The 115,343-nt window shown below is 65.1% G+C and carries 81 protein-coding genes and 5 pseudogenes (1 of these 86 only partly in view); 43 read left to right on the top strand and 43 right to left on the bottom strand.

Features of this window, described 5'->3' with window-relative positions:
• Positions 1–149: 149 nt before the first annotated feature.
• Together CPH63_RS22310 and CPH63_RS13680 are read left to right on the top strand one after the other, a co-directional pair.
• On the top strand, positions 150–425 hold the full coding sequence (locus CPH63_RS22310) for an excisionase family DNA-binding protein (RefSeq protein ID WP_206745553.1): 276 nt from the start codon (positions 150–152) through the stop codon (positions 423–425).
• The gene (locus CPH63_RS13680) at positions 425–1,600 is read left to right on the top strand and encodes a site-specific integrase (RefSeq protein WP_096303447.1); all 1,176 of its coding nucleotides are present in this window, start codon (positions 425–427) and stop codon (positions 1,598–1,600) included. The genes CPH63_RS22310 and CPH63_RS13680 overlap by 1 nt, the downstream gene beginning before the upstream one ends.
• 127 nt (positions 1,601–1,727) lie before the next feature.
• On the opposite strand, the gene CPH63_RS22315 is transcribed toward CPH63_RS13680, so the two are convergent.
• The 5 genes from CPH63_RS22315 to CPH63_RS13700 form a co-directional block, all read right to left on the bottom strand.
• Positions 1,728–2,075: a hypothetical protein gene (locus CPH63_RS22315; protein WP_157749534.1), complete on the bottom strand. Its 348-nt coding sequence runs from the start codon at positions 2,073–2,075 to the stop codon at positions 1,728–1,730.
• Positions 2,076–2,735: 660 nt separating this feature from the next.
• Complete coding sequence (locus CPH63_RS13685) at positions 2,736–3,479, bottom strand: endonuclease/exonuclease/phosphatase family protein (RefSeq protein WP_157749535.1); 744 nt, start codon at positions 3,477–3,479, stop codon at positions 2,736–2,738.
• A 549-nt stretch (positions 3,480–4,028) separates the two neighbouring features.
• A complete protein-coding gene (locus CPH63_RS13690) occupies positions 4,029–4,313 on the bottom strand; it encodes a hypothetical protein (RefSeq protein WP_157749536.1) in 285 nt (94 codons plus the stop codon).
• A gap of 137 nt (positions 4,314–4,450) precedes the next feature.
• Positions 4,451–5,047, bottom strand: a complete 597-nt coding sequence (locus CPH63_RS13695; protein ID WP_157749537.1) for an SMI1/KNR4 family protein — start codon at positions 5,045–5,047, stop codon at positions 4,451–4,453.
• 179 nt (positions 5,048–5,226) lie between these two features.
• Positions 5,227–5,628, bottom strand: coding sequence for a hypothetical protein (locus CPH63_RS13700; RefSeq protein ID WP_096303451.1), 402 nt, complete (start codon positions 5,626–5,628; stop codon positions 5,227–5,229).
• A 315-nt stretch (positions 5,629–5,943) separates the two neighbouring features.
• Between CPH63_RS13700 and CPH63_RS13705 the strand changes: the two genes are divergently transcribed.
• Both CPH63_RS13705 and CPH63_RS13710 read left to right on the top strand, forming a co-directional pair.
• The gene (locus CPH63_RS13705; RefSeq protein WP_172892210.1) at positions 5,944–6,135 is read left to right on the top strand and encodes a hypothetical protein; all 192 of its coding nucleotides are present in this window, start codon (positions 5,944–5,946) and stop codon (positions 6,133–6,135) included.
• 176 nt (positions 6,136–6,311) lie between these two features.
• A complete protein-coding gene (locus CPH63_RS13710) occupies positions 6,312–6,620 on the top strand; it encodes a hypothetical protein (RefSeq protein WP_197704352.1) in 309 nt (102 codons plus the stop codon).
• Positions 6,621–6,806: 186 nt separating this feature from the next.
• Here CPH63_RS13710 and CPH63_RS13715 read toward each other — a convergent pair whose 3' ends face one another.
• Complete coding sequence (locus tag CPH63_RS13715) at positions 6,807–7,181, bottom strand: hypothetical protein (RefSeq protein ID WP_096303453.1); 375 nt, start codon at positions 7,179–7,181, stop codon at positions 6,807–6,809.
• A gap of 290 nt (positions 7,182–7,471) precedes the next feature.
• Between CPH63_RS13715 and CPH63_RS13720 the strand changes: the two genes are divergently transcribed.
• Complete coding sequence (locus CPH63_RS13720; protein WP_157749539.1) at positions 7,472–8,215, top strand: DUF2625 family protein; 744 nt, start codon at positions 7,472–7,474, stop codon at positions 8,213–8,215.
• 87 nt (positions 8,216–8,302) lie between these two features.
• Here the strand turns inward: CPH63_RS13720 and CPH63_RS13725 are convergent, their stop codons facing one another.
• Entirely contained in the window at positions 8,303–8,773 is a 471-nt protein-coding gene (locus tag CPH63_RS13725; protein WP_096303455.1) for a hypothetical protein, read from the bottom strand.
• Positions 8,774–8,926: 153 nt separating this feature from the next.
• The gene (locus tag CPH63_RS13730) at positions 8,927–9,547 is read right to left on the bottom strand and encodes a hypothetical protein (protein WP_157749540.1); all 621 of its coding nucleotides are present in this window, start codon (positions 9,545–9,547) and stop codon (positions 8,927–8,929) included.
• A gap of 337 nt (positions 9,548–9,884) precedes the next feature.
• Here CPH63_RS13730 and CPH63_RS13735 point away from each other — a divergent pair, with 337 nt between their 5' ends.
• Entirely contained in the window at positions 9,885–15,017 is a 5,133-nt protein-coding gene (locus CPH63_RS13735) for an NACHT domain-containing NTPase (protein ID WP_157749541.1), read from the top strand.
• A gap of 73 nt (positions 15,018–15,090) precedes the next feature.
• Here the strand turns inward: CPH63_RS13735 and CPH63_RS23730 are convergent.
• Together CPH63_RS23730 and istA are read right to left on the bottom strand one after the other, a co-directional pair.
• A pseudogene (locus tag CPH63_RS23730) lies at positions 15,091–15,252 on the bottom strand (IS21-like element ISAau2 family helper ATPase IstB); the annotation flags it as partial.
• A complete protein-coding gene (istA, locus tag CPH63_RS13745; protein WP_096303459.1) occupies positions 15,252–16,487 on the bottom strand; it encodes an IS21 family transposase in 1,236 nt (411 codons plus the stop codon). The pseudogene CPH63_RS23730 and the gene istA, both read right to left, overlap by 1 nt.
• A 1,717-nt stretch (positions 16,488–18,204) precedes the next feature.
• Here istA and CPH63_RS13755 point away from each other — a divergent pair.
• Both CPH63_RS13755 and CPH63_RS13760 read left to right on the top strand, forming a co-directional pair.
• Complete coding sequence (locus tag CPH63_RS13755) at positions 18,205–18,750, top strand: RNA 2'-phosphotransferase (RefSeq protein WP_096305153.1); 546 nt, start codon at positions 18,205–18,207, stop codon at positions 18,748–18,750.
• A gap of 137 nt (positions 18,751–18,887) precedes the next feature.
• A complete protein-coding gene (locus CPH63_RS13760; RefSeq protein ID WP_157749542.1) occupies positions 18,888–19,208 on the top strand; it encodes a hypothetical protein in 321 nt (106 codons plus the stop codon).
• Between the two features lie 192 nt (positions 19,209–19,400).
• Here the strand turns inward: CPH63_RS13760 and CPH63_RS13765 are convergent, their stop codons facing one another.
• Positions 19,401–20,660, bottom strand: coding sequence for a hypothetical protein (locus tag CPH63_RS13765; protein WP_157749543.1), 1,260 nt, complete (start codon positions 20,658–20,660; stop codon positions 19,401–19,403).
• Between the two features lie 103 nt (positions 20,661–20,763).
• Positions 20,764–20,952 carry a hypothetical protein gene (locus tag CPH63_RS13770; RefSeq protein ID WP_096303463.1) on the bottom strand — a complete coding sequence of 63 codons (189 nt, stop codon included), beginning with the start codon at positions 20,950–20,952 and terminating at the stop codon, positions 20,764–20,766.
• Between the two features lie 116 nt (positions 20,953–21,068).
• Between CPH63_RS13770 and CPH63_RS13775 the strand changes: the two genes are divergently transcribed.
• From CPH63_RS13775 to CPH63_RS13815, 9 genes are all read left to right on the top strand, one after another.
• A complete protein-coding gene (locus CPH63_RS13775; protein WP_256385783.1) occupies positions 21,069–21,809 on the top strand; it encodes a M48 family metalloprotease in 741 nt (246 codons plus the stop codon).
• Positions 21,810–22,048: 239 nt separating this feature from the next.
• Entirely contained in the window at positions 22,049–22,255 is a 207-nt protein-coding gene (locus tag CPH63_RS13780; RefSeq protein WP_096303465.1) for a helix-turn-helix domain-containing protein, read from the top strand.
• Between the two features lie 65 nt (positions 22,256–22,320).
• Entirely contained in the window at positions 22,321–22,941 is a 621-nt protein-coding gene (locus tag CPH63_RS13785) for a DUF1819 family protein (protein WP_096305154.1), read from the top strand.
• Entirely contained in the window at positions 22,938–23,537 is a 600-nt protein-coding gene (locus tag CPH63_RS13790; RefSeq protein WP_241895659.1) for a DUF1788 domain-containing protein, read from the top strand. The genes CPH63_RS13785 and CPH63_RS13790 overlap by 4 nt, the downstream gene beginning before the upstream one ends.
• A gap of 5 nt (positions 23,538–23,542) precedes the next feature.
• Complete coding sequence (gene brxC, locus CPH63_RS13795; RefSeq protein WP_096305156.1) at positions 23,543–27,028, top strand: BREX system P-loop protein BrxC; 3,486 nt, start codon at positions 23,543–23,545, stop codon at positions 27,026–27,028.
• Complete coding sequence (gene pglX / locus CPH63_RS13800) at positions 27,028–30,510, top strand: BREX-1 system adenine-specific DNA-methyltransferase PglX (RefSeq protein ID WP_096303466.1); 3,483 nt, start codon at positions 27,028–27,030, stop codon at positions 30,508–30,510. Before brxC ends, pglX begins: the two co-directional genes overlap by 1 nt.
• Entirely contained in the window at positions 30,503–32,998 is a 2,496-nt protein-coding gene (gene pglZ, locus CPH63_RS13805) for a BREX-1 system phosphatase PglZ type A (protein WP_096303467.1), read from the top strand. The genes pglX and pglZ overlap by 8 nt, the downstream gene beginning before the upstream one ends.
• A 17-nt stretch (positions 32,999–33,015) precedes the next feature.
• Positions 33,016–35,151: a BREX system Lon protease-like protein BrxL gene (gene brxL / locus CPH63_RS13810; RefSeq protein ID WP_096303468.1), complete on the top strand. Its 2,136-nt coding sequence runs from the start codon at positions 33,016–33,018 to the stop codon at positions 35,149–35,151.
• Positions 35,148–38,138, top strand: coding sequence for a TrlF family AAA-like ATPase (locus tag CPH63_RS13815; RefSeq protein ID WP_096303469.1), 2,991 nt, complete (start codon positions 35,148–35,150; stop codon positions 38,136–38,138). The genes brxL and CPH63_RS13815 overlap by 4 nt, the downstream gene beginning before the upstream one ends.
• Before the next feature lie 145 nt (positions 38,139–38,283).
• Here the strand turns inward: CPH63_RS13815 and CPH63_RS13820 are convergent, their stop codons facing one another.
• Complete coding sequence (locus CPH63_RS13820) at positions 38,284–39,273, bottom strand: nucleotidyl transferase AbiEii/AbiGii toxin family protein (RefSeq protein ID WP_096303470.1); 990 nt, start codon at positions 39,271–39,273, stop codon at positions 38,284–38,286.
• Positions 39,273–39,545: a hypothetical protein gene (locus CPH63_RS13825; protein ID WP_096303471.1), complete on the bottom strand. Its 273-nt coding sequence runs from the start codon at positions 39,543–39,545 to the stop codon at positions 39,273–39,275. The genes CPH63_RS13820 and CPH63_RS13825 overlap by 1 nt, the downstream gene beginning before the upstream one ends.
• Before the next feature lie 518 nt (positions 39,546–40,063).
• Between CPH63_RS13825 and CPH63_RS13830 the strand changes: the two genes are divergently transcribed.
• Positions 40,064–40,390: a hypothetical protein gene (locus CPH63_RS13830; protein WP_096303472.1), complete on the top strand. Its 327-nt coding sequence runs from the start codon at positions 40,064–40,066 to the stop codon at positions 40,388–40,390.
• Between the two features lie 46 nt (positions 40,391–40,436).
• The gene (locus CPH63_RS13835; protein WP_157749545.1) at positions 40,437–42,644 is read left to right on the top strand and encodes a DEAD/DEAH box helicase; all 2,208 of its coding nucleotides are present in this window, start codon (positions 40,437–40,439) and stop codon (positions 42,642–42,644) included.
• Between the two features lie 3 nt (positions 42,645–42,647).
• Here CPH63_RS13835 and CPH63_RS13840 read toward each other — a convergent pair.
• A protein-coding gene (locus CPH63_RS13840; RefSeq protein ID WP_096303177.1) for an IS3 family transposase occupies positions 42,648–43,765 on the bottom strand; the annotation gives its coding sequence in 2 pieces (ribosomal slippage) (positions 42,648–43,498 and positions 43,498–43,765; 1,119 coding nt in all).
• A 135-nt stretch (positions 43,766–43,900) separates the two neighbouring features.
• Between CPH63_RS13840 and CPH63_RS13845 the strand changes: the two genes are divergently transcribed.
• The 7 genes from CPH63_RS13845 to CPH63_RS22955 all read left to right on the top strand — a co-directional run bounded on the left by CPH63_RS13845 (position 43,901) and on the right by CPH63_RS22955 (position 57,971).
• A complete protein-coding gene (locus CPH63_RS13845) occupies positions 43,901–44,947 on the top strand; it encodes a hypothetical protein (RefSeq protein ID WP_096303474.1) in 1,047 nt (348 codons plus the stop codon).
• A gap of 5 nt (positions 44,948–44,952) precedes the next feature.
• Positions 44,953–47,058 (top strand): hypothetical protein, encoded by a 2,106-nt coding sequence (locus tag CPH63_RS13850; RefSeq protein WP_157749546.1) that lies wholly within the window; start codon positions 44,953–44,955, stop codon positions 47,056–47,058.
• Complete coding sequence (locus tag CPH63_RS13855) at positions 46,949–48,676, top strand: ATP-dependent RecD-like DNA helicase (RefSeq protein WP_096303476.1); 1,728 nt, start codon at positions 46,949–46,951, stop codon at positions 48,674–48,676. The genes CPH63_RS13850 and CPH63_RS13855 overlap by 110 nt, the downstream gene beginning before the upstream one ends.
• Positions 48,677–48,691: 15 nt before the next feature.
• Positions 48,692–52,009: an exodeoxyribonuclease V subunit gamma gene (gene recC, locus CPH63_RS13860; RefSeq protein ID WP_096303477.1), complete on the top strand. Its 3,318-nt coding sequence runs from the start codon at positions 48,692–48,694 to the stop codon at positions 52,007–52,009.
• Positions 52,006–55,305 (top strand): UvrD-helicase domain-containing protein, encoded by a 3,300-nt coding sequence (locus CPH63_RS13865; RefSeq protein ID WP_197704353.1) that lies wholly within the window; start codon positions 52,006–52,008, stop codon positions 55,303–55,305. The genes recC and CPH63_RS13865 overlap by 4 nt, the downstream gene beginning before the upstream one ends.
• Entirely contained in the window at positions 55,302–57,215 is a 1,914-nt protein-coding gene (gene recD, locus CPH63_RS13870) for an exodeoxyribonuclease V subunit alpha (RefSeq protein ID WP_096303478.1), read from the top strand. The genes CPH63_RS13865 and recD overlap by 4 nt, the downstream gene beginning before the upstream one ends.
• A 525-nt stretch (positions 57,216–57,740) precedes the next feature.
• Complete coding sequence (locus CPH63_RS22955; RefSeq protein ID WP_206745554.1) at positions 57,741–57,971, top strand: integrase core domain-containing protein; 231 nt, start codon at positions 57,741–57,743, stop codon at positions 57,969–57,971.
• A gap of 77 nt (positions 57,972–58,048) precedes the next feature.
• Here CPH63_RS22955 and CPH63_RS13880 read toward each other — a convergent pair whose 3' ends face one another.
• Positions 58,049–59,467 (bottom strand): hypothetical protein, encoded by a 1,419-nt coding sequence (locus CPH63_RS13880; protein ID WP_096303479.1) that lies wholly within the window; start codon positions 59,465–59,467, stop codon positions 58,049–58,051.
• Between the two features lie 148 nt (positions 59,468–59,615).
• Here CPH63_RS13880 and CPH63_RS13885 point away from each other — a divergent pair, with 148 nt between their 5' ends.
• Positions 59,616–63,119 carry an AAA family ATPase gene (locus CPH63_RS13885; RefSeq protein ID WP_172892212.1) on the top strand — a complete coding sequence of 1,168 codons (3,504 nt, stop codon included), beginning with the start codon at positions 59,616–59,618 and terminating at the stop codon, positions 63,117–63,119.
• 21 nt (positions 63,120–63,140) lie between these two features.
• On the opposite strand, the gene CPH63_RS13890 is transcribed toward CPH63_RS13885, so the two are convergent.
• Positions 63,141–63,539: a hypothetical protein gene (locus CPH63_RS13890; protein WP_096303481.1), complete on the bottom strand. Its 399-nt coding sequence runs from the start codon at positions 63,537–63,539 to the stop codon at positions 63,141–63,143.
• A 91-nt stretch (positions 63,540–63,630) separates the two neighbouring features.
• On the opposite strand from CPH63_RS13890, the gene CPH63_RS13895 reads away from it, so the two are divergent.
• Entirely contained in the window at positions 63,631–65,415 is a 1,785-nt protein-coding gene (locus CPH63_RS13895; protein ID WP_096303482.1) for a hypothetical protein, read from the top strand.
• Positions 65,416–65,439: 24 nt separating this feature from the next.
• Here CPH63_RS13895 and CPH63_RS13900 read toward each other — a convergent pair whose 3' ends face one another.
• From CPH63_RS13900 to CPH63_RS22320, 6 genes are all read right to left on the bottom strand, one after another.
• Positions 65,440–67,857 (bottom strand): type IV secretory system conjugative DNA transfer family protein, encoded by a 2,418-nt coding sequence (locus CPH63_RS13900; RefSeq protein WP_096303483.1) that lies wholly within the window; start codon positions 67,855–67,857, stop codon positions 65,440–65,442.
• Positions 67,857–68,231, bottom strand: coding sequence for a DUF5663 domain-containing protein (locus tag CPH63_RS13905; protein WP_096303484.1), 375 nt, complete (start codon positions 68,229–68,231; stop codon positions 67,857–67,859). The genes CPH63_RS13900 and CPH63_RS13905 overlap by 1 nt, the downstream gene beginning before the upstream one ends.
• A 64-nt stretch (positions 68,232–68,295) precedes the next feature.
• Positions 68,296–69,510 carry an OmpA family protein gene (locus CPH63_RS13910; RefSeq protein WP_096303485.1) on the bottom strand — a complete coding sequence of 405 codons (1,215 nt, stop codon included), beginning with the start codon at positions 69,508–69,510 and terminating at the stop codon, positions 68,296–68,298.
• Positions 69,507–70,346, bottom strand: a complete 840-nt coding sequence (locus CPH63_RS13915; protein WP_096303486.1) for a hypothetical protein — start codon at positions 70,344–70,346, stop codon at positions 69,507–69,509. The genes CPH63_RS13910 and CPH63_RS13915 overlap by 4 nt, the downstream gene beginning before the upstream one ends.
• Positions 70,343–71,926: a hypothetical protein gene (locus CPH63_RS13920; protein ID WP_157749547.1), complete on the bottom strand. Its 1,584-nt coding sequence runs from the start codon at positions 71,924–71,926 to the stop codon at positions 70,343–70,345. The genes CPH63_RS13915 and CPH63_RS13920 overlap by 4 nt, the downstream gene beginning before the upstream one ends.
• Positions 71,927–72,023: 97 nt before the next feature.
• Complete coding sequence (locus CPH63_RS22320; protein ID WP_157749548.1) at positions 72,024–72,542, bottom strand: NYN domain-containing protein; 519 nt, start codon at positions 72,540–72,542, stop codon at positions 72,024–72,026.
• A gap of 127 nt (positions 72,543–72,669) precedes the next feature.
• On the opposite strand from CPH63_RS22320, the gene CPH63_RS13925 reads away from it, so the two are divergent.
• Genes CPH63_RS13925 through CPH63_RS13935 form a run of 3 tightly spaced genes read left to right on the top strand, consistent with a single transcriptional unit; the run spans position 72,670 to position 81,532 of the window.
• The gene (locus tag CPH63_RS13925) at positions 72,670–78,615 is read left to right on the top strand and encodes a hypothetical protein (RefSeq protein ID WP_157749549.1); all 5,946 of its coding nucleotides are present in this window, start codon (positions 72,670–72,672) and stop codon (positions 78,613–78,615) included.
• Positions 78,615–79,733, top strand: a complete 1,119-nt coding sequence (locus CPH63_RS13930) for a hypothetical protein (RefSeq protein WP_157749550.1) — start codon at positions 78,615–78,617, stop codon at positions 79,731–79,733. The genes CPH63_RS13925 and CPH63_RS13930 overlap by 1 nt, the downstream gene beginning before the upstream one ends.
• Positions 79,730–81,532 carry a sigma 54-interacting transcriptional regulator gene (locus tag CPH63_RS13935; RefSeq protein WP_096303490.1) on the top strand — a complete coding sequence of 601 codons (1,803 nt, stop codon included), beginning with the start codon at positions 79,730–79,732 and terminating at the stop codon, positions 81,530–81,532. The genes CPH63_RS13930 and CPH63_RS13935 overlap by 4 nt, the downstream gene beginning before the upstream one ends.
• Here the strand turns inward: CPH63_RS13935 and CPH63_RS13940 are convergent.
• From CPH63_RS13940 to CPH63_RS14005, 14 genes are all read right to left on the bottom strand, one after another.
• Positions 81,491–83,014 carry a tetratricopeptide repeat-containing protein gene (locus tag CPH63_RS13940; RefSeq protein WP_157749551.1) on the bottom strand — a complete coding sequence of 508 codons (1,524 nt, stop codon included), beginning with the start codon at positions 83,012–83,014 and terminating at the stop codon, positions 81,491–81,493. The genes CPH63_RS13935 and CPH63_RS13940 overlap by 42 nt on opposite strands.
• Entirely contained in the window at positions 83,007–84,329 is a 1,323-nt protein-coding gene (locus CPH63_RS13945; RefSeq protein ID WP_157749552.1) for a hypothetical protein, read from the bottom strand. The genes CPH63_RS13940 and CPH63_RS13945 overlap by 8 nt, the downstream gene beginning before the upstream one ends.
• A gap of 186 nt (positions 84,330–84,515) precedes the next feature.
• Positions 84,516–85,538, bottom strand: a complete 1,023-nt coding sequence (locus tag CPH63_RS13950; protein WP_096303493.1) for a SprT-like domain-containing protein — start codon at positions 85,536–85,538, stop codon at positions 84,516–84,518.
• A gap of 544 nt (positions 85,539–86,082) precedes the next feature.
• Complete coding sequence (locus CPH63_RS13960) at positions 86,083–86,814, bottom strand: hypothetical protein (RefSeq protein WP_096303495.1); 732 nt, start codon at positions 86,812–86,814, stop codon at positions 86,083–86,085.
• 34 nt (positions 86,815–86,848) lie between these two features.
• The gene (locus tag CPH63_RS13965; RefSeq protein WP_096303496.1) at positions 86,849–87,328 is read right to left on the bottom strand and encodes a hypothetical protein; all 480 of its coding nucleotides are present in this window, start codon (positions 87,326–87,328) and stop codon (positions 86,849–86,851) included.
• Between the two features lie 17 nt (positions 87,329–87,345).
• Positions 87,346–87,816, bottom strand: coding sequence for a hypothetical protein (locus CPH63_RS13970; RefSeq protein WP_096303497.1), 471 nt, complete (start codon positions 87,814–87,816; stop codon positions 87,346–87,348).
• Between the two features lie 115 nt (positions 87,817–87,931).
• Positions 87,932–88,378, bottom strand: coding sequence for a hypothetical protein (locus tag CPH63_RS13975; protein WP_096303498.1), 447 nt, complete (start codon positions 88,376–88,378; stop codon positions 87,932–87,934).
• Positions 88,371–88,532: a hypothetical protein gene (locus CPH63_RS22325; protein ID WP_157749553.1), complete on the bottom strand. Its 162-nt coding sequence runs from the start codon at positions 88,530–88,532 to the stop codon at positions 88,371–88,373. Before CPH63_RS22325 ends, CPH63_RS13975 begins: the two co-directional genes overlap by 8 nt.
• Positions 88,529–89,863, bottom strand: a complete 1,335-nt coding sequence (locus tag CPH63_RS13980) for an AAA family ATPase (protein ID WP_096303499.1) — start codon at positions 89,861–89,863, stop codon at positions 88,529–88,531. Before CPH63_RS13980 ends, CPH63_RS22325 begins: the two co-directional genes overlap by 4 nt.
• Positions 89,864–89,901: 38 nt before the next feature.
• A complete protein-coding gene (locus tag CPH63_RS22595) occupies positions 89,902–91,491 on the bottom strand; it encodes a ThiF family adenylyltransferase (protein WP_096303500.1) in 1,590 nt (529 codons plus the stop codon).
• Positions 91,491–91,925 carry a hypothetical protein gene (locus tag CPH63_RS13990; RefSeq protein ID WP_096303501.1) on the bottom strand — a complete coding sequence of 145 codons (435 nt, stop codon included), beginning with the start codon at positions 91,923–91,925 and terminating at the stop codon, positions 91,491–91,493. Before CPH63_RS13990 ends, CPH63_RS22595 begins: the two co-directional genes overlap by 1 nt.
• A 296-nt stretch (positions 91,926–92,221) precedes the next feature.
• Positions 92,222–92,434 (bottom strand): hypothetical protein, encoded by a 213-nt coding sequence (locus tag CPH63_RS13995; protein WP_096303502.1) that lies wholly within the window; start codon positions 92,432–92,434, stop codon positions 92,222–92,224.
• Positions 92,435–92,510: 76 nt separating this feature from the next.
• Positions 92,511–92,996 carry a hypothetical protein gene (locus CPH63_RS14000; RefSeq protein ID WP_096303503.1) on the bottom strand — a complete coding sequence of 162 codons (486 nt, stop codon included), beginning with the start codon at positions 92,994–92,996 and terminating at the stop codon, positions 92,511–92,513.
• Positions 92,997–93,021: 25 nt separating this feature from the next.
• Positions 93,022–93,300, bottom strand: coding sequence for a hypothetical protein (locus tag CPH63_RS14005; protein ID WP_096303504.1), 279 nt, complete (start codon positions 93,298–93,300; stop codon positions 93,022–93,024).
• A 254-nt stretch (positions 93,301–93,554) separates the two neighbouring features.
• On the opposite strand from CPH63_RS14005, the gene CPH63_RS14010 reads away from it, so the two are divergent.
• Both CPH63_RS14010 and CPH63_RS14015 read left to right on the top strand, forming a co-directional pair.
• Positions 93,555–93,752, top strand: a complete 198-nt coding sequence (locus tag CPH63_RS14010) for a hypothetical protein (RefSeq protein ID WP_096303505.1) — start codon at positions 93,555–93,557, stop codon at positions 93,750–93,752.
• A gap of 61 nt (positions 93,753–93,813) precedes the next feature.
• The gene (locus CPH63_RS14015; protein WP_157749554.1) at positions 93,814–96,708 is read left to right on the top strand and encodes a YncE family protein; all 2,895 of its coding nucleotides are present in this window, start codon (positions 93,814–93,816) and stop codon (positions 96,706–96,708) included.
• A gap of 38 nt (positions 96,709–96,746) precedes the next feature.
• On the opposite strand, the gene CPH63_RS22335 is transcribed toward CPH63_RS14015, so the two are convergent.
• Entirely contained in the window at positions 96,747–96,908 is a 162-nt protein-coding gene (locus tag CPH63_RS22335) for a hypothetical protein (protein WP_157749555.1), read from the bottom strand.
• A gap of 126 nt (positions 96,909–97,034) precedes the next feature.
• On the opposite strand from CPH63_RS22335, the gene CPH63_RS14020 reads away from it, so the two are divergent.
• Complete coding sequence (locus CPH63_RS14020) at positions 97,035–98,996, top strand: hypothetical protein (RefSeq protein ID WP_157749556.1); 1,962 nt, start codon at positions 97,035–97,037, stop codon at positions 98,994–98,996.
• A 235-nt stretch (positions 98,997–99,231) separates the two neighbouring features.
• On the opposite strand, the gene CPH63_RS14025 is transcribed toward CPH63_RS14020, so the two are convergent.
• Both CPH63_RS14025 and CPH63_RS23735 read right to left on the bottom strand, forming a co-directional pair.
• Positions 99,232–100,962: a Clp protease N-terminal domain-containing protein gene (locus CPH63_RS14025; RefSeq protein ID WP_172892213.1), complete on the bottom strand. Its 1,731-nt coding sequence runs from the start codon at positions 100,960–100,962 to the stop codon at positions 99,232–99,234.
• Between the two features lie 962 nt (positions 100,963–101,924).
• Positions 101,925–102,359: pseudogene (locus CPH63_RS23735) on the bottom strand (Clp protease N-terminal domain-containing protein); the annotation flags it as partial.
• Positions 102,360–102,600: 241 nt separating this feature from the next.
• Here CPH63_RS23735 and CPH63_RS23740 point away from each other — a divergent pair.
• The 6 genes and pseudogenes from CPH63_RS23740 to CPH63_RS14060 all read left to right on the top strand — a co-directional run.
• Positions 102,601–102,874 (top strand): annotated as a pseudogene (locus tag CPH63_RS23740) (arsenic resistance protein); the annotation flags it as partial.
• Between the two features lie 9 nt (positions 102,875–102,883).
• Positions 102,884–103,296: pseudogene (locus CPH63_RS23745) on the top strand (arsenate reductase ArsC).
• Between the two features lie 684 nt (positions 103,297–103,980).
• A complete protein-coding gene (locus CPH63_RS14045; protein WP_197704354.1) occupies positions 103,981–104,637 on the top strand; it encodes a hypothetical protein in 657 nt (218 codons plus the stop codon).
• Entirely contained in the window at positions 104,634–105,632 is a 999-nt protein-coding gene (locus CPH63_RS14050) for a nucleotidyl transferase AbiEii/AbiGii toxin family protein (protein ID WP_096303511.1), read from the top strand. Before CPH63_RS14045 ends, CPH63_RS14050 begins: the two co-directional genes overlap by 4 nt.
• A gap of 149 nt (positions 105,633–105,781) precedes the next feature.
• Positions 105,782–108,952, top strand: a complete 3,171-nt coding sequence (locus CPH63_RS14055) for a DEAD/DEAH box helicase (RefSeq protein WP_371364960.1) — start codon at positions 105,782–105,784, stop codon at positions 108,950–108,952.
• Between the two features lie 228 nt (positions 108,953–109,180).
• Positions 109,181–109,771 carry a hypothetical protein gene (locus CPH63_RS14060; RefSeq protein ID WP_157749557.1) on the top strand — a complete coding sequence of 197 codons (591 nt, stop codon included), beginning with the start codon at positions 109,181–109,183 and terminating at the stop codon, positions 109,769–109,771.
• Here CPH63_RS14060 and CPH63_RS14065 read toward each other — a convergent pair.
• From CPH63_RS14065 to CPH63_RS14080, 3 genes are all read right to left on the bottom strand, one after another.
• Complete coding sequence (locus CPH63_RS14065) at positions 109,768–110,748, bottom strand: trypsin-like peptidase domain-containing protein (RefSeq protein WP_157749558.1); 981 nt, start codon at positions 110,746–110,748, stop codon at positions 109,768–109,770. The genes CPH63_RS14060 and CPH63_RS14065 overlap by 4 nt on opposite strands.
• Positions 110,749–110,794: 46 nt before the next feature.
• Positions 110,795–111,943, bottom strand: coding sequence for a DUF4238 domain-containing protein (locus CPH63_RS14070; RefSeq protein ID WP_096303515.1), 1,149 nt, complete (start codon positions 111,941–111,943; stop codon positions 110,795–110,797).
• Between the two features lie 943 nt (positions 111,944–112,886).
• Positions 112,887–113,402: an NERD domain-containing protein gene (locus CPH63_RS14080; protein ID WP_096303517.1), complete on the bottom strand. Its 516-nt coding sequence runs from the start codon at positions 113,400–113,402 to the stop codon at positions 112,887–112,889.
• 338 nt (positions 113,403–113,740) lie between these two features.
• Here CPH63_RS14080 and CPH63_RS14085 point away from each other — a divergent pair, with 338 nt between their 5' ends.
• The 3 genes and pseudogenes from CPH63_RS14085 to CPH63_RS14095 all read left to right on the top strand — a co-directional run.
• Positions 113,741–114,676: a DUF6011 domain-containing protein gene (locus tag CPH63_RS14085; RefSeq protein WP_157749560.1), complete on the top strand. Its 936-nt coding sequence runs from the start codon at positions 113,741–113,743 to the stop codon at positions 114,674–114,676.
• Between the two features lie 257 nt (positions 114,677–114,933).
• Positions 114,934–115,041, top strand: a pseudogene (locus tag CPH63_RS23750) (HNH endonuclease); the annotation flags it as partial.
• Positions 115,042–115,137: 96 nt separating this feature from the next.
• Positions 115,138–115,343: the 5' end (the start) of a hypothetical protein gene (locus tag CPH63_RS14095; protein WP_096303519.1), read on the top strand. It continues 310 nt past the right edge of the window; 206 of the gene's 516 nt are visible here — the first part of the coding sequence; its start codon is at positions 115,138–115,140; the stop codon falls past the right edge of the window.

Raw genomic sequence — 115,343 nt, forward strand, 5'->3', positions numbered from 1 at the left:
GCGAGAGTCCTCGCCTCCGTGGTCGGAGTTTATCCCCACCTCATCCCCATTGCTTGGGGATAAAGTCGCTGGTCGCATCGCTGGGTGCCGACTCTTTGCTGGCTGACGGCACAAGAACTAGGGTGACTACTTTTCCCCCTAGCGCAGATGTGGCGCACGCCTCTGACCTCCCGGAGGAACTCTGGGATATCGACCGACTCGCCGACTACCTGGGTTGTGGTCGTCGGCTCGTCTACCGGCTCACGCACGAACATCGAATCCGGTTCGTTCGGGTCGGCCGCGAGCTGCGCTTCGACCCGCGCGACGTCGCTGTGTATTTGTCCTCGGTATCGGTCGAGGTCTCCGAACCGGAACCTGCCGTGATGCCGGCTCCGATCCGGCGCGGACGGCCCCGGGCCACCGATGTTCGCCGGATGGCTAGCTGATGGCCTCTCGGGTTTTGCCGGTCGGTGTCCGCCGGGTCGTCGGCCGAGATGGCGTGGTCACCTTCCAGGCTCGGTGGTACGACCGCGGCGGCGGCCGGCACGCCGCGACCTTCGACACGGTCGCCGAGGCGGACGCGCACCGTCAGGAGCAGATGCGTTCCCGGCGATTCGGTGGCTCCGCAGATCCGTCGGGCGGCCGGACGGCGCTGTCGGTCTGGTTCTGGCGTTGGCACGAGATCCGTAAGGCCCGTCCATCGACCAAGAGCGTCGCGCTGTCGAACGCACGCACCAACATGCTTCCCCGATTCGGCGACTGGCGTCTATGCGACATCAGGCCATCAGACGTCTCTGCGTGGGTTGCTGACATGGTGGCCGCGGGGTTGGCACCATCGACAGCCGGTAAGAATTTGCAGCTGCTGTCGGCCTGTCTGAAGGCGGCGGTCGCAGAGGGTCTGATCGCTTCCAGTCCGGCCGATCACGTGCATGCGCCGGACCCGGATCCTGACGAGGCGCGGTTCCTCCTACCGGCGGAATTGGTGGCGATCGAGCAGGCCATGGATCCGTGGTGGCGTCCGATCGTGCCGTTCGTTGCCGACACGGGGCTACGGATCGGTGAGTTCGCGGCTCTGCGGGTGAAGGACCTTGACTTGGTCCGCGGCCGCGTGCGGGTCGTCGAGAGTGCAGTCGAGGTTCCGAAGGCCGTCTCAGGCGCCGCGACGCGGCGAACGCAGGGCGATCCGAAGACGAAGGCCAGCCTGCGAGTGGTTCCGACGATCACACCGTCGGTCGCTCAGCTTATGGAAAAGATGATCGCGACGCGGAAGCTGTGCGCGAACGACCCGCTTTTTGCGGGACGTCAGGGCGCACCGTTGTCGCCGAACAACTGGCGCAAGCGGGTCTGGTACCCGGCGGTTGAGCGGGCCGGGCTCGGATCGGACAAGAACGATCCGTCGACTCCGGCGCCTCACTCTCTTCGGCACACGGCGGTGGCGCTCTGGATCGCCTCCGGGGTCACCGAACCACTTCGGCTGGCTCGCTGGGCAGGGCATCGGTCCATCAATACGACGTATCGGGTGTACGGCCACCTCCTACCGGAAGATGCGAACCCAACACGGACAGCGCTAGAAGCAATTCGCTCAGCAGCCCGTCAGGAGGTAGGTCGGACGAACTTGTGACTCACATGCAGGAAAACAGAGGCGACGCCCGCGTGCTGGTCGATCGGGGCCGAACTGGGCCTTGACGCGGACCGTCTGAATGTCCGGGCGGACCAAGTGGTCTGAGTCGAGAGCTTGCGTTGGACGGTCACCGCCAACGGCTGGGAACGGTTGCCTTGATCTCGTCGAACGCGCAACGGTCGCCGTTGCGCCAGTTCACCGCAGCCACATCGAGATCAATCCGATCGCGGTGCCGTGCAGCACGTCGTTCGGCCCGGCGCTGCGGACCGGCGTGACACATCCAGCATGAGCAGACGCCCGTGCCCGTGTACTGGAACTCCCACCGGCACCTCGACATGGGAGACCACATGCGGGCGCACGACGAACGGTCAGGCAGATCGCACGGTCCGTAACGATGATCGTGGCTGGCGACGGCGGGCAGGTCGCCGCGAGCGATTTTGATGGCGAACGGGGCATGCTGGTCGGTGCGGGACACGGTGACTCCGATGGCTTGAAGCGCCAGTCCGCATCCCCGGATTGAGGTACGAACTGGCGCTATGGCATCAGCCGGTCACGCGCCTTGTGTTCCATGCCATCGATTGTTACACGCCAGGCGGCAGGATGGATCCCACCGGGATGGCAGGCATGGCTCGGTGTCTGCCGTGCGCCTCTTCCACGTTTGGCGCAGGATGGCGTTGTGCATTCTCTGACTCTCGACACGAGTTGCGTGATTCACGGCGCGCAGGGCCAAGGTGAAAGTGAATCGCCCAGTGCGGTTGTCACAGCCACCAATTGCTTCTGGAACGGACAGGCATACGCGTTGTTGTGTCTCTAAAAGAAGCGGTGTCCATCGTGCTTGGTCGCTAGGCCTGCCGCCGAACGACACTGACGGCTGTTCGCAGCGCTTGGTGGCTCAACGAGCGCGAACCGTCGATCTGAGTGTTTGCCGCGAGATTGGGTCGGCGCGCAGATGGATTGGTATGGAACCGATCGTCGGCGCTTGGTGATGAACCGGACGTTGCGTTCACCGCTAATTGGAGCGCGTCTTCTGCGGGCCGGTTTTGATGCAGAAGCCGAGGCCAAGGCTGTAGCGTCGTGCCGCTGACCGTCTTCCGCCGGTACGGATCGAGGTCGGTGAATGAGCTAGGCGCGTTGTTCACGCAGTGGTGGTAATCGTAAATGTGGCCATGACGGCTCTGTGGTCCGAGGCGACATCCACGACCTCTTGGTGCACGCACTGCATCGCGCCTGGCCGGTACAGGATGTCGTCGAGCTGGGCGCCGACGACCCGGTTCACCGTTTTCTCGGTGCGGTCGGTCTTGCGGGACGGCCAGGTGATGTCTTCGCCCAGGTCGACGGCGGCGAGGCCGGCGCGACGACGGAATGCGAGGTCGGCTTTCCTCGGTCCAGGCCAATGGTTCATGTCGCCGGTGAGGACGAGCGGCCCGTCGTAGTAGGGGTCCGCGAGCTCGAGCGAAAGGCGCGAGAGGAAGCGGGCCCGCTGGCGGAATGCGATCACGACTGGGAGGTGAGTCGTTACAGCCACCAGGCGAGGCCCACCCGGGCCATCGAGTTGCGCCGCGAGCACGCCCAGATCGGAGTACTCCAGAGGCTCTCTCGAGAATTTCGACAGCAGGGCACTCTCGGCCCTGCCAGCCTGCTCCAGAACGGTTGAACGTATGGGTTGCCCCGTGTTGCGATATGCGCTGTCCGACCGCACCGCGATGCCCAGACCGAAGTGCCCCTCGGCGGCGACGAGATCGAAACCCACGTCCTGCAGGCTCGTCTCGACCCCGTAGGCGGCCGGACTGAACAACTCTTGCATCAGAATGACGTCGGCCCGAGCAAGAGGCGCGAGTCCTCGCGGTGTCTTGATCGTCCGCCCGAGGTAGGTGTTCACCGTCGCGACAGCGAGGCGCGAGGTAGGCATGACAAGATCAACCTATCAGCGCGCGGTAACCCATTCGCGGCTGCTTCAGAACTGCTGTACGCCGCCCCGCGGCGGTCGGGGTGGCGTCGAGCGGGGAAAATGCTCACGGAGTTGACCAGATGGATCGGCCTGACAAGGTCGTTGCACTGCTTCGGCCGCCGGCGTTCTGTTACTGACCATGGTGATGCCGGCAGGATCGCCGCAGTTGACGCAGAGGTGGGTCGACATCGACGGCGGGCACGTCGTCATCATTTGATCAACGCGTCAGCCCGCGAGTACACCGGCTGGGCCTACGCCTGGTACGGCGGCCGCAAGCAGTCGCGACTCGTCGCCACTATTGAGGTCGATCACACGACCACAGTGCCCTGGACACCGTTGGCTGGCAGTCCGGCGTTTCGTGGCAGCACGAAAGCGCGCGCTATCCGTCGTTCGGCGTGGCCGAGGGCGGGCGGGCAACCGGGGCAGATGAATGCCTATGGCGTTGGCGGCAATCGGATCTGTCGATGCCGGTGCGTTTCGTCAGAGCACTGGGTCGCTCGCTTGAGTCCAGGTCGCCTCGAACTGTTCAGCGCTGATCAGTTCGACGGAGAAGTCTGGCTGGTCTTCGATTTCCACGATGTCCGGCATCGGCTCCCATGTGAGGCTCGTCGGCCCATCGTTGATTGAGTCGGCTCGGGCTAGCGTTCCGTCCCGGAACTCCTCGACCTTCCGCAGTTCGGTTCGGTCGTCTCCAACTTCCTCGTAGATCCGGATCGGATCGTTCGGATCGTCGTGATGCCAATGAGCGATGAAGTGGACCGGCACGATCGGCACAATATCGTCCGCGCTGCCGCAGACGGGGCGCTACCCTTCGTTACCCGCGGCGGTGACGCAGCACGGGATTGCCTGCTGAGCGCGCAGGTTGGCTCTGTTGGGCGGCGGACTGTAGCCCGGAGTATCCGCTAGGGGTCTCTACGGTCGGACGGGTCAGCAATGACGTCCCATTCCAGGCGACCGTCGATGACGGCCGGGCGCCAGTACCCAAAGTCGTACTGCCCCTCCAACGCGTCAGCGATACCGGCGACCCACGCCTCGAGGGTGTGCGCACCAGCGTCGAAGTCGGCAATCTCTTCGTGCATAAATGCTCCGACCCGCCCGTAGTCCGGTCCAGGTCGCAGATCGAGGAAGAGCGCGTCGGCGCAGACGTGAGAGGCAAACGTCAGCCACTGCCGATGCCACCACCATCCGGCTTGCATCGGGTCACCTTGATCGAGAATGCCGTTCAGCATGTCGACGTAGCCAGGTATATCGGCAACGGGCTGCAACATGTAGCCGCCAGGCAGGAACCGCGAGGCGAACGACACTTCCGCCACTGGGTGATAAGCCGGTACACCGTTCGTCATCGACAACAAGCTGACCAACCCGACAGGGAGGGCAACTGCCAGCCGCTGCTGCGCGGCCAGGATCTCCTCGTAGGTCGCCGGCGGCTGCAGGGTGCTATAACTAGCCGGCGCATTCGTCCGCAGCCAGTCGAGGACTCGGCTCCACTGCTCTTGCATGAGGTCTCCCGCCACACCGCCAATCGTGTCACGCAAGCGAAGGACCCAACCGCAACACACCAAAAGGAACCCCATGGCGCGAGATAGCCGTCGATCTGCTCGCCGAGGGTTGCCGCATTGCGCCGTCCAGATGAATCTGTAGGTCGCAGGGTTCCTCCGGATGTGTCGATCTCCGTGCGTCAGGCGTCGAGAGTCAGGACGACGAGCGGCCGCCTGACAGACGCCGTTCCCCAGTCTCCGGCGAGCTGCCAGACGGAGACTCCGGCCAGCTCAACGCGCCGGAAGGTGTCGATGTTGCCGAAGTCGATCTCGCCGCTCGGGTCGTGTGTGCCGGGCTGTCCACTTGGCACGAAATCGATTGGATCAACGCTTCTGATCGTGAGCGTTCCCCTGCAATAGCAGTGCTGTTCGTTCACGCTTGGGACCGAGTAGCTCGGATGATCAGGCGTCAATACGGCGTCGAGGATAAACCTGATCTGAGACGCCGCCGCAGCTACTGCTAGGACCCATGAGTCCTCCAAGTACACAGCGCTTAGGTCGTCGAATGCCTGGTCGTAGGACACTGGGGCGTTGTCGGTCACGCCCAGTAGCCTTGCACGTCGGCCAGCCCGGAACTCATCCTCATCTGCCGTAGATGGCATGCGAACCGTCTGCTCCGCGCGGCGCGAATGGCGGTTCCGACGGGGGACGCGAAGGTCAAACGCTACGGGTCATCGGATCCTGATGTAGAACCCTGTTGGCCAATTCACGGCAATCGGAGACCGCTACGGCCCCGAAGGCGCCACAGGGAGCACTGGGCGCTCCGACGCTGCCGACGGAGCATAGGCGCGACGTCATCGAGGGATAGGAAGACGGGTCGATCGGCGGCCTAGTGTGGTCACATGGAGCCCCGGCAAATGAGATCGAGCCATGTCGCGCCGACGAGTCGTGTTCCTCAGGACGTGGACCTCTGGCTTGATGGCGACGAGCCAATAATGCTCCGCGCCTTCGACGGCAACGACCCGGTCGAACTGACCGCCCAGGACGCGAAGGATCTAGCTGTAGCACTCCTCGAACTCGCCGACAGGGCTGAAGACTCAACCACCTAGCAGAAACCAGAATGGTGCAGCGGCTGAGCTTCCACCATGCGGTAGCCGTCGTTCGGGGCGCTAGTGAGCAGGGGTCGGCGTCGCGCATATGAGTCCGTCGGGCGCGAAGTGTTGGCCGGACAAGTAGCCGATCTCCGGATGTTCGCGGCGCAGCGAAATCAGGGGATCATTGCTGGATGACGAATACCCTGAGCCACGGTACGTCGGGTGCCATTCGACGATTCGCTGGCTGGGTTGCGCGAGGCTCCGTCGGTCACCCGATGCTCGAAGGAATCAACTACTGGGACGAGCTCAAGGACTCTCCCAGCCAGATGGAGACCTGCTTTGCCGTCTTCGCCCCCGTTCCGCAACTTGACGACGCGGGTTCGCCCATCAATGAAAAGTACGCCGAGAAGCGGGCGGCGACATGGCTGTATCGGTACTGCACCGGCGGCCTTCCACCGGGAGAGCTTGACCTCGAACCGTGGGAAGTCGAGCTGTACTGATGACGCGGTTTGCCGCCGGAGCGGCTCTACCGATCATGCCGCGGACAGCGCATTCCTGCCGCACGGGATCCGTCAATACGCCCGTCGCTGATCTCCCTTCCGATGGCTTGGAGGTTGCGCACATGAAAACTTCGGCGTCCTGATCGGGACAGCGTCCGACCAAGCGGCCGGACACCTCGCTCGGTCCTACGACGACATATACAGAGTGAGAATCGTTCGCCTGGTGGTTTCGTAGGCGAGGCCCGCCGTGTTCAGGGCTGCGATGAGTCGTCTTCGGTGAGAGCGGGGCATTCCCACCAGGCAGATCTGGCCGGGTCCTTGGTGGATGAGGACGACGGTGTCAAACCACGGCGGAAAGCGGGCGATGTTCATATGTACGACGCCACCGGGCTGGCGGATCAAGGCTCCCTCGGAAATGCGGGAAAACAGCCGTCGGGTCAGACGGACGCCGATCTCGCCGGGATAAACGTAGAGGTCGCCGGTTCCGCCGCGGCCTGTCGCCGGACTGAACCTGATCGACACGTTGCCAAGCACCGCAATCGGCGCGGCGGGGTCCGTCATCTGTGTTGCCGCCGCAGAACCCGGTCTGGGTCTCGATGGGTGGAGTTGGACTTCTGACCGCGCCGCACCCCGCCAATATGACATAGCAGCTCGGCTATTGCTGCGCCGTCCTTGCCGCCGCCCCGACGCGTGCCCCCAGCTCGTGCGCCCTCCGCAACGTCCGCTCTTGCCGCGGACAGCGCGTTTTGTGCCGCACGGGATCCGTCGATAGCGGACACGGATCGCGTCGAGGTGGGCACGCGCAGATCGGACAGTAGGGTGTCTGGCCGTTTGGCGGACATAACCGATCTGTGGGTATCGCTGGCCGGTCGATCAGGCACCATCTAGGGATGACGGAATGGCGTTCAGCTGCCGAGCTGTGCAACGTAACGGATCCTGCATGGCCGAGCATCGAGGATCAGATCGCGGCCTCGCCGCTCAGCGTCGAGGTGGTTTCGGCGGAGATCTCCGAGCGCGCAATGGCGATCGAGCAGGTCCAGGTAACTGCGCGAAGCGCACTTGGAGCACTGACCTCGGAGTGCGGTGCGTTGCGGATCGATCACGGCTGGTTGCGCATCCTCGGTGCGGGCGCGGACGGACTGCCATCGGTCCGCTCACTGACTGACCTGATCGCTGTCCATGGTGAACGGTTCCTCGTCGTCGCGATTGACGTGCTCGGTGGGTATTTCGCCGTCAACGGAGGTGACCTGCCGGGCGCACGAGAAGAAGTCGCGTATTGGGGACCGGACACACTTACATGGACGCCGCTCGAGCTTGGTCACGGAGCGTTCGTGGGCGCAATGCTCGGCGGGGCTGTTTCCGAGTTCTACGGGGCGATGCGCTGGCGCGGATGGGAGCAGGAAGTGGCGGCTCTGCCCCTTGCCTACGGACTCTCGGTATACCCGTTCCCGTTTACCAAGGAGGGTCAAGACCTCGGACGGACCTCGCGAAGGCCTGTGCCACTCGCCGAGCTACTTGATCTCTACGCCGACATGGCACGGCAACTCGCGGACTTGCCTGACGACGACAAGTTCCACATCGAGGTCAGTGAGTAACGCCAGCACAAATGCCCGACTTTGCCGCAGACAGCGAACGCTATCCGTCCGGTAGCCCGATGTCCGGTAGTTCGGGCTGGGCACGAACTACGGCATGCGAACCGCATCCACAGACGCGTCGTAGACGAACATCGGTGCGTCGTGAGCTGCCTCAGGAGTGGCTCGGACTTCCTTGCCCACTGCGCGGCCCAATACGGTGACAAAACCAGCGAGCACATCCAGTGACTCTTGACCGTTTATGTCGCGTGCTGGGACGTCGAACTCGATCCAGTCATCACTAAAGACGTGGCCGTAGATCGGCAGACCAGCGAAGTTGATCGAGATGAGGACATTTGCCTGCGTTGATCGGCTGACGAGATGCTGGGCCAGTTTAGGGAGTTCTGTCCGTTCGCCATCCTCGGCATAGCCGACCTCCCATGCGATCACGTGCTCGCGCAGCAGATCGAGCACGCGCTGCCAGTCGCCTGCGTCCGCTGCTGGAACGACGATGTCGCAAAGAGACGCGATGTTGCCGTCGTCATTCAACTGCTGCTCAACCTCGGTCCACGGCACGGGCATACCGTCATTGTGCAGGCCCAGCCCTCCATGAGGGCCATCCGGTCTCGGCTCCAGATAACTCCCGCGATAGCCGTCGTTAGGCGCGGTAGCCCGGCTGGCGGGACGGTGGGCAGATGAATCGGTATGCGCCGCGACAACTCGGATCCATTCGCGTCAGCTGATTGCGTCGACTGCGATAAGGAACCGGCGAACCCAGGCAACGTCATCGTCCACCTCCCCGCGCGAAAGCACCTCCCGCTTGATCCTCTGCGGACGCATCATGCGCATGAGGTCACCCTCGTGGACGATCTTGTTACGGCGATGGCTCAGACGATTGAGTCGTTCCTCGACGGCCGATCGAGTCTCAGGCGGCGTCATCGCAGCGGCCGCTCTAGCCAACCCCTTCGCGACGCCCAGCATGGCGAAACCGGTTTCCCACTGACGCGCGCTCTGAAAGGTCATGCCGAGGATCCGCTCGTTTAGCGTATTTCGCGCTCGAACCAGAGGTCGATCGTCGACACCCTGCCGACGTGCCTCGACCGAGCGGTTGCCCGACCCAACCAGCTCGCCGAATGGGACGTCCACATTCGCCAAGATCCTGGATAGGTGTCGGAGGTCGACCCGTCTGATCGACCAGTGCATCCAGGTATCAAGCGCGGCCACGGCCATTGCAACCGACTGCCGGCGGATGTCGTACTGGAGCAAAGAGACCTGTTCAGTACCAGGGTCTAGTGTGAGCAACCGACCTGCACGATCTAGCACGTCGAGCCCAGCCTGCAGAGGAGTTACAGCCATCGCTCCAGCTTGCACGAGCATTCAGCGGTAGACAGACAGGACACGACACATTCCTACCAATCGCCGACTGTTCGGCACACGCGCGGAGCCGTCGATATCGAGTCCGCATCGTCGTAGGTCGAAGCGAGCAGATCGATTCTTCTCACGTCGCCGCCGAATCGAACAACTCGGGAAATCGGAGTAGGTGCGGCGAGCGCCCGGACGCTTTCACGGGAAGGCGTGCGGCCACCCGAGAAAGTCAATGGCCTGACAGATGGGTCCGGCTCGACGCCGCCTCGCTTCACGGCACGCCGCGAACAAGCAGCGCACCATCAGTTTCGAACGAGAGAATGGCGGCGTGACGAAGAAACAACCTGAGCTGCCGGCGACGCTGTGGTCCGTCCCGGACGGTCCGTGGCCGGACCCGCCGGTACAAACCCGGCCGGCTCTGCTTCCCGTAGGCGAGTTGACCCCGGAGAACGCAGAACGCCTGTTCACCCGGCTGCTGGAAACCGAAGCACACGTCGAGCACGCGATCCTCTACGGGCTGCCCGGGCAAGCCCAGGCAGGAATCGATGTGTACGCGCGAACGGCGCCCTCGCTGGACGCCGCCGCTACGGCGGGGAGAAGCTTCGTGGCGCTGCAGTCACGGCGCGTGAAGGGTCTCACCGCCGCGTCGATTGCCTCGGCGGTCACCGACTTTCTCGCCGGCGAGTGGGCCGATCGGTGCTCCCGGTTCTACTACGCCACGAGTTCGTCGCTTCGCGATATCAAGCTGGATGTCGCCGTCCGGTCCGCGCACGACACACTCTCGGAGAAGGGCATCGAGTTTGAACCGTGGGGAGCGGAGGAGGTCGCCGCCCGGCTCCGCGATCACCCTCGGCTGGTGGATGACTTCTTCGGCCGTGCGTGGGTGGTCGCGTTCTGTGGAGAGGACCGCGCCACCGAGCTCGCCCGGCGGATTACCCCCGAGCAGGCGCGCGCGGCCCGCGGCGCCCTCGGGGGTCTCTATCGGGCTGCATTCCGCGCGCAGGGTGCCTCGCCGACGGTCACCGGCACACATACGCGGGGTCTGTCGTATTTGATTCTCGATACGCATCCGGTGTCCGATGACACAACAGCACGGGCGACCGCCGTGGAGCCCGAGCAGTCGGAGGCGCCGGTGTCAATTCAACCGCTGGAGGAATACACAGGAACTCCTCGGATCATGCGCCGCCGCACACGCAGGCCTACGCGGCGAGACCCGATCAGGTCGGCGGATGCGGATCGAGCGCGCACTCCCGTCGACGAATGGACCGAGTCCGCGCGCCTCCGGCTGCTCATCGGCGCGCCTGGGTCGGGCAAGTCCAGCTTTCTGATGTTCACCGCCGCGGACATCCTCGCTGCCGAACCGCAGTCCGCGGCGCTGCAGCGGGCGCACAGCGGCGACTTGCCGTTGTGGTTGCCGTTCGGGTTCCTGTGTCGCCACCTTTACGGATCCACCACGAACTCGGTTGTCTCGGCCATTCAGGCATGGGTCACCCAGCAGGGTGGACCGTCGGCTTGGGATCTCACTCAGCCGGCGCTGGACGACGAACGGGCGATCCTGCTAGTCGACGGTGTCGACGAGTGGAACGACCCCGCATCCGCGGAGTACGCGCTCGGGCTCATCGAGTCGTTCGTGTCCCAACGGCGTATCGGCGCGATCCTCACCGCCCGCCCCTACGCGGTGGACCGGCTGAACTGGGTGGAGCCGTGGGCGAAAGCGGTCCTCGCACCTCTCACCCACGCTCAGCAGGTCGCTCTGGTCACCCGGGTGCTGTCTGAGCCCGACACGATCGATGGAGACGGTCCGTTCAGCCCGCACGCGGGGTCGTTCCTGGGGGAGCTGGCCCAGATACCGGCGTTGAGCCCACTCTTGACCACACCGCTGTTCCTCGGGCTGCTGGCGAAGTCGTGGCGTGGAGAGTCATTACCGCCGCAACGGTTCCACCTGTTCTCCGCGCTCGTCCAACTTCTGGTGGACAAGCACCCGCAGATGCGTCGCCGCGCCTCCTCTGCGGCGGGATCCGAGTTCTCCACCGGCGACATGCTCACGGTGCTTCGTGGTGTCGCCTACCAGGCCCGGATAGAGGGCGGCGCGGCGATCTGGCCCCGGCAAGAGATGGAGCGACGGTTCCGGGAGGAGCTTCGCCGCGACGACGGCTTGGCATACCCGGCGGCCGACGCGGCTCGGGTCGCGACGGCGGTGCTGTCGCAGGCGGAGGACGAGTATGGGCTGCTCGTCCCGCAAGGCGTTGGGATGGTCGGGTTCTTGCATCGGGTTCTGCTCGATCAGCTTGCCGGCGAGCACCTGGCCACGCTCCCGCCCGAGGAGCAGGAGAACGCCCTGATCGCTCGGGCCGGCGACCCCATCTGGCGGGATGTACTTATCGCCGGCCTCGCCACGCAGGTCAACGCGCATGTGAACGCGTCCCTGCTGAGCCGTCTCAGCGAGCAGGCCGACGTGGACCCGGTCGACAGATACGAACTAATCAGCGAGGCCATCGCCGCCGATGTTGCGATCACCACGCTGAAGCAGTCGCAGTGGGTGATGGAGATCATTGACCGCGTCAACGAGCACATGGACACCGCCCACCGGGTCACGCTGATTGCATCGCTGGTATCGATGACGAACCACGCCTCGCTGCGACCGTTGCTGCTCGCAACGTTCACACGATGGCTCAACGCTACGCACCCCGAGCCGACGTCACCGCTGTGGACGCTCCGAGATACCGCAGTCGCCGAGACGGGGGTGCTTCCTGCGCTGCTGTGGGGGCTGCGGCACGAGGACGAGACGGTGCAGCTGAACGCCGCTCATGCCATCGCGATCCGCTACGGCGGCGACGCTTCGGTCGGTGCCCGAATCGAAACGAGCGTCCGCAACGGTGCGAAAGCCATCGATCAGGCGTTCGCGCTACTGTGCCTGGGAACAGGGTGGCCGGACTGGCCAGATCTGCCCGCCCTTCTCGAGTGGGCGCGAGCGCAGATCACCCCGGAGCTGCGAGTCTGCGCTCTGCATCTTCTTTGCGAAACCGCTGGAGGGCAGCTCGACTATCTCGCCGCTGCGGAGAGGCAGTGGTTCGGAGGGTTACTGAGGCATGAGGGGTTGCGGCCGCGGGAGCATTGGAAGGACCTCGCCATCCCGTTCGTGCAGCACGCGGTGTCCGGGCAGCCGAAAGCGGCGCGTTTCGTGCTAGAGACTTTGTCTGGCAACGGCAAGAACGGCGGCGACCGCTCGATGGCCTGGTTACTCGCGTGCACCACGTTCAGCGACGACGACGCGATCAAGAGCTGGGTGGCCGACGAGCTAGAACACCCCGACCGCCACGGACTCGTGCTGCACAACCTTGCGCTCATCCCTGAGTCGTGGCGCGCAGATCCCGCTTTCGCACGTAGCGCCGTGGCAACTATCCGCGAGGAAGCCCCGAAAGTGCGGTTCAGCGACGGCGCCATCACTCTCGCGGATTCTTTGCCCGACGACGAAGCGCTCGATGTGCTCATGCCCGCCCTGGACTCGTGGCGTCCCGTCCGCGTTGGGGCGGTGCTGTTGCAACGGTTCGGGCAGCGTCCCGAGGTGCGCGCGGCGTTCGATGAGCGCCTGCACGGGCCTCTGAAGTCGGCTGCACCGCTCGCACCGCTCGCGCTGGAGGCGCTCGGTGCAGCGGAAGGATTCCGAGTGCTCGTCACGTTGCTGCGGTCCTCGGCAGATGAGGGTGACGGGGAAGCGCGAGTTGTGGTGGCGACGGCCGTCGCCAATGCCTGGGCGCACTTCGCCAGCACCCGGGAGGACGCCGAGTCCGCTGCCATGTTGCACGAATACGATCCGGATGAACTTGCTACGCGCTGCACTGCGGTTGGGACGGGACACCTCACCTGGCATGTCGACGCGATCATCGCCGCGTGGCCGGCGCACAAAGCGGTCGTCGCATTCGCGTCGCAGGCCTTGCAGCACCCCCGGCACATCAGCAGCGGCATCCACGACCCAGCACCCCCGGCGATCGTGCGCGCGTACGGGGCCCGCGCTGACGCAACCGCGAACATGATGATGGATGCGGTTCTCGATCAGTTCGCCTACCTGCCACCGCGGCTGCGGGAGGTGCTCGTAGATGCCCTGACCCGCTCCGATCTGACCCCCTCGACCCTGCGCGATCTGCTCAGGGACTGGAGTGAGGACCCGGACGTATGGGTACAGCGCACTGCACTGACTGGACTAATCCGTCGCGTCGAGCGATATGGGATCTCACCGAACGCTGAGCACACGCAAGCCGAGGAAGCCGCCGACTGGCTGCGCGCGCAGGTGCGAGCGGAACTCTGCGCGTACGGTCCCGATCTGGAAGACCGTCGGCAGACCGGGTGGGTCGGGATGCTGCTGCTCGGCGACCTCGGGCTTCATGACGGGCTCCTGGAGACCATCGGGGAACCCACCCGACCGGGCGTGCATCTTCGGCATCTGTTCGGAGGCGTCGACCGGGAACTGGTCGATCTGCTCAACGCCAACTGGGACGAGGTGTCCACCCACTTCGGCGACGACCTGTTCATTCTGCTGTCCGCCTCCAACACCAGGGACTCGCGCGCGAATGCTCGAGCAACCGTGCTCGGTGTGCTCAGTACCAGCTCATCACCTCACCCCTCCGTCGGCGAACTCGTCCGTGCTGAGGCAGACGCGAATCCTCAGTTCCGCAGCAGCGCGGACTATCTGCTCTGGTTACATCGCGGCGGACGCCGCGATCTCGACCTCTTCGCCGCCTGCCTGACTCGAGAAGGTTCCTCTACCTTGAACCGGACAGAGACGGACGAGGTTTACGACCTGCTCGTCGATCCGGACTCGTGGCAGATCCCCGCAGACACACTCCGCGACGCACTGACGCAACAGCCCGGTTTCGAGACCGACCCGCAACTTCGGGCAGTGTTCTGTGAACTGTTCCCAAACGACGAGCGCAGTCGCACGATGTTCGCCGATTTGGAGACTTGGTTCAGCGCCGAGGATCCCCGGGATCGTCGCGAGTGGATCGATTCGCTCGCCGTCGCCGTCCGGTGCTCACCAGCGAGCGTTCTGCCTGCGATCGTAGAACGAGCACATCAGCAGATCATGCTCCGGGACGCCGCCGACCTGTTCGCCCTGCTGACAGGCCCGCTGATGCGGCGACTTCGCCACGACCCGGACGCGGTCACCGCGTTTCGATCCGCGATCCAAGATCCTGCCTCCGCGGATACCAGCACCCCGATCTGGGCGCAGACCCCCGAGACCGAGCACATCCGCGAGCCGGCGATCGATTCGCAACGGTCCTACCTGTTGGCAACGGTTCTTGACCACGCCGGCCTACTCGACGACAGCACTGCGAGGATAGCCCGGGACACGCTCACCAGCACCAACCCAGATGTGGTGGTCCATGATCCGTTCACTGGAGCCGAACGTCCCGCGCGTGCCGCAGCGATCACCCTGACGAGACACCCCCCGGCCCGGAACTGATATTTGCCCAAGTTTCGCGCAACGAGCTACTCACTTTAATCCGCCGGATGTGGGCGCCTGAGCTAGTTGTCATGAGGAACTGCTCATGCGACCACGACTCCGCCCGAGCCCGTTCGGCGAGGCGGCCGACGGCGTCGCGCAGCGTCGGTGCTTTGAGAGGGCGGGTGAGGAACACGATCTCGGCGGTGGTGTCGGCGGCGCTGGTCTTGGCCGTGCCCGTTCGGGCGGTGGCCATCACGCGCCGGCACCGTGATCGACGCCGAGGACGTCGTAGTCGGTCAACGCCCGGATCTCGACGTCGGGCGCAGCGGCGGGGTGCACGACCTCCAACCGGTCGCGGCGCAGCGAACGGGCCGCAGCGAGATGGTCGGGGTCGTGAAGAGTCTGGTGCTTGGCCCAGACCCGGTCATGATCGGCGACGACCTTCCCACCGCAGTGGACTTTCACTCGGTGCAGACTGGCTCGCACCTCGATCCGACGACCGACCGCGGCGGGATGCACGGAGTAGTCGTTGCCGTCCAGGCGCACGTAATGATCACGCGGCAGCCGCTGCGACCTCGCCCACCCGGTGACCGGTGCGACCGGCGGCAAAGCGAGCATCGCGGCCCGGTCACCGTCGAGACGATCCAACGGGCGGCAACCCAACCGGCGGTGATGGCGGGCGTTGGCAGTGACCAACCAGGCCTGGATCTGCGTGTTGAAATCGGCGGGGCTGCTGAACTCCCGCCCAGGCAGGAACGACCGCTCGAGGTAGTCATGAAACCGCTCGACCAGACCTTTGGCCTCCGGGTCAGCGGGTTTGCAGATCACTACCTTCGCGCCGAGGGTGCCGCGAAAGGCCTGACATTCACCGGTCAACTCCGGTTGCCGCTGACGCCACCGCCCGACCGCACCCTCACCGTCCCAGACCAACACCCGCGGACACGACCCAAGAGCTGCGATGTGCTGCCACCACCCGGCATACAGATCCTCCGCGGTCCGTGTCGGCACCAGCACCGCCGACGCCCACCGCGAATACCCAGTCACCATCGTCAGCACCGGCAATTGTTTGGCCGTGCGGGACTGCCCGAACCCGACCGGGACCGTGACGTCGGGGAACCAGAAATCGCATTGACCGATCACCCCTGGCTCATACGCCGTGCGCCCGGCCGGGTCCGGTGGAACGTAGAACGGGCGCAGCTCGCTGACCCGCCGGCTCAACGTCCGAATTCCATGCGGCCACCCGATCCGCTCGCCGATCACCGTCGCCGGCATCGTCGGGACCGCCCGCAGCAACTCCCTGATCCTCGGCTCGAACTCATCCGCCAACGTCGGCGCCGGCCGCCGCTCATACTTCGGAGCGCCGTCACGACGCAACGCCGCCTTGACCGTGTTCCGCGAGACGCCCATTACCCGCGCAATCTCCGAGATCGACACCCGCTCAGCCCGATGAAGCCGACGGATCTCCGCCCAATCTTCCACGTCTAACACTCGCTTCCTCCTGCACTCGACTGAGCACAGGTTCTAAGGGAAGCTGGTCAAAATTCATTTGCCGCGCGGTGATCAATATTCACTGGCCGTCGACATATATCCGGGCAGCACAAAGTGCCCGATCGCCGGGAGCGTTTGAACGTCTCGCCGGACCGGCTGGTGAGCATCGATCCGGTGGGTCATTCAGGTTAGGGTGCGGGTTTCTCCTGGTGGTCGAGTCGTGTTGGGCGGGGTGGTGGCCCTCGTCCGGCTGCCGTGCCTTCTGTCGGTCTTCCGGCGGCCGGGATGGGTCACTGCTACCTGGGTTACTATGGCGGCGGGACTAGAAGGGTCGAAGGCCAGCCCGATTTGAGACTTCTTCCCAGCCCTTTCTGCGACGGGATCGCGCCAAGTAGATCGGGCAGTTCTGACCGGCAGGCTCGGGCGCATGCAGGTACCTCTTGCCGTTGAGGGCCAGCATCAGATAGGGGCTGGCCATGTCTTCCATGCCGCCGGCAATGACGTCGGCGTCCACGCATCCGGCGGATAGAAACGTCGACGAGGACACCTTCCTCGATCAGCTTGGTTCGGACACCCCGGCGGGCGTCTTCCGGTAGGGCTGGGCCCGTTAGCAGAGTCTTGCGGTCCATGGTGGTACTTCTCCTTCAGGGGTAGTTTGCCGGGCACACCGGTTCCCGCATCACCGTCGCCGCTCCTCGAGGTCCGGCAAACGCCGCTACCCGGCGACGTTCGACAGACCCGGAACCGGCGACTCACGTGCCTGTGTGTGCCACCGAGCTCTCGCCGGTTTCGGCGTGGTCACCATCCACGCCGCAGCACCAACTGTTTCCGACGCCGTGCGCCGAAGACGCTGGTGGATCCGCGACGACGTCGGGAACAGCCGGACGATCCCCGGGGTGCGCACCCTCCAGCCCCGCCTGCTCTCTGACTGAAGCCGACTGCTGCCGGCCTTTGCCGTAAGTGTCACGACCGGCGCGGTAGCGGGAGTGCGTTACAGCCACTTCGATAGTACGAGCAGGCCGGTGCAGCCGCCGGGTATCCGCCCGTAGCAGGGTGGACATGTCAATGGCTTCTACTATGGTCTCCGGTTCGGCAAAAAGGACGGGCCCCCGACGACCCGGGGGCGGCCAGCGGGATGACCCTCGAGGCGTATGCAACAACAGAACCCACGGACTGCGGGGTCCGTGGGTTCCACCGCCGCCTCGGGTTGTATCCGCCGCGACCGAACTCGCCGGCCGGCGCGTCATCGCGAGGAGTGTCGGGTCCCGTCCCTGCGACCGAGCCGAAGCCGAGGGGGTACTAGCTGACGTTGGACTGGTTGGTGGCACCGCTGATGCGGTTGAGCAGCGAGGAGAAGATGTCACCGAGCTGGGTGCGGAACAGAATGCCGACGACGACGGCGATGCCGGCGAGGATGGCGTACTCGATGAACGTGACACCACGAGCGGCACCGAGACGGCCGGTGCTGCGGGTACGCGGCTGGTAGAGGAACGCGGAGACGACGGCGACATAGCCGTCACGCGAACGTTGAGGGAAGTGAACATTGGACGGGATTCCTTGATGTGGGCGGTCCGGGGGCGACCCGGGTCACGTGCATACGGCACCTGACACCTGCAGTGTCGGAACACTCAACCGCGCGCCGACGCGCATCGTCGCCGGCCAGTGCCGTGCGCGGCTGGCCACTGCCGACCTACTGGAAGGTGGCACCCTGAAAGGCATGTCCCGTCGTTCGGAGTTGTCGCATCGGCTGTCCTACGTGCTGCGTCACGACCCAGCGTCGGTCGGCCTGACTCTTGACGGCGCCGGGTGGGTGGACGTCACGCATCTGCTCGAGGCGTTGCGGGCCGTCGGCGTCGACTGCGACCGGGCCGGTCTGCTGGATGTCGTCGCCGCGTCGTCGAAACAACGGTTCACGCTGGATCCGATCACCGACCGGCTCCGCGCCGCGCAGGGCCATTCCATACCTGTTGACCTGGGGCTTGAGGCCGCTGCCCCGCCGGCCACGCTGTACCACGGTACGACCGAAGCAGCGTGGGAGCAGATCGAGGACACCGGCCTGACGAAACAAGCACGCCAGCACGTGCACCTGTCCCCGGACCGCGACACCGCGCAGGTCGTCGCAGGTCGCCGTCGCGGCCCGGTCATCATCCTTCAGATCGACGCCGCGCGGATGGCCGCTGACGGGCACGTCTTCTTCGTCTCCGACAACGGCGTGTGGCTGACCGACGCCGTACCGGCGCGGTACCTCTCCCTCGCCGGTTGAACGTCGGCGCTGGCGGCGGAGCCTCCCCGCCGACGGCCAGGGGTGCATGGGTATTGCGGGATTGCGGGGATTGTGGGGATGGTGTTCCCCACGATGGTGGCCTCCGAACAGTCAACCGACCCCCCATGGGAGACCACATGAGCACCACCATGCACCTCGACGACGACGGCGTCGTCGTCTACACGCTCGAAAAGGACGTGCACTACAACCAGGCTCACTACCCGGCTGCGTTTCGCGTAGACCTCCGCGGGTTCGGGCAGGATTCGGGGATCTCGGACCATGTCGCCAGATACCTGCGCTCCGAGTTGGGCGACGGGCACCAGGTCGGCATTCGAGGTTCCCACGTCGAAATTCGGGCGGACCGGTTCACTTTGGAGCCGCAGTCGGACACGCAGAACATCCTGTGGGCTCGTCTGACGTCACAGGGGCGGCCAGGACTGGCGTGTCAGCTGGAGTAGCAGTATTTACCGGCTGAGTCGCTTGGGCGGACTGTGCGGACTCCTGGTGAGGCGACGCAGCCACAACAGCACCTGCTGCAGTTAGGAGTACGGCTGTTGCGAAGATAATGTGGATACGGTTTCTTCATTCGACAATTTCCGATTTAGTTAAACCCACATTATCCTCTTTACCAATTGCAATACCCAATCTAATTACTTGACGTTAAACACCGCCGACAGAGTAGTCCCACCCAATTGCCCGATGAGCGGCTGAATCATCCCGCAACCTGCTATCGGCTTGAGTGTCGACTGTCCGACGACCGTCTTACTCGACTGGGTTATTGCCAGCGTCGAGGGGCCAGCTGACTTGCAGCTCGTAGCGTACGGCACCAGCGAGTAGAAGCCGAGCAGCTTGGCAGACGGCACCGCGAGACTGACCGGCACATTCAAGCTGTACGCGCCCTGCGAAGAGACAGTGCCGGTAGCCGGCCCAGTCACAAACTTGAGGGTGACGCTCACTGGTACCCAGCCGTAGAGGTTGTACGTGAACGAGGCAGGGGAGACAGAGAACGTTCCCTTGACGTTGGTGCCAGTGACATCCAGGCTGATCGTTCCCTTGACCGGAACAGTGAAGCCTCCGAGGTACGCGAGGCCGCTCAGTGTGTAGCTGTGACGTCCACTAGGCGGCGTGCTGATCGGTGAGGGTGCCGGAGTAGGGACCGGGGTGGGCTGTGGCGTTGGACTCGGGCTGGCCGTTGGGGAAGGCGTTGCCGTGATGCAGTTCGGTACCGCGACATCCACATCGAAGTCACCGTTGGGGAATCTGTATGCCCCACTGGGGACGCTGAAGGTCACGGTTTCGCCTGGGCTGTAATGAAGCTGGACGAAGCTGTCGCCGTCACTGATTGTTTGGGCGTGTTCGAAGGTCACGTCTATCGCGGTATGCACTATGACGTCGTAGGACCCGTCAGGTCTGCACACGCCGGCCGTGAGAGACGGTGCCGGGACAATCGTAGGAGTCGGGGACGGAGAAGGCGTGGGGGTGGCTGCCACGCCGGGGTTCGCGAAGGTGACAGCAATGGGAGGCCAGGAGGCGCTGTCCGCACCCTCCACGAGCGTGGCTGTGCCAGCGTACCCAGGGGCGCTGAAGTACGAGAACGTGTAGTCATAGCTGCAGTCGTTGTGCCCCGTGCAGGTCTTGTCTTGTTCGAAATCTCCTTCCGACTGCCAGTTGCCGACCGGGGTGGCCACATTCAGCCCAGAGATGATGACGCTGAGGCTTAGATTCGTGCCCTTGAGTTCGGCCGTGTAGCTGCCGCTGCTCACCTCGTCGATGGTGACGCACAGCTGACCGGTCGCTGCCGTCTCGCCTGGGTGCGCTCCGCAGACCGTGGACGTGGCCAGCGGAGTGGCACCGGCTGGTGTTGTTGTCAGTATGATGGCCGCACTTGTGACTGTGGCGATGGCGGCCACGGAAGCGATGATGGTACGAGAGCGCGATAGGCGCATATGTTCCCCCCAAGAAACATACAATGTTGACGGTAGACTATGGGCATCGCGCGCGAATGCGCAAGGCTCAAAACGTCGTACTTTGCGGGGTTCCGAGATATTCTTCGATGTATTCGACAGCCTGGTCGTACCCCACGGCGAATACCGCGTAGTAGCCCTGGTCCTGGAGCTGGCCGAGCACGGCCGCCTGCTCCTCGATGTGCTCACTAGCCCAGTCACCGTTGCGCTTCTTGAGTCGCGTTCCTTCTCGCTTCAACTCGAGGAAGAGGCCGGCGCATGGGGCTGATCATTCCCTCGAAGAACGTGCTCTTGACGATGAAGAGATCTGGCCAAGCGCGCCGATTGAGCCGCTTCTGCTTGGCTGCCTGGCCTATGGTCAGCTTGGTATCTGAGCGTGTCGCAGTCCGAGTTGGTGCCGGTTTTCGTCGGCCGACCAAGGCACAGGTAGCGCTGCTGGCTCGGGCGTGGTCGTCAGCGCTCGCTCGGGCCGGGATGGCCGCGAGCGAGGTGGACCTCTACGTGCAGCGCAGCCGTGAGCCGAACGCGTTCGCGGCCGGTGGCCGCAGTGTCGCGGTCACCACCGGCGTACTTGCGAAATTTCAAGCACGCCGGCTGGGCGAGGAGTATCTGGTGGCCATCCTGACCCACGAATTGGGCCACCACGTTACGAGAGCAACAAAGTTCGCGCTCGTCACGATGTGGCTTGCCTTGCCGTGGCGGTTCGCCTCCCGGCTGGTGATCGTGATCGGGCTGGCCACGGTCGGGCGGCGGCAACCGCTGCGGCTGCTGGGGCTGGTCGCGCTCGCCGGGGTGGCGGTCGCGGTCGTCCAGGCGGTGCAGCAACGGCAGTGGGCCGTCGCGGTCGTGCTCAGTGCGGTCGCGTTCTGCGCAATGGCGTGTCCGCTGGCCGATGCCGCGGTGAGTCGTCGCAGCGAGTACGCAGCCGATCGGTATGCCGCCGACGTCGGCGTAGCGCCGCAACTGGCGGGCGCACTGCAGGTCCTCGTTGGCATGCAGCGGCGGCGCGCAGGCCTGGTGGCTCGGCTGCTGAGCCGCCACCCCGAGATGGGCCGTCGGATCGAGGCGCTGGGCGGTGCGCCCGGCCGCGTCTGAGCCGGGCTTCATCCAGCCGATTTTTAGCCGACCGCGACGTAACGCCCAGGCGGCCGACGATTAGGTCCAGCTGGATCTTGAGGGCCAGCCCGTTCTCCGCCGCATTCGTCGCGTACGAGCACCAGACCGAGCCTGAGCCATAAGAACCCGGTCAAAGCAGGTGACAACCGGCTACTTCCTGTAAGGTGCGGGTCCGAAGAGTATGTACCTGCTGCGACCAGTACCTGAGAGGTTCCTTAGTGGCCGAACCTTGGCTTTCTGCCGATGGCATCGCGACACACCTTGGAGTCACAAAAGACACGGTCTACGCGTGGATCGCTGAAAAGGGCATGCCTGCCCACAAGGTGGGCCGCCTGTGGAAGTTCCAAGCCAGCGAAGTCGACGAATGGGTACGGAGCGGCAGCGCCGCTTCGCCGGGTGATGACGTCGTCCCCGGTGTCTCGTGACGGGCCGGAATCTGTCGGTAGCCGTCGATAGCCTGAAGAACTTTGCGATCCAGAGAGGGGGAGCCATGAATGACGCACCGACGATGCCGCCTCGTCGTTACGCGCTGTCGTTCACGACGGGTGCTCTCCTCACCCGCGAGGGCGCGCTCCTAGCTCCGCTGTTCATCGACGGGCGAGGTTGGGAGCAGGTCCGGGACGACGCTGTCGAAGGCAACCTCTTGCAGGCCCGGACGCACAGCACGGGTGTCCGGCTCGTCCGCGAGACGGTTAAGCGGCTATCGGTCTTGACCGATGAGGAGGTTGCGCTGCTGGTCGAGGCGACCGCCTCGGAGCGTGCGCACCTCATGTGGGTGGCAGCGTGCCGCCGCTATGAGCTGATCGGCGAGTTCGCCGAGGAGGTGCTCCGGGAGCGGTACCTACTGCTTGCCCAGACCTTCGGCTACGAGGAGTTCGACAGTTTCGTCCGGGCCAAGGGGTTGTGGCACGAAGAGCTAGTCGCTCTCAAGGATTCGACGCTGCAGAAGCTGCGCTCGAACGTGTTCAAGATGCTGCGTGAGGCGGACCTGCTGTCTGACGCCGGAACGATCCTGCCTGCAGTGCTGTCCGAGCGGGTCGCAGCCAGGTTGAGTGCGCGCACGCCGAGTGACGTGCGCTTCTTCCCGACCCAGCAAGGGGCCGTGTCGTGATCCCGAAGACGCTGCCCGAGCAGGAGGAGCACCTGTTCGCTGTACTCAGTGGCCGCCGGTTCCTCGAGATGGAAGGGCTCGGCAACGAGGTCCCATTCTTCATATACCCCTACCCGCCCGAGGACGCGCTGACTGTGGCTGCGGCCAAGAAGCGGATCAAGAACCGGCTTGCCGGCGCTGGAGTGACGATCTTCGAGATCAACCTCTACGACCTATCGGTCGAGCTGCTCCAGGAGCGGAACGTCTGGGATCGGGTTAGCGCTGCCGAGCCGGGCCTCGACAAGGACGACTTTCGCGAAATGTTGCAGGGGATGCTGGACCCGCACCTGCACATCGCTCCGGCGATCCGCGACCGGCTGGCCGGCGCGACGTTCGACATCTTCTTCCTCACCGGCATTGGTGAGGTTTTTCCGTACATCCGCTCGCACAACGTGCTGAACAACCTGCAGTCGGTGGTCAAGGGCCGGCCGATGCTGATGTTCTTCCCGGGCCGCTACGAGCAGTCCGACACGTTGGGCTCATCGCTCGTGCTGTTCGGTCGGCTCAAGGACGACCAGTACTACCGAGCCAAGAACATCCTGGAACAGGAGGCGTGAGCTCGATGCAGCTCGACCAGATCTTCGCCAAGGACATTCAGCGTCCGATCGAGGGCGTCATCAAGGCTGATGACGCTGCGCACCTCGGCACTGAGGTCGATGAGTACGTCCTGACAAACGAGGCCGCCAAGGGTCTCGAGGTCCTGCTGGAGGAGTACACCTCCTATACCAACGCCAACGGCGTGTGGATCTCCGGCTTCTTCGGCTCCGGTAAGTCGCACATGCTCAAGATGCTGGCCCACCTGTTGGGTGACGTCGAAGGCCAGGACTACCCGCGCCAGAACGTCTCGGACAGCTTCCGCGCCAAGACGCTCGACGCGTTCCTGCCCGGTCTGCTCAACAAGGCCGACCGCATCCCCGGCAAGAGCCTGCTGTTCAACATCGATCAGAAGGCAACTCTGATCTCCAAGGACCAGACGGACGCCCTGCTGAAGGTGTTCGTCAAGGTCTTCGACGAGAGCCGGGGTTACTACGGCAACCAGGGCCACGTCGCCCGGTTCGAGCGCGACCTGGACAGCCGCGGCCAATACCAGGCCTTCCAGGACGTCTTCGAGCGAATCGCCGGCATCCCGTGGAACCAGGGACGAGAGCAGAGTGCCCTGGAAGGGCCAAGCATCGACCGAGCCTTCGCCGAGGTCAACGGCGGAACGGCCGACGGCATCATCCGGCAGTACAGCGCCTCGTACTCGGTCTCGATCGAGGACTTCGCCGACGAGGTCAAGGCCTGGCTGGACAAGCAGGACGACCCGGCCTTCCGGCTGAACTTCTACGTTGACGAGGTCGGCCAGTTCATCGGCTCCGACACCAAGCTGATGCTCAACCTGCAGACCATCGCCGAGTCGCTCAACACGAAGTGTGGCGGACGTTCGTGGGTGTTCGTGACCAGCCAGGAGGACATGGAAAAGGTCATCGGTGACCGCACCCGCCAGCAGGGCAACGACTTCTCCAAGATCCAAGCCCGGTTCAAGATCCGCCTCAAGCTGACCAGCGCCGACGTCGAGGAAGTCATCCGCAAGCGTCTGCTGGACAAGAACGACGCAGGCGTGAGCGCGCTCGCCACGATCTACGCCGACCAGCACGCCAACTTCAAGACGCTGTTCGACTTCGTCGATGGCGCTAAGTCCTACCGCAACTACACCGACGAGGCCCACTTCGTCGGGACCTACCCATTCGTCAGCTACCAATTCCCACTGTTCCAGGCTGCGATCGAGGGCATCTCCGATCACAACGTCTTCGAAGGCCGCAATAGCTCGGTCGGTGAGCGCTCCATGCTCGGCGTCGTCCAGCAGGTCGCCAAGGACATCGGCAACGTCGAGGTCGGCCAGCTCGCGACCTTCGACAGCATGTTCGCCGGCATCCGTGCCTCGCTGAAATCGGCCGCGCAGCGTTCGATCGACGTCGCCGAACGGAACCTCGACAACCCGTTGGCAGTCCGCCTGCTCAAGGCACTGTTTCTCGTCAAATACGTCGAGAGCTTCCAGGCCACTCCGCGCAACCTCACCGTGCTGGTCTACGACCGCTTCGGCCTCGACCTCCCGGCGCTGTCCGAGCAGGTCAAGGAAGCCCTGACCGTTCTGGAGACCCAGACCTACATCCAGCGGAGCGGCAATACCTACGAGTACCTGACCAACGAAGAGCAGGTCATCGAGGAAGAGATCAAGAACGTCGAGATCGACGCCTCCGAGGTCGGCGGTCGGCTGTTCAAGATCCTGTCCGGTGACATCATCAAGACGAGCAAGATCCGCTACGCCAAGAACGGGCAGGACTTCCCGTTCGGCTTCAAGCTCGACGACCAGGCCCACGGCTCCCAGAAAGAGCTGGCGGTCCACTTCATCTCGCCCGAGTACCCGTACACGCCCGACGAGATCCGCATGCACAGCGCGGGCAAGGACGAGCTGCGGGTCATCCTTGAACCGGACGCCCGGGTTCTTGCAGACCTGCGGCTGCTGATCAAGACTGAGAAGTACATCAAGCGCAAGCAGGGCACCTCGAACTCCGCCATAGAGGGTCAGATCCTGCAGACCAAGGGTGCACAGAACATCGACCGCGAGAAGGAGCTCATCCAGCGCGTCAAGACCTCGGTCGGCAAGTCCGCTCTGATCATCAATGCAGCAGATATCACCTCCAGCTCGCAGGACGCCGTGGCTCGGGTGAGCGACGGCTTCCAGGACCTCATCAGCCGCGTCTACACGCAGCTCAAGTTGCTTGGGGGTACGACCTACAGCGAGCAGCAGGTTGCCGGAGCCGCCAACCCGGACGGCGGGCTGTTCGACGCCGAAACCGGCAGCAAGCTGTTCGCGCCGTCGGAAGAAGTGCTGTCCTTCGTACTGCGCAAGGAGACCCTCGGCGAGCAGGTCACGGTGAAGACCATCGTCGACACGTTCACGGCCAAGCCCTACGGGTGGGACCTGGCCTCGATCGAGGTCCTGATCGCTTTCCTGATTGGCACCTCCAAGGTCACGCTGACGGTCGATGGGAACGTCCTCAAGCGCTCTGAAGTCGCGACGGCCCTGCGCAATACGCAGAAGCATGCGCATGCCGTCGTGGCACCACAGAAGACCTTCGACGAACGCAAGGTGGCAGCCTTCCGTAAGTTCTGCGCCGACTTCTTCGACGAGGGCAATACCCCGAAGGATCCGCTGGAACTCGCTCGCCACGGCGCGGACAAGCTCAGGGCCAAGCGCGACGAGCTCAAAGCCACGGTCACTGGCTCCAAGTACCCGTTCGTGGCCCAACTCTCCGCGCCGATCGACCTGCTCGACCAGGTGGTCGGCAAACCTGACGACTGGTACCTGACCGACTTCAACAATGGCGACGAGCTGCTCGACGCCAAGGAGAGCACCATCGACCCGATCCGCGCGTTCCTCAGCGGAGGTCAGAAGGTCATCTTCGACGAGGCCGCCGATCTTCTCACCACCAACAGCAGCAACCTTGGCTACTTGCCGCCCGACATCGAGGTCCCGGTACGAGCAGCGCTGGAAGACCCGAATGCCTTCCGCGGCAACAAGATGGCGCAGCTCAAGCAAGCCACTGACCAGCTGCGCACTCTGATCGAAGGCGTCGTCGCCAGAAATCGAACCGAGGTCGTCGAGGCGATCGAGGGTCGCAAGGCCGAGATCGAAGCGAGCGCGTTCCATGCCAAGGCGACCTCGGCCGCCCAGGAGAGTGTGCTGCGCCGGGTCGACCAGACGATCGCCCGTGTGCGGGCCCTGAACCAGATCGCCCTCATTCGCGAGACCGGGTCGAGCTTCGAGGAGACCATCTACCCGGGGCTGCTCGACCAGCTGGCCGATGCGCAGCCCCACACCGACAACGGTGGTGGCGACGGCCGTACGCAACCACCGTCGAAGCAGACCGTGTCCGTCAAGACAATCTCGGCCACCGGCGTCTCCGGGGTCCTGGAGACCGAGCCGGACGTCGACCGCTACCTGAGCGCTCTCCGTACAGCTCTCGTCCAGACTCTGAACGCCGGAAAGCGAATCTCTCTCTGATGGAAACCGCGCCGCTGAAGTCGTTTGCCACCTGGGCCCGCACAGCGCTCATCCGCGAGGTGACCGCTCGGATCGCCCTCGTGATTGCCCCTGCGTCGCTGGAGCGGGTGGAGAAACCCAAGTCCGTTGAAGACCTGGAGAAGGCTGTCGAGGTAGCGGGCGGGGGTGACAAGGGCAGAGCAGCCGTCGCTGACAAAGTCGCCTACACGTGGTTCAACCGGATCATCGCCCTGCGGTTCATGGACGCCAACGGCTACACCGGGGTCGGTGTCGTCTCCCCGCAGGTAGGCGTAGAGGCCGGCCAGCCCGAGGTGCTTGCCGAAGCTAAGCGCGGCAACATCGATGCCGCAGTGGTTGGACCCAAGATCCGCGACACGGTCACGGCTCTGCTCAACGGCTCCCGGCGCAGCGACGACGCGCAGGGGGAGGCGTACGCCCTCCTGCTCGCGGACTATTGCCGCTATTGGAACCGCGCCATGCCGTTCATGTTCGAGCGGGAAGGCGACTTCACCGAGCTGCTCGTTCCGGCCAATCTTCTGGCTGACGACTCGGTGCCAAGCCGCGCGGTCAGGGTGCTCACCAAGGACGTCTGCCAGGACGTCGAGGTCATCGGCTGGCTCTACCAGTTCTACATTTCGGAGCGGAAAGACGAGGTCTTCGCCGGCTTTAAGAAGAACAAGAAGGCCGGAGCAGACGAGATCCCCGCAGCGACGCAGCTGTTCACGCCGCACTGGATCGTTCGCTACCTGGTGGAGAACTCCCTCGGGCGCTTGTGGATGCTCAACCGACCTTCCTCGCACCTCGTTGCACAGATGTCGTATTACATCGCACCAATAGACGAGGAGCTCAGCTTTCTCAACATCAGTTGCCCCGAGGAGCTGAAGGTGATCGACCCGGCCTGCGGGTCGGGCCACATGCTCACCTACGCCTTCGATCTGCTTTACCTGATATACGAGGAGGAGGGCTATAGCCCCGCAGAGATCCCAGGCCTGATCCTCGTCCACAACCTCTACGGAACCGAGATCGATCCGCGTGCTGGCGCACTGGCGGCGTTCGCGTTGACAATGAAGGCCCGCGCCAAGCAACGTACCTTCTTGAACAAGCAGGTCGAAGTAAACATCGGTGTAATCGAACCAATCTCATTTGGCGCCGAAGAGTTGAACTTTCTTGCAACTCCTGGCGGAGGCCGCCGCGAAGAGAGTGCCTTCTGGAACCAGTTTGCTGAGGCAGACACGCTCGGCTCGTTGATTAACGCGGATGCCGACCTGACCGCCCGCCTGATTCCTCACGTCGAGTCACTCGATGATCACGGCGACATCTATAGGGTGGACACAATCGCGCGGGCGCGACGCGTTCTCCTACAAGCGCGGTTCCTTGCCGCAAAGTACGCGGTCGTCGTGGCGAACCCGCCATACATGGGCAATGGCAACATGGATCCCAAGCTAAAGGCCGCGGCGAAGCGGCTCTATCCAAGAAGCAAGGCAGACCTGTTTGCCATGTTTATCGAAAGAGCTTTGTCGCTCACGGTCGAACGCGGATACGCCGCCTTGATAACCATGGAGACGTGGATGTTCCTCGGCGGATATGCAGTGCTTCGTAAGTCTTTACTTGAATCACGGACAATCGCGTCAATGGTTCACCTTCCGTACCTCGGTAAGGGTGGCACAAGTATGGGCATCAACTTCGGTACTTGCGCAACCGTCTTTTTGAACTCACGCTCAGATGAACTACGTGGCAACTATCAGTCGATCCGGTATTTCGAAACGGACTCCGCGGGCGTGCCAATCGAATTCCCCACCTCGAATGAATTCAAGCGGGTGGTGAGCGCCCAACGATTCGAGGGCATCGCGGGGTCGCCGATTGCCTACTGGCTTTCCGACGAAATGTTGGACAACTTCAAGAACCGTGTGCCCCTCGGCGCTATTGCAGAAGCGCGAAAAGGAATGATTACAGCCCGGAATGACGAATTCATTCGTACTTGGTCTGAAGTGTCGGCGCGGAACTGCGGCCTTGACAGGTTCGAATCCCGAGTCGATGCCCAACGATCACAGTTGCGGTGGTTCGCCTTCATCAAGGGTGGAGCAGCACGGAGATGGTGGGGGAACATGAGCCATGTTGTTGATTGGTTGGACGACGGAAATCGATTACAGAACGAGCGTCACCCGACCGAAGACCGTGTCTGGGCTACCAACTTCAACCTTGACTACATATTCAAACCAAACGTGAATTGGGGTGAATTTTCGTCCGGAGAGTTTACGGCTAGGTTGAGTTTAGGCGGCCAGCTCTTTAATGGCACGGGATCTGCCTGTTTTCCATCATCTGATCACTTGCTCGCCGTACTTGCCTTTCTCAATTCGAAAACTGCAGCCGCAATGCTGCGAGTATTGAACCCAACGATGCACTTCCTATCGGGCGATATTGCCCAATTACCATTTTCCGCTTCGACGCGCGGGCTCCGAGAAGCCGCGGATCTGGCGGATCAAGCAGTGCGCTTAGCGCGCCAAGATTGGGATGAACGCGAGGTTTCGTGGGATTTCGTCGGCAGCCCGCTTGTCGCCATACATAAATACGGCCGTCCGCTCGAGGACACGGCCGGGCAGTTTGTCGCCAAGCAAATTGAGGATAGACAAGATCTCCGACGGATCGAAGAGCGGAATAATGAACTCTGGATCACTGAATACGGACTGCATAACGAAATGACGAGCGAGGTCGATCCTGCGTCGATAGTGATCGGCGAGACCGACCCGCGCATGGCCATCCGTGATCTGGTTTCATATGCAGTGGGTTGCATGTTCGGTCGTTACGGCTTAGACATTGGCGGACTCGTCCTCGCAGATCAGGGTGCGACCTTGCGGGACTACCTTGCCAAGGTGCCCGCGCCAAGCTTCAAGCCTGACGCGGACAACGTCATCCCCGTTGTGGATGGCGACTGGTTTGAGGACGACATCGTCGGGCGGTTCCGGGCCTTCCTCCGCACGGCATTTGGGGAGGAGCACTTCGAGAGGAACCTGCGGTTCGTCACAGAGTCGCTAGGCGTGCGAGACATCCGGGACTACTTCGTGAAGTCGTTCTACAGCGACCACGTTCAGCGCTATAAAAAGCGTCCAATTTATTGGCTGTTCTCATCCCCCGCGGGTTCGTTCAACGCCCTCATTTACATGCATCGCTATACGCCGTCCACAGTCTCGACGGTGCTCAACGAGTACCTGCGCGAGTTCCAGGTGAAGCTCTCGTCGAGCCTGCACCAGCAGGAACTTTTGGCCGCTAGTGGTGAGTCGCCACGTCAGCAAGCGGCGGCCCAGAAGGAGGCGGACCGGCTTCGCAAGGTGCTGGTGGAACTCGAGGAGTATGAGCACGACGTGCTTTACCCGTTGGCGTCGCGGCAGCTGGCTATCGATCTGGACGACGGCGTGAAGGCGAACTACCCGAAGTTCGGTGCGGCGTTGAAGAAGATCCCCGGGCTTGAGGCCAGCGATGAGTGACGCCGCCACGGTCCGCCCGCACCTGCTGCGCTGGTTCGAGACCCGCCGAGTCGTCTTTTGGCACGACCCGGACGGCCAGTACGCCGCGGATCTGGACGGGCTCGACCTGGCTGGCATCGAGACTCTCCGGGTCGTCAACGACGAGTTCGCGATTAAGAACCGGCTGCTGCACGACGAACCGGAGGACCGATTCCTGGTCTACCGCACTGGTCCGCTGCCGAGTGGCATCGGCGACTGGCTGCTCGACCTGGAGCTGGCCTACGGGGTGTTCACTGCCGACCGCACCGCTCTGGTCTCAGAGGATCTCGGCCTGGCAGGCGACGGCATCGGCGAGGTTGTCGCGGCACACGAGAAGTTCTTCAACGCCGGTAAGCGCGTCCAGAGCCTCAAGGCACTGCTCAGTCCTGACGACGATGCTGCCAGGCTGCGAGCCAAGATCAGCGCGGTGGTGCTCGGGCAGCGCGAGCACAGCTTGCTGGAGATCACGCGCACGCTCCTGACAGAGAACGGGCGAGGGGGTCATGCCAAGTACGACGCCCTGGTCGACTACGCCCTCGTTGACTTCTACTGGCAGGGCGTCGCTCGGATATACGGGTACAAGTCGTCCTCGCCGAGCATCGATGACCTGGTGCTGTGGATCTTCCGCAAGGCCATCGAGGGCTTCAAGTCAGATCGGCCGGGTGGACTGCAGAATATCCAGCTCGACTTCGCCAGCCTGCGCAATGACCGACGTAGCCAGCAGGCTATGGCGACGCTCGCCAAGCGGGCTTCCGGCGACCTCGACTACAAGTCGCAGATCGAGAACGCCAGCTTCCGTGATCTGGTCAGCGTGGACCTCTTCGAGGAGACGGACCAGAAGATCATCAGCGACCTAGCACGGGCGGTAGCCGAGCAGACGGTCACGCCGCGCGAGGTGGCCGAGGTGGTGCGCGCCCGGCAGAGCAGCGTCTGGATCGACGGCTATAAGCAGCTGTACACGGCTGTCGCGAGCGCCTCGGAGTTACTGGGCGAGCTGGGTTCTCTGAACCTCGTCATAGAGTCGTTCGATGACGGGCTGGAGCGCTACCGGCGCGAGTGGTTCCGCATCGATCAGCTGTACCGGCAGTTCGTATTCGCCGCCCGCACGGCTGAGTACCCCAAGCCTCTGGAAACACTGCGTGAGCAGGTCGAGAAGCGCTACACCAACAAGTTCGTCTACGAGCTGGGCAACGCCTGGCAGCAGCAGGTTGACCAGCTCGAGAAGTGGCGCTCGACGGCGCTTCGTTCCCAGACCGCTTTCTACTCCCGCTACGTCGAGCCGTTGGTGCGCGACGGCGACAAGAAGGCCGTCGTCATCATCTCCGATGCCATGCGCTACGAGGTGGCCGATGAGCTCGGCTCGCTCATCCGGCAGGAGGACCGCTTCGACGCCAAGCTGGAGGCCGTCCTCGGCGTGCTGCCTAGCTACACCCAGCTCGGCATGGCGGCGCTGCTGCCGCACACGACGCTCAAGCACTCGGCCGACGCCAAGACGGTGCTGGCTGATGGCCAGCCGACCAATAGCACCGAAAACCGAGGCAAGATCCTGGACGCCGTCGGTGGTTCGGCGATCCAGGCCGAGAACTTCAAGGCCCTGAGCGCTGACGAGCGTCGCGAGCTGTACAAGGCGAACCGGGTCTTGTACGTCTACCACAACCGGATCGATGCCACGGGGGACAAGCCCGGCACCGAGCGCCAGGTCTTCGAGGCCGTCGAGGACACGCTGCGCGACATTGTCGACCTGGTGAAGAGGCTGGCCAACGCGAACGCCACCAACATCTTCATCACGGCCGACCACGGCTTCCTCTTCCAGGACGAGGCCCTGGCCGACACCTTCTTCCTCTCGACCCAGCCGCAGGGCGACGACATCAAGGTCGTCAACCGGCGTTTCGTGCTCGGCACGGGCCTCAAGGTCGATCCCGCCTTCGCCACCTTCCAGGCCGCCCAGCTCGGGCTGGATGGCGACCTGGAAGTCCAGATCCCCAAGTCGATTCACCGGCTGCGGGTGGCCGGCGGCGGCTCACGTTTCGTCCACGGCGGAGCGACGCTGCAGGAGATCGTCGTGCCCGTGTTGGCGGTCAACAAGAAGCGCAAGAGCGACACCAGGCTGGTCAACGTCGAGGTCTGGCCCGAGTCCGACAAGATCACCACCGGCCAGGTTGTGGTGCGGCTGTTCCAAACGGAGCCGGTTATCGACAAGGTTCAGCCACGGAGCCTGCGAGCCGGGCTGTATGTCGGCGAGACCCTCATCTCGAACCTTGAGAACCTGACCTTCGATCAGATCTCCGCCGACAAGCGCGACCGCTACCAGAGCGCGCAGATGCTGCTCAGCCAAGAGTCGAGCGACTACAACAACCGTGCCGTGGAGTTCCGCTTGGAAGAGCAGATCCCCAACACCAACCAGTGGCGGGTCTTCGCCAAGGCGGTCTACACGCTGAAGCGTTCGTTTACGTCGGACTTCGACTTCTAGAGAGGACGGGAGGCACGATGAGCGAAACCGAGAACGAGACGCCCGAGGCAAGTACGCCGCAGCAGAGCGACCTCGACTACAAGATCAACCTGCTGTTCGGCGGGGTCGTCGTTCGCAAGGACCTGGTCAAAGCTGTCAAGGGCAACGCCATCGTGCCCTCGTACGTCCTGGAGTACCTGCTCGGGCAGTACGCCGCCTCCGATGATGAAGCCACCATCCAGGCCGGCATCGACACCGTTCGCAAGATCCTCGCCGAGCACTATGTGCACCGCAGCGAGTCGGAGCTGGTTAAGTCCACGATCAAGGAACGCGGTCGACACCGGGTCATCGACAAGGTCACTGTCTCCCTCAACGAGAAGGCTGACGTCTACGAGGCGGAGTTTGCCAACCTCGGCATCAAGGGCGTGATCGTTGACTCGCCGATCATCAAGGCTCATCCCAAGCTGCTGGTCGGCGGCGTCTGGTGCATCTGCGACATCGAGTACTTCCACAACGAAGACCAACGCACCGTGCCTTGGATCCTCGGCTCGATCAAACCGATCCAGCTGTCGAAGTTCGATGTCGAGCAGTACCTCTCAGCCCGTCGCGGGTTCACGACGGAGGAGTGGATCGACCTCCTGATGCAGTCCATCGGGTTCAACCCCGAGATGTTCAGCAAGCGCGGCAAATTCTTCCAGCTCGTGCGCCTCATTCCGTTCGTCGAGCGCAACTACAACCTCGTAGAGCTCGGCCCAAAGGGCACCGGCAAGTCCCACATCTTCTCGGAGTTCTCGCCGCACGGGATGTTGATCTCCGGTGGGGAGGTGACCGTCCCGAAGCTGTTCGTCAACAACTCCAACGGGCGGCTGGGCTTGGTGGGGTACTGGGACGTCGTCGCCTTCGACGAGTTCGCCGGCAAGAAGAAGCGCACGGACAAGGCGCTTGTCGACATCATGAAGAACTACATGGCGAACAAGTCGTTCTCCCGAGGTGTCGAGACCCTCGGTGCCGAAGCCTCAATGGTCTTTATCGGCAACACCTCGCACACCGTGCCGTTCATGCTCAAGAACTCTGACCTGTTCGACGAACTGCCCGAGTCCTACCACGACCCCGCCTTCCTCGACCGCCTGCACCACTACATCCCCGGCTGGGAAGTCGACATCATCCGCGGCGAGATGTTCTCCGACGGCTACGGCTTTGTCGTCGACTACATCGCGGAAGTCCTCAAGTCGATGCGCTCGCAGGACTACTCCGACCGCTACCAGCAGCACTTCACGCTTTCGCCGGACATCTCCACCCGCGACCGCGACGGCATCCATAAGACGTTCTCCGGCCTGATGAAGATCCTGTATCCGGACGGCCAGGCCACCAAGGAGGAGATCGAGGAGATCCTCCGGTTCGCCATCGAGGGCCGCAAGCGGGTCAAGGACCAGATCCTGCGCATCGACTCCACCATGCCCGACGTCAAGTTCGGCTACCTGGACACCGACGACACCTGGCATGCCGTAACCACGCTGGAAGAAGATCAGTACCCGACGTACTACCGCGTTGCGCGCGAGGCGGAGGACGACGGCGAGGACGCGAGAGCCGACGCCGACCCACTCGGCGGCACGACCGAGGCAGCCAATGCCGGAGACGGTGAAGAGCCGCCGGACGCCAAGCCTGAGCCCGAGCTGTTCCAGGGACACCGGGACTATCAAGAAGGGCAGCGCGGGGTCTCGTTCGAGTCGCTGCTTGTGCCGTATCTCGGGGGCGCGGGGGAGATCACGATCGTTGATCCCTACGTGCGGATGTTCCACCAGGCCAGGAATCTCATGGAGCTGGTCGAGGGCATCGCGCGCACAAAGGATCCTGCCGATGAGGTCGTGCTGAAGCTCGTCACCGTCGAGAACCAAGACGGCCCCGAGAAGCTCCAGCGCCAGCTTGAGTACCTACTGCAGATCAAGAAGAGCGCCGGTGTCCTTGGCATCGTCTTTGATGTCGAGCTGGTCGAACCCCAGGCCATTCACGACCGATCGATCACCACCGACACCGGCTGGAAGATCCTGCTCGGGCGTGGTCTCGACATCTTCCAGCGGATGGTCGACAGCCCCTTCGATCTAGCAACGAAGTACCAGAAGTACCGCGAGGTGAAGGGATTCGGAATTACCTACCTCCGCGAGCCCAGCGAATGAATACGTACCCGATTCAGTCGCAGGCGGACCCGCGCGGATCTGTCTGGCGGCGCTGGGATCCGCATATCCACACGCCCGGCACCGCGATGAATAATCAATTCGGCCAGGATGCCTGGGATGACTACCTAACGCGGCTCGAGCAGTCCGAGCCACGGATCGAAGCCCTCGGCATCACCGACTACTGCACCGTCGATGAGTACGAGAAGGTGCGTGACTTCCAGATAGCGGGTCGGCTCCCGGACGTGGGCGTCATCTTCGCGAACATCGAGTTGCGCCTGCCGACCGCGACGAAGAGCGACCACCCAGTCAACATCCATCTGCTGGTCTCGCCCGTGGACCCCAATCATGTCGAGGAGACTCGACGCTTTCTGCGCACCCTGAAGTTCTCGTCAGGCCGCGAGTCGTATGTGTGCGATCCACCGGACCTCATTCGATTGGGCAAGGCGCACAACCCCTCGATCACCGACGAGAGGGCGGCGCTGACCGCAGGCACCAATCTGTTCAAGGTGAGTCTTGAGAACCTCAAGCAGTCCCTTGAGGAGAGCGGCTGGGCTCAGCGCAACATCATCATCGGTGTGGCTGCTGGGAGCACGGATGGCACCTCTGGAGTGCGCGATGCCGGTGGCTCGCTCGAAGCTGTCCGGGTGGAGATCGAGCGACTCGCTCGCGTGATCTTTGCGAGTTCCCCGGCGCAGCGGAACTTCTGGGTCGGGGAAGGCGCGCTCAGGGTTGAGGAATTGACGAAGCGCTACGACGGACTCAAGGCTTGCATCCATGGCAGTGACGCCCACAAGCTCGAAGCGGTGGGCAAGCCCGCTGAGAACCGCTACACCTGGGTCAAGGGCGATACCACATTCGAGTCTCTGCTCCAGGCTTGTCTCGAGCCGAAGGATCGGGTGATCGTTGCTGATCGTCCGCCCAAGGGCGCACTCGACTATCGTGTTATCGACCGCATCACCGTCTCGGGCGCCGACTGGGTAGCGATGCCCGAGATCCCGCTTGCACCTGGCCTAGTCGCCATTATTGGCGCACGTGGCTCCGGCAAGACAGCGCTCGCGGACCTAATCGCGGCCGGCGCCGGAGCTTCCAGCACGGACGAGGCCGATCAGACGTTCCTGCAGCGGGCTGGACACCTCCTGGCCGGGAGCAACGTGGCTCTGGCCTGGGGGGACGGCGCCGCCTCAGATTCTGATCTTCCGCCAAGTTGGTCTTTTGAGGACGATGAGCCGCGCGTTCAGTATCTCTCGCAACAGTTCGTCGAACGTCTCTGCTCATCGGAGGGCATCACCGACGAGTTGCTGACTGAGATCGAACGCGTGATCTTCGAGGCGCATCTCTACGAGGATCGCTTGGGAGCTTCGAGCTTCCGTGAGCTCTTAGACCTGCGGGCGAGCCATGGACGAGACCTGCGTCGATTCGCTCAGAATGAGATGGACAGTCTTGCCGAACAGATCGAGGCTGAGCGAGTTGCCGGCGATGACCTTCCTGGCCTCGAGAAGGAGCGGGCCAGGCTTGTCGGCCTCCTCGCTGAGGACAAGCGGGCACGCGGCGGCTTGGTTGTCGTTGGTGGCGAGGAGCGGGCCAAACGGCTCGAAGCTCTCAACGGAGCCCTCGTCTCCAAACAGGCCGAGGTCGACGTCCTGAAGAGACGAGACAAGTCGGTCTCCGACCTAGGCGACGCTGTCAAGGACATCGCCGTTCGACGGCTGCCCGCCATCCGAGCAGAGCTCGAGCGCGAATACGCCGGTGCTGACTTGACGGCCACCGAATGGCAGAACTTCGACCCGGGCTTCAGCGGCGATCCGGGCAGGCTTGTCGGCGATCGTCTTGCAGCGTTGCGCACAACCATCGGCGATCTGGTCGGCCCGGCGATCCCCAAGCCAGCCAAGTCGGCACATGAGCTAGGCCCGTATGTGGCTGACACCGCCGATCTGTCGAAGGCGACACTCAATGCACTTCGCGCTGAGGCATGGCGGCTCGGTGAACTGATCGGACTGGATGCCAATCGGCAGAGACAGTTGCAGACGCTCAACGACAAGATCGCCAAGACTGAGGCGGCGATCGTCTCTCTTGATCGGAGCATCCAGGAGGCCGAAGGTGCCTCTGGCCGCGTCAAGGCGTTAATGCTCAAGCGCAAGCAGGCCTACGCCTCTCTGTTCGACGGCTTCGCCTCGGAGCAGGCCCAGCTCGAGGCGATGTATTCGCCTCTCAAGGGCGTGCTCGGTGCGGAGGAGGGGACGCTGGGCAAGCTGACGTTCAGCGTCCGACGTGTGGTCGATGTCGACGCCTGGGCGAAGCGAGGCGAAGCTCTGTTGGACCTGCGCACCGGGGAGTTTCGTGGCCATGGTGAGCTACTGAACCAGGTGCGCGAAAAGTTGCTATCTGCGTGGGAGTCTGGTGCCAGCGCGGACGTCGCCGAGGCGATGGCGGAGTTTCGCGACGAGCACGATCAACACTTCATCCAGCAAGCTAAGGCGCCGCGCTCGGATAAGCAGGCCTTCCGAAAGTGGGCAGCCGACGTCGCTGCTTGGCTCAACAACTCTGATCACATTTCTGTCAAGTACGGCGTGCAGTACGACGGCGTGGAGATCGAGCAGCTCTCGCCGGGTACGCGCGGCATCGTGCTCCTGCTGCTGTATTTGGCAGTCGACCAGTCAGACGACCGGCCGCTGATCATTGACCAGCCCGAGGAAAATCTCGACCCAAAATCGATCTTCGACGAGTTGGTCGGGCGCTTCGTTGAAACCCGGCGCCGTCGCCAGATCATCATCGTGACCCACAACGCGAACCTGGTGGTCAACACCGACGCCGACCAGGTAATCGTGGCGAGCGCCAGCGCGCACCGGCCTGGGCGGCTACCCGTGATGACCTACACCAGCGGTGGCCTTGAGAACCCAGCTATTCGGCAACAGGTTTGCGAGATCCTCGAAGGCGGTCAGCATGCGTTCGAAGAGCGAGCCCGACGTCTGAGGATTCACATCCCATAGCATCGCTGCTGTACTCCCCGGTGTACCGCAGTTAGGGCAGTTGGCTGACCTGAATCGCGATGGATCCTTGACTCTGGTGGCGCGCCCGCTGGCGGCGGGCTCAGTTTCGCTCAGGACGGTGCTGGTGACGCGGCGTCCGCCGGAGCTATAGCAGGCTGGCGTGCGCACGGATGATCTCGATGCAGTCTTCGAAGCTCGGTCTTTCGCCGTAGACCAGATCCATTGCGGTCGCGTAGCCCTGGCGGCCAACTGACTGCCAGGGTGAATTGTTGTCGAGCAACGGGCTGCCGCCGAAGCCCGCAGCGGGTCGAGGCGTGAAGCTGAAATCTGCTTCTTGACTATGTTCATCGATGTCGGACCACAGGGCTTGGACTCCGGCCGGGCCCTGGGTTCGCAAGGCGCCGAGAACAGATTCTGAGCCGAGCAGCTGGTGCACGTCGTACAAGTGACGCCCGCCTTGCAGCAGTTTCGAGCGCGCGTGGTCGTCTGGGAAACGGGAAGCCCCTTCGTGCAACAGGGCGAGCTTCTCCAGCAGCGTCCGTTCGGGCGCAAGTACGGATGCCGGCACTGCCAGAAATTCCTCCCAGCTCGTCTCGGTGTCGCCCAGCGTGCCGATCGCATATTCGGCCACGAGGGACCGCAGATCATGAAGTTGAGTGGGGTAGGTGCCGCCGCGAGAGCCCATCTCCAGCAGCACGCCCTCGGTGACCGCGGAGGAGGTGCGTCGGGTCGGGTAGGCGTAGCGGATATTGCGTTTGACTCCGGTCGTGCTGGCGACTGCGGTGAACTCGGCGCCCAGATGGGCTGCAACCGCGTCGCGGATCGTTTTGAGTGCTTTGTCGCGAGCTCCGATAGAGAGCTCTACGGTGGGAAAAGCGACGAGCAGATCGACGTCCTCCGAGAAGCGTTCGATGAGCCCGTACGCACGGCTGAGGCTGGTCCCGCCCTTGAAGATCGTCTGGACAGGATGCTCTCGCCCATCTTTCGCGAGCACCGTTACCTCCCGAGTGGCCGCCCGGAGCACCTCGATCACCCAGAAGTCCTTCTCGACGAAGGCTGCGTCGATCCCAAGGGTGTCAGCGGTTGTCGCGACCAAAGCGTCGAGGCTGTCCGGGTCGCTTCTGAGCAGGGCCATCAGTGCGTAGCCTGCTCCTGGTCGACGGGCAGCACGGCGCGGATCCTGTTCTGTACATCGTTGGCAAGGCGGGCGTAGTTAATCCGCGCGGTGGGGGAGCGCTCGCCATCTACAGCGGAAGCGACGCGATCGAGGCGCAATGTCCCGCGTTCGGAGGCATCGGCCGTTGCCGCGACGAGAGCAGCCCAACCGCCTTCCACGACAGACTCCCAGCTGCCGCGGAGCAGTTCCAGGAGGGCGATCTCGGTGTAGTTGAGTTCGCGGCGGCGCATGTTGTTACGTCGAGAGACTCGGACGCCCGGTACGGACGTCGGGACTGGACCAGCCACGGTGAGAGCCGGAGTTGCGGGTAACTGAGTGGTGAGCCCGAGAGCCCGTGCAGCTGTGTGGCCGCTCGGTCCTACACCGACTCTCCCCAGCACTTCGACAGCGATCGCCTCCGAAGAGGGCCGGGTCATTCCATACCGCGTGCGTGCCCCCTTCCAGTAGAGACCTTTGCGGATGGAAATCAGATCGCCGTGTTTGTGCGCCCGGGAGGCGGCTGAACTCGCCGCTCCACGACTGCCAGGAAGCGTGTCGACATGCACGAAGGAACCCGAGGGCACGCCAGCGAGGTGCTTGCCGGGGCTCAGTGAGGTAGTCTTCATGACATGAAACTATACCGAAATCCTGTCACCGAGTCCATGCGGAGTGCTCTCGACACGCGCGGGCCCGACGTCATGAGGCATCGCGCCTGAGGGAAAAGTGTCAGACCGTCAGGGCATATTGGTGGCGATTGACGAGGTGATCCGTGCAAACAGCCGGCGATCTACAGTTCGCGAGCCCGACCGATCTCACCAAGTTCCTGGCGTGCCGTCCCGCGATGCGCCTCGACCTTGCCGTCGCCAGGGGCCAGCTGGCGCGCGCCGACGAGGTCCTCGACTCCTTGTTGGCACAGGGGCTGGAGCACGAGCCTCGCTACCTTCAGACGTTTAAGGATCGCGAGCTAAGTGTTACCGAGTTCGGCCACCTCAAGTCCACACCCGAGGCGTTGACGGCTGCGCAGGCGCCGACGCTCACAGCGATGGAGTGCGGTTGCGCGAAAGCCGAACCTGGCGCAACGGGTGATCGACTTTGAGCCGGCCGCGGATATGTTCAGCGGTGACCCAGGTTGAGGTGACCGCGTGAGTGTAGACAATCCCGCCGATCTGCGTGCGCTGATTCCAGGCGCGTTGGCTTGCTGGCCGTCCGCCCCCGGATCCCCCATCGGCGTTGTGGTCGAGGTGGCGACGCAGCAGGTCCGCGTGATGTTCGACGGAGTAGAGGAGCCCCAGGCGTTCAGTGTTCACGCCCAAGTAATCGAGCGCGTTCTGCTGACAGGCATGGTCCGCCGTGCAAGCACCGGAGCGATCGGCATGGTGCAGGGCATGACGACCGTCTCGCCGCCGCGATGGCAGGTCCTCATAGACAATCGCCTCGTCACTGTCGCAGAGGCGGATCTGAGGCCACACGTCCTCGAAGACCCGCGGAGCAGAATGCTCGCGGGCCGCTTCGGCACCGCACGACAGTTCTACCTGGCCGTCACGGCTCGACGGTACGAGAACGAGCAGGCTACGAACGACTTGGTGTCGCTTGGGGAATCCCGGGTCGATCTGAAGCCCCACCAGGTATCGGTGGTGCACCGGGTCGTCACGAGTTACCCACACCGTTACCTGCTGTGCGACGAGGTCGGTCTTGGGAAGACCATCGAGGCGGGCATGGTGCTCAAAGAGCTCCGTGCCCGCGGAACGGCTGTTCGATGTCTGGTGGTCTCGCCACCAAACCTCATCCGTCAGTGGCAGTTTGAGTTGAAGTCCAAGTTCAACGAGACCTTTTCGATCATCAACAGTCAGACGGTCAAGTACCTACGGGAGACCCAGCGCTACGAAGGCAATCCGTTCGACGCGTACGAGAGCGTAATCGTCTCGAGCGCGTGGATCACTGGGCCCGAGTGGGCCAAGTTGGCCACCCAGTCCGACTGGGACATGGTGGTTGTGGACGAGGCGCACCACGCCCGCGCGCGTATCACCGGAAACCGACGAGAAGAGACGTTGCTGTACCGCGTCGTTCGTGACCTCGTATCTCCGGCCGCTTTCTCCAAACGCGCAGCGCTTTTTCTCACCGCGACCCCCATGCAGCTCGACTCGCGTGAGTTGTACTCACTCGTCGAGCTGCTAGATCCGGCGTTATTCCCCACCGTTGAGCACTTTGAGCGGCACCGTTCTGAAGTCCCTGGTCTCAACCGGCTCGTCCACGACCTCTCAGAACATGGATTCCCGATTCCGGATGTTGAAAGCAGGTCGGTGATCGACCGCGTGGCTGGCTGGCTCAATCTCGAGGAAGCGGAGGCGGAGGCACGCCTGTCCGATGGTCGAACTTCCGTCGAGGAGCTGTGCGCTGAACTTTCTGCGCTCCACCTGCTCTCTGAGGTACTCATCCGCAACCGGAAGAAACTTGTAGGTGGCTTCATGCCCCGACATGCGCACAGGTCGCAGGTGGACCTCACCAAGGACGAGCGTCGAGCGCTTGACGCCGTCGAGGAATACGTCCATGACGGGTATGCCCGCGCGGATCGAACCAATGATCAGGCCGTCGGATTCGTCATGGTGATCTTTCAGAAGATGATGGCGAGCAGCATCAGCGCACTGCGCATGTCCCTCGACAAGCGACGCATCCGGCTCGAGCAGCGCGCACTTGAGCCGACGCTGGGCAAGCGTGCAGCCCGTCTGGTGGCTGACATCGAAGAGGGAATGGAGCGCGACGACTTCGTCAGCGCGCTACTTGGCGAGGGGGCTGTTGCCGATGTTGAGGAGGCCAACGAGCTAACCCGGTTGGTCGCCCTCCTTGACAAGGTCCCAGTCGACTCCAAGGCGGAGACACTCCTTACCCAGCTCCGGGTGCTGGCCGAGCAGGAACCGAATCCGAAGGTGCTGCTCTTCACAGAGTTCAGAGAGACCCAAGAACATCTTCGCCGACGGCTCGAGGAACTGGGCTGGGAGGTGTGCATGTTCCATGGCCAGCTCAAGCCGGAGCAGAAGGACGCGGAAGTGGACCGATTCAGGGCTGCCGCCGGACCGTCGATACTCCTGAGCACTGAAGCAGGCGGCGAGGGCCGGAACTTCCAGTTCTGCCATCTGCTCGTGAACTACGACCTGCCATGGAACCCGATGCGGGTCGAGCAACGAATCGGCCGAATCGACCGCATCGGCCAAGTTGACACCGTCCAGGTATTCAACTTCTGGGTGAAAGGCACGGTCGAGGAGAGAGTTCTCAACGTCCTGGAACGCCGGATCAACATCTTCGAAGAGACGGTCGGCGTGGCCGGACCCCGTGAATTGATCCACGGTTTGTGAGAGTCAGTTTCGGTGGGTGCAGATGGCAGCGTAGCGGGCTGGGGTTTGGTAGCCCAGAGCCGAGTGCCGCCGATGTTCGTTGTATTCCTGTTTCCAGTCGCTGATCACGACCCTCGCGTGGGCCAGGGACCAGAAGATGTTGATGTTGAGGCATTCGTCGCGGACGCGTGAGTTGAACGATTCGACGTAGCCGTTGCGCCACGGCTCGCCGGGTGGGATGAACGACAGCCCGACCTGTTCACCGGCCCAATCGGTCATCACCGCGCAGGCGAACTCGGGGCCGTTGTCGCTGCGCAGCACGACGGGGTACCCACGACCGGCGGCGACGCGGTCCAGTTCGTCGGCTAACGCATCAGCGGTGATGGACCGTTCCACGAGCCCACCGAGGCATTCGCGGGTGTGCTCGTCAATGATCGACACGATCTTGATCGGTCGGCCGTCGGTGGTGGCGTCGAACTGGAAGTCGACGGCCCACACCGTGTTCGGTGCGTCAGCTTTCGGTAGGCCGGGGGCGGTGCTGGTGCCGAGGCGTTTACGGCGGCGGCGTTGCGGCACGCGTAGGCCTTCGTCGCGCCAGAGTCGCTGTATTTTCTTGTGGTTCACCGTCCACCCCTCGCCGCGGGCGTCGTGATACGCGCGGCGGAATCCCCACCTCGGATGCGTTTTCGCGTACTCCCGTAACCAAGCCCGCAGCGCCGCGTCGGGATCGGCCGGCGTCGCCGCCTGTGGTTCGTGTCGCTGTGTGGTGCGGTTCTGCCCGGTCACCCGGCACGCGAACCGCTCACTCACGCCCATCGTGGTGATGAGGTGGTGAACGGCCGCGCGCCGGCGTTCCGGGCTCAGAAGTTTCCCCGGGCGATCTCCTTCAACGCGGCCTTCTCCAGCTCCGCGTCGGCGAGCAGCCGCTTCAGGGTGGCGTTCTCCCGCTCCAGGTCCTTCAACCGTTTCGCGTCGTCAGCTTTCAGGCCGCCGAACTGGTTGCGCCACCGGAAATAGGTCTGCTCAGAGACCTGCAATTCCCGGCAGACATCGGCAATGTCTTTGCCTTCGCCCAGCATCCGATCAGCCTGCGCCAGTTTCCGCACGACCTGCTCCGGGCTGTGCCGCTTCCTCGTAGTCATCGTGGTCAAGCCTTCCTGCCCACAACGTGGGCCGCAAGACTCTCACTCGACCTGGATCAACCAACCGGGGTCAGGCCAGGCGGCCTCGACCCGATCCTAGGAGACACCGAGCGCGATCTGACCAAGATCCTTCAGTTGGGCGGTGCGGAACGAGATCGCGCGCTGCGTCAGTTTGAGGACCGGCTCGAGGAACAGCTGGTGAGAGCGCGAGATGCTGACGAGAAGCTGCGTGACTTCATCATGGACACCAAGAGCTACTCACGACAGCTCGTGGCAAAGCTGACGGAAGGCGGATTCTCGATCACACCAGCAGACCTGGAGGCATTCGTCCTGCGCCTTCTCGCTGACGTCAACACATACATGCATCGCGAGAAGGACGGGACCTACGAGATCATGTTCCACGAGCCCTTCCTCAGCGACTACCCGAAGCACACGAAAGATCAACGACGCCGAACGGTGGCCCTGCGCCCTGATGTGAAACCCGACAGCGAGCACATCGAGTTTCTTGCTTTGGGGCACCCAGTCGTGGACGACCTGATCGCGCACGTCACCGGACCGGGTTACGCCGGATCCTCCGCCGCTTTCGAAATCGATGCGACCGGCGAGCTGGCGATGGCAACTGGATGGCTAGTCGTGCAAGAGCTCGGTGTTCCGGGAATCAAGGACCGCCGAGAAGTTGTCGCCTACTTCGTCCACGATTCTGGGACAGTGGATACCGAGTTGGGTCAGCGCCTCATGAGACGTGCCGCATCGTTCCCCAACGATCACGCACTCGTTGCCCAAGACGTGCCCTTCGACGAACTCGACGGGGCCCTTCAGGCCGCCGAAGCAGTGGGCTTCGGTCGTCTTGATGAGATCGAAACGCAGGCGCGTCTCGATGCCGAGTCTCAGCTTGCCCGCGAACGAATCAAACTCAGTACGTACTTCGATTACCGTGACGAAGCTGCCCGCGACCGGCTCGCCAGTTCGCTGCGAGTCCTCGCTGACCTCGAAGCAACCGACACGGCCGAGACTCGCAGGATCATGCCGGTGTGGCGGGCGAACGTAGCCCGGGATGAGCGGCTCGGCGAAGAACTACGGACGGAGCGTGTCCGCCAAGTTGAGCGGCTCGAGCACCGGGCGCACGGTGCCGGCGATAGCCGGCTTCTGGCGGTGGCTCGCATAGAGATCTTGGAGGGCTAGGGCCGATGGCTTATCCGGAGCTTCCTTTCCGGCATCTTTCGATTCGAGTCCCGTGGCACGACCGGCGGTGGGAAGGCTCGATCTGTGACGACCCGATCGGCAACGGTGCGTGCCTTCGCCAGAGCCGAATAGCTGAGGGGCGCGATGACGCCACGGAGGTTCGGCTTGCCGGTAGATCATGGGCCGACCTTGCCGACCACGAGCTCCCGCCGTGCACTGCCGAACGCGCCGGGTTCATGTCGCCGCGCTCACGCAGCGTGACGAAGCGTCACCCATATGCCAGCTGGAACGACGTGTACCGGAGGTTCGAGCCGACCACTTACGAGGTCCCGGGGTTCTCGGCCGACTGCGTGCCGTTCAGGTGGATGCTGCGAGCTAGCGCGGCGGAGATAGCCGAGGAGTACCAACTGCCGTACGAGAACAAACTCGAAGACGCGGTTGATCTTGAAGCGAGCCTTCGCGATCCCCGGTGGGTGCAGCACGCGCAGAATCAACAGCTCCTGCTGGACACCTTCTTCTCCGCCGACAAACCAGACAAGAGCCTGGCGTTCTTCTACGCGAAGGAATCCCCCCTGTCGGCGGATTCCCGCCGGATCCTCGTCGGCGCCGGCCGGGTACGAAGCGTCGCCACGGTGGTTCCTTACGTACAGAACGGTGCGGGCTTCGGTTCGGTGTTGTGGGAGCGGGTGGTACGACATTCCATCCGGCCGACGATGGAGGACGGCTTCCTGCTGCCGTACCACGACCTGCTCGCGTTGGACACAGACGGCGCGTTTGACCCGGCTGATTGCGCAGCGTTCGTTCCTGAAGAGTTTGGCTCGCAATTCTCCTACGCATCCGAGCACATCAGCCACGACGGGGCGCTCGCCGCGCTGTTTGCCCTCGACGGCGCGGTAGTTCGCTCGGCGCCGCTCGTAGCAGGCGACTGGGCAAGTGCACGACAGTGGTTGAGCGATCGAATCGCGGAAGTCTGGAGTGCCCGCGGGCCGTGCCCCGGTCTCGGAGCGGCACTGACGGCCTTCGGCATACCTCAGGGCGTGCTTCTCGCTTTCTCGGCGCAGTCGAAGATCGCGGAGAACGAAGATCCTTGGCCTCTCGTCGACCGTTGGCTCAGAGATCCATCCGATCACACGTCCGGAGTCAGCGTCTCGGCCACCATGGCTAAGGTCTGGGCCGCAATTTCGGACGAGCGCCGCGCCTTGCTGCAGCTTCTCTCGCGATTCGATCTCACCATCGCCCAGGCGACTCGCCTGTATCAGGAGACCGAGCGTGCCAAGGCCGGCATCGATCTGCTCGACTCGCAGTTGCTGGCGAACCCGTATCTGATCTATGAACGCGACCGATACGCGCTAGAGGCAGTTGCAGTTAGCACCGTCGACCGTGGCGTGTTTCCGGACGAGGTCGTGCGTCGCACACATCCGTTGCCGCAACTATCCGCCGTCGACGATCCGGTGGACCCGCGTCGAGTGCGTGCCCTCATCGTCGACGAACTCGAGCGCGCGGCAGACGCCGGCAATTCGCTTCAATCGCAATCACAGGTAGTTCAGTCCATACGGGATCAGCCGATACAACCTGCCTGCCCGGTGAGCCTAGACGTTATGGCCGTGTGCGCTGACGCACTGCCACCAGAGGTCGAAACTATGGCGATGAGCGACGGCCTGCCCGCCTACCAACTACAGCGACTGAGCAACGCCAGACGTGCAATCGCGCGGCAGGTCGATCGACGCCGCTCGGCGAAGCCGCTTGCCGTGACGGCAGACTGGCGACGCGTCGTCGATGATCAGCTCGGCCCCGTACCGGCCGAGGACGACGGGGACGAGGAGATGGCGCGCAGCGAGAAAGCGGCGGCATTGAAGGTGCTCGCCACCTCGCGCATATCCGTGTTGATCGGCTCGGCCGGCACGGGGAAGACCACCTTGCTCCGTGCCCTTTCCGCCCTACCGGAAGTCGCGTCACGCGGGGCTACTGCTGCTCGCTCCAACCGGCAAAGCACGAGTCAGGATGCAGGAGGCGATTGGTCGAACAGCCGGCGCCAAGGCCCAGACGCTGGCCCAACTCCTCGTTGCGATCGACCGCTACGACCCGACGACTGGCCGCTACCGAAGGTCTGACCACAACCGCATCAGTGCAGCGCGGACAGTCATTGTCGACGAATGCTCGATGCTGACCGAAGACGCGTTGGATGCGCTCCTCGACGGGGTGGAAGGCTTCGACCGATTGATCCTCGTCGGCGACCCACGGCAACTGCCGCCAATTGGCGTCGGCCGTCCATTCGTCGACATCGTCACCTACTTGCGCGACCAATGCGGGACGCTTGCGGTTCCACGGGTGGGAGCGTCGTACGCGGAGCTGACCGTTCCTCGACGGCAAGTTACGACCGGATCGTCGTTCGAGCGGTCTGACCTGGCCTTTGCCGAATGGTTCGCCGGAGAGGTGCCGAGTCCTGGCGCTGACGAGGTGTGGGACCTGCTCGGGCGCGAGGATCTTCCGACAATCGCTTTTCGGCAGTGGAACTCGGCCGAAGACTTGCACGAGACACTGCGTGACGAACTCTTACGCGGACTCCCGTTGATGTCTTCCCGCGATGACGCTGATGGATTCCAGTTGTCGTGTGGAGCCACCCGGGTAGGCAACCATCACTACTTCAACATCGGCGCAGCGAAGACCGCCGAGGAGTGGCAGGTCCTCTCTCCGGTCCGGGCATCCGCCGGAGGGATCGCCGAACTCAACCGATTGCTGCAGAAGTCCTATCGCCAGGGGGCTTTGGACCTGGCCCGCCCAACCGACCCGCGCTGGCGCAAGATTCCAAAGCCTGCCGGACCAGACGAAATCGTCTATGGCGACAAGGTCATGAACATCAAGAACGGGAAACGTACGCATTACTTCCCATCGTCACCGGACGTGATCGAGTACGTCGCGAACGGCGAGATTGGCGTAGTGACCGGACCCTTCCGAGGAAAGGGCAAGCATGTCCCGCTAGATCGACTTGAGGTGGAGTTTTCCACTCAACCGGGCACGGCGTACAAGTTCTGGTTCCGCGAGCTTGGCGGCGACGATGGCAGCTCGTTACTCGAGCTGGCCTACGCCATCACCGTCCACAAATCGCAGGGCAGTGAGTTCGGACGAACGTTCGTCGTCATCCCCAGTCCGTGTCGACTGCTGTCCCGTGAGTTGCTATACACCGCGTTGACGAGGCAGCGAGAGCACGTCACTGTCCTATATCAGGGCCCACTAACCGATCTCAAGAAGTACGCGAGCGCGGGCTTTTCGGAGACGTCCGCGCGGCTCACGAACCTATTCCACGCGCCAGCACCGGTCGAGTTCGACGGCCGCTTCCTCGAGTCGGCGCTCGTCCACAAGACGCGCAAGGGGATCCTAGTCAGATCGAAGTCTGAGCTGATCATCGCGGATCTGTTGTACTCGAAGAACATCGAGTTCGAGTACGAGCGTCCGTTCGTCGCGCCGGACGGATCGTGGCGATCGCCAGACTTCACCATTGTCGACGACACAACTGGGACGACGATCTACTGGGAACATCTAGGAATGCTCGCTCGACCGTCCTACCGCAGGAAGTGGATAGCAAAGCAGGCTTGGTATGCGAGCCACGGCGTACTCCCCGAGACCGAGAGCGGCGGTCCATCGGGCACGCTGGTGACAACGGAGGACGGTGTCGATGGTTCGATCTCGTCGAACGCGATCGAGCAACTCGTCGATCGACTGTTCGGCTGACATGACACGTCCACCGTGCTGCTGATCCACCGGTCGGAGACGGCGGACCCGCTTGTCGCCGCGCTCGGCAGGGTGCTCGCGCAAACGTGTGGCGACCCGTTCGGGACCGAGGTCGTGGCCGTCCCCAGCAAGGGGGTCGAGCGATGGCTCGCGCAGCAGCTCAGCCATGTGCTCGGCGCGGAGGCTGGCGACGGGGTGTGCGCGAACGTCCTGTTCCCGTCTTACGCTCGAATCCTCGACGAAGCGGCCGCAGCCGCGAGCAGCGACTACGCCGACAGCGTCGAGGCGTGGTCGGCCGAGCGGTCCGTCTGGCCGCTGATGCGCGTCATCGACGAATGCGCGCCAAGTGAACCGTGGTGTCGCGTCCTCGCCGCGCACCTCGGGCTCGACGGCAGCGGCGACAAGGGCAGACGCTTCGCGGTGGCCGGCAAGCTCGCCCGGCACTTCGAAGCGTACGGCCGCTCGCGCCCGGCGATGCTCCGCTCCTGGCACGACGGAAGCGACGACCAGGGCGACGGCACCCCGCTCCCGGAAGACCTGGCCTGGCAGCCCGAACTGTGGCGCCACATGCGAGAGGCGATCGGCCATCCGTCGCCGGCCGAGTTGCTCGACCATGCGTGTGAGCAGTTGCGTCGGACGGACTCCGACCTGCCCGACCGGTTCTCGATCTTCGGCCCGACGCGCATCTCTCCCTCGCGGGTGCAGGTGCTCGCCGCGCTGGCCGAGCAGCACGAGATCCACCTCTGGCTACACCACCCCTCACCTGCACTGTGGGACAAGGTCGCCACGGCCAACATCGAGCCCAGACGACGCGCGCTCGACACGCTCGTCCGCAACCCGCTGCTCGCGTCGATGTCGCGCGACGTCCGCGAGCTGCAGCAGCTGCTCCAGATGGCCGTTCCCGAGGCGGCGCACGAGCACCACCCGATCGGCGAACGTCCGGCCACACTCTTGAGACGGCTACAGACCGAACTTGCCGACGACACCGTCCCGCGCGAGAGAACCGCGATCGAACCCGACGACGACAGCCTGACGATCCACGCGTGCCACGGCCCGGCCCGCCAGGTCGAGGTAGTGCGCGAGGCAATCCTGCAACTGCTCGCAGACGACAACACGCTCGAGCCGCGCGACGTGCTGATCATGTGCCCGGATGTCGAGGCGTTCGCGCCGCTGGTGGCCGCGTCGTTCGGGATGGCCGACGAGCCGGGCGGTCATCCTGCGGCCGGTCTGCGGGTGAAGCTGGCCGACCGCTCGCTGCGCCAGGCGAACCCGCTGCTGAGCCTGCTCAGCCAGCTACTCGAGCTTGCCGCGAGCCGGGTCACAGCGACCCAGCTGCTTGATCTCGCCGGCGCATCGCCGGTGCGGAAGTTGTTCGGCTTCGACGACGACGATATCGAGCGACTGCGCGATTGGACCGTCGCCGCCAACGCCCGCTGGGGACTCGACGCCGACCATCGCGCCGACTACGGCCTCGGCAACCTGCGGCAAGGCACCTGGCACGACGCCGTCGATCGGCTGCTCCTCGGCGTCGCGATGGAGGAGGGCGAGCAGTGGCTGGCCGACGCGCTGCCGCTCGACGACGTCGACAGCGGCGACATCGATCTCGCCGGCCGCTTCGCCGAACTCGTCGACCGCATCGACGCCGCGGTCCGCACCATCAACGAACAGCGCCCGGTACCTGAGTGGACCGCCCTGCTCGGCGATCTCGTGATGTCCCTCGGCGAGCCGCTGGAGCCGTGGCAGGCGATGCAGCTGCGCCGCGAGCTCGACGCGGTGGCCGAAGCCGCCGGCGACACCGACGTCCGGCTCGGTCGCACCGACGTGACCGTGCTGCTGCAGACGCGGCTGGTCGGCCGTCCCACCCGGGCGAGCTTCCGGACCGGGACGCTCACCGTCTGCACCCTCGTCCCGATGCGCTCGGTGCCGCACCGCGTGGTGTGCCTGCTCGGCATGGACGACGGCGCCTTCCCGCGCCAGGGCGTGGCCGACGGTGACGACCTGCTCGCCCGCGAGCCGCGAACCGGCGAGCGCGACGTGCGCAGCGAGGACCGGCAGCTGTTCCTCGACGCCGTCTGCGCGGCCCAGAAGCACCTCATCATCGCCTACACCGGTGCCGACCCGCGCAACGGCGCCAAGGTACCGCCGTGCGTGCCGCTCGGCGAGCTGCTCGACGCCGTCGACGCGACGGCGCAGGCGCCCGGCGGTGGGCACGCGCGCAGCCACGTCGTCGTCCGGCACCCGCTGCAGCCGTTCGACCGGCGCAACTTCCTGCCCGCCCAACTGGGCCCGCTCGGCCCGTTCTCCTTCGACCCGTCCGGCCTGGCCGGCGCCCGCGCCGCCGCGTCGCCGCGCCACCAAGTGCCACCACTAGTCAGCGCGCCCCTCGGCGACCCGCCGCCGTCAGACAACGTCGGCCTCGACGACCTCGTGCGGTTCCTGCAGCACCCGGCCAAGGCGTTCCTGCGGCAGCGGCTCGACGTCAGCACGGCCACCCCCGACGACGACCCCGACGACGCGCTGACCGTCGAGCTCGACGGCCTGCAGGGCTGGGCGATCGGCGAGCGCGTGCTGCAGCGCTGCATGTCCGGCACCACCCAGCGCACCGCGGCCCAGCTCGAGCGCCTGCGCGGCGATCTGCCGCCCGGCCCGCTCGGCAACCGGGCCCTGCGGGTTATCGGAGGGCGGGTCGACGCACTGCTGCACGCCAGCGAGATCGAACGACGAGTTGAGGCGCGCTCGCTCGAGATCGCCGTTCCGTTGTCCAACGGTCGGACGCTGTCCGGGACCGTCAACGGCGTGCGCGACCACGCGATCCTGACCACCACCTACTCAAGCCTGGGCGCGAAGCATCGGCTCACCGCGTGGGTGCGCTACCTCGCCGTCGTGGCGATGACGGGCGACACCGGGTATCGCGCCATCGCCGTCGGCCGCGACCGGGACGGCGCCCGTCGCTCGATCCTCCACGGCATCGACGCACCGCTCGCGAGGCGCGTCCTCGAGGGGCTCGTGGGCGTGCGAGACGCCGGGCTGCGCGAGCCGCTGCCGCTCGCCCTGGAGACGTCGGCGATCTACGCCGCCCGCCGGCATCGTAACGTCAGCGCCGCCAACGCGCTGGCCAACGCCGAGCAGAAGTGGGAGGCCGACCGGTTCCGGCCCGAGCGCGACGACCCCGAACACGTGCTCGTCTTCGGCGCTGGTGCGCCGCTCACGCGGTTGACCGCCGCTGCCCCCAACGCTGGCGAGGGGTACCCGGACGAGCCCACCCGCTTCGGCGCGCTGGCCCGCCTCGTCTGGGAACCACTGCTCATCGTAGAAGTCGACGTGCTGCCGTGAGGGACTTCGACCTGCTGGGGGACTTGCCGCAGGGGACGACCGTCCTCGAGGCCAGCGCGGGCACCGGCAAGACGTTCACGATCGCCGGGTTGGTGACACGCTACGTCGCCGAGGGTGCGGCCCGGCTCGACGAGCTGCTGGTCGTGACGTTCGGCCGGGCCGCGACGCAGGAGCTGCGCGACCGGGTGCGGGAGCGACTAGTCAGCGCGCGCGACGGGCTCGCCGATCCGGCCGCGGCCCGCGCGGCGTCGCACGACGCGCTGTTGCAGTACCTGGCCACCGGCAGCGATGTCGAGGTTGCGCTGCGTCAGCACCGCCTCGTCCTCGCCCTCGGCTCGTTCGACTCGGCGACGGTCGCCACCACCCACCAGTTCTGCCAGCAGGTGCTCATCGGGCTCGGCACGGCCGGCGATGTCGACGCCGGCGCCGTACTCGTCGAGAACCTCGACGACCTGATCCTCGAGGTCGTGCAGGATCTCTACCTGCGCAAGTGGGTTCACGGCGACGTCGAGATCCCGCCGCTCACCCTGACGGCGGCGCAAGACCTGGCCCGCGCGGTCGTCAACGACGGCCAGGCCGTGCTCGTGCCCGACGAGAGCGCGGCCGTCGACACCCCCGCACTGCGGCGCCGGTTCGCCTCCGCAGTGCGGGCCGAGGTCGACCGCCGCAAGCGCGAGCGCCGGATCCTCGGCTTCGACGACCTACTCACCCGGCTGCAGCAGACCCTCGCCGATCCGTACACCGGACCGTCAGCCGCCGCCCGACTGCGGGCGCGCTACCGTGTCGTGCTCGTCGACGAGTTCCAGGACACCGACCCTGTGCAGTGGGATGTCTTGCGGCTCGCGTTCCACGGCGCGGCCACGCTCGTCCTCATCGGCGACCCGAAACAGGCCATCTATGCATTCCGTGGGGCCGACGTCCAGGCCTATCTCGCCGCGGCCGAGCTCGCCGACCACCAGGCCACCCTCGCGCAAAACTGGCGCAGCGACCCGGACCTGCTGCGCGGCCTGGAGGCGATGTTCCGCGGTGCCGCGCTCGGCGACCCGCGCATCGTCGTCCAGCCGGTGTCGGCCGCGCACGCTGGCCGCTCACTCGACGTCGCCGGTGCGCCGGTGCGCGTCCGGGTAGTCCCGCGCGGTGCCGTGGACAGGCTGGCGGTCGGGCCGGCCCGCGACCTCGTCACCCGCGACGTGGTCGCCGAGATCGTCGACCTGCTCTCCTCCGGCGCGCTGCTGAGTCCGCGCGACGGCTCGCCTGAGCGGCTGGTGCGTCCCGGTGACATCGCGGTCATCGTCCGCACCGGCCAGCAACTCGACCTCGTACACGCGGCTCTGCTCGCCGCCGGCGTTCCGGCCGTGCAGCGCACGACGGCCAGCGTGTTCCGCACCGCGGCCGGCGCCGACTGGATCGTCCTGCTCGAAGCCCTGGAGCAGCCGCACCGCAGCGGACGGCTGCGCCGGCTGGCCATCTCGCCGTTCGTCGGGCTAGACGCCGCCGGGCTCGAGGCGGTCGACGTCGACCGGCTCGGGTTGCGGCTGCGGTACTGGCTCAGCGTGTTCGAGGAGCGGGGCATCGCCGCGCTGTTCGAGACGCTCAGCCGTGACCAGCGGCTGCCGTCGCGGCTGCTCGGCCAGCTCGACGGCGAGCGCCGGTTGACCGACCTGCGGCACGTTGGTGAGGCGCTGCACGCGGCCGCGATGGCCGGGCCGCTCGGCCTCACCGGGAGCCTGGAATGGCTGCGCCACCGGGTCGACGAATCAGGCGACGACTCGTCGGTCGAGCGCAGCCGCCGGCTCGATTCCGACGACGCCGCGGTGCAGGTCGTCACCGTGCACGCCAGCAAAGGGCTCGAGTTCCCGATTGTCCACGTGCCGTTCGGGTGGGACCGGCACGCGTTCGAGCAGGAGATCCCGCGGTTCCACGACGCTTCCGCCCGTCGTGTGCGGAACGTCGGCGGGCCGGGCAGCCCGGACTTCGCCGGCGACCAGCGACGGCACAACAGCGAGGAGTTCGGCGAGGATCTGCGGCTGCTGTACGTCGCGCTGACCCGCGCGCAGTCGCAAGTGACGGCGTGGTGGGCCCCGAGTGACCGGAACACGCCGTCCGCGCCACTGCATCGGCTGCTGTTCACCGATTCTCCCTCGGCCGGGATCGAGGAGCGGGTGCCGGTGCCGAGTGACGCTGCCGCGCTCGCCCGGCTGTCGTCGCGGGCGGTGGACGGGTGTTTGACGGTAACCGCAGCGCCGTTACGCGTTGCTGCGGCGTGGCAGCGACCTGCCGCCACGCCGGCCTCGCTTGCCGCCGCGATCCTTGGACGGACGCTAGACACGTCCTGGCGGCGCACGTCGTACAGCGCTCTGAGGGCCGGGATGCACGACGCGACGCCCGCCATCGGCAGCGAGCCCGAAGTGGATGAGAAGGACGACGAGCCGCAGACGCCGATGTCGGCGCCGCCGTCCAATGCGGAGTTGCTCGCGGTGGCGTCGCCCATGGAGGCGCTGCCCGGCGGCGCCGCGTTCGGCACGCTCGTCCACACCGTCTTGGAGCATGTCGACCCGACCTCGCCCGAACTCGTCGACGAGCTGCGCGCGCAGGTCCGGCTGCAGATCGCCCGGCTCGGGCCGTCCGGGCTCGATGCCGATCTGCTCTCCGAGTCGCTGCTGCCGTCGTTGCGCACGCCGCTCGGCCCTCTCGCCGACGGACGTGCATTGGTCGACATTGCGCCGGTCGATCGGTTGACGGAGCTGAATTTCGAGCTGCCGATGCGCGGCGGTGACCGGCCGAACGGCACGTCCTACCTGCGCGATCTCGCCGGCCTGCTCCGGTCTCACCTGCCGGCGTCCGATCCGCTCGCGTCCTACGCCGAGCTCCTCGACGATCCGGTGCTCGGCGACGCGGCGCTACGCGGCTACCTCGGCGGCAGCATCGACGCGGTGCTGCGGATCGGCGGGCGCTACGTCGTCGTCGACTACAAGACCAACCGGCTCGGCTCGCCCGACGCGCCACTGACGGCGTGGGACTACCGCCGTCCGGCGATGGTCGAGGCGATGCTGCACGCGCACTACCCGCTGCAGGCGCTGCTCTATGACGTCGCGCTGCACCGGTTTCTGCGTTGGCGGGTCCCCGGCTATGACCCGTCGGTTCACCTGGGCGGCGTGCTGTATCTGTTCCTGCGCGGCATGTGCGGGCCAGACGTAGTGGCCGACGACGGCACCGTGCCGGGGGTCTTCGCTTGGCAGCCGCCCTCCTCTCTTGTCGTCGCGGTGTCGGACGTCCTTGCGAAGGGCCTGTCGTGACGAACGTGATCGCGACGCGGGGGAGGGGGCTGCTGAAGACGTTCAACGAGGCTGGAGTGCTGACGGCGGCCGACGTACACGTGGCCTCGCGGCTCGGGGCTCTGGCACGCGAGGCCGACGATCGTGTGCTACTCGCCATTGCGCTCGTCGTGCGTGGAACGCGGCACGGTTCGGTGGTGCTCGATCTGGCCGACGCGGCCCAGACGATCGTTGCGGATGCGGACCAGGAGGAGGTCGAGCCCGCTCCGCACCTCGACTGGCCTGCTCTGGACGAGTGGGTGGCGGCCTGCACGACGAGCCCGCTCGTCACCGGGACAGCCGGCGGCCCGCCACTGCAGATGGTGGCGTCGCGGCTGTGGCTCGACCGGTACTGGCGGCAAGAGGCGCAGGTGGCCGACGACCTGCTGCGCCGCAGTGCCGACCGCCCGTCCGACCTCGATCTTGCGGTTTTGCGACAGGACCTCTCATCGCTCTTCGCGGAGGCGGACGAACCGGATCAGCGGCTCGCGGCGGCGGTTGCAGCGCTGTCGCGGGTGAGTGTGATCGGTGGTGGGCCAGGCACCGGCAAAACGACGACGGTGGCCCGGCTGATCACCGTGCTGAGCCGCCAGCTCGGGCCCGGGCTCCGGGTCGCGCTGGCAGCGCCGACCGGCAAGGCGGCGGCCCGGCTGGAGGAGGCAGTGCACTCGGCGGAGGGGCCGCTGACCGCAGAGGATCGCGCGTCGCTGGCGCGGCTGTCGGCCTCGACGCTGCACCGCTTGTTGGGTTGGCGGCCCGGGGTGTCAAGCCGGTTCCGGCACGACCACGAGAACCGACTGCCGTATGACGTGGTAGTCGTCGATGAGAGCTCGATGGTGTCACTGACGCTGATGGCCCGGCTGCTCGAAGCGCTTGCGCCCGCGACCCGGCTGGTGCTGGTAGGCGATCCCGATCAGCTCGCCTCGGTAGAGGCCGGGGCAGTGCTCGGCGACCTCGTCGACCAGGACGACGTTGGACCAGCGACCGCTTCGTTTCGTACCTCGCTCGCGCAAGCGACCGACGGCGTCCCGGCCGACGTTCGTGCGGAGGCCCCCGGTGCCATGCTGCGCGAGTCCGTGGCCCTGCTTCGGACCGTCCACCGGTTCGACGCCGGCGGCCCGATCGCGCAACTCGCTGAGCACGTCCGTGCCGGCCGGGCGGACGACGCGCTCGCGCTGCTACGGGCCCAGCCACCCGGTCTCGCGTTCTTCGAGACGGCCGAAGACGAGGCCATCACTAGCACCGCGCTCGCCGCGGTCGTCGATCGCGTCGTGGCCTACGAGAGTGCGGTGATCGACGCAGCCCGGGCCGGCGACGTGACGCAGGCGCTGGACGCCCTCGAGCGGCACCGGCTGTTATGCGCCCACCGGGCCGGGCCGCGTGGCGTGCGGTGGTGGACCGATCTCATCGAGCGCCGGTTGGCTCTCGATCTGCGCGTGACCCCGCGTCCCGACGGCCGCTACGCCGGGCAGCCGCTGCTGGTGACGTCGAACGACTACGAGACCGGCCTCTACAACGGCGACACTGGCGTGGTGATCCGGGAGGGAGACGAACTGGCCGCCGCGTTCCGCCGCGGTGGCGAGCCCATCGTGCTGCCGCTCGCCCGGTTGTCGGACGTCCGCCCATTGCATGCCATGACGGTGCATCGTGGGCAGGGCAGCCAGTTCGACGTCGTGACGGTGCTGCTGCCGCTCGCGTTGTCGCCGCTAGCTACCCGACAGACCCTCTACACCGCGATCACGCGGGCGGCGGACGAGGTGCGGCTCGTCGGATCGGCCGATTCCGTGCTCGCCTGCGTGCAACGTCAGGCTGCCCGGGCGACCGGCCTTCGGGATCGGTTAGCCGGACCGCTCACTCCAGTGGCGACGACGAGGAGCCGAGAGCAAACGTGAGCCGGTGGGGCTCAAAAGCCTTGGCCCGCTCGTGTTTGCCGGGCTCCGGCATGGTCATCTGCGTGTTGTTCAGCGCTGTGTACGCGGCCTTTCGGATGCTTCTGGGGCTCCGGCCACGGTGTGGAACATCCTGCATCGGGCCGGGCCTGGACCCTGCGCCACGACGTGGCGGTCCGTCGTGGCGGGAGTTCTGCCGGACCCAACCGACGACGATGCTGGCATGCGACTTCTTCACTGTCGACACCGTCCTGCTGCGACGTATCTATGTGTTCTTTGTCCTCGAGGTCGGCACCCGGAGGGTTCATATTCTCGGGGTCACGCGGCATCCAACGGGGGAGTGGGTCACCCAGCAGGGCCGCAACTTCCTGATGGCGCTTGGGAGCGGGCTGACGGGTTCCGGTTCTTGGTCCGTGATCGCGACACGAAGTTCACGGCTAGCTTTGACGTGGTGTTCGCTGGCGCCGGTATCGAGGTGCTGCGGAGCCCCGGCGGGCACCGAAAGCCAACGCCTATGCCGAGCGGTGGGTGAGCACGATCCGGCGTGAATGCCTGGACCGGATGCTGATCTTCAGCGAGCGGCGACTCATCCACGTGCTGGGCGAGTACGAGGAGCAGTACAACACTCATCGTCCGCACCGCTCGTTACAACAGCGTCCGCCTATCGCAGACATCGACATCGGGGCCAACCGCAAGGGAGCTGTCGAGCGGATCGGGATCCTCGGTGGAGTGACCAGCGAATACCGTCACGCCGCCTGAACTCACGGTTGAACGCGGCGGCCGAGGTTGTTGAGCCCCACACTGCTCGCCTAGTCGGCCCGAGCTAGCGCAGGGTACTATCGCCGGCGCGACCATCGACGGCCGCTCGCCGCCTGACGCACCTCCAGGCTTTCGAGCAGTCGGGCCGCTTGCGCGTGCTTGTCGGCGAACCGGGCTGGGTCGGCATGAGCCAACTCGGCATAGATCCGGATCGCCTCGCGGGTCTGGCTGACCGCATCAGTAGTGCTGAAGTTGTGCTGATACCGCCAGTGCGACTTCTTGAACAGCGCGTCGGCCCGCTCGGCCGGGTCCATCAAGGTGTCATCCTGATTCTCATTGACGGCGCCCCGGATTCGGGCTTCCAGAGTGGCTTGCAGCGACCGCGCGAAGCGGCGTAGACCATGCCTGGTGGGCTGGTAGGAGAGAACCCGGCGACCGATCAGGAGTTCATCCAGAGCGGTCGAGTCGGCCGGTGTCGCGGCTTGTATCGCCTCGAGTCGGCCGGCCTCCCCTACGATTACGCAGCGCTCGCCGAGGCGCGTCAGCATGTCGGAGACTTCCCAGGCGACGTGCCCGGTCGGATACGAGATGTCGATGATCGCGGCGTCGGCGTGCAACGCGAACCCAGACACGCCGGCTCGCCATAGGTCTGCGTCGCGGCTTGTTTCGACGGTGACGACAGCCAGTTTGGCCGCGAAGAATGACCGCGTTTGGTCCCTCAACTTGTTGCGGATCTCGAGCAGGTCTTCGACGGATCCAGCGGAATACCTGCTGTCCCGCCGCTTCGCATCGTCGGCCAGTGCAAGAGCCGAAAAGAGTAACGGCACGCTGAGCAGCGCCGTGATGATGCCAGCCGCAAAGATTGCGGCGCAGACACCGACGATGCCGATGATGTTCCAACCCGACGTCGATCCCGAGACGAATGCAACCAGGAAGTACACCGTCGACCCGAGCAGGCACACGACGAAAAGTGCCCGGTAGATCTTCGCGACCCCTACCGCGATTTCGATGCCGACTTCGGCCGCGGCTCCACCGATCGACAGCGCCGATCGGATCGCTCGCGCGCCGGTCGAGATGGCGGCCACGTTGCCGTCGTCGAGCGTAATTACCAGCCAACGGCGGCCCATCCGGTTGAGGGCGGCAGAAACGGCGCTCGTCGCGTCCGTATCGCCGAACCGTCTCAAGAACAGCGCGCGATTGCGCCGGGAGTTCTGCATCAGCACACCTGGATACGGACCGCCGATAGCGATCACGGCCGTTGGCCAGATCAGCCATAGGTTCGAACGAACCACGTCCGGAACATGCGATAGAACCCGCCCCGCTTGCTCGTCCGGGGCGAAAGTTTGGATCGCAAATACGATCAGCAGCGGGCCCACGAGGAGTAGGCAGATGGCTGAGGCTGCTACGACGGACGTACCGATGGCGGCTAGTAGCGGTGGGCCGAATCTTTCGCCAAACCGCCGCCGCGGGCCGGCCGCAACGATCTCGAAGGTCATTTCTGTTCCATGTCGCCCGATCGTCGATCGCCCGGCGAGGCGAACCTGACGAATGCCCAGACCAATTGTATCGTACGGGTGAGGCGATTTAGGGATTTTGGGATGTACCAGGAGGTCGGTTTCGATGTCCGGCCCAGGTTTAGGAGAGTTGCCGCGCCCGATTCGGGTCTTCATATCCTCACCGTTCCTCGACCTGCACAGCGAACGAGAAGAGCTCGTCAAGCGGGTGTTCCCGGCGCTGCAGGAGAGTTGCGACGAGCGGGGCCTGACCTGCATCGAGGTCGACCTTCGGTGGGGTATCACCGACGCCCAGGTCAGCGACGGAGAGATGTTGGGCATCTGCCTGGACGAGATCGATGACTGCCGGCCCTACTTCATCGGGCTGCTCGGCGACCATTACGGCTCCGAGATCCAGGGCGTCGAACCAGCGATGCTGCAGCGTCATCCGTGGCTGGCCGACCACATCGGCGAATCGGTAACCGAAATCGAGATGTTCCACGGCGCATTGGCCGCGCCCGAGGCAGCCGCCCGGGCCCTGTTCTACTTCAGAACCAGTCACAACGGCGATCCGTCGCCGTCACGCGAGCGGGTTCAATCGCTCAAAGACCGGATCACGGCCAGCGGATTGACGGTCCGGGAGTGGTCGGGACCGGTCGAGAACCTGGGCGATCTCGTCCGTCGGGATCTCGATGCACTCGTGCGCGAGGACTATCCCGACCGACCGCCGCCCGGTGCGCTCGAGTCGCAGATCGCCCACCAGCAAGACGTCGTGCACGCACAGGCCGAACTGCACGTCGGACGGGCCGACGAGCTCGCCGTCATCGGCGGCTACCTCGAAGCCGGCGGACCACCCCTCGTCGTCACCGGTCCGTCTGGCATCGGCAAGTCGGCGCTGCTGGCCACGACCGCGCTTCGCTGGCTCGATGCCATCGTCCATTTCACGTCCGCGTCGCCGTCGAGCACCGATTGGGCGGTGCTCTGCCGCCAAGTGCTGAGCCGGCTGATCGACGAATACGACCTGTCGGCTGACATCCCCGAGAACCCGGACGCACTTCGTGACGCCTTCGCCAAAGCGCTCCGCGACGCCTCTGGACGTTCTCGCGTCGTCCTGGTTCTCGACGGGCTCGATCAACTCGACGATCACGAGGGTGCGCTCGACCTGAGTTGGCTGCCACAGCCGCTGCCGGAGCGCGTTCGGGTGATCGCGTCCGCGCTGCCCAGCCGCGCACTCGACGAGATGCGGCGCCGCGGTTATCGCGAAGTCGAGGTCGGGCGGCTCGAGCCGGCCCACCGGGCCGAGATCGCGCGCCGCTACCTCGGTCAGTACGGCAAGAGTCTGGCGGCCGCCGAGATGGACGACTTGATAACCGCACGACAAACCGAGAACCCGTTGTTCCTGCGTCTGCTGCTGGGCGAGCTGCGCGTGCACGGAGCCCACGACACCGTCCACCAACGCCTGACCGCCTTGTTGAGCGAGCCCGACGCGGCCGCCTTGTTGGCGTCGATATTTCACCGTTGGGAGGCCGACTACGAGCGCGGCCGTCCCGGTCTGGTCGCAACGGCCCTGCGGAGTCTGCGCGCGGCCCGCTCGGGCCTGTCCGAGAGCGAGCTGCTCGACCTGCTCGGCTCACCGGGGCAGCCGCTGCCGCACGCGGTGTGGGCACCGTTGCGGCGAGCCTCGAAGTCGGTCGTTGCCGACCGGGGCGGACGTCTCATCTTCGCTCACCCGCAGGCGCGGGACGCCACGACCACCCGCTACGTCGGACGGACGGGCGACATCGACGCCGCTGACCACCGGCGACTCGCGGCCTACTTCGCCGACCTGCCGCCCCGCCACCCGCGCCGCCTCGAGGAGCAACCGTGGCAGCTGCTGGCCGCCGCTGACTTCGCCGGCCTACACCGGCTGCTGGTCGATGTCGACTTCGCCGAGCCGCTCTACGAAGCTCGTCCCTTCGAGTACCGCGAGCTATGGACCGCGCTCGAGGCACAGTCGAGTCATCGACTTGCGGATGCGTTCGGCGAGATCGTCTCCAACCCGTTGGCCTACCCGCTTCGACAGGCCTGGTTCGTCGCCCGGCTCTTCCTGAACACCGACTACGCCACGAACGCTGAGGCGATCTACCGGTACGTCGAGGACTCGGCCCGGTCCGCAGGTGACGAACCGCTGCTCGTCCAAGTGCTTCGCGATCGCGCAATCGCGCTGGAACGTCTCGGTCGACTCGACCCGGCGCTAGCCGCCATGCGCGACAACGAGGCGATCTGCCGGCGGCGGGCCGACGACGCGGGGCTGCGGATGGTGCTGAACAACCAGGTCTCAGTCCTGGCCAAGAAGGGGCTCTGGGACGAGGCCGAGCGGATCGTCCACGAGCACCGGCAGCTGTGCGAGCAGGCTGGCGACGAGGCCGGGTTGTTGCAGGCCTATGTCGGCGAAGCGATGGTCCTGCAGCGGTCGGCCCAGTACGCGCGGGCCGATGACGCGCTTCGCCAGGCCGAGAGGCTCGCGCTTGAACGCGGCGATCTGGACGATCTGCAAATCGTCCTGGGCAATCGGGCCGCCTGCTTCCAGGGACGCGGCCGGATCGACGAGGCGTTCGAACTGCTGGCCCGGCAGGAGGCGATCTGCCGCCGCAGCGGTGATGCGCGTTCGATCGCGCGCCTGCTCGGCAGCCGCGCGATCGCCCTTCGCCAGCGGGGCGATCTGATCGGTGCATGCTCGGCCCACGACGAACAAGAGGCGATCTGCCGCGAGCGTGGATTCGACGATCAACTCCAAGCCGCGCTCGGCGATCACGGTGTCATCGTGATGGCCCTCGGCGACCACGACACCGCCATGACGATGTTCATCGAGCAAGAAGCGATCTGCCGCCGAGTCGGCCTCAAGAGCGGACTGGCCCGGTCTTACGGGCTGCAGGCTCTCATTCACGACCTGCGCGGTGCCTCGGGCCGCGCGCTCGAATTGCATCGAACCGAGGCCGAGATCTTCCGCGAACTCGGCGAAACGTCTGAGCTGATACGCGCCTTCGACAACCAGGCGCGCGTTCATCGCGAACGCGGGGAGTTGGCCGAGGCCATGCCGCATCACGCTGAGGTCCGTCAACTCTGCGCTTTGATCGACAGCCCAAGTGTGCTCGCGCGGGCGTGTGGCAACGAAGCCGAGACGCGGCGGCTGATGGGGGATCAGACCGGCGCCGAACGTCTTTATCGCGAGCAGCTGGCCATCAGCGACGAGCTGTCCGATCCGAACGGGCAGCGAACCGCGTGGAGTGGGCTCGCGCTGGTCGCGCACGATCAAGGCGACGATTCGAGCGCTCTGGACCTGAGCCGGAAGGCGTCGGCGGCCGCGCGCGAACTAGGGATCTTTGACGTCGAGACCAGAGAGCTTGCGTTCCAGGGTGACATCCTTTTCGACCAGGCCGAGTTCGCCGAAGCGCATGCCGCTTATGTCGGGCAAGCAGAGGTCGCCCGCGAACACGGCCAGCCGGCCCCACTCGCGCTGGCCCTTTTCAACCGCGCCAAGATCTTGCTGATGACTGGGCAACAAGTTCCTCGACCGTTAGTGGTCGAGGCTCTGGAGCTGGCCCGAGCGCACGGCCTGATCAATCTCGAGGAAGCGGCGGCCGAGTTTCTCGTCGTACTCGATTCGCTCGCCTGATCAGCCGATCGGCGCACGCGGTCAGCTAGCTTTGTGCGCCTTACGGCGGGCCCGGCGGGCCCGTCGGGCCTCAAGGTAGAACGTCGCCTGCAGTATCGTGACGAACACCCGACGCCCGGGCGCATCGTTCGTGTATGCAGTTACAGTTTGTTCGTTGAGCAGGGCTCGTATCGGGGCCAGGTTGAAGTCGCCGTACGGTTTCGCAGCGAGGTGCGCGACCCGGCTCTGCTCACCGACGTAGAGCACTGTCCGGTCGAAGATGAACACGCGGGCCCAAAGGCGCGGGAAAACCGGCGCATCGACGGGGCCCCGATCGACTTGAGCCAGCAAGGTGAGGTCCACGAGGGGGCGGCTCTCGTCGATGAACGGGTCGTCCTGATCGGGGCTGTGCGTACGGCAGTCGACGGGCCTGGTACACACAGCACCCAACGCATTCGTCCCCGAAGGCGGAGTCAGTCCTGGTCTGCCATCAGGGCCAAAGCCAGCTGTCTATGGTCATTCCGGAGGTGCGATGTTCGCGACCTGGGCAGATGCGGCGAAGGCCGTTGCGGTCGCCGCCGCCGTCAACCTGATCGTCATCCTGCTGGTTGGGGCTCGCGACGGTCTGCTCGTGATGGACACGGTTGCCGCGAGATCCGGGTTTCGACGGGGCGAGCCACCGGAACATGCGAAGGATCTGTGGTTCTCCATCGTCGGTCAGCGGGGCGAAGACGGCCGAAAGCGTCGTCGGGCCACGTTGTTCGCACTTGCCGTGGCCGCCATTGCCCAGGCGATCAGCTTCGACGGATACATGGCCGGCGGGCTCGTCTTCGGTCTGTGGTTTCTCTTCGACGTTGGCACTCGCGCGTTCGACAAATTCATGTTCGGTTTGGCCGAGGACGCCATAAAGAGCACGAGTGACATGAGCATTTGGCAGGAGCTGGCCCCGATTTTGGCGTACGTGCTCAAGTCGTCGAACACCAATCCGCTTCAGGGGCGATGGCGACCGCTCGGCGTTACCGCCGGAGTCATTTCCGTTGGTCTGGCCCTCGTCGGTTGGGTCGCCGTGGTCTCGGCCTTCGGCGCGACCTTCAACGATGTGACCGAAGTACTACGTCACCTGGTCGGGACCGATAGCCGGCTACTGCTCGGCGGGGCGGGTGCGGCCGCCATCCTGTTGGCGCGCGTGCCGGTCGATCTCGCCCGACGCTATGCGCTCGCGCATCCCGCTCGCGCTCGCAGTTACGAGATCGTCTATTTAAGGTCGTTCCAAGACGATCGTCTTTCGATCCGGGCGCGAGGAGACAGCCGCGGGATTGTCGACCGTCTGACCCTGCGTCATCGACACGGTTACGAGCAACTTCTGGTCGCTTCGATGCAGTATTTCGGGCCGGTCGTCGCGATCGGAGAGCCGGGCAAGCGGCTCCCGCCCACCGGCGCATTTAGGCTCTATTACTCCGATGACGAGTGGCAGAACGCGGTGACCCGGATGCTTCGTTCGGCCAGCTACATCGTCCTCAGCTTGGGCGAGACCCCTTCCGTTGGTTGGGAGATCATCAAGTTGCGCGAAATGCACCTACTTGACCGCACGTTGTTCTTGGTTCCCCCCGTTCGCGGCGACGCCCGGCGCAAGCGCTTAGGGCTACTGGCCGACCAACTCGGCATCGAGTCAGCGCTGCTCCAGCCGCCGGGGCCTGGAGTGGAGTACGTCGGCGTCATGTTCGAACAAGACCGGCCGGTTCCGATCGCATCGGCGGCGTTCGACTACGCCTCCTATTACGCCGCAATCCTGGAAGCCGGCTTTCCGCATTTCAACCGGGCGGATGACGTCGCGGACGTGATTCCCATCCAGGCGAACGCGGCCAGCCTGCCCGACTTCGCCAGATTAACGCTCGCAGCTTTGCAACTTGCGGCGACTCGGCGGGATGGCTGGCCGCTCAACACGTTCCAGATCCTGTGCGCGCTCGTCGACACCGATGTGGCCGGACCTTGGCAAAGGGCACTGATGAAGGCGACGCAGTTCGCGACTGACAACTATCGGCTGCACCTAGATCGTCCGGCCGACATCGCGGGCGATTGGGCGGGGGTGCCCGTGACCGCTCATGCGGCGGCGGCATTTCGGGTCGCGGCCGAGGTCACCCAGACGCACAACCTCGGCCGGGTGCCCCCCGAAGCGCTCGTCCTAGGCCTTGTCGCGGATCCCACCAGCGCAGCAAGCCACGCGTTGCTCGACAAGTCGCAACTGTCACACGGTGAAGTCGTCGACCTCATCCGGCGCGAGCTGTTAGACGTGAGCGGCGACGGTTCGTCCGGCTAGGCACCGACTCCCGGTGCGCAGAACTCAGGCGGCACCCGTCGTGGTGGTGTCTCCGGCTTCGTCCGCCGCACGCCCCTTCGCCAGCCATTCGTCGAGGAAGGACGGCTCGGCCGGCCGGTTGGCCGTAGTGGCCGTAGTGGCCGCATGCTTGGGCGTCCGACGAGTTCCCTTGCGCGACGGGGCCCGTTTCGGCCGCAGCGGCGGGCAGTCGGCGTACGCATCCGCGCGGACGGAGCAGGTCGCCTCGCCGGTTACCTTCACGTAGGCGTGCAGGTCGGGTAGATCGGTAAGCTCGCGCGAAGGGATGCCGATCAGCTGCGCGAGCGTGTTCGCCGAGTCGGGCGATTGCCGGAACGCGACCTGCACCGCGGCGCTCGTCGCGATATCCGACAGTACCGGGTCGAGCTGTTTGGTCGACTGCGTCGCCAAGGCGAGGCTGACCCCGAACTTGCGCCCTTCCGTCTGCACCCGCTGCATGCTCTCGACGACGAATTTGTGGGCCTCGTCGACGTAGACACGCAGCGGATTGCGCTCGCCGAGCGGACGCTCCATCGCCGCATCGAGGACGGTGGACAGAACCAGGTGCCCCACGAGCGACACTTCGGAGGACGACAGGGCCGACAGGTTGACGATCACCGGGAGGCCGCGGTCGAGCATCTCGACGACCGATGTGCCCTCACCGGTGCTCGCGACGATGCACTCGACCGCAATGCTCATCAGTGGACCGAACTTCGACGTCGTCCAATCCCGCGTGCTGACCGAGTCCTGCATCCGGCTCGACGTCAGACCGGACAGCACGCCGGCGTCCACGGGGCCGAGCGCGGGGTGCTTCACCTTCTCGAGTAGTTGCTTGTCATCCATCACCCACTCGACCGCCTGGCGAACGGTCACGCCGTGCGCCATCGCGAGCATGAGGATCGGGATGGCGAGCTGGTACCAACGGGGTCCGGCCCACTTCTTGTCGGGCAACGAGGCGACGATCGCATCGCAGACCCGGCGCGCCGCCCGCTGGCAGTCGGCGTAGTTGAGCCCATCCTCGCGCAGCTTCGGCAGCAGCTGAAGCATCGCCGTATCGGCGTCCGTGGGGTCGAGAAACAGCACCTCGACACCGAAGTGGTTCGCGAAGGCCTCAAGACGGGGGGCAATGTCACCGTGCGGGTCGATGAAGACGAAGGCCCGCCCGTTGCCAAGGTCGTCCACTGCGCACGCGCTGAGCACGGTGGACTTACCGGTGCCCGTCGCGCCCGTCAGGAACATGTGCCGCGCCAGCGATTGGTGCGGCAGGTGGACGCGTCGGCCACCTCCGCCCACTCCGATGTCGATGCCCTCGGCGTACGCCAAGGGGACGGTCAGCTCGCGAATCGTGCCGGAGGCGATGGTCGGGATCGGACCGTTGATCGGAATGGGCCACCCGACGGGCGACTCGGTGAGGGTGATCAGATCGGACAGCTTGCGATTGCCCATGCCGCCCCGCAGCGGTAGACCGGCGCGGATCGCCTCCATGAGTCGCGCCGGGTCGCGTTCGATTTCGAAGCCGCCGAGCATCAGCTGCTGACCCGCCACCACGGTGTGACCACCCCGCCGAAGCACGTCCGTCTCGCTCGTCAGACTCGAACCGACGTCACGCAGGAAGAGTTCGGGCAGCGACTCCGATGACATGACGGCGATCTCGGCACAGAGCACGGGGGTCGAGAAGCTCTGCTGAAGGTCGACCAGCGTCGAGACTGCACGATCGGCCGGGAAGCGGTGGCCGGGCCGTGACTCGTTCTCCTTGCGCAACGCCTCGGCCCGCTGCAGCATCAACTCCAGCTGCATCCGGTCCGAAATATTCAGCTCCGTCGGCAGCACCGTGGCGCGTACCCGGGTCGGTGCCGTGCGGGTCAGGATCGCTGTCGTGATGGAGCCCCAGGGAGACTGCACGGGGTTCCATCGGCTCAGCACGTCGATGTCGCCGTCCGGGCCGTCCGTGCTCACCGAGATGGTGCGTTGCCGGATGAGCGCGGTGTGCCTGAGCTGCTCGTCCGGAAGATCGAGGACGGCCGCCGGGTGGACCATTGCCGCTCGGTAGGGCAGGCCCGCGGCGTGCAGACGGCGCTGGACCAGGTCGGCCAAGGCGGACGCCTCGTCGACAGTGGTCCCGTTCGGCCCGAGTATCGCGAGCGCGAGGTGCACCGTGAGCTTCGGGTAGCCGTCGTCGAACGACGTGGCCACCTCGGACAGCGCCACCATGCGGCCGGGCAGCCAGGCCATCTCGACGATGCGATCGAAGACCGAGTTCGCGGCCTGGACCGAGTTGTCGTTGACGATCTGGTTGGGTGATGCCGACTCCAGCCGCCACGCGATCCAGGACGCCTCCTCGACGCACGGGTCGAGTGCGCACCCCGCTACCGGAGTGTGTGGGCGGGTGAGCACGCGTTCGTCGGCGATTTCGAACGTGCTCATCAGGCCGCCCCATCCATCTCGTTGCGGTTGGACTTCGGCGCCGTCCGCCGGTCCTCGGCGAGGATCGCCGGCGCCCCCTCGGCGATCTCGGCCTTCAGCTCGGTGAAGCTCTGTTGCACGACCTGCGGGTAGAAGGGAAAGTTCTTCTGCAGCCAGGCCAGCGCGTCGTCGCGGTTGGACTCGATCCCGTCCTCGCCGTCGATGAGAAGTTCGAACTCGTCCAACTGTTCGTCGGTCATCTGATCGGCGAGGGTCTTCCCGACGCGCAGTTCGAGGGTCTCGTAGATGAACTTCACGAAGCCGGGCTTGGTCTCGTCTCGGAGCGAGGCGAGTCCCAACTCGGCGAGCAACTCGTTGTCGATTCTGATGGTCATCGTGGATTCCTTTCGTGGGTGGTGATCTTGTAAATGGGACGAGGCAAGCTGCGTCCGTCGGCCGTTACGCGTCGGCCTGGCGGTAGAGGGTCACGGTCACACGCCGGTTGGCCTGGTGCTCGTCCGCCGTGGCCGGGCTCGGGTAGATCAGGTCCGTGGGGCCGTGACCGTCGGCGTGCAGCCGGGCCCGGTCGACACCGTGTGCGACCAGCCAGTCGGCGACGGCCTGCGCCCGCGCGGTGCTGAGGGAGTTGAGCCACTCCGTCGTCTCAGTCGTCTGGATGTCGGTGTAGCCGTCGACGAGGATGCTGCCCTGGGTCTGCTGGGTGAGTGCCAGCAGCTGGTCGAGCTGCCCGGCGGCCTCGGGGCGAAAGTCGGCCTGGCCGTCATCGAACGTGACGTCTTTGAGCGTCGCGACGATCTTGACCGGATCCTTCACGACCGGAAGCTGGCTCGTGTCCGCCGCCTGGATTGCCCCGTCGGTCGGGAACTGGCTCAGGTGCGCGGTCCACGCGACGAGCTGGCCGCCGCACTTGAGGGCGAACTGACGCCAGAACTCCTTCAGTTGAGCCGCCCGCGCATCGGGCATACCGCGGTCGGCGCCGACCGCGTAGAACTGCCAGCCCGTGCAGTCAGGGATGAGGCCCTGCGCTGCGAGCTGGTTGATCGCGACGACCGGGTCCTTCAGCGTGGCCGCGTTCGAGAGGTCGACGCCACCTGCTGCCGCCGACAACGGGCTCAGCAGGACGACGTCGACCGGCGCCTTCGAGGGGTTCCCCTTGAGATTGCCGGCAAGCGTGTTCAGCGCACCGAAGACGTTCGGCTGCGGCGCGGTGGGTGCCGCCGCGACCGTGCCCGACGTCGCCCGGGTGACCGCCGCCGTCTTGCACTCGAGGTTGTGCTTGCGTATCGCCTCGTTCGGGCCGTCGCCGATGAGCACCGTGTTGGCGGCCAGATCCGGGGCGGTGCCAGGGTCACCGACTCCGTTGACGAGGACGTGGGCCTTGCTGTTCGTGCTGCTGTTCAGCACGGTGGTCACATCGCTCTGGTAGTAGCTGATGCCCGGCCCGGTCGCGCCGAGGATGGCTACGGTCGGGGTGCTCGCCGTGAGGGTGGTCGGATCGATGGTGAGCTTCGCCGCCGGGCAGTTGACCGGCGCCGGGCTGGTGCCGGTCGAGGACCGGGTCGACTTGTTCGGGTTGCCGCCGCAGGCGGCGAGCGCCAGGAGGACGACGATGACGCCGGTGATTGCGGCGATCACGCGCGTGGTGTGTTTCATGCTGATTCCTTCTTTCGGTTGAAACGGGATGTGCGGATGAGTCGCGGCTTGCGGGTACGGCGAGCCGGGTGGACGGGCGGTGGTGTGGTGCCGAGAGCGAGGCCGAGGCTGGCGGCGTAGATGCCCGCCAGCTCGGTCGCGAGGTTGCGCACGCTGAGGTCCTCGATGCGGGTGACCGAGCCGAACGCCACTGAGCGCCAGTCGTCCTCCATCGCCGGCGAGCACCAGTTCAGGGGGTCGATGAGGATCAGGTGGCAGGAGTTCTCCGGCAGCCCCGCGACGGCGTCGTGGGTCGACCGGGTGACCGCCTCGCACCCGTCGGTCGGAATGAACACCGTGAGCGCCTGCCCTTCCCGGAGACTTGGGAGGCGCTCGGCGACGCGTCGCAGGGCAGCGGGCAGGTCGTTGCCGCCGAGGTTGACCCGGGTGCGCAATGACGTCTTCAGCTCGCGGATGTTCTTCCGAACGTCCATCGGGCCGGCCACGAGGTTCGCGGGCGGGTGGGAGCCCCAGGGAACGACAAGGCCCGAACCACCCCCGGACCGCTTCTGGAGGTTGAACAGGCTTTCGCCGGCCGCACCGATGGCATCGTTCGGGTCACCGCCCCAGACCGAGAAGGTGCTGCCCGACCAGTCCGGCGCCTCGGCGTGAACCGAGTCCCGCACCAGCCGTTCGATGTCGGCCTTCGGGGCACCCACCAGTGGCGGGAGCGTGACGGCCTGGGCGACGGTGATCGGCCGGGGAGGCGGCGCGATGTAAGGGCTTGCGGTCGCCAGCCGGTTCAGGGTGAGGTGGTGAGTGCCGCCCACCGGGCGGCACTCACCTGAGGTGATCACGCGGACTCCGCTTCGCTGGCGACGCGCTCGACGTCAGGTTCTTCGGTCGCCGCGCTGCGCTGGCGGAATCGGCGCACCTTCGGCAGCTCGGCGGCTTCCCCGTCCTGCTCCTCGTCCGGATCGGGTGACTCGGACTCCTCGTCGACGTCGACATCGACGTCGACCAGGTCGGCATCGGCGCCGGCCTCGTCGCGGTCGACCGGCTCGCCCTCGGCTTCCTCGAACTCGGGGAGGTCCAACGCCTTGATTGACTTGAGGTCCACCCGCGAACGCAAGCGACTGACTTCGGCGCGAGCGTTGGCGAGTGCCTGCTCGAGCGATTGGGTCGTCAGCAGCTTGAACTCGGGCAGCGGGGTGACACCGGTGAGGAACTCGAGCAGCTCGCTCTTGGTGTCTTCCGCAATCTCGTCGAACTCGCTCGCGAGAATCGACTCGGTCGCGATCTGGTCACCCGGCTGCGAAAGGATGTAGCGCCGCAGATACGCGTACTGCTGCGAGAGCACGCTCTGGCCATCCGTGCCCACATGGTGGCCGGACTGCGCGACCTCGGACTTCAGGTGGCGGACCTCGGCGTTGTAGCGGCCGATCGAGGCCGAGTAGGCGTCGAGCGTGGCTTGCTGCTCGTCGCCCGTCTCGGTGACGGTGGTGTCCACCTCGGCGAGACGGGCGCGCCACATCTCCACCTCGGGGTGCGGAGCGTGCGCGTGGCCCACCGCGATCGCGGCCCCGAAGATGGCCAGCTGCAGCGCAATGAACGCGGCACCGTTCGCGTCGATGCCGTTCTGGGTCAGGTACTCAGAGCGGATCGCGGCGAGGGCGAGCAGGGCCGCGAGCGCCGTGCCGAACCAGAGGACCAGGAACGCCCAGTCGTGCCAAGGGTGACGCGGCAGCGCGTCGCGCTCGTCCTTCGCCGTCTTGCCGCGACGGTGCAGGTCGTACTCGATGCGACCCAGGCGCACGCCGGCCCGGCCGCCGAGCAAGACCAGGGCGACCACGGACGAAATCGCGGCGATGTGCAAGTCGTCGAAGAAACCGACGCCGGGGATCCACGGGTGATCCGAGAGGCCGAAGAGCTGGAAACCGACGGCGATGAGGGTCCAGTCGCCGGCGAAGAGGGCGATCAGCATCAGGGCGACGACCCAGCGCCGCTGCACCGGCGAGATCGTCACGCCGGACGCGGCGAACTCCGCCTTGGTGACGATCTGCTTCTTCAGCGCCGACTTGTGCGAATCGATGGCGCTGAACGCCTGCTCGCGCTCGACCTTGATTGCGGGCAAGAGCATCGACAGCGTCGCCGCGATCGCCTGTACCGTTGCGCGCATCGCGTGGCCGATGACGTGGCGGGCGGCACCGTGCTCCGCGGTGAGCTGGCTGGGGAAGTGCGGCTCGGCGTTGTCGCCGACGATCTCGCGGTTGAGAATGCCGGTGGTGCCGTCCTCGCGGCCGGCCGCCTCGATGTCTTCGTTGCTGCGACCGGTGTTGTAGGTGCCGCTGCGAAACGTCGAGAACGACGTCGTGGTCGTGGTCGCGCCGGGGCCGGTTGGGACCGGGCGCGGCGCGGGGCCAGTACTGGGTTTCATGGTCATGCCTTTCTGGTGCGTTGGATTGAGCCGGCTGATCAGCAGGCAAGATGAATCAGGCAAATTGCGTCCGCGGCGGATGCATCGGGCGCAAGCTTCAGGCGACCGCCGCCACCACGGCCGGCCGGCCGAACAGGTCGATCCGGTGCGTCGCGGCTGATGCGAGCGCCGTGCTGGGGTGGCCCCTTCCGGTCACCTGCCACCCGTCCACACCGCGCAGCCGCAGCCCGTAGAGCGTCGGGGCGAAGATGTGGTCGCCCGAACCGATGACCACCCGGCCGAACCGGGCGGCGGCGTGATCGGGGTCGAGCGCGTCCAGCAGCGCGTGATCAGCTCCGTTGATGCCGTACCCGACCAGCCTGCGAACAGTGCGGGGCAGGGCGAACCAGGCCGTCGCGGCGAGAGACGGGCCGGTCGCGACGACGAGGAGGTCGTCGCGGCCGATGGGGACGTTCGCCCAATAGCGCGACCAAATATCCGTGATGCTCGCCTCGTCGCGCCGGGCCCGATCGCCCAGCAGGTTCTCCAGATCGATCAGGTGGAGCGCCCGCGGACAGGTGCAGCGGTGCGACGCGGCCGGCGTACCGGCGGGTTCACAGATGTGCGGTGTAAGCACGATTTTCTCCTCAGATCGGACGGCCCGGGGCGGCCGCTTCCTGAGGGCAAGGCAAGATACGTCCGGATCTGGGAGACTTTCCCTCGAACCCCGGGCGGAGGCGCCCGGTCGAAGTGCGGAGGACTACGTGGACTTGCTCAATCCGGGGCACTTCGTCGGGCTGGGGCAACCGGAGGGCAAGGCCGCACCGGCCTGGTTGATTCCCGAGCTCCAACGGATGCTCGACGCGAGCCTGAACCGCCTATACCCGGCGCGCACCGACCGCTACCGCCCTGAGGTGACCCTCACGCTGTCAAGCGACCCGGCGGCGCTGATCAAGCGACCCGGTTACAGCCACGCGCTGGGCGTTGACGGGCACACGAATTCAAATTCGTCCTGGTGGTGGCAGCGCTGGATTGAGATACAAGTGGGACCGCGATCCAAGGACAAGGAGCCGGTCCGGGTGGCAATCCCCTGGCTGCTCACGGCCGACGACAACAATGTCGCCGCCGACGTGGTCGGCGGTCACGAGGGTCTGTTCGTCGGCGGCCCGAAGATCCCGGTAATCCAGGCCCGCTTGACACCGGATCTCCACGTGCTGGCACCGCGGGCCCGCAAGCAGCAGCTCCCCGACAACACCAAACATCACTCGGACGGGCTGAACGGACCATTCGAGGTGTTACTCGTGCCCGATTGGGGATCGTCGCTCATCGTCGATCTCAATCAGTCCCAGTACTCGAACCCTTGGCCGTACTACGTATCAGGGTCCCGGTCGGCCGCCTTTGAGAGACAGTCCTACCGGCTGCTCCGCGTGCTCGCCGGCCAGGATCCGTCGCGTCATCTCACGAAGGCCACCCTCGACGCCGTCGTTGACGAGTTGCGGGTTGGTGGCGATCTGGCCACCTATGAACGGCTGCTGGCGAAGCAGTACCCCTTCACCAAGGCGGGACACGTCCGCCGGGTGGCCGAGTTCGATGCCGCCGAGCGCCAGTTCACCACTCGGCTCGCCTACTGGCTGCGCGCGAATGCCCACGCGATCGCATCCGAGCCCCCGAGCCCGGAGCCAGCTGTTGACAGCGAGGAATTCAGCGCTGTCGCGCAAGAGTATGTCGAGCAGCCGGTACGGAAGAGGGGTGCGACCTCAGCGGCAGTTGATCCGGTACGGCCGGTGGCGGGACCGGGTCGAGGCGGCGAGCTGCGCTACTGGCCCCACCATTTGGTTGCCGCACTCCAGCGCGGGGTCCGCACGGCCGAAGCCACCCTGGGCGGCCGAGCCGCCAAGGACAAGCCGAAGCGAGATGCGAACGATGCGGCCAAGGCGAAGTTCCATGACGAGGTCGCCGACACGCTCCGCTGGGCTCTCGGCTCGTCCTTGGGTGACGTCGTCGTCGGTCGGGGCGACTTCGCCGGATTGCTGCTTGATCCCACCACCACCGACACGCTCGCCCGGCTGGAGCAATACCGGCAGGTGACCTTCTTCGGGCCGGGCGGCCTGAGCCGGCACCTGCGCGGCCGTCTCGACCTTCGTGTCCTGGACGAGTCGTGGCGGAATTGGTTGTGCCCGGTCCAGACACCCGAGTCCGATGACATCGGCCTGGTGCGGTTCTTGGCGCTGGGGCAGACCAACGGTGCGGATGCCGGCGAAGCCCGAGACCTGAGCGCCGCGGCCGCCCTGATTCCGTACCTCAATCACACCGATGCCGCTCGTGCGGCGCTCGGGGCGAAAAACCTGAAGCAGGCCGTCGCGCTGGTCGAACCCGAGCGGCCCACGGTTACCACCGGCTGGGATGCTCGCCTGGCGGCGGCAGGGATCGCCAACCTCAGCCCGGATCGCGATCGATACGGGCCGGCCAACGTCCGTCGGGCCGGTCCCGTTTCACGCTGGGGCCGATCACCGAACGCGACTCAAGCCTTCGCCCCCGACGTGGTCGGCGTGAACGACGAGGCGGGGAGTCATTCGCTGGCCCTTGGTCGCAACGCGTTCGTCGCGTTGACGCCTTGGTACGGCTTCAACAATGAAGACGGCGTGGTGGTCAGCGAGTCCTTTGCCCGAAAAATGACCAGCCGCCACAACGTGGTAATACGCCAACGGCTCGATGGACCGGAACGTGTCTCAGGTTGGACGCAGCTGGTCGAGGACGGAGACGAAGTCAGCGCCCGGCAGTCGATCGTACAAATCGCGAAGGATCGCCTGGTGACGTCCCCTGAGGTCGGGATTCTTCGCCACGTGTATGCCGATGACGAGGGCATCCGGATCGTCATTGAGGTCACCCGGCCGTTGGAAGTCGGCGACAAGGTCACGAACCGGCATGGCGGCAAGGGGGTCGTGTGCCTGGTGGTGCCGGATGCCGACATGCCGACCGTGGAGCTGCCCACATCGAGGAGTCTTCACGGGGAGAAGATCGACGTTGTCCTTAACCCGCTTGGTGCCCTGAATCGACTGAACTTCGGCCAGATGTGGGAGATGCACGATTCACTTGCGCGCCGACTGGCCGCTGACGTTCCCGCGACCGAGTCGGCCCTCCTCGACCCGCTGCCGGTCATAGCGGGCCGGGCTGCGCCTGATGGCGGCCAGTTGCATGAGCGGTGGTTTGCCTTGTTTGCGCGCCACTTCGAGCCGTCGGATGAGAAAAAGCAAGAGGCGCTACGCCGCGGCCGGCTCAGGCTCTCGGTCGGTCAGCGGCGATTCGGGGACGCCGGGCGGGGCGTTGTTGTCGGCGAACAATACATCCTCAAACTTGACCATCTGGCCGCGGACAAATGCCGAGCTCGCGGTGAACAGGCTGCGACTTCGGCCCGAACCTTGCAGCCGCTGCGCCGGACAACCTGGGACCTCGGCCGGGTCTCCGGATCGCCTCAGCGCATGGGTGAGATGGAAGGGTGGGCGCTGCAATCGGTGGGCGCGCGGGCGGTTCTGCGGGACTTGATCTGGAACCGGAGTCGAGCCGAACAGATCACGGATCAGTCGACGAAGCCGACGATGCAGGCGGCCGAAGCCCATCTCGCGGTTGCCGGGATCGAGGTGTCTTCGACCGAGGATGGGGAAGCGGGGCGCGACTTCGATATTGATACCCGCTGGTCGGCGCAGCAGATCAACCCGCTTGGTAACGAGGTACTCGCTGAGATCGTCGCCGCCGGGAAAGCCGATGTGGCCCGCGATGAGCACCCGCTCTACCGCGCCGAGTTGTACGGGGGGGACGGTGCGAATGATGTGCGCTGGTCGCTCAGGCTGCCGGAACCGGTACCCCATCCATGGGATCCGTTTGCGCCGCCGATCAGGCAACTGGGCATCCTGCCGCCCGCGATGCGGACCTTCGGTTCGGATCCGCTTGATCGTGCCTACGCCGATGTCGCCGACGCCGTTCTCAAACTGAAGAAAGAGCTGATCGTCCAATCTGGCTCCAAGCCATCCAAGTCGCTCAAGGCCATTCGGGCCGCGCTGGCGGATGCAGTTGAGTGCGTACTCGGCGGCACGGAGTACTACTTGAAGTACAAGCCGCTCCTTGTCGCCAGGGAGTGGCGGACGATCCCGGTGAACGACCCCGACGATCCCGGCGAATTGAAGTCGGCCTTCGATGCGTTCACGCTGGCGCTCAGCGGCGTTGAACCGCCCATTGATCCCGACGGCGAATCCGGACCGGATGGTGCGAACGCGCAAGACGAGCCAACCGAGACCGAGGAAGAACTCGCCGCGAAGGTCGCCCAATTCAAGGCAGAGCGTGCCGATGGGGTCGAGCTTTACGCCGGGAGTGCGCGTCGCGGCCGTGCGCTCAGGGTGCCCCTTGACGCCTCGATCCTGGCGAGGCTGGAAGGCAAGATGGGGCTGCTCCGCCGGCACTTGCTCGGTAGTGCCGCGGTTCGATCCGGTCGCGCCGTCATCGTCGGCGACCCGACCCTGAGCCCCAACGTCGTAAAGGTGCCGCGCGAGATCTACCGGGCGATCGTCGGCACCGACGATCGTGCATCCGACATCGCCCGACAAGTGGCCGACCGATTCCTCGATGGCTTGGAGGTCGTTGAGCTTTCGAGAGTCGTGCTGCTGAACCGCCAACCGACGCTACGCCCGAATGCATTGCTTGCCCTCGAGGCAGAAGAATGGGAAGGCCGAGCGCTCGTGCTCAACCCATTGGTCTTGGGCTGTTTGGCCGGTGACTTCGACGGCGACACGGCGGCGGTGCACTGGCCCGTGAGCCCGGCCGCGCGACTCGAGGCGTGGGAACAGTTTCGACCGGCGGTGCGCTTGCCGAACCTCGCGAAGCCCGGCGCCACGTTGGCGAAGATCGATCTCGACGTTGCCCTGGGCGTCCACCTGGCGACGACGGCCACGGATGGCCCCGAACATGTGCAAAGCAGTCTGGGCCTCGCGCTCGAGGCCGGAGCCAGCGCCGAATCCTTCGTGGCCGCGGTCGAGCAGCGTCTGGTTTCGACTGACGCGGTGCGAACCGTTACCCAGGATTCGACCTGGCTGCACAAGGTGTTCGAGTTCGGTTGCGTGAACGCGTCCGGGTGGAGCATCGGTGCGCTGGATCTGCTCCTGGACGGCGGTCAGTCACCGCCGTTCACAGAGGCTCGACTGGCCGGGGTTGCCGGCCGGTCGGCCAGATTTGCCGATTCACCGGGCCGCTCGGGGCCCACTGAATCCAGCTCGGCTCCATCGACCTTGATCGACGGGCTCGACAGCGCCGACTGGTTCTCGACCGCACCGGAATCGATCGATGGTCTGGCGGTCAAGAAGCTGCTCACCTCGGAAGCGGGCACCTTCACCAAGGATTTGGTCGAGCTGGGCTATGAGGTGTCTACGGCTGCGGAGCAGTGCGAGTCCACCATCCGCTCACCCTTGGCTTGCCAATGTCCTCCGCCGGCGATCTGTCGCGGGTGTCTCGGTGGCGTCTCCTGGTGCGTCGACTTCGACCGGGGACCCGCCGTTGGACAGCTGGCCGGCATGTTGATCGGCGAGTACTCCACGCAGCGGACCCTGAAGAAGGACACGAGCGACACCTTGGGCAACCTTCAACCTCTTTTCGGTGGACGTGGGCGGGTGCAGCTACCGCCGCCACCCCCGCCGCCGGACGCCAAACCGCATCTGGCCAGGAGCTATTGGTTACCGATCTGGTCAGGGCTCAGCGCACATCAAGATGCCGGCGAGGCGCTCAAGTTCGTCCTGGAGGCGTTTGGCCAGGCCACGGAACGAAAGATCGATTCGACCTGGGCCGAGATCCTCTTGCGGCAATTGTGGTTCGCGGCCAGAGTGCTCACCCCCGATCCGAAAGTTCTGCTGCATCCGAGCCTCATCCACGTCTCCCGAAGCGTGATCGCGTCGTCTCGTGCGAGGAATACGGGTCTTGCCCCGGAGCGGCGATATCCGATCACCGGCGCGCAGCGAGCCGAACAGGAGCAGATCGTTCAAGACTATGTGTCAAAATCTGAGGCGCAAATCAACCTTGATTGGGTCATGGATGTGTGGCAGCAACGCTGGGTTGAGGGAATCGACGCCAATGAGGACAGTTACCGGAATGTGTTCGACCTGATTCACCGGACAGGGATACGTGATTATGGCGATCCCGGAATTACGCCCGTACTTCTCGGCAACAAGGACATGCTCATGCGGGCCGAAGAAGCTGAGACGTGGGATCAGTGCGCCGACGTTCTGCGCGAAGATGCCGAACGGTTGATCCGAATGAAGCTGGGCGAGATCGGTGTGGCTGATTACCAGATGTCGGAAGAGGCATTGGGTGAACTGACCGATGAGTTCTTCCGGGGACGGGCGCGGCGGGATGTGATCGATCAATTCGTGCAGAGGGTGGGCGACTCGCTGGTATACCAGGAGCCGGATGGGACGGGCCGGGTCGATCTGGCCAAGCCCTTGGCCCGCGAGCTGATCAGCGCGGCATTCCGCCAGGGCGGCCCGGAAGGTTCCTGGCAAACGTTGCTCAGTTCCGCGATCAACTCGAGAACAACCGCGTTGGGGCTGGGCACGATTCGCGGCAATGTGTCGCACCTCGTTGAGCGGGTTCGGCAGGAGTCGTGGGGTGAGGCGCACACAGATGTGCCGGCTGTTTCCTACCGCAATGCGCTGCTCGTGGGCCGGTTCTGATGACCAGTACAGGGACGGGCCGCGGGCCGCGCCAGCAGGTCGGCACCGGGCCGACGGCTGGGCCCGGCAACCTGGTCGCCCCGATACGCACGACCCGCACTGAAGCCGGTGTGGGTTCAACGACGGGCATGGAGCCGCGTACGGGGCTCGTGACCGGTCCAGAGGACGAGGTATTTGACTTCCCCACCGGACCGGAGCTCGCGATCGGGGATGGCAACCCGGACCACTCACCCGAAGGCAGCTCGCTCGATGCCGAAGATCCCGCCGCCGAGCGGCAAGACGAGGAACAGCAGGCCCGGCCTCGGTACCAGGTTCCCGTGGCCATCACCTTTACCTACCTGCCCGAGCGACAAGGCAAGAAGCGACCGATCGAGTGGGAGGTACAGCACCGGGGTCGCACCGGCGTGCCGTACGACGATTACACCCGGGCCCTGGCTGTGGCTGACCTTGACCGCTTGGCCGGCGCAATTGCCTCGATGCAGCCGCGCGCCGTCCGGGCCGAATCGTTGGTTGAGGCATTCCGGGCGCTTGAGAATGTCACGGGGACGCAACTCGGTAAACGGGTCGGTCGGGACGGAACATACATCTCGCGGTGGCAGCACATTGTCGTCGAGATTGGGTCCGGCCTGGTACCACTCGAATTCTTCACCTGGAAGAACTGGGACGAGAAGGTGTTGGTCGATCGAGAAGGCAAACCGACGGAGGAGCCGAGCCCGAGCCCGAAGCAGTTGATGACCGGCTGGCTTCTTCGTTACTGGAACGCGATCTGCGATCCCGGTTCGGCCCCTGAGCCCGCCGCCTTGGAGAAGTCGATCGCGGGCAAGAAATCCGACACGCTCTATCAGTACCGGGATCTGCTGTTCAGCCTGAAGCAGCATTGGGCCCTGGTCGAGGATCACAAGCGGCGTTGGCCGATGGTTGGACGTGATTCGTTGGTGGATTCATTGCGAAGCGTTGACCCGGCATCGTGGGAAGAGTGGGTCACCCGAGTCGATCAGAAGACTCGCGAAAGGAAGCGGGTACTCGGCGCAACCGCGGGGTCGACGCGGATTGCCACGCTTGCGCTGAGCGGGCTGCTGACACCGCCGATCGCAGTCGGGGCCGGTGCTGCCCGGTGAGAAACGCACTGGCCCGGGTCATCTTCCAGGACGGGAAGGCAAACGCGGAATCCAGGGTCGGTTGTCTGGTGCGAGCCTTTGAGCGGGCTGACGTTGCCATCGAGACCGACCCGGCGATCACCGAAGACCTGATTGACAGCAAGCCGCAGAGTACAAAACTCGACACCGCTGCCTGCGACATCGTTGTCCTGTTCGCACCCGACCCGGCCACCGAATGGCACCTGACGAAGCGGAGCCAAGGCGACGCGGTGACCCTGGTGGTGGCGACTCGGGCCGACCTGGACAACATCGCGGCCTATTACCTTCCGTTCAAGGACTCGGTGCACATCGCCGAACTGGCCCCGATGGCGCTCGATGCCGACGCGGCGGCGCAGATCGTCCGGACCTTGCTGACCGCCGTGTCGGCCCGCAACGAGCCCAACGCAATCGACGATCACGAGATCCTCCCCGCGAACGTCGAGACCGCCGAGGATTACCACAGACGAATCAGCTGGGACCCCGAGGTCGAGGTCATGGCCGAGTTCCTGGCCGAGCTTCGCAGCGCGATCCGTCCGATGAAGGTTCCGGTGCCGCCGCTGCCGTGGGATCCAACCGACGCTGGTGATCAGGCCAGGACTCGACAACCCGACGGTAGCTGGACTCTCGAGCAGGCGAAGGTGACACCGGCGCCAATTGGTCTGACGGACCTGTTCTACGCCAACTCTCACGAACGGGCGCGGAGTGCCTTCGGCTTCTACCCGTGGTCGGGTGAAACCAAGACCGCGCTGAGTAGGTTCGGCAAGCCGCCGCACCTACTGCTGACCGGCGATAGCGGCACCGGCAAGACCATGATCGCCTCCTTCATCCGGCGAGTACTGCAAGACGACGCCACTCATTCGAGCGGCTACTACGCGAACTTCGGGTCGGCCGATGACACCGTCCCGGAGATGCCCTTTGTTGTGGTCAACTGCGCCTCGTTGACATTCGCCAACGTGGTTCACCTTCTGCATGGATCTGACCCGACGACGTGGTCGGAAGCGATTCTGGTTGGCGACTTCGTGCGCGGCTCCTACGGCGTCATCTTCTTCGATGAGCTGGGTGATCTGACGTACGACGTGCAGCGCAGCCTGCTCATGTTCCTTGAAGACCGCGTTGTCCGGCCGCACGGGATGAGTCCGTTTCCGAGCTTTGCCCGGATCGTGGCGGCGACGAACCGGGACTTGACTGCGATGGTTCGGCGGGGCGAGTTCCGTCACGACCTGCTGGCGCGCTTTGCTCGGCAAGTTGAGGTCCCGTCCCTCGCGCGACGGGGTGAGCGGGACCGCCAACGCCTGGCGCTGTACGCGGCGGCCAACCCCAGTGTGAACAAGAATGACGCGCAGACGAGCAGCCGGCCGGTCAGCCATATCTCGGACGCCGCGATGAAGCGTCTCGGCGAGTACGACTACCCAGATGGCAACTACCGCGATCTCGAGGCAACGGTGCATCGCGCCATCGAGAGCGCGATGCGTAGGGGATCGCGGGTCATCGGGCTGGAGGATGTTCGATTGCCGGGTGCGGAGTTCACCAGTGAGCGGGCGAGGCTGGTCGTGGACTTGGCGCCGGACGCGGAAGTCTCGGGTCGGTCGGTCGCGGTGGCCAGGCCGGAAGAGCTCGAACGGCTTGCTGTCGCCACGGGCCGACCCATGCTGCGGGAAGCGGCGACGGGCAGTCTTTATTTACCTGACGGCGACATCGTGTACGCCTGGAAGGGTGGCCGGGCAACCGGTGAGTCAGGATCAGCGATGGGCGATACCGGCGATGAGGGTGCCGGCAAGTAGGGCCAGCCCGCCACCGGCTTCGCTCGGCTTTCCGCCCAGCTGTACGGCGATGAGTTGCCAACGGTCGTTGAAAACCGGTGCGCCGCGGAGTGCACGCTCGAGGTAGTGAGCGCCGAACGTTACATGAGGTTGGCCGGCCACACCTTCGGCGCCGAGGAGTGCGCCTTGGTTGTCGCGGACTGTCACCGGCGAATCCGCGAAACTGATGGCAAATACCTCAGCTCCCGCTAACGGGGCATCGGCGCAGATCGGCGCGGTCTCCACGCCCCGCGCAAGCGGTTGCGCAACCGGCAGGCAGGCGATGTCGAGATCGAATCGAGGCGAGAACCACTCCGGTTTGGTGTCAATCGGGATCGGGGTACCGGCGACGGATGCGATGGCCGAAATGGTCCGCGCCCGACGGAATTCGGTGTCGGGAGTGATGATAACGACGGCCGAACCGAGGCCCAAGTCGCCGCCGGACACAAGGACGCCCGCCCAAACGCTGCCATCATCGGATCGCATGGTCACGACGGCTCGCTCGGCCGTCGTTCGCGCTGGATCGGTATAGAAGCCATCTGATGTCGATGGGACCGCGTCCACGACACTGCCATTGAGGCGTGTGAGCGTATTCCGGAGTGGTTCGAGGATCGTTGCTTGATCGGCAACGGCGCTGTCGAACCGAAGGACCTCAGTCAGTTGGCGAACGGTGCTGTTGTATTCGAACGCATCGGCCCCCTTGATCTGTCCGGCCGCACCGAGATACCTCTCGAGCCAGGTAGCGGCCTCGTCAAAATCGTCGAGCAGCAACGAGGCCTCCATGGCCGAGGCATACGCCCACATATCCCGGGCTTCATTCGCATTGACAATCGACAAGACTTGGCGCGCGTCGTCCTGCGCCGAGCGGGCAGAAATGTTTTCCGGGAGGGCGACCTTGTCGGCCACACTGCGCGCCTTGAGGGTGGCGACGTTGATCAGGGGGTAATGGTCGGTCGGGTCAGCTTGGTAAGCGGCCGAATAGAGCTCGATCGCATCGACGAGTAGCGATGGGTTCGAATCGTCCTCGATGTAGCCCTGTTTCGCTATGCGCGCCCGAAGGGCAAGCACCCGGGGATTCGTCGAATGGTCGTCGAAGTACTTGTCCATGGCGCGGCTGGCGCCGTCGAAGTCGCCTTGATCAATGAGGCTTTGCACGTAGATCCGCACCAACGACTCCGCTGGTGCGGTGCCCTGTCCCCGGGACGCGGATTCGACGGAGTTGAAGAGGCTACGGACTTCCTTGTGCTTCAGCTTGCGCTGAAGCAGGACCAGTCCTGCGCGCGCGTGGTCTTTCGACAAGAAGTCGGGCTCAGTTCGAATGCAGTCCCGAAGATCGCGGACCAGGCGGTCGGCATCAGCGAGCCGAACATCGTTGAGCGCTTCGCGCAGGGCATCGGTTTGGTCATCCGTCCACCTGCGCGCGCCCGGCATCTCGGCGCTGGCTGCGTTCTTGGCTTTAGCCATCGGTCGTGGCCCCCAGACTGAGACCGGTCTTGCCAAACGAGTTGCCGAGGTCGTGGCGCTTCTCGCGATACGCCCCGGAAAACCCGAGTTCGAATCCGATTCGATCTTCGATCTCTCGTTGGACCTCGTTGGCGGGGGGCCAAATCGCGACTCGGAATGTGTTCGACGCTGACTCCCGGTAGGGCACGACGAGATGTCGTTCGCCGGCCGGCGAACCGGCCAGGGCGGTGGCGATCCTGAATACCGTCAGCAGGCGTTGAGCGGGGCCGAGCGCATCATCGGCCTCAACCCCGTAACGGTCGAGGTCGTCCTTGAGCGATACGAGCGAGGCCGACGTCGGCGTCGCTGGCGCGAAGGATCGATCGGTGGGGGGAGTCTGATCGTCCGACGATGTCCAGCTCGGCGCATGGGTGACCAGCAGCTTGATCCATGGGGCGTGATCGTCACCTCGGGTCGCGGTTTCAAGATCACCGTCGTTGAGTTCGCTCAGCCAGGCGGCGGCAGCGAGTCGGTAGAGGTCATCGGCCGCGCCCGTTCCGTTGGGTTCGGCACCGGGCGGCCGAAAAGCTCCATGAGTCAGGGCGACGGCGCGATCAAGGTTGGCGGCGCGATCGGTGGCGCCGGTCGGTGTTGCCACCTCACCGCGCGCGACGCGACGGAGCAGCCTGCTCAGCTGCTGCGCAAGAATGAGTTCGCCGGCCGCCGCAAGACGCGCCGCGCAGAGCGAGAAGAGCTCACCCGATCCGGCGTGCCGTCGGGCCAGAAGCTCATCGAGAGCCGCGGTCGGAGCGATCGCGCCTGCGGCGGTGGGGCGTACAAAGAGGTCGATCTCAGCGGACGGGCGGGGAGTGTTCTGCGACGATGCGTCGGCCGTCAAGCCTCCGCTGTGCGTCGACAGCGTCTCAGCCACAGCGGAAAGAACACGCTGCCGGCTCGGAATCAGATGGTCCTCCGACCAAGCGGAAGGCCTGGCGTTGATGATCGGTACACCGAAAACGCGAGCCAAGATGTACAACGACGATGCAATGGCACCGTTCGGATCGACTTCGCTGTTCACCGCGATGAATTCGTCGTCGTCAGAACTGAAAAATGATGCGCTCCTTGAGCCGAGCTCGGAGCGCCAGCCATCGTCGGGGAGCGGGTAGGGGGTGATGACGACGGAGCGCAGGCCTGAAGCCCACGGCTCACGTCCCGCTCGGGCGGCCTCATCGAGACTGTCGACGCGGGCCTGCTCGAGTGGGTTCGCCCGGCGGTAGAACAGGACGACCTCCAGATGAACGGCCTGTTCTCCCGCGAGTTCGAGCGCGGGCTGCACCTCAGGAGGCGTGGCGCTGGCAGCGGGGCCAGCGGTCGGGGTCAAGAACACCGGGGAAAGCAGGCGGATGCTGACCGGCGCCGGCGATTGATCCGCCAAGTGTTCCCCCAACCTGCCGGCCGACTTATCAGGATCAGTTTAGGGGACAGGGTGGGCTAACTCCACTTGGTGGCGGGCGGCGCTGCCTTATTCCGTGGCGCCGTGATAGCGCGCCTCACCATCACCGCCGAGCAGAATGCACAGTTGCCGCCAGGCTCGGTCATGGCCATGACGACCGCCGACGATCGCGTGGGCGACCTCGTGCGCGACAGTCCTGAGGCTGTCTTCAAATGGAATCGCATCGATGTAGGCGCGGGAGAAGTGCAACGTCTTGGTCTGGTGGTTGCACGAGCCCAAGGTGCGCCGGGCATCACCAAACTTGATCTTCCATGACAGCTGGCCGGTTTCGTCGGTAAGGCCGTGCTCGGCGAGCGTCTCTTCGCAGAACTGCCTGACCGCAACCTCACGGGCAGTGGGGCGAACCGATGCGGGGGGACGCTGCGAAGTGAGAGCCGACCGGAGCGCCTGGCGCTGACTCGCGATGGAGGAGCGGACTTCCAGCAAGAGAATGGCCGCGGGCCAGGGCGGCTGCGCTGCCAGGTCGTCCGCCGTTCTCCCGGTGCCAACCGCGAGGACGATCGAACGTCCGGCCGTGATGCTGTGTTCGACGTCGACCTTGGTGATGGCGCCGCCGTTGATGACGAGCGTGGCCGACGGCTGATCGCCCGCCCAGAGGCCGACTACTTCCGATAGCCACGGTGACTCATCGCCCCACCCGTTGCCGGGGACGAGAATCTGCAGCGAGTGGTTCGGGTCCAGGCGTTCTTCGGCCGCGCCGGGCGTGGTGCTGACGAGCGACGCGACGGCCACCCCCACCAGGGGGAATCGGGCGTTTGCACGTGCACGTGCGGCGCCGATCGCGCGCATGACGCCGCTATCGGTCCCGCCGTCCACTATGCACGCGCCGAGTTCTTCGGCGATCGGGACGACGACGTCGGTGGCGAGGGCGAGCGCGCGGGCTTCTTCTTCGGCCGACATGCCACCGGCCCCGCCGACGATCGCGAGTACCGGACCGTCGGTTCGCCGCACCGCGATGTTGCGCGCCAGCTCGGCGTGGTCGCTGATGACGACGATCTCAGCCAGCGCAGTCTCCAGACGTCCGGTTATCAAGGCAGAAGCCTAGTTGGTGTCACGATTCTCCATCCAGTTGATCGAACGCCCGGGACCCTCGCGTATCCCGCGAAGGCCCCGGGGCGTTCCGGGCGCTCAGGAGCAGCGGCCCCACTGACAGCTGTGGCGCGACGTCGGCCACCCGTGCGCCTTGGCCTCCTTGCACCAAGCGCACGTCGCTCGACCGGCATTGACACAGGCACATGCCATGTGTGTTCACCTCCTCTCGGATGCTCCGGCTGGGGATTGATGCGTGCTGTTACCGGGCCTCGTTGCCCGAGCCCCTGCAGCGCGAGCACTTGCCCCAGTTGCAGGCGCAGCTGCTCATCCTCTGGATGCTGCCTTTGCAGGCGGGGCATTTGCCCGAGCCGCGGCAGACGACGCACTTGGCCATGTCAGTCACCTCCTCGCGTAGCTTTTTCAGGACGAATGGGCTGAGCCGGAAACGCGCCGCGCTAGCGGTACCGCCGGCGCCGCCAGATCCGATACACCAGCCAGAGGCCGCCCAGGATCAGGATTGTGTTCACCATGAGTGCCGTCCTTCCTAGTAGTCCCAGCGAGCGATCTCGATGTAGGCCGCGGGGAGCCCCGCCGCCCGGCGCTCGTTGATCGGAACCGCTCCGATCAGTACGGGGTCGGTTCCGAGTCCGCTGGCCAGGACGGCCGCGAGCAGGAACGGGGCCGCGGCCACCGTCAGCGCCGCTGCTCCGGCGGTGAGCATCGCGACGCGCGACGCGGTGTTGGCGAGGCCGGCCTGCCGGCGCGCGTCTGCCGTCGCCCGGATCTCTTGCGGAACGCTGCTCAGTAACGTTGCGCCGACAGCGTCAGGCTGACCGGCGAACGACCGGCCGTCGAACGAACCGCTCCGGCGCAGCTTGCCCTTCGGCACCTCGTGCGCGACGTACATGACGGGAAAGTCGTAGACCTTCCCCGCCACCGACAGGGCCTTGCGCGCGGACTCCGGCATCGGCAGGTTGCCGCGCTCACGCAGGACGGGATCGAGGCCGGCGGGCACGAGGACCCAGTCCGACTTCGGGCCGCAGAAGCCGCGGACACCCGGGTCGAGGGTCGATACGCCGACCAGCCGCCAGTTCTGGCCGTGCGACTTCGCCGCGGCGATGATCCCATCGGCGCGGGCCACCAGCAGGTCGGCGAGCGGGAGCGGACGCGCTTTGACTGACGATCGCGAGAGTGGTGACCCGGTGGGCCGGGATTGTGGCTCGCCGGTCGCCATCAGCGCCGGCGACGGGCGGGGAAGAACGAATGGAGCGGTCATTGGAATGTTCCCTTCTGAGGTGTGATCGGACTGGTCAGGCGGCCCAGGACGGTGTCTGGAAGGTGCCGCTGGATCGGTATTTGTCGGTCGCGTCCATCCACGCCGAGACGACAGTGAGCAACTGCTTGTGGGTCATGGGCTCGGGCTCGAAGCAGACGTATTGACGGCCGCGGCTGTCGGTACGTCGGTGGGTGGCGAGCAGCGAGGACGGGCGCGATCCGTAGCTCGGCGCGTTCTGGATGTAGGCGCGGCAGCGACGGTCCGGGAATTGGACGAACGCGAAGCCGTAGCGCTGGCCGGCGGACGATCGCAGCCACGCTGAGCAGCGCGGCAACGCTGATCGCTCGCCGGGCATCGTCCAGAACTGAACCGGTTGGCCGGGCATCGCCCGGCAGCTCGACACGCTCGAGCGCTTGCAGCTCCTCGCCCCCTGATCGGTCATGCGCAGAGCGACCAGGGTGAGAAGAGCTGAAGCGACGACGATGACGATAGCGATGAAAGCGGTGAGTGGCATCGAGTCGCTCCCTTCGGTCAGCCGGACATGCTCGCGAAAATGACCCACATGATGAAGCAGGCAAACGCCGCGCACAGCAGGCCGAACGCGATGTAGGCCGCCACGACGAGTGCGGGCGGGACGAGTGCGACCGAGCAGAGGACACCGCCGGCGGGTGTGACGGCGTGCGTCCAGGCCGGACCTTCACGAAAGCCCTGAGTCGCCACACAGAGCACGAGCATCACGCCAACGGCACCGGCCGCGACCAGGAAGGCCGGCATCGGATGGCCCCACCAGGTGATGAAGTTGTGCGAGTAGCGGCTGACCCAGCCGGCGCCGGGGCTCGCGTACCACGGGTGAAAGGTCAGGTACCCGTAGAGGCCGCCGACCAGCATGGCCACGCCGAGGGCGATCCAGGCGAACAGGCGGGTGTCGTCGCCGAAGCGGATCGGCAGGTGCTCCTGGGCCGCGGCCTTCGGAGCGAGTTCGGATGCACTGAGTGCGCCCATGGTGATTCTCCTTGTCGTGAGATGAGTCCGGGTCGTGAGATGAGTCCGGCCGGGCCCGAGAAGGTCGGGCCCGGCCGGTTGGGACGGGATGGTTGGGACGGGTTGGTCGAGCTGGCTACGCGGCGTTCTCGGTCGCCTCGGCGATCCCGAGCAGCGTCAGCTCGGTATTGAACTCGGCCACGGCGCTGATGATCATCGAGATCGCCCGCGGCAGGACCGCGGCCAGGTGGTCCGAGGTCGGCAAGCAGTCGCGGCCGGCGACAACCATCTGCACCGTGACGACGAAGAAGTCATCAGCGGGCGCGAACAGCTTGGCGCCGACCATGTTTCGGTTGACGGTCGCGATGGTGGCATCGAGCGCCGGCTTCGGTAGATCGGTCTTGAACGAGGTGTAGATCCGGAGCACCTCGGGATCGCTCGGTGCCGTGTTGACGACACACAACCGAAGACCGTTGTCGAGGGTGGCGTGGACGTCGCCGTCTTGCTCGGCTACTGCGGACACGCCGAGCTTGTCGTTGAAGACCTCGACGTACCGGGTTGCGAACTTGGTCGGATCACACATTGCGGGTACTCCCTTCGAGAATGCGGGCGCGGTACATGGGAGGGGTGGGAAGGCAGCTGGTCTCGTCGAGCCGGAATCCGCCGTCCGCGTCTTCCGACGCGTGGTGCATGGGCGGGAGCGCCGGCTCGTAGGCCGACGGCTTGGTGGTGGTCATGGCTTCTCCTGTGCATTCGTTGGTGACCCGGCGGTCGGGTCACCTGGTACTAGGCAAGACGCGTCCGAAGTCGGCGCGGCAGTGGCGTCCGTCCGGGCCGAAGGCGCGACTTGCGGGTCGGCTCCGATTACCCGGACGGTCGTGCCGGCGGCCTGGGCGGCTAACTGCGCCCCGAGCTGGGCGTCGATGAGGTACTCCAGGGCGCGCACCCCGATGGTGCTGTGCCGGGTGTCGTTCAGAACGCGCCTCAGGTACGCCGGGTCGATCTCGCTGACCGACAGGCCATAGTCGGCCGCCACCCGCGCGACGCTCCGCGCGGCGACTTCGGCGCGCTGCCGGCCGGTGAGCGGAGTGAACCCGCACATGTGGCGGAAGCGCCCGACGACCTCCGGGCGCGTACCGCGCTCGATCAGGGCTCGCCGGGCCATCTCCTCCTGGTCGCCGCCGGGCGCGACCGCCAGGTTGGATGTGAACAGCAGCACCGATCGGGTCGCCGGGCGCCCCGTGTCGCTGCTGCCGAGCCGGCCCGCGTCCATCAGATTCATCAGCGCGGTGAGCACGTCGGGGTGCGCCTTGTCGATCTCGTCGAACACGACGACGCACCGCGGGTTGGCGGCGAGTTCCGAGGCGAGTGACGTGCCTTCGCCGTGCCCGACATACCCCGGAGGCGCACCGTGGAGGCGGGCAACCGCGTGGCGTTCGCTGTATTCGTTCATGTCGTATCGAAGCGAGCGCCACGTTTCGCCGCTCAACGCAGTGAGCGAGGTCGCCAGCCGCTCGCCGACGAGCGTCTTGCCGGTGCCCGTCGGGCCGTAGAGCAGGATCGACACCGGTCGTCGTGGACGCATCTTGGCTGTGTGGTGGGCGACGGTCGTTGCGATGACGTTGACCGCCTCGGCTTGGCCGACGACCTCCTCGCGGATGGCCGCCTCAAGCTCCGGGGCGCTGACCGGGCGCGTCGCGTCCTCGGACTCCGCTTCGACGGCGTCGAGGTCGACCGTCGGGTAGCGGACCGCCGTGGGTGCGGCGGCGCGGGCAACCTTCGGCTCGGGCAGCTTGGAACTGAGCCATTCGATCGCGGTGTCGAGGTCGCTGAACGCATGCGTGCCGGCGGTGACCCAGGCGTGGACCTCAGCGTCGAGCCCGACGTAGCGGACCTTGCGGTCGACCTGCAGCAGGACGGTGGTGCCGTTATCCTCGACCCCGATCCGACCTGCCCTCGGCACGCAGCCGGTGGGCAGTGGGTGGTTGCGGTATTCGACGCAGCACGAGGCTGCGCGCTCGCGCAGCCGGGCGCGCTCGGCCGAATCAAGCGCGGTAATGGCGGTCATATCTCTCCTTCTTGTTGAGGTCGGGGCGAACGGTCCGCTTACGCGGACCGTTCGCTGATGACCGACGTGGGCAGGACGCGGGTATCCCCGAGTCGGCCGACGCAGTCGGACAGGTCGCCGGTGCCGCCGCAGTCGGGGCAGGTCGGGTAGCCGTTGCTGTCGGGCCGGTCCGGCTTCTGCGGGCGGTAGAGCGCGAGGTCGGCCGCCAGGACGCCGGCGGTCGACTCCGCCACGGCCGTCTCGAATAGCTTCAGGCCGAGCGTCGTACCGATCTCGGTGTCGAGGCCGATGAGGATCAGGTTGCGCTCCGCCACGGCGTCGAGGAACGCGTCCACCCGCGGCACCGAAGGGTGGTTCACGTCGCGGACGCGCGACAGCCTCGTCAGCAGCCCGATCGCCAGCTGGTGCTTCGCCGCGTTCAGGCGCGCCGTCGCGTAGAACGGGGTGCCGTGCGAGCTGACCGTGTTGCGGTAACCCTGCTCCAGGTAGCTGCGGTAGCGCCCGGCCGTGGCACAGCGGATGCAGGCCGGCGTGATGCCCGGTGCGCTGAAGGTGATCTCGACGCCGCGGCCCTGGTGATAGACGAGTCCCCCGAGTACCGCCACGCCGAGTTCTAGGCCGAGTCGGCTCACCCGCGCCTGCGTGTAGAAGTCGTCGGTGAACGCGCAGAGCAGGGTGCTGGTGGGAACGTGGACGTCCGGGCCGGGGAGCGAGCCGAAGACGAGGCGGCGCATGGCGGCGTCGGTGATCGTGTCGTCGAGGCCGGCCCGGATGGTCCAGACGCGGGCGAAGGGCGAGACATCGGTGATCGCCTTGGCGGTCGCGTCCACCTTGGCCATGCCGATCTCGGACCGGTACACGTGCTGGGTCGCGATGTTCGGGTAGGCGACGACGTCGGGATCGATCAGCACGAACTCACCGACGCCGCAGCGCGCCATCTCTTCGAGGAAGCCGCGGCTGCCGCCGCAGCCGACCGCGACGATCCGGGCCCCCGCCAGGGCCGCCAGGTCGTACGCATCCCGGACCCGGTCGAACTCTAGGAAGCGGGTCGGGTCGACGGGGTCACGCGCCGGGAGGACCGTGCCGTCGAGTTGCTCCAGCCCCTTGTCGCGGGTCACGGCGTAGCCGTGCATGGTGAAGTGCCCGGTGTCGGGGATCGTTTGGGCGATCGGCATGAGGAAGCGGTCGAGCTCCGGGATGCCGTCCATGATCTGCTGCGCGTAGCGCAGGTCCTGACCGGACGGGCGCCGGCTACCGGCCGGGTGGCTGTGGACGAAGCCCAGCAGGTTGATGTTCGCCGGATTCCAGTCCTCGCGCAGCAACCGGTTGAGGAAGAGGTGGTCCGGGTAGTACGTGGCTCCGGTGGTGGCTGCGGTCGTGTCGAAGTGATACTCGGTGACGGTGCCCGACCCGCGGACGCCGCCGAACATGCCACCGGACTCCGCGCGCTGCGAGCCGACAGTGCGCATTATCTCGTGGGAGACCGAGGTCGTCATGACGAGCGGCGCGGGCGCCTTGAGCTCGGCGGGTGGGATCGCGATGATGCGGTGCGTGTTGAGCGCTATGGCGTGCGCCGTGGCGCCGGCGAGATCAGCGAGCGTGGTGGCGATGGTGCGGATGATCTTCATTAGTTGCTCCCGAAGAATCGGCGCAGGACACCCCGGCGGGGCATCGCTGCATTGGGTTGGTTGACGTTGCTTCTGGGCGGTGTTGCGCCGCCGGCGCCCCAGTTGGCTGAGGACGACCAGTCGAAGACCTTCGATTGGTCGTAGCCCGGCGGCGGGCGGAAGGTGCCGGTCTTGATGTAGTGCTGGGTGCAGTCCGACCACTGCGCGGCAACGCCTTTGGCGGCGTCGAGCGTGGGGATGGGTCGGTCCCAGCAGATGTATAGGCCCCGGGCGTCCGACAGGCGGTGCACGATGGCGGGTGACGATGACCGGGACCCGTAACCGGGTTGATTGACGATGTAGATGCGCCAGTCACCGTTGATGTGGACGAAGTCGAACGTGTAATCGACGTGGTCGAACGTTCGGTACTTCGTGCGCTTGATTTCTGTTGTCATGTCCTCTCCTCGTGGTCCTCGTGGTCCTCGTGGTCCTCGTGGTCCTCGTGGTCCTCGTGGTCCTCGGGGGTTGGGGTGCCACCCGGCCTCGGCGCGGGTGGCACCCTCTTCATCACCGGTCGGCGTGGAAGCCACCGGCCGGGATCTCGTCCCCGCCGTGGAAACCGCCCGCGGGGATCTCGTCCCCACCGAAGGTGCGCGTCATGTCATCACCTCCTTCTCGTGTCGATGTGTGGATGACAAAGGGCCCGTCCATCTCCTGTTGGAGGTGGACGGGCCCTTCGGTTCGATGTGGTCTAGCGGGCCTTGCGGTCGTAGACGACCTTGCCGTCGCGCTTGACGGTGTGGCCGTGACCGGCCCCGTCCGGCTTGCCGCGGCCGCCCGAATAGACGTCGGTCTTGGAGCCGTACGTGCGGATCTTGGTCTTCTGACCGTCGCTGGTGCGCCCGTAGGTCTCCAACTTGCCGCTGCGTGTGAGCTTGTTGCCGCCAGTGCTGCGCATGCCCATGTGATTCACCCCCTTCCGGGGTGCGGTGAGTGGGTCACAGGTCAATAGGCAAGATGCGTCCGAAGCGCGGATCCACCTAGCGCCGCCGGGCCCAGCGCCAGACCAGCGAGACGACGATGAAGTAGATGAGGCTGCGGATCGGGTCCGAGATCGCGAGGGTGACCGTGTCGAGCACGCCCTGAATTACCCCGATCAGCACGGCCGGGATCAGGCCGCTGGTCGTGTGATTGATCCAGACGTACTGACCGGCGAAGTACAGGAACGGGGCGGCGAAGGCGAGCAGTACGCCGACCCGAATCGCCGTCATTGCCTGAGCGCGTCGGTCGAACTGCTCGATACCCCCGCGTCGACGGACGAGGCGGGTATCGCGGGAGCGCACCGTCGCGTGCACGGCTCCGAGTCCCGAGTCGAATCTGACCCGCAAGCGAGAGCCGGTCCGGTTGAGGACGACGCCATGAGTGCCGCGTCTGAGGCCCCTTCCGGTCGGCGAGTCAACGATGCTCAGCGGCACCCGGCGTTTGAGGGCGACCCAGTCGCCCGCTGAAGCGTTTGATCCGAACATCGAGCACCTCCTGTCAGGTCGGCGATCAGGGAAGGGGGAGCTTGAACTTGAGCTTGGGATCGACCGGGCGCGGTTCAACCGGGCGGAGCTCGTCTTCGTTGACTGCGCCCATGAGGTTGTTGCCGTCTTGGCGCATCTGCTGGTGCACCTTCTTCTCGTTCTCGGCGAGGTCGTGCACCTGCTGCTCCTGCCGCTGATGCTCTGCCTGCTGCGGCGTCGTGTGTTTCGGGGCCAGGGCGGTAAAGCCGATGGTTGCGATAGTCGCGGTGACGGCAACGACCGCTGTGAATTGCTTGATGGACATGGACTTCCTCTCGTCAGCGTGCTGGTACGACGAGTTAGGCAAATCGCGTCCGAAGGATCAGGCGTAACTCGAGGAGACTCCCTGGTCAGGTCGCGAATCTCGTCGGGCGTGAACGCCTGGATCGCGGTGCCGTTCCGCGCCGCCTCGACGACAGACCGTTCCACGGCCTGCGATCGTGACAGCGGTAGGGCTTCGACATACACGCTCAGCATGACGCCACGGTCGATCTGAACCGGCCGCTCAATCAGGCCGACGTGACGAAGCTGGCGGCGATGCCCCCGGTGTCGAGCACGCTCAAGGGCGTCACGGTCGAGCTCTACGGGGTCGGGGCTACGCGTGACACAGCGCCGGCGCCGGCGGACTGGATCAGTTTCATTAGCTCATTTGCCACCCAGGTCTGCGAGCGGACGAAGGCGACCTGCGAATCCCGGACCCAGTACCCATCGGCCTAGGCGGCGGTATCCCTGGCGACTTAGCCCTTCAGGGATACTTCGCTGGGGGAGGGCCGGGAGCGTGCGGGAAGTGGTGAGCGGCATTAGAAGCAATGTCGGATCTCGCCGATCGCGCGCCGCCTTGATTCTGGCGTTGCTGCTTGGTGTCATCGGCGGTGGCCTGCTTGCCGCGCCCGCAGCAGAGGCGGCGCCGCTTCGGGTGACGCCACAGATGCTGCGGGCCGACATGGTTACCGCGGATCAGCTGCCGGGTTTCTACGTCAACAGCGACCACGAAGTGCCGCTGACCGACGTCATCGGAGGGACGTCTAAGTACTACCAGGACCTGCGCCGACAGGGGCTGCAAGCGTCCTGGAGCCGCGGATTACTCAGCTCGAATGGGCTCCAGCAACTGAGCATCAGGCTGGTGGCCTGGCAGAACCTCGAGTCACCGAAGGCGGCGGCGACGAAAGTAGGACCGGATGTCGCCGGCCTACCGAGCGGTTGGCATGGCCGCCTTAACGTCTCGAACCAGCAGGTCTACGAACTGGACGCCGACTTCGCCAAGTCCGCCGTCTCGATCGAGATCCTCGGCGAGGTAGTGAGCCACGATGCCGTGGCGCACGACGAGCTCGTCGCGCTGATGAACGATGTTGCCACGCTGCAGGCTCAACGCGTGCCGGACTATCCGCAGGTGAATTTTGCAGGCGTGTCGACGTCGTCGACACGCCTGCAGCTCTTCTTCGGAGTGCCGATCTACGTGCTGCTGGTGCTGGCGCTGACGGCCTTGTGGGCGGGTCTGCGCGACCGGGGCAGCCGCGACCGCTGGCTGCGATTCTTTCGCGCTCGCCCGAACCAACCGTTACCGCCGGATGTGCGCGACGTCAGCCTCGCTTCGAACACCCTGATCCGCGTCTACCGCCACCGTACTGCAGTGCGCTTCGCCGTCGTCGCCGTCATCTATGGCGTTACGTTCCCGTTCGCACTGATCGTTCAGGGCAGCGTCCTACTCGCGGTCGGCGTATTGAGCTTCATCCGCCAGATCGTGCGGGCGCGGCGGTCGTCCCGGTACAGCTTCCAGGCCCCCTATTCGGCTCGCACGCTGGTCATCGGCGCGGCCGGTTCATTGCTCAGCCTCGCGCTGGCCGCAGCTGGGCTGCTTGCGTTCTTCATCTTTGTGGTCATCGAATTGGTCGGTTTCCACGGGCAGGTGTCGGCGGAACTAGAGCGACTCTCGCAATTGTTCTACGCAGGCGCAGCGCTCTTTCTGCTCTGGCTATCGGACGTGCCGTATCGGCTGGCACGTCGGTTCTGGTCGCGGAGGACGCAGGATCTGCTCCGGCAGGACACCCGACCCGAGGTGCTCTACCTGCGAAGCTGGGGCGATGACCGGATCCGCGTCCGGGTGCATCGCAGCGGTCGGCAGTCGGTTCTGGACCGGCTCTCGTTGCGCCGCCGCGACAGTCTCGAGGAGCTCATCGCCTGGGCGGCGTGGGAGCGGGGCCCGGTGGTCGGTCTGGGCGAACCGGGGACCCGACTGCCGCCGCTGGGCGCCGCGCGCGAGTTCTATCCCGACGAACACTGGCAATTCGCGGTGCAGTCGAAGATCGATAGTTCGTCGATGATCATTTTGTTCGCCGGCGCGACCGCGAACCTGGAATGGGAGCTGGCCGAGGTGTTGCGGCGCGGTGCGCTCACCCGGACCGTCGTTGTCTTCCCGCCCTCATCGGCGGGTGAGCAGGTCGGGCGCGAACGATCGGTGCTGCGCAACCTGCCGGTGGAGCCGAGTCTGTTGGCGACCGTCCACCAGGCCGGCTTGCATCCCTTGCTGCTCGCCTTCGATGCGCACAATCGGAGGCCGGTCCTCTTCAGCGGCGTGTGCCGCGACGATGTCAGCTTCGAGCGCGCCTGGACCGACGCGGCGGCCCTCGTGGCCACCAACGCGGCCGGGCAGTCGGCCTTGCCGCTCGCGATCCCGGCGTCGTACTTCGCTTCGCTGCCGGTGTTTTCCCCGAGCCCGCCCCGCCGCCGGCGCACTCGGCGCCGACGCAATTGGAACGCGGTCGTCTGGACGGTGGCGCTGGTGCTGTGGAGCACTACCACAGCCGTGGACTACGTCGGTGGGCACAATAGCGATCCGACGGCGCACATCGCTTCATCCTCGATCCTGGCTCGGGTCAGCGCTGACACGCTGGGAGCGGCTCCAGGCCTCGATTGGATCGCCGGGACGCAGGCCGACCAGCTGGTCCTGTCGGCGGCCGGGGCGACCGCGCCCCGCGCAGTGAGCACGCCCCGTCCTCCGAATCGGATTGTCGGCGACCGCAGCGCCGTTTATTACACGCTGCCGATCGACCAGCAAATCCGCGCGGTCGCTCACGACGGGACGCCGTTGTGGACGGCCGACCTGCACGCAGACGTAGGCGACATCGCGGTGAACGACTCGGGACTCTTCGTCAGTCTGCCGGAGTCGGGATCGGTCGAAGAACTCGATCCGGCCACCGGCGCGGTACGGGCGCAGGTGAGCGTCGGTGCCCACCCCAAGTGGCTGGTAGCCGATGGTTCGCTGCTGTACGTCGCGGATCCTTCCGGCCTCGTCACCTCGATCGACCTACCTGCGCTGCGGGTGCGGTCTTCGGTGCATCTCGGCCTAAGCCCGTCGGGGCTCATCGAGTCGGGCGGCGACGTGGCCGTTCCCAGCATCGTCGACGACGCCGTGGTCGGGTTCGACGCCGCCTCCGGGCGTCAGCTCTGGCGAACGCCCCTCACCTTCCCGACCTTGAGTCTGGCCGTGGACGGCACACGGGCGGTCATCGCCATCCAGGGTCCTGGGCACACCGGTCTGGTTGCCTTCGATCTGATGACCGGCGCCATCGTGCGAACCTGGTCGCTTCCCGCGGTCGCCGCAGACGTGATCATTGACGGCGACCGCTACGTCTGTACCCTGCCGAGCCTGGGCATCGTGATGCAGGTGTCCTGAGCTCTGTCGCCGAATCAGCTAACCGACTTGGACTGCGTTCAACCGGGGTGCTGGCGCCGGTGGTTCGGAGAATGACCGGATGGAGTGTGCGTCCACGAACGCACCGAACCAGAGGGGATCTCCTCGTTGAGCGCGGAGTCGATGGCCGGCCGGACGAGTTCCTCGACGACATCACTTCGGCCCGGGTCGAGCACCTTCATTACGCTTGCCGACACACCCTCGCAATCGCCGGGTGACTCAGGAAAGCGAGTCCCCGAACTTGGCGGGAGGCCTCAAGGCGCCGTTCCTGTTCGGGGTGCGCCGCGAAGACCGTTGGGAGGAGATACGTGACTCACGTCGTTGCTGCAATCGCCTCTCATACCTGGGTGCAGATCCTTTTGGGCGTCGTCCTCGTGCTTGGGTTGATCAAACACTTTGGCATCAAGGACCTCTCCATTTTCCTTTTTGGGTTCGTGCTTCCGCTCGGGCTCATAGTCGGGAGCGCATTTCTACTACAAAAACCTCGGACGTTTGACCCGCGCTCGAAACGCTGCGATGCGGTGATGAAGACGCTGTCTTCGGTTGTGGACTTCGGAGCGTCGGAGAACTCGATCAAGTCAAGTCGTGTGTCGGCTAAGGTAGCGAAGGGCGATACACGAGGTCTTGAAGGTTACTGGTCGAACGAGTGCGTCGCTTACAGCGCCTTCAGTGACAAAGACTTGAGTGTGGTTGTCAACGTCGGAGACTTCGGCACGCACTCGTTCGCGGCAGGTGAGGTCTGGCAAGGCGGACAGAAGTTGGAGATTCCTTCTGGCGCTCCTGGCACGCCGCGTCTGTTGGCCGCTTGGAAGAGCGGAACCGCTGTGGTCATTAACTACCAGTTCGCAACTGGTCGCCTTTGGGCCAGCATCCAGGTGACATTTGCCTATCCGACGAGCTACTCGCTCGATCAGGGGACAGCGAAGACGGTACAGATCGCCTCAGACTTCTACCGTCATATGCCTACCACGCGGGACCTTGACGTTGACCGGCAGTTCCGCGATCACCTCGCGTGGGTGTGGGCCGCGTGGATTGTCCTTCTGGCCCTAGTTCCTGTCCTTCTTGCGCCGTTCATAGCGGGCCGCGCGATCACGAAGTGGAAGCTGCTGGTCGTCTTGGTGGGGGTCGCGAAGTTGGTGGGCAGAGAGAAGAGCGGTCCACTTCCGGGGCTCTCCCTCGTGCGAAGCATGAGGGTTGCTCGGCTTGCCCGCTCCGGGAGCGCGTTCCTGGTCACGATTCTTTGGGGTGCAGCGACGCTCGCTTTGGTGTGGGTGCTACCGTCACAGTTCTCCCTGCTTGCCACCGCGGCGGTGATTGCCGCGATTTTCCTGCCGGTTGAGGTACTGCGAACAGCGCTCTTGGGGGCCACGCGTCAATATCGGTACCTGCGCCCGAACTCCGCTGCCGAGTGGCAACGAGTACTCGTTCTCGCCTTGATCGACTCTGTGTTCGTGGGTGGCGTCATGTACGTGGCGGCCCGTCTCGCGGTCGCGTGGATGATGGTTCCGTTGGCCGCCGACAACAACGGAGGATCTTGGGCGGCACTGATCTGGGCAGTTTTCCTCGGGCCGGTGGTATTTCTGATCATGAGTTTCCTTCTGCAACTGGCGCGGCCGCTGCGGAGAAGGTCGGCAGAGCAGGTTATGCAGCGTGACCAGCGCAAACAGCTGCTCTACCTGCGTTCCTTCAGAGACGATCGCGTGAGCATGCCAACGCACTTTTCGCTGTTCAACCCGCTTTCATATGTTTTCGACTGGAACCGCGTGGAGCCCTACGAGGAATTTCTGGCAAGAGCGCTTTGGAGGAATGGCCCGGTGCTGGCCGTGGGGCGGCCCGGTGAGCGTCGAGCACCTCTTGGCGCGGCCCGCGTCTACTATCCGGACGAGGCTTGGCAGTCCGCGGTCACGAACCTGATTCAGTCAAGTGAGTTGCTAGTGGTCACGATGGGCAGGACGGCTGGCCTGAGCTGGGAACTGGCCCAACTAAAAAGTCTTGGTGCACTCGGGAAGGCCATCGTGCTCGTGCCACCAACAGCCGGTGACTTGACGCGAGTTGCAGTCCTAGCCAAGGAGCTTGACGTCGAGGACGTGTGGAGCGGCGATGAGGGCGCCCTCGTTCCAAGCGCCTTCTGGTTTGACCTCCAGAGTCGGCCTCAAGCTCTCTATGCAGACGTGCTTGATGACACGGCCTACGAAGTGAGCATCGGCTATGCGATTAGGCGCATTCGGGGTGAAAGGGAAACCCTGGAGCGCATGCTACAAGACGGTTGACCTCGGAGGTGGGTGGCGTCGGGCTGAGCGTGTGGGGTTCCGAAACGCAGTGCGTCGCGATCTTGGGCGGCTACGCGGCTGGGAGGTACTCCTTGATGAGGCCGCCGACAATCGGATGGCGGATGCCGGCCGGCCGCGAGTTTGTGGGTGCTGTCCGCAGCGGTGAGGGCGGTCGATGGGCTTGGCCTCGGTGTGGCCGTTGCTGGTTGTGGTGTGATCCAGTCCCCGTCGGCCACTAGATCACGTTGGAGGCGATGGCGCGCGCCTGATCCAGACTGAGGGCGAAGAACGGGATGGCCTTCGCGATCGCGCCCTTCCTGTGTTGATGCGCTGCCAGCACGAGGTGGCTGGTGAGGATTTCTGACGAGCCCATTCGGCGGGCCTCACCCTCAGCACTTCTCAGGATTCCCGGCATGTCGGCGTCGAACTCTGCGGAGGTCGCCCGGACACGGTTGTTCACTGTGAAGGTTGAGATGATTTGTTGGGCGGCCCAGCCTGCGCTGATGCTGGTGAGCGACTCGAAGTCGGATGCAGCGGTAGCGATCAGGCCAAGGAGGAAGTGCCCTGGTGTGATTGCTGATGCTCCGCGAGAGACAGCCTCGCTCCGAGCCGCTTCCAGGCTGCGCTGCGCATGCAGGCTGAACGGGGTAGGACCGCGGGAGCTTTCGGCCTTCGGAGCCGGCGACTTTCGGTCGACTGGCTCACTGATAGCGCGCGCGAGAACGTTCGGGATGCGTTGCTCGGGGGGCTCGATCTCGTGTTCGCGTAGCTCCGTCGCGACGAACGCCTGTACTTTCTCGGCCATCTTGCTCGAGTCCCGGACCAGGACTCGATGGATCGTCAAAGCGGCGAGGTACTCCAGCGCGGTTCTCCCGAGCGCTGTGTGCACCACTGGAGTCAAGTCGCCAGTGGCGGTGGAAAAGCTGATTCCGACGACGAAATACGGGTGGTACGAGGCGAGCGGAAAGTCTTCTATACCCAGGTCACTCAGCACGCGCTCCAGGCGGCGGACCGAATGCTGCGGAGTGTCCGGAGGTAGCAGGACGAGAACCTTCTGAAGCAGCCCCCAGCGCCGCAACTTGTCGATCTCCCAGGCAAGCCCTTGCGTCAGCCCGCCCACCATGACTATGCGTTCGGCTCGGTGCGCCGTGTATTGGACTGCGTCCTGCCAGCGGTCATCTGGCCAATACGTGCGTGCCGCACCGAGTTCTGGCAGTGGCTCCCCTGGGCGTCCAATGGCAACCAAGGAGCCACTGGTGAACAGCGACCAGGAGACGAGTTCTTCGAACCGTGAGGGCAACGCCCCGTCGAAGAACGGGCTGGCGAGACTCAGGTCGTTGAAGTTCGCTGTCACTCGGATGTTGTCGTCGGCAAAGGACCGCAACAGCAGGACTGAGTCCGCCGGTGTTTCTGTTGAGAACCTGACGGTTCGGCGACGGCGCGCTGCTCGCTCCGCGATGTGCGCCGGGACGTGAGCGACAAGCAGCGTCGCCAACGCGCCTAGATCTAGGGCCAAACCGACAAGCCAACGGCCGTGGTCGCAGCGGTTCATGCCCGCGTAGGCCAGCCAGATGCCGGCCCAGGCGAGAACTGCGCGGGCAACGAGGCCCGGGCCGACAAGAAGCCACTCAGCCGCAGTTCGTTCGCCGCCGATGGGCTGATAGCCCTTCCTCTTGTGCCGCGCCGGCGTGAGCGCCACGGCCACGGTGAGATAGGCAGCGAGTCCGAGGGCAACGGTCCGAATCGGTACTCCGTATGCACGAATGAGCAGGTAGCCCGGCAGAAACCAGAGCGGCAGCACGAAATCTGCCAGAAAGTTCCGCAGGCCGATGGTACGGTGCACTGCTCGGTCGATGGGCGACATGACCTCGATGTCGATGCTTTCGAGGTCTTTGGTGAACTGCTCAAGCGAGGCGATGTTGGCCCGCGCGACGAAGCGTTCACGCTCCCCGCGAGACGTCTGCATGCGCGCTCTCCGTAGAAAGAGAAGCAACAGGACGAAGGCGACGTAACCCATCAGTCGGCCACCGCCGAGAGACGCGGCGGCGCCAGGGGGAGGGAGGAGAGCTCCGTCTGTGCCGTCTCCAATCCATCCTGCAGGCCAGCAGAACGAAGAACGTCTACGGCACGTGAGTAGGCGTCGTGAGCCCCTTGGTAGTTGCCGCTCCAACGGAGAAGCCGGCCGCTCAGTCCGTGCGCGTTGGCGAGGTCCCCCTTGTCGCCAAGGTGTTCGTAGAGTTCGAGCGCACGGCGAGCCCGCTCGATTGCGTTCTGCCTTGCCTCAGCGCTCGGGTAGCGGCCCTCGATATAGGCTGCGGCGACTTGCGCGTGAGCCTCGCCGGCGGTGTCGGAGACTCGTGACGCCTCGGCGATGGCGACGTTCAGGGTGTCGATCGCCTCGCTGAGGCGTCCCTTCCTGCGTAGGTTATCGGCGGATAGCCGGAGGGCCCTGCCGCGTTCGAAGGCGTCGCCCGACGCGCGTGCAGCCTCGGCAAGCTCGGTCAACGTGTCGAACTCGGCAGCTGATTCCAACAGCTCGAGCTGCAGGTCGACGAGAGTGCTCAGCATCTCAGTTCGTAGGTTGGACCCGCGCCATGCCCTGGTTTCGAAACGATACAGGCGGACGTCATCGAGATTGTCGACTAGCTCGCGGAGGACGACTGACGCTTCGCGTTTTCGGTCGAGCTCGACGAGAAATTCGCCGCGCAGGACCTGTATGAAAACCCAGAGCGTCGAGTCATGCTTCGCGGCAGCTGCTGCCTGGGCGTAGAGGTCCATGGCCTCATGCTTGTTACCCGCGTCGTACAGCTTATTCGCCTTGCCTGCAATCAAGCGTGCTCTGAGGTTCGCGCCGATTCCAGACCTCGACTGCTGCACGGGAGAGGGGAGTGACGCGGTGGCCTGTCTGGGCAGGCGGGTGGGTAGCCCATAGCCGTTCAGGATCTCTACAACTTTGTGACGCACTTTGGTCAGGTCAGCATCGAAGCTGCGCAGCACGCGCGCGGCGACGCCTTCGCCCTCGCGAACGAGGCCGAGCAGGAGGTGTTCGGTGCCGATGTGGTCGTGGCCTAGTTCGAGCGCCTCGCGCTCGGAGAGCTCTAGAACTGCTTTGGCTCGCGGAGTAAAGGCGATATGTCCGATCGGTGTCTCTGCCTCTCGGCCGATGATTTCCTCGATCTGGCTGCGGACAACCTCAAGCGAGACACCAAGTGATTCCAGCGCCTTGGCGGCAACGCCTTCGCCCTCGTGAATCAGGCCGAGGAGGATGTGTTCAGTGCCGATGTAGTTGTGATTGAGCGCCCTTGCCTCATCCTGTGCTAGAACAACCACCCGTCGCGCGCGATCGGTGAATTTTTCGAACATAGTTCCTCCTGGCTAGATTCCCGCACGAACATCCTGCCGGAAAAATGGGTCGATCCGACGCAGTTACTTCGGAATTCAGAGTCGGGTCGTGCGGTGGACGACCCAGCGCAGGACCGCCGCCGCGACCACCCCGCGAGCTGACGTCGGGAGGAGTCAAATTCGGCGACCGCGCCACCAGTGCGTTCCAGGTCGGGATCGGCGAGCCGGTGAGCCCGGGCAGCCTGACCGCGATGGTTTCAGTGTGCGGATCGCGTCCCCGCTCCTGGTCTACTTCGCCGACATGTTCTTCGGCGGCTTCGGCCTTGGCCGCCGCCTCGGGCTGGGCTATGAAAACCACCACCCTTGCCTTCGAGGCCGCGGGTAACAACTTCGAACTCGGGATCGCTGTCGCGATCGGGACCTTCGGCGTCACGTCTGGCCACGCACTCGCGGGAGTCGTCGGGCCGCTGATCCAGGTCCCGGCGCTCGTCGGACTCGTCTACGTCTCTTTATGGATCAGACGCCGCTACTACTCAGGGACTGATATGGCCGATACACCGGAAGTGCTGTTCGTTTTGCGTCCACAACGCCGGCCGATCCCAGATGGCCGCCGCGCTGCTCGAGCGCCACTCCGGCGGCCGAGTGCGCGTCCGTTCGGCCGGTTCCAACCCCGGCCAATTAGGTCAACCCGGCCGTCATCGCAGTCATGACCGAGATTGGCCTCGACCTGACCAAGGAAGTCCCCAGGCCGCTGATCACCGAGATCGTCCACGCCGACGACGTCGTCATCACCGTGGGTGGCGGCGACGCGTGCCCGATCTTTCCCGGGAAGCGTTACCTCGAGTGGGAGCTAACCGACCCCGCCGGGCTTACCGTCGAGCAGATCCGCCCCATCCGCGACGACATCGAGCGCCGCGTCCGCACACTGCAGGCCGGACCCCTCGCCCGCTCCACATAGTTACCAGCATCAGTTGCGTCGAGTTCAAGCCGCGGAGCATTGTCCTCGATTCCAGGCTTGATGTTGTGAAGCACGATGGAACGGCATGTTCGTTCGTGGCAGCCTCTGATGCTCGAATGGAAGCGCGGCCGACAGACAGATTTCGACCCGACGCCGGATCAAGGCCCGGGCCGCATGGGGGCCACACCGCACCCGAAAGAGACCATCGCCAACCACGACAACCAACGACGGAAGTCCCAGAAACCAACGGACTCAACTTCAGTAACGGCAACCAACTCGCTGCGGAAAGCATTGACACGGTAGGGGTCACTGGTTCAATCCCAGTATCGCCCACCTTTGAACCCCCCGGATTCCGGGGGGTTCAGTTGTTTCCGGGGATGTCTCGGGCCGCGCTGGGGCCGCGTGAGCGTTGGTTGCGCTGGCTAGCGATGGTCTCGGTGTGGCCCCGATGTGGCCCGACGGCGGCGGTCCAGGCCTTCGGCCGGGCTCGGTGAGCCGTCCGGCGTCCGCGTCCCAGGCGGTCTAGCGCGTCGGTGGCCCTTGGTAGCCGTCGAGGAGCGCACGCGGGCGACGACTGAGCACATCACTTAGGGGCGTAGCGGTCATAGGCAGTTTCGCGTATCGTCATGCTTGCTCCGTGCGGCAGGTTTGCGTATCGTAGTGCAGGAACTGGAGGTGGTAGAGGTGAAGGCGAATCGATCGACGATCCTGCGGTCGCGGGATCGGTTCTGGCGTCCGGGCGACATTGCGGGTGCGCCGTCGACCGTGCAGCACCTGCTCGCGGACCTCGCCAAGGGCGGGGAGCTGCGTCGGGTGCGTAAGGGGCTGTACTGGCGTGGGACGAAGACGCCGCTTGGCATGAGTCCACCTCCGACGGACGCGTTGGCAGCGGAGGTGTCCGGCGACAAGGGCGTGGGGCCGGCCGGGTTGTCGGCTGCGAATCTGCTGCGACTGTCGACGCAGGTCCCTCGTCGGGCTCAGATCGCAGTGCCTGCTCGAGCCGGACGATCGACCCCGACCGTCGAGTTCGTGTCGCGCGCGGCTCGGACCGGTCGTCGCGCGGCTGGGCTGGACCGTACTGAGGTCGCGATGTTGGAAGTGCTCAACGACCTGTCGACCAGCGAGTTGAGCCCGCAGGAGTCGTGGCGGGCGCTTCGTGGCGCGGTGACGTCGGGACGGGTGCGTCCGGATCGATTGGCGAAGGCGGCGAAGACCGAGCCAGCGGTCACGCGGGCACGGTTGTCGGAGTTGCTGACCGACGCGGGGATGGCGGGGTTGGCCGCGAAGGTGCCGCCGGCGGATCCACGGGTGCGTGAGCGCGCTCTCGCTTCGTTCAAGTGAGTCCGGAGTCTGCGGTCGTTTGGCGTGAGGAGAATCGTGACATCTTCGCCCAGACGATCGCAGCGGCCGCCGAGCAGCTCTCGATCCCCCAGTTAGCGGTCGAGAAGGACTACTGGGTCTGCCAGGCGCTGCGTGCGATCGAGGAAGACGCGCCGGGGGAGACGATCTTCAAGGGGGGCACCAGCCTGGAGAAGCAGCGACTCATCGAGCGCTTCTCCGAAGACATCGACCTGCTCGTCATCGGCGCATACGACTCACGGCGTGCGGTAGAGCGGGCGATGAAAGGGATGTGCACCGCCGCGCAGAACGCCCTGCCTGGGAGCGTCGCGGAGAAGCGCAACAGCGGCGGCAAGCCGGGCTCGATGCACCGCAGTGTCTACCTGAGTGCCCCGCTGTCACCGCAGGCCACCAGCTCCGCCATCGCCGACCCGGGCGGCATCCTCGTCGAACTCGGTCAATCCGGGGGAGACCACCCGGTGAACCGTCGACCGGTGACGAGCATCCTGGCCCGGCAGCTTGCGGCCGCTGACATCCCGATAGAGGCCTTCGCCGATCTGGCACCGTTCGAAGTGTTGATGCTGCACCCGGGACGGACGCTGCTCGAGAAGCTGCTGCGCGTCAACAACTTCGTTGTGGATGCTGCTCGCCGCTCCGATCACGGATGGCCCCGTATCGGGCGCCAGTTCTATGACATCTGGGCGCTCCTTGGCAACGACCAGGTGCTGACGTTCCTGCGCGATCGAGTGACCGCTGCCGGTGTGCTCGCCGACTGCATCCGAGTGTCTGAGGACTTTTTGCCAGACCTGCCGCCGCCCGGCGGGGGCTTCGCCGCCTGCGAGGCGTTCAACCCCGATTGGGATCACGCCAGCCAACTACGCGCAGAACACGAGAACGCGATGCGCGATCTGTACTACGGCGCGGCGAGACCACCGAACTACGACGAAGTGATCGACCGGATTCGAGCCAATGCCAAGCTGCTTGACCTCGTTCTCTAGCCGCGCCATCGGCGGGCGCGACCAGCGACCCAGCGAGCTGAACGGGGTCTGGCGGCGCGCCGAATCGGTGATTACCACAGCTGATTTGTCCACGGCGTGTGCGAGTCTGATCCTCCAAAGGAGGCATCGTGGCGCGGTCGACGACCAACGTGTGGGCGAGGGAACGTCGTATCGGGCAAAACCCCGTACGACAGTTGCTCGTACGCGAGTGCAACAGCGTTGAAGTCGACCAAGGCAATGACGGGTCATGGTCCATCCGCAGCCCATACGGTGCTTGGCCCGCCCGGCGCGGCTCGGCAATCGGTCCGGATGGGCCGCTGACTGCGAACCTCCCGATGCTGGACTCCGGCAGAGGGCCAATCCACTGGCGCGGCAGCCGCGAGCCCTTGCCGCCCGAACAAGTGCTGGCATCCTTCGATGCCGCAATCGGATTCACCCCACACGACCGACCCAGGAGTCTACGACGCCCCCAGATCGCGGCGCTGCACTCCATCGTCGGCTACCAGTCCTCTGGCCTCCCAGAGCCAGGCATAGTGGTTATGCCCACCGGTACGGGGAAGACAGAGACAATGCTGGCGTGGCTGATAGCTCAACGCCCAACGAAGGTCCTGGTCATCGTGCCGTCGACGGCATTGCGTGATCAGATCGCCTCCAAGTTCGAGACATTGGGCATCCTGCAACAGGAGGCGATCGTCAGCCCGCAAGCTCTCCGCCCCGTCGTTGGCAGACTGGAAAAGCGGGTCGCCGATGTGGATGATGCGCGCGCGCTGGTTGCGGCGTGCAATGTCGTGGTCGCCACCCCGCAAGCGATACACGCCAACGACGGCCCGGTCCGTGACGCTTTCTACGAGGGCTTCACGCACCTACTCGTCGACGAGGCACATCACGCTCCCGCAACGACCTGGACCGAAATCATCCGAGAGTTTGCCGGCCGGCCGACCTTGCTGTTCACTGCCACGCCCTACCGCCGCGACGGCCGTACGTTGCCCGGACGGGTAATTTTTCGGTTTCCACTGCGAGAAGCGCAACGAGAAAACTACTTCAGCAGGATCGACTTCACCGCGGTCCTGGATCTCGACGATGACGACGAATCGCTCGCGCGCGCTGCTTTGGAGCGTCTGCGCTCGGACCTTGCCACTGGGTATCAGCACGTCTTGCTCGCGCGGGTCGCCACGAAGTCTAGAGCCGAAGAGATTCACGCCTTGTACAGCCGCTTGGCCGGCGAATTCGAGCCGCAGGTGCTCTATGACTCCCTGCCGGCGGGCCGCCGAAAACAGGCACTGGAGGCGATCCGCGCGCAGACGAGTCGCGTCATCGTGTGCGTGGACATGCTTGGCGAAGGCTTCGATCTCCCAACGCTCAAGGTCGGCGCGTTCCACGACTCTCACAAATCGCTCAGCCCGATGATCCAACTTATTGGGCGTCTCGCGCGCACCGTCTCCCCGGTGCCCATCGGCGCAGCCAGTGTGTTCGTGCGTCAGGACCCGAAACAAGCCCTGTCTCCACTGCGGTTTCTCCTGCGCGAGGACCCCGACTGGGACAAGGTCCTTAGTGACATCACTGAGCGGGCGACGGAACGGGCCGATGAGATAAACGCCTTCGAGGCGTCCTTTGATGGCGCGCCAGCCGACGTCCCGGTCGGTCTTCTCGAACCAAAGATGAGTGCGATCGCCTACGCGACATCAGCGACCGAATGGGACCCACTCGCGGCGCGCAGTGTCTACGGCGAGTCGATCTTGGACGATCTCATCAGCACCAGCGCTGACAGCGGCGTCGCCTGGTTCGTGATCGAGACCATCGACGACCTCCGCTGGGGCGACGTCCCATCGCTGAGGGCCACCAACTACACGCTGGTCGTTATGCATTTCGACCGCACACGCAGCCTGCTCTACATCCACGGATCGGACACCAAGCGCAAATACGACGATCTCGCGGCGGCAGTGCTCGGCCACGACCCAGCACCCGTCAAGGGCTACGACACGTTCCGGGTCTTCGCGAAGCTCGACCGCCTGATCCCCACCAACATCGGTCTGCTCGACGCACGAGACCGCGACAAGCGCTTCTCCATGCACGTCGGCAGCGACGTCGAGACCGCTCTTACCGAAGCAGAACGCACCCACAAGGCCAACACCCACGTGGCGGCCAAGGCGATCGAGAACGGCGACCGGGTCACGATCGCCGCATCCCTATCGGGCCGGTTCTGGTCGATGCGAAGCGCGCCGAACCTCGCCGACTGGTGTCGCTGGTGCGAAGAACAGGGCACCAAACTGCGGGATAAGTCCGTGGACATCCATTCGCTGTTCCGCGACATGATCATCCCGGTCGACGTCAAGGAGCGGCCGCCGCACCCCCTGCTCGCTCTGGAATGGCCCTGGGAGCTATATACCGGCAACGGAACTGCATCCAAAGTCAGCCACGACGGAGCAGGCGTCCTTCTCACCGACGCGGAGTTCAGAGTCGACGACCACGCCGACAGCGGCCCTCTCAAGTTCTCGATCGTCGCGCCGAGCTGGGAGATGCCCTACGAGGGCGAGTTCGGTGCGACCGGACTGCATTACCGCCCGGCCGGCACCGCCGACGCGGAAGTAGAAGACCGTCGCGGTGTGACGACGCCGCTCTCAAGCTGGCTGAACAAGCACAAACCGACCCTGTTCCTCAGCGGCGACCGCATGATCACCGGTGATGATCGACTTCTCGAGCCCCGGACTGAAGTCCCGCCCTACCCGCGTGCCGCGCTTCATCACTTGGACTGGGCGGCCAACGGCGTCGACATTCGAGTCGAGTCACAAGGAGCCGAGCGCCGAGCGGACTCGATCCAAGCCTTCATGGCACGACACCTGGTGCAGACTCAGACCTTCGACGTCCTCATCGATGACGACCGCTCCGGAGAAGCCGCCGATCTGGTCGGGGTCAGGATTGACCACGGAGATCTGCTGGTAACTCTGGTGCACTGCAAGTACTCGACGTCCGCAGTGCCCGGTGGGCGACTGGCTGACCTGTACGAGGTCTGCGGACAGGCCGTACGCGGAGCACGCTGGCGCGACAACGGCGCGATACCACTTTTGGACCACCTTGATAGGCGTGTGCAGGCGTACTCCCGCCGTACCGGAGGAACAGCTTTCGAAGTCGGCGACCGCGGTGACCTCTTCCGGATCAGGCAGCAAGCACCACAACTTTTCCCCCGCATCACCACATTGATCGTGCAGCCGGGGCTCAGCATCGCGGCGTCCACCGACGAGCAACTGAGACTGATCTCCGGTGCCGCCTCATACGTTCAGAGCGTGACCAAAGGCGCCTTCGAGGTCTACGGCTCAGTCTGACTTTTATCTCGATGGGAGCGTGTCTGGTGGCGCCAAGGTCCGCGGGGGTGTTCCGGCTCAACGCGGGCCGGCGACTATCGGCGTCAGTAGCCGGCGGTCCGGTGCCTCGGATTAATGGGCGTGAAGCGGACCACGCGCTGTCCAGGACCGGTGCGCGACCGGCCGGCGTGGGTTAGCGCCGCTCGACCCGCAGGTGCACGATGTGGAGGTGCGAAAGGAGTGGTCCCCGTGATCGCGGAGCCGATATGCCCGCTAGACGACACCCTGCCCGCCGCGTGGTGTAGCCACTGCAAGGGCCTCCTTGAGGAGCCGCCGCGAACCCGAGGCGACAGTGCCCGACTCCCGGTCGACGACGACGAGATCCGCACGTTCTCGCTCAAGCTCCACGCCGATGGTGCGCGGATACCGTGGGAGGGATATCTCGATGCCCTGGTAGGTCGCTGGGGCGACGCAATGACACGCGCTCAGCTGATGAGTAAGTGGAACCGCGTGAGCAACCAACTCGGCCGTGAGGGCTTGCTGGTGAATGACCCCGCGCTCCCGAACGGCATCATGCGTCCCAGCGACGAGCTTCCCCACGTGCGGTGGTTGAGCGTCGAAGACACGATCGCCGAGATCATCAAGCTCATCGAAAATGGCGGGTGGGTAAGCGGCGAGAAGGGCCTGAAGGACTGGGGAGTAGCCCAGCGACTTCGCACGGTGCAGTACCCGTGCGTGCACGACGCTCTCCACGCGATGAACAAGCGGGGTTACCGCGTCCACACCCGCAGCATCTTCTGGTACGTCAATCCGGAGTCGGGTCGCGAGATTTCGGTCTAGAGGTTGTCGAAGATGAAGACTTCAGCGTCGGGAGGTTGAGGCGAGGCGGGTGGCACGTCGCCGAGCGCGAGGACCGCCCCCGCGTCCACCAGCTCTCGCAACGTCAGCGGGCCAACACCGGGCTCGTTATGAACGGGAAGATCCAGCGCCGGGGCGAGACCGGCGGCGTGCGACTTCCACGCCCCATTCGGAGATTCCGGGTCGAGCGCGAGACTAACCGCGGCACAGACCGTCTGATCGTCGGCGAGCACCGGGCCTCCACTCATACCCCACGGCATGGCCAGGTCAGCTTCGAACGAGGGGCCAACCAGAGGCTCCTCGGGATCGCCGTTCGGGGATGAGCGCACAACGTGCCCGGCGGAACGTCTGAGTACCCGCTGGACGTCCAGGACGTTGTTGTCCTGCTCATCGACGATTCTCCGGACGCGCATCCCTGGGTAGCCAAACGCGTACGTCCAGGCAGAGGGATCGGGCAGGCCGAAACCGATGCCTATCTGGTCCGGGCAGAAGTCGCGACCGGCGGCGTCCTGCACCAAGGGGAGGGTCAGGAGGGCGATGTCGGACTGGAACCCCGACTCGGATTGACTTTCGGGGCCGAGCCATTCGGCTCCGCGCGAGACCTTTGAACCCCGATGATGAACCACGCGGTGGACAGGGATTGGTCGGCCGAGGTCCTTCTCGTCGTCGCTAGCGCCGAGTGCGAGGACGATCTGAATGGACGCGGGTCCGCGTTCGAGCCCCGACTTGTTCTCGCGAATGAACCTGTCGACGACATGCCAGGCCGTCACAAGGACGCAGGGTCTGCTCGACGCGATGCAGAAGGCGGTACCGAGCGCCTTCGCTTCCCCGTCGGCTGTGACACCAACGACTGGAAGCACGACGCGGTGCAGCCGGCTCGATTCGGGAACGTCGAGAATTTGGTGACCCGAGAACGCAAAGATTTCGACCACCGGGCTCGTTTCGTCCGCGTCAGGCACGATGCTCACGGTACTTGCCAGGTCGCAGTCGAGACGACCGAGATCTTCAGGGTGCTGGTAGCGGCGGATCACCGCCGAGCAACTGCATCGCGTCCATGATCTGTGCATCAGGCAGTTTCGGCCAGCTCATCGCGCTCGGCGGCTCGCCCTCCCTGCTTCGTCCGATGGTGACGTGGGGGATTGGCAGGGTGGGCGGGGCCGCACCAAGGACAAGATCGGTCGGCCACGCCATGTCGGGATGGTGCATGACGAGGTCGTCAGCGGCTCGCACCTGACGTTCGTTCACGTCGCGCGCGAAGTCGCCGTTCAACTGTCCGAATGAGCCCAACGAGGGAACCGGGCTGATCACGAGGAGCCGGCTCGGGCTGACGGGAACGAGCACCTCGAAGTCGTCCGGAAGGACTTCTGGTCCGTCGTTGAACTCGCCTTGTAGGCCGCGCGTCACCACAGGGGTGTCGCTTGTGACAAGGAGTCCAGCATTCGAACCCAGAAGAGACCAGTGGAAAGAGGGCAGAAGCACCTTGACGCGCTGAGCTTCCCGGACCATGTTCCGCATCATCGCGTCCGGACCGACAGTCCTCAGCTTGGCGGGTGCGCGAGGACCAAGATACGCAGCCAGCTCTGCTACCTGAGCATCTGTCGGGTCGAACTGCGGGTCCGTTTCGATCATCTTGCTGATGACGCGTCCCGCGTAGTCGACGCGGCCCGCAATGTCCGCGACCTCCATTTGGCTGCGACGGAACGAGGCACCACGCACCATCTGGAAGGCGATAAACATGGATGCGAGGTCGACTGCGGGGCTGACCGGCAAAACGCCCTTCCGCAGCGCGTCGATGACCTCAGCGCCGTCGCTCTCGACCTCCCGCGAGAACCACGTCTCGATCGAGTCGTCGAGCGTCGAAGTCAGCCCTGGGTCGTAGAAGTCGCGGATGACGGTGGCCTTCGCAACCGAGATGGACCCAGTCGTTCCGTCGCGGTGCCGCCCAATCAGCTGTTTGCCGTCCTTGGCGAATCCCTTGAGGAACAACCTCGGAACGGTGTGGTGATTACGGGCAACCTGCACTGGATGAGTCTCTTTCCTCGGCGCTTCCGCCGCAATGGCGAGGCCACGTCTCGACCTCAATACTGTCCGAGAGGGTCGAATCTCAGTTGTTCGCGCGACCAAACGGGCAAGGCCGCGTCCTGAGAGCGGCACCCGGCACCTGCGAGTTGGGACCGAGCGGGCTTAGGCGCTCGTCGACACGCGCACGTAGCCGCGCGCTGTCGGGTCACGTGAACTCCTGTCCGCATCGGTCTTGGGCTCGAGGTGAATGTGCCACCTTGACCAGAACATTTCCAGCACGGCGGAAGGCTGAGGACTCGTCATGGCAGAGGCGAGGCCTTGACTGTCGTCAAGCGCGGTCCGGTCCATTGCATGCGAACCGGCTCGGGCCACATGGGGGCCACACCGCAACTGAAACCAACCGTCGTCGGTCACGACAACCAACATCGGAAATCGAGGATAGCTGGGACATCCAACGTGGGCGCAGAGTCGCCGAATCGGAATTCGAACGGATCGCGCTCATACGCCCAGGTCACTACGCGGCGTGAAACGGAGTTAGCGGCAGGACGGGTACCGTCGCCAACACACAGTGGCCGAGCATTCCGGTCGCCGCTCATATAGCGTCTAGGCATGCCGTCCTATGAGGCCGTGACGTTCACGCCGACGGTTCCCACAGCGCTCGCGACATCCAGTCGCTCGAGCTTGGATCTCCTTCACCTTCCCTACCCGTTCAGCCAAGTCCCGTTGCTTACGGCCAGCGATATGCTCGACGCCGCGAAGATCCGCCGCATCACGATGGCCGGCGATTGGGACCTCACCATCGACGGCTTGCAAGAACTTCATCGCTACCGCATTCTCGTGCCGATGTACTGCGTTCGGTTGACAAACGCCCGCGTGCCCGAGCCGTCACTTAACCTCACGAAGAGCCTCACTGCACAACACTGCCACACTACGATCCCCCAAGCCCTGTACCGAGCAGCCGTGGAGGGTCGTCTGAGCGATCCCGCCACGGTGCCGTTTCGTTCCTGGCCCACACGAAGGAAGCAAACAGCGTGGCCGACCGTCGAACGTGCTTACCTCTACTCACAGCATCAACTCATCGGCCTGCGACGAGCCCGAGGATTCGTATCCTCGCTCCGCCCCTACAAGGGTCCCGATCGGCGAGGCGTGTGGCGGCTTGACCCTGCCGCTCAGCCATCCCCGGAAGCGCGGACCGCACTTGCGTCTCCTGGACCCAGGGGAGCTCGCGCGGGTCCAAGTTCGGTGCCAGGTCGCGAAGAGCGGACTTGATCAGGCTGGAGAGTCGCTGAGCGTTGCTCCGAGTGCGACGTATTGGCGAGTCCTCACTCTGCCGCCCCCGCTGCCAGACGTAGGCGTTGCCGCCGATATCTCCCTGGTAGTGCTTGAGCTCGACCAGATGTAGGCGTCGCTCGCCGAGAACCAGAGCATCGATTTCGTGCCATTTGCCCTGACCATCGCGGAATTCGAAGTTCGTCCAGGCATGAAACGGTGCGGCATCCGGGAGCATCTCGCGCAGCCGAGCAAGCCCGTCCCGCTCGTGGGAGAACGGGGACGGAGAGATCTCGTGCCAGCGGGGGCTATTGGCGTCCATGCCAGCTCTCCGTCCTAGTCGTGATCGCTGCCCACGTGTGCGGGTGCCACTACGGTCGGTGACCGACCGTAGTCTGGCGTTGTTAGTCGAACAAACGGATAGTAGCTATGCTCGCTCGCATCTTCGCGCAGCGCGTCCAACGAGAACCTCCGCCAGTGGCCTTCCGCGTTCATGGCTTCGCAACGGGTTGCCTGCGTTCCGCGGTTATGCTCCGGACGATGAACGATCGGCGTCGACCTGCTGACCGAAAGCTGCCGGACGCCGGGACAGCAATTTGGGCACGTTTGGACACGGTGAATCGGACCGCCCGACGGCTGGGTCTTCTGGACAATCGCGTCGTGACCACAGCCCAGTTGCTTCCACTGGCCGCGGAACTGAAGAACTTGGCCAATGACATCAGAGGGCTCCCGGGGTTCGAGTCCAGCCGGGTGTATGCGGAACTGAGGGCCCTCGTCCGGCTCGTGGACGCCGCCCGCTCGAGGGCGGATCGCGCCGCCGGGAGATCCGCCCCGTCGACCAAGTCCCCCGTTCACGGGCAGCGCGACCAGGGTGCCCGCAGCTGGGCTGACGTGCGAGCCGACCTGGTCCTCGCGCTGAATGACGAGTGGGCAGACGCGATTCGTCTGGTGCCGCCTGCGGCTAGTGGCGCCGTGATCGCAGTCGACCGCGTCCTCGACGGCGCCGGATTTTGCGTCGCGTGGGTTCTGGTGCGGACGGCCGAGGATGCGTTGCGATTCGAGACGACCGGGTGGACGCTGTGGCGACCTGACTGGCCTGTGGAAACCAAGAAGCAGCGAGGCCGGGTGGCGGCGACGGAGCTGGATGCCCACCGGCTCCTTGTTGCCACCACTCGACACACCGACATTCACGGGTTCAGCGGACTCATCTGTGAGCGGCTGGAGGCGGCGCTGGTCGACGCGGGGCAGACTGCGGTCACCAGCGACGAGTGTGATCCGGTCGAGCGGCGGCGGCGCATGTTGGCGCAGGACAGCCTTGAGCGACTTCGCCGGTCATCGGGTGCCCGAAGTCAGAACGAGGTACTCACCCACTGCTTGAATTGCGGGCGTCCGCTCACCGACCACGAAAGCGCCAGGACGGGATACGGACCAATCTGCTCCGCCAGAGCAGCGTCGGCCGTCAAGTTGGTCGGCCGCCCGAGCGGCGATGTCAAACTGGTCCTTCGTGTGGCTGGACGGCCGATCGAGCAATGGCGTCGGCGAGTGACTGACCTTGCTCGGCGGACGGCCGGCGAGACGAATTTGGGCGCTCGATGAACGGCTAATTGCCGGCGATGCCCCTCTGCACCGCCATGAGTGCGGTCCGCAGCATTGCGTGTCGGCTATGCGTCAAGGATTTCTCCCGCTCCGGAGAACTGCTCACACGATTGCGCACCGGAACTGGATAACAGCCAGTCGGACTCTCGTTCACCGCATTGCACCTTTGGACATGCTTGACAGCTTGTCATCGGGACATGCTTGACGGTCACGGCTTGGGCGTGCGCGACCAGGCTTTGAATCTGGTGATCGGCTGGTTGGTGGCCTGCTGCGCTCGATGCAACGGCCGCAAACGCGACCGCACCCCGGAGCAGGCCGGAATGAAGCTGCTGGTCACGCCCTACGCGCCCCGCCGTCGACGCTGAGGTAATGGCGGGCCGTAGAAGTGGTGTTTTCCGAAGGCTAGTTCGTTGCTAGCCGGGCTTGTAGCATCCAGGCATGTGCCTGGACACCGTGTTGCGATGACGACGCCCTTCTACGGCCACCCTTGGGACGACCCCAATAGCCCGCTTGGTCGTGGCCGACTGCCTCAGGCTCCGGGGTGGGCCGACCCAGAGAGTTACGACACCTACGCCGCCTACCAGGAGGGCTCCTTCATCGAGGAAGCCCGACAACGGTTCGACACAGAACACAATGACGCGTCCTCGGCTGCTGCCCCGCGATTGAG

It is taken from the genome of Jatrophihabitans sp. GAS493 (genome assembly GCF_900230215.1).
In the GTDB taxonomy this organism is placed as follows: domain Bacteria; phylum Actinomycetota; class Actinomycetes; order Mycobacteriales; family Jatrophihabitantaceae; genus MT45.

Excerpts from the sequence above, each read along its gene's own strand:
- CPH63_RS13680 (WP_096303447.1), top strand. The coding sequence starts at position 425 with ATGGCCTCTCGGGTTTTGCCGGTCGGTGTCCGCCGGGTCGTCGGCCGA.
- CPH63_RS13695 (WP_157749537.1), bottom strand. The coding sequence starts at position 5,047 with ATGCAAGAGCAGTGGAGCCGAGTCCTCGACTGGCTGCGGACGAATGCG.
- CPH63_RS13705 (WP_172892210.1), top strand. The coding sequence starts at position 5,944 with ATGAGATCGAGCCATGTCGCGCCGACGAGTCGTGTTCCTCAGGACGTG.
- CPH63_RS13710 (WP_197704352.1), top strand. The coding sequence starts at position 6,312 with ATGACGAATACCCTGAGCCACGGTACGTCGGGTGCCATTCGACGATTC.
- CPH63_RS13715 (WP_096303453.1), bottom strand. The coding sequence starts at position 7,181 with ATGACGGACCCCGCCGCGCCGATTGCGGTGCTTGGCAACGTGTCGATC.
- CPH63_RS13725 (WP_096303455.1), bottom strand. The coding sequence starts at position 8,773 with ATGCCCGTGCCGTGGACCGAGGTTGAGCAGCAGTTGAATGACGACGGC.
- CPH63_RS13730 (WP_157749540.1), bottom strand. The coding sequence starts at position 9,547 with ATGGCTGTAACTCCTCTGCAGGCTGGGCTCGACGTGCTAGATCGTGCA.
- CPH63_RS13755 (WP_096305153.1), top strand. The coding sequence starts at position 18,205 with ATGTCCCGTCGTTCGGAGTTGTCGCATCGGCTGTCCTACGTGCTGCGT.
- CPH63_RS13760 (WP_157749542.1), top strand. The coding sequence starts at position 18,888 with ATGAGCACCACCATGCACCTCGACGACGACGGCGTCGTCGTCTACACG.
- CPH63_RS13775 (WP_256385783.1), top strand. The coding sequence starts at position 21,069 with ATGGTCAGCTTGGTATCTGAGCGTGTCGCAGTCCGAGTTGGTGCCGGT.
- CPH63_RS13785 (WP_096305154.1), top strand. The coding sequence starts at position 22,321 with ATGAATGACGCACCGACGATGCCGCCTCGTCGTTACGCGCTGTCGTTC.
- brxC (WP_096305156.1), top strand. The coding sequence starts at position 23,543 with ATGCAGCTCGACCAGATCTTCGCCAAGGACATTCAGCGTCCGATCGAG.
- pglX (WP_096303466.1), top strand. The coding sequence starts at position 27,028 with ATGGAAACCGCGCCGCTGAAGTCGTTTGCCACCTGGGCCCGCACAGCG.
- pglZ (WP_096303467.1), top strand. The coding sequence starts at position 30,503 with ATGAGTGACGCCGCCACGGTCCGCCCGCACCTGCTGCGCTGGTTCGAG.
- brxL (WP_096303468.1), top strand. The coding sequence starts at position 33,016 with ATGAGCGAAACCGAGAACGAGACGCCCGAGGCAAGTACGCCGCAGCAG.
- CPH63_RS13815 (WP_096303469.1), top strand. The coding sequence starts at position 35,148 with ATGAATACGTACCCGATTCAGTCGCAGGCGGACCCGCGCGGATCTGTC.
- CPH63_RS13820 (WP_096303470.1), bottom strand. The coding sequence starts at position 39,273 with ATGGCCCTGCTCAGAAGCGACCCGGACAGCCTCGACGCTTTGGTCGCG.
- CPH63_RS13825 (WP_096303471.1), bottom strand. The coding sequence starts at position 39,545 with ATGCGCCGCCGCGAACTCAACTACACCGAGATCGCCCTCCTGGAACTG.
- CPH63_RS13850 (WP_157749546.1), top strand. The coding sequence starts at position 44,953 with ATGGCTTATCCGGAGCTTCCTTTCCGGCATCTTTCGATTCGAGTCCCG.
- CPH63_RS13855 (WP_096303476.1), top strand. The coding sequence starts at position 46,949 with ATGCAGGAGGCGATTGGTCGAACAGCCGGCGCCAAGGCCCAGACGCTG.
- CPH63_RS13880 (WP_096303479.1), bottom strand. The coding sequence starts at position 59,467 with ATGACCTTCGAGATCGTTGCGGCCGGCCCGCGGCGGCGGTTTGGCGAA.
- CPH63_RS13895 (WP_096303482.1), top strand. The coding sequence starts at position 63,631 with ATGTTCGCGACCTGGGCAGATGCGGCGAAGGCCGTTGCGGTCGCCGCC.
- CPH63_RS13900 (WP_096303483.1), bottom strand. The coding sequence starts at position 67,857 with ATGAGCACGTTCGAAATCGCCGACGAACGCGTGCTCACCCGCCCACAC.
- CPH63_RS13905 (WP_096303484.1), bottom strand. The coding sequence starts at position 68,231 with ATGACCATCAGAATCGACAACGAGTTGCTCGCCGAGTTGGGACTCGCC.
- CPH63_RS13910 (WP_096303485.1), bottom strand. The coding sequence starts at position 69,510 with ATGAAACACACCACGCGCGTGATCGCCGCAATCACCGGCGTCATCGTC.
- CPH63_RS13920 (WP_157749547.1), bottom strand. The coding sequence starts at position 71,926 with ATGAAACCCAGTACTGGCCCCGCGCCGCGCCCGGTCCCAACCGGCCCC.
- CPH63_RS13930 (WP_157749550.1), top strand. The coding sequence starts at position 78,615 with ATGACCAGTACAGGGACGGGCCGCGGGCCGCGCCAGCAGGTCGGCACC.
- CPH63_RS13940 (WP_157749551.1), bottom strand. The coding sequence starts at position 83,014 with ATGGCTAAAGCCAAGAACGCAGCCAGCGCCGAGATGCCGGGCGCGCGC.
- CPH63_RS13960 (WP_096303495.1), bottom strand. The coding sequence starts at position 86,814 with ATGACCGCTCCATTCGTTCTTCCCCGCCCGTCGCCGGCGCTGATGGCG.
- CPH63_RS13965 (WP_096303496.1), bottom strand. The coding sequence starts at position 87,328 with ATGCCACTCACCGCTTTCATCGCTATCGTCATCGTCGTCGCTTCAGCT.
- CPH63_RS13970 (WP_096303497.1), bottom strand. The coding sequence starts at position 87,816 with ATGGGCGCACTCAGTGCATCCGAACTCGCTCCGAAGGCCGCGGCCCAG.
- CPH63_RS13975 (WP_096303498.1), bottom strand. The coding sequence starts at position 88,378 with ATGTGTGATCCGACCAAGTTCGCAACCCGGTACGTCGAGGTCTTCAAC.
- CPH63_RS22325 (WP_157749553.1), bottom strand. The coding sequence starts at position 88,532 with ATGACCACCACCAAGCCGTCGGCCTACGAGCCGGCGCTCCCGCCCATG.
- CPH63_RS13980 (WP_096303499.1), bottom strand. The coding sequence starts at position 89,863 with ATGACCGCCATTACCGCGCTTGATTCGGCCGAGCGCGCCCGGCTGCGC.
- CPH63_RS22595 (WP_096303500.1), bottom strand. The coding sequence starts at position 91,491 with ATGAAGATCATCCGCACCATCGCCACCACGCTCGCTGATCTCGCCGGC.
- CPH63_RS13990 (WP_096303501.1), bottom strand. The coding sequence starts at position 91,925 with ATGACAACAGAAATCAAGCGCACGAAGTACCGAACGTTCGACCACGTC.
- CPH63_RS13995 (WP_096303502.1), bottom strand. The coding sequence starts at position 92,434 with ATGGGCATGCGCAGCACTGGCGGCAACAAGCTCACACGCAGCGGCAAG.
- CPH63_RS14000 (WP_096303503.1), bottom strand. The coding sequence starts at position 92,996 with ATGTTCGGATCAAACGCTTCAGCGGGCGACTGGGTCGCCCTCAAACGC.
- CPH63_RS14005 (WP_096303504.1), bottom strand. The coding sequence starts at position 93,300 with ATGTCCATCAAGCAATTCACAGCGGTCGTTGCCGTCACCGCGACTATC.
- CPH63_RS22335 (WP_157749555.1), bottom strand. The coding sequence starts at position 96,908 with ATGAAGGTGCTCGACCCGGGCCGAAGTGATGTCGTCGAGGAACTCGTC.
- CPH63_RS14025 (WP_172892213.1), bottom strand. The coding sequence starts at position 100,962 with ATGCAGACGTCTCGCGGGGAGCGTGAACGCTTCGTCGCGCGGGCCAAC.
- CPH63_RS14080 (WP_096303517.1), bottom strand. The coding sequence starts at position 113,402 with ATGGACGCCAATAGCCCCCGCTGGCACGAGATCTCTCCGTCCCCGTTC.